Below are 86423 nucleotides of genomic sequence, written 5' to 3'. Positions count from 1 at the left end.
TCATCAAGACCATGAAGGACACCGGCGCCGACATGAGCGTCAAATACAAGGAGACCGCCCGCGGCGGCCTCGCCGTCAACATCATCGAATGCTGAGCTTGTAGGCCGGTTGTAGGCCCTGACCAGCGCATTTGCCTCTTTCGGCGCTGTCAGGGCCTGCCCTGCCCACGTGGCGGAACCGTCCCTGGAGACTCCCTGGGAACAGTCGCAAAAGTCCCTGAAGGGTCCCTGGGCCCGGGCGCGGAAGGCGCCCACCCAATAACAAGAGTTTTGTTAAAGTGGATCCATGGCCACCTCCTCCGCTCCCGGCGAAGGCCCCGTCCGTCCGGTGTCCGTCTCCCTCCACGAAGGCACCATCGCCGCCCTCAAAGCACGGACCGGCAAACGGGGCATGTCCGCCTACGTCGAAGCCCTCATCCAGCGCCAGCTGGAGCGGGACCGGCTGCGCGAACTCATCGAAGACGCCGAAGCCGAACACGGCCCGGTGGACCAGGTAGCGGTCGAGACCAAGCGAGCCATCCTGCGCGGTGACACGGCCGGCTCGGCGGACGCCGCGTGAGCGGCACGCTCGTCCTGGACTGCGAAGGCCTGTCCAAGCTCGTGCGGCGCACACCCGAACTCACCGAATGGCTCGCCGCGGCCGAAGCGGAGGACATCCGCGTCGTCACCAGCTCGGTGACGCTCGTCGAAGCCCGCGACCCCAGAACCAACCAGGCCCGCTTCGACCACGCCGTCTCCCGCGTGAACATCGTTCCCCCCGGCGAAGCCATCGCCCGCCACGCCAGCAAGCTCCTGGCCGCTGCCGGCCTGCACGGCCACACGTACGCCATCGACGCCATCGTGACCGCCACCGCACTCGCCTCGCCCGCCCCCGTGACCGTCCTGACGTCGGACCCCGAGGACCTCCTCATGCTGTGCGGACCCGGCGTCCGCATCGTCAAGGTCTGACTCCGCGAGGCCGCGTCTCGACGGAACGTGGGTATCCCTGCGTGGAAAGCGCGCCGCGCATGGCCCGCAACGCCGTCGGCCGTGGGGGGGGACCGACGGCTCCGCGGCGGGCGGCTACCTGCCGATCTCCCAGGCGAAGGGCGGGAGTTCACGGGCCCGGGAGTAGACCTCCAGGGCCTGGTTCGCGGGGACGAAGGGGTGGACGCGGGCGCCTTCGAGGCCGGCCAGGAGGCGGGCGCAGTGCTGGACACAGCCCGCGACCTCCCTGCCGTGGCGGTCGACGATGGTGGCGGCGTCGTGCGGTCCCTCGCACGGGGTGGGGTCCTTGGCCGCCGCGGCCGGGCAACGGCGGTGGAGGGCGGCAGACGGTGCCGGCTCCGGGCCGGCCGTCGGGGACGGGGTGGAAGCGTCGAGCGGCTGGTTCATGCGCAGTCTCCCCCTGGCGGTGCGGTGTTCGGGCCATGAGTCGTGCGCTGTCCGTGGCGGAATCGCTACGGTCCGGTGCACAGGACAGTGCTGCTCGGTGCGGGCGGCGTCCATGCCCCCTTGGTGAAGACCTGATCCGATCGTCAGCTATTCATGGGAATGTCCGCCCGTAGGGGGTGCCCGGCGGGGGTCCGGGCGAAGGTCAGGGCGGGGGACGGCGTACGGCTCCAGCAGCAGCGCCAGGGCGAGCAGGGCGGTGGCCAGCAGCCAGCCGGCGAGCACGTCGCCGGGCCAGTGGACGCCCAGGTAGACGCGGGTGAGGCCGACACCGACCGCCCAGAGCGCGAGCACCGCCCAGCAGGTGCGGGCCACGGCGGGGCGGGCGCGACGGGCGATGCCCCAGGCGAGGATGCCGGCCGCCAGCGCCGAGGTGGTGGTGTGGCCGGAGGGGAAGGAGCAGCCGGAGGCGTGGCCGACCCAGTCGGCGACCGGTGGGCGGGGGCGGGCGACCAGCACCATCAGGCCGTAGCGGATCGCCTGGCCCGTGGCGAGAACGGCCACCGCGCAGAGCACCGCGCGCAGCCGACCGGGGGCGCCGCGACCGGCCAGCAGACCGGCGAGCACCGCCATCAGGTACGGGACGACACCGGTCCCGGTGGCCGTGAGCGCGCGGGCCAGTGACAGCAAGGGCTCCCCGCGGTGTGCCACGGACCAGTGGTGGGCGGCCCGTTCGGGGGCCAGCGGGACACCGTGCCGCACGGAGACGGTGATGGCCAGCGCGGCGAACAGCGCGGCGCAGACCGCGGCGAGGACGAGCAGCGGGCCGGCGGCGCGGCGCGAGCCGGCCGGTGCGGACCGCCGGTCGGCCGCCGGCCGCGGTTCCGGCCCCGTCGCGCCGGGCTCCTCCCCCGACACCGTCACCGCGCGGCCACCAGGGGGCGCAGCCAGCCGCCGCGGATCCGGTCGACGAGAGGGGCCGCGCGGCCGGCGAGCGGAGTGAGCCACCAGGCGACGAGCGCGCCGACGACCAGGCCGACCGCCACGTCGTGTGGGTAGTGCACGCCGATCCAGACGCGTGAGGCGCCCATCAGGAGCGCGGCGGGGACGGCGATCCGACCGAGCTGGCGGTCGCACAGGAACAGGGCGACCGCGGCGGCCGCGGCGATCGCGGAGTGGTTGCTGGGGAACGACCAGTCCCCGGGCCCCGGGCAGGCCTCGACGGTGACGGTGTGCAGCGTCAGGCAGGGCCGCTGCTCGTCGAAGACGCTCTTGACCAGGTCGTCGAGGACGAAGGCGGCGACCACGACGACGGGGGCGGCCAGCGCCCGCGCCACCGCGGCGGAGTCGCCGTGCCGGGCCCGCCACCAGCCGAGCAGCATCAGCCCGGCGAAGAGGGCGAGGCCGTAGTCGCTCCAGGACGCGATGAGCAGGTTCACGCCGTGCGGGGTGTGGCGGGCGAGGTCGGTGAGGAAGGCGTATGCGCCGCCGTCCATCGAGGCTCCGCCGAAGGCGAGAGGGTTCACGGGTGCTCCTTGGCGGCCGGCCGGGTGCCGCGCCGCTGCCGGTGGGGGTGTGGTGGTACGGGTGCGGGCATCACGTGCCGGGTGGCGTGGTGGCGTCGACGTGCTCCGTTCCCGCCGCCGGGCGCCGGCGGGAGCGGAGCAGTTCGACGCCGAGCGGGGTCAGCGAGACCAGGACCACGAGTGCGACCGTCGGCAGCAGGTAGCGGTCGACGTTGGGTACCGAGGCGCCCAGGCCGTAGCCGGCGAGGGTGAGGCCGAGGGTCCAGAGCAGGCCGCCGGTGATCTGCCAGCGGGTGAAGGTCCGGGCGGGCACGTTCAGGGCGCCGGCAAGCGGGTTGAGGACGGTGCGCACGACGGGGACGAAGCGGGCGAGCACGATGGCCTTGGCGTGGCCGTAGCGGGTCAGGTACTCCTCGGCGCGGGCGGCGCCCTCGTGCAGCTTCCGGGCGCGGCTGCGGGCCAACAGGCTGCGGCCGCCGCGCCGGCCGATCCAGTAGCCGGTCTGGGACCCGGCGAGCGTGCCGACCGCGGCGGCGATGAGGACCTGCCCCAGCGCCAGGTGCACGGCGCCGCCGGCGCCCGGGGCGCACAGCAGTCCGGCGGTGAACAGCAGGGAGTCGCCGGGCAGGAAGAAGCCGACCAACAGCCCGGTCTCGGCGAACAGCACGACGGCGACGCCCAGGGCGCCGAAGGCGGCCAGCAGCGAGCCGGCGTCGAGCACGTCGATGGCCTGGGCGAGACCGGGCACGTGCCCCGTCACCTGCGTCGATGCGACGGCTACGACCATGTCGGTGGGCCCTCCCATAATGGGTTGCGGGCCTGCCGGACGGCCGACCCGACCGACTACAGTCGAGTAGACGGTCTACGGAACTGTAGACGACGATCGGATGAAGGGCGTTCCATGTCGGAGACCTCACCCATGCAGCGGCGCCCCTCCGGCGAGTTGGAGGCGAGCGTGCTCGCGGCGCTCTGGGCGGCCGACGCACCGCTGAGCCCCGCCGAGGTGCAGAGCGCGCTGGGCGGCCGACTGGCCCGCACGACCGTCACCACGATCCTGTCCCGGCTGCACGACAAGGGCGCGGTCTCCCGCTCCAGAGCCGGCCGCGGCTTCGCGTACTCCCCGATACAGGACTCGGCGGGGCTGACCGCCCGGCGGATGCGCAGCGAGCTCGACAAGCAGGACGACCGCGGCACCGCCCTGGCCCGTTTCGTCTCCCAGCTCACCGACGAGGACGAGCAGTTGCTGCGCTCCCTCCTGGACGGAGCGGAGGACGGCGCCCCGGGCGCGCCGGGGACGCACGGGACGCCGGGGACCGGCCCACGGTCCGGTCCGGGAGCCGCTCCGTGATCGTCGCCGTCTGGATCCCGTTGCTGGTGCCGCTGCTCGCGGTGCCGGCCGCGCGCCGGCTGGCGGAGTCGCTGCCGCCCCGCGCCGCGGCCTGGCTGCTGACCGGCTGCGCCGCCCTCCTCGCCGGCTGCACGACGGCGGCGCTCGGCCTGCTGCTGACCGCCGGGGCGCTGCGGTTGCCCCCCGTCGCCGCGCTGGGCCACCTCTCCCTGCCGCTGCTCGGCGGTGATCCGGCCGTCGCCGTCACCGCGGCGTGCGTGGCCGGCGGCCTGCTCGTCGGCTGTGCCACGGCCGTCGTCCGGAGTGCCGGCCGGCACCGCGCCGAACTGCGCACCGCCCGGAGCGACGCCGACGGGCACCCGGCCTCCGGCGACCTCGTCGTCCTGCCCGACTCCGCCCCGGACGCGTACGCCCTGCCGGGCCGCCCGGGCCGGGTGGTGGTCACGGCGGGGATGCTGCGGGCGCTGCCGCCGGCCGAGCGGGAGGCGCTGTTCGCCCATGAACGGGCCCATCTCACCGGCCGGCACCACCTCTTCCTGCTCACGGTCGCGCTGGCCTCGGCCTGCCATCCGCTGCTCCGCGCGCTGCGCGCTCCGCTGGCGTACGCCCTGGAGCGCTGGGCCGACGAGGTCGCGGCGTCCCAGGTGGGCGACCGCCGGGTCACCGCCCGCGCCATCGGCCGCGCCGCGCTGGCCGCCCGGCCGCACGCCCCGGCGCCGTCCCGCCCCCGCAGCGTCCTCGCCGCGACGGCGGGCCCGGTGCCCCGTCGGGTCGCCGCCCTGCTGTCCACCGACCGGACGGCCGACCACTCCGCGGTGCGGACCGGCTTCCGCGGCCGCCATCTGATCGCCGCGGCCCTGCTCGGCTGCATCGCCTTCTCCGCGGCCAGCGCCCTGGACGCCGCGGCGGACCTGCACGAAACGGTGGAGGTGGCGCAGGGGGAGGCGGGGCGTTAGGGGGCTCCCCGAGGCGCTCCTCGGGGTTGGGCGAACACATCCCGTAGGGGACGGGCGGGCCCCTTGCGGGCCACAACGCGGCGGGCGGGGCGGTATTTCCGAGGGCGGAGGGCGAAACTTCCGAGGGAATCCGAGGGAGCCGGAAGGAATCCGAGGGAGCCGGAAGGAATCCGGAGGAGTCGGAGGAGCGGCCCAGTGCCGCCTGGCCCGAGCCCTCTCGCCCGAGCCCGCCTCAACCGCCCGTGCCGGTCCCCGCTCCGGTACCCGTGCCGGCCTCCCTGCCGGCTCCCGCGCCCTTCCCCCTGCCCACCGTGAAGCCCAGGGTGGCGCCGCCGCCCGGGCGAGGGGCGGCGAAGGCGTGACCGCCGTGGGCGGTGGCGATCTCCCGGACGATGGCCAGGCCGAGGCCGGAGCCGGGCAGGCCGCGGGCGGCCGGCGCCCGGTAGAAGCGGTCGAAGACCCGGGTGAGGTCGGCCTCCGCGATACCGGGGCCGCGGTCGAGGACCTCGATGCGCGCGCCGGTGACCACGACCTCGATCGGCTCCGTCCCACCGGCGTCGAACTTGGCGGCGTTCTCCAGCAGGTTGGTCAGCGCCCGGTTCAGCGCCGCGGGCCGCCCCTCGACCACGGCCGGCCGGACGGTGCGGACGGCGATCTCGCGGCCGGTGCGGCGGCGCGCCGAAGCGGCCGCCTTCTCCGCGACCTCGGCCAGGTCCACCTCGGCCAGCGGGTCGTCGCCCTGTCCGGCGGCCAGCGCGACCAGCTCGTTGACCAGGTCGCTGAGCTCCCGTGCCTCGCCCGTCAGATCGGCGAGCAGTTCCTCGCGGGCCTCCGGCGGAAGGTCGTCGAACCGCTTGAGCAGCGAGATGTTCGTCCGGAGCGAGGTGAGCGGGGTGCGCAGCTCGTGGCCGGCGTCCTGGACGAGGCGCTGCTGGTCCTGGACGGCGCTGGCCAGCCGCCCGAGCATGTCGTCGAAGGCCCGCCCGAGGCGGGCGACCTCGTCGCGGCCGGCCACCGGGACCGGGACGTCCAACCGGCCGTGCTCCGCCACGTTCTCGGCGACCGAGGTCAGCCGGACCAGCCGGCCGGTGATCCGGCGCGCCAGCCACCAGCCGCCCGCTCCGGCCAGCGCGATCACCGCGGCGGCCAGCAGCGCGGTGCGCTGTTGGAGCGCGGAGAGCAGGTCCTCGGTCTCGCTGAACCGCTGCGCGACCTGGACCGCGCCGCGCCCGCCGCCCAGCGCGACCGTGGCGACGTGGTACTCCCCGTCGCCGATGTCCGCCTCCCGCTCCGCGAGCCGGCCGGCCTGCGCGTCGGTGGCGATCCGGCGCTCGGTGGCGCCGACCGGCAGGGCCGGGCGGCCCAGCTCGACGATCCGGCCCCCGGCGCCCAGGATCTGCACGTCGGTACGGGTGGGCCGGGTCAGGTCGTCGCGCGGCCCGTCGTGGTCGGGGTCGGAGCTCGCGTAGTCGCCGGGCCTGAACGGCTGCTCCTGGACCTGGGTCCGCAGGTCGCGCACGACCTCGGAGAACACCGACTTCTCGTCCACCCGTACCAGCCGGGCGGCGGCGTCGTAGCTGAGGAAGCCGACGAGCACGGTCACCGCCGCGGCTCCGACGGCGAAGGCCACCGCGAAGGCGGTGCGCAGACTGGCCGGTCTCCGGGTGCGCAGCCAGGCCGCCCGGCCCCCGCGCCGACAGGAGCGCAGCCACGAACGCATCCGGGCGCGCAGCGGGCGGCCACGGCGGGCGCGGGGCCCGGTGGGTCCGTCGCCGTTGCGGGGCCCGGGCATCTCAGTCCTCCCGCAGGACGTAGCCGACGCCGCGCACCGTGTGGATCAGCGGGCGGCTGCCGGGGACGTCGACCTTGCGGCGCAGGTAGCCGACGTAGACCGCGAGGTTCTTGGAGCCCGGGCCGAAGTCGTACCCCCAGATCCGGTCGTAGATCGTCGAGTGGTCGAGGACGATCCCGGCGTTCCGGGCGAGCAGCAGCAGGAGTTCGAACTCGGTGCGGGTGAGCTCCAGCTCGCGCTCACCGCGCCAGGCACGGCGGGAGAGGCCGTCGATCCGCAGGTCCGCGGCCTCGACGAGGCTGCTGTCCGCCAGTCGGGCCTCGAACCCAGCGCCGTACTCCCCGCCGCCGCCTCCCTCGGCGCCGGTGTCACCGCCTCCGGTGTCACCGCCTCCGGTGTCACCGCCTCCGATTCCGCCGTCCGCGGGCGCCGTCGTCCGGCGCAGCAGCGCCCGCAGCCGGGCGAAGACCTCCTCGACGTCGAACGGCTTGACCACGTAGTCGTCCGCCCCGGCGTCCAGCCCGGCGATCCGGTCGGCCGTCTCGACCCGTGCGGTCAGCATCAGGATCGGGGTGCGGTCCTGCTCGGCCCGCAGCACCTGGCACACCTGGAGCCCGTCGATGCCCGGCATCATCACGTCCAGCAGGATCACGTCCGGCCGCTCGCGGTGGGCGGCGGCGAGCGCCTGGATGCCGTCGGCGACGGCGGTGACCCGGTACCCCTCCAGGGTCAGGGCGCGCTCCAGCGCGGTGCGGATGGGACGGTCGTCCTCGGCGAGCAGTACGGCATAGGTCACCCGGCAAGTCTGCCAAGGCCACCGCGGTGCGGCGGGGGGTGGACGGTCCGGCGGCGGCTTTCTTACCCGGCTCTCACCGAGGGTTCTTACCTCGCTCTCACCCCGGCCACGCCCTCGGCTTACCCCGTGCCGACACGGTGGCGCGGTGCCGGACGGGCCGGTCGCGGCGCCCCGTCCGCGGCAGCGGTCCCAGCCGGTCGCTTCGACTGGGCACTCGGGAAGACGCGACACCGTATGAAGATCACCCTCCTGCTGCACAACGCCTACGCCATCGGCGGCACCATCCGCACGACCTTCAACCTCGCCGCGGCGCTCGCCGACCGGCACGAGGTCGAGATCGTCTCGATGATGCGGCACCGCGAGGTCCCGCGGTTCACGGTGGACCCCAGGGTGCGGTTGGTACCGCTGGTGGACACCCGGGTCGGCAGCGAGGACATGGCGGATCCGCGGTTCGGCGAGCCCGCCCGGGACTTCCCGCTCACCGAGAAGCGGCACCACCAGTACAACCGGCTGATCGACGTCCGGGCCGCGGAGTTCCTGCGCACCACCGACGCCGACGTGCTGATCGGCACCCGGCCCGGCATCAACGTCTACCTGGCCCGCTTCGGCCCCCGCCGGGCCCTGCGGATCGCCCAGGAGCACCTCCGCCACGATGCGCACGGCAAGCAGCTGCGGGCCGAACTCGCCCGCTACTACCGGACGTTGGACGCCCTGGTCACCACCACCGAGGCGGACGCCGCGGTCTACCGCAGACGGATGCCGCTGCCCGGCGTACGGGTCCTGGCGGTGCCGAACATCGTGCCCGCACCGGCCGGCCCGCCTTCCCCGGGCACCGCGAAGGTGATCTCCGCGGCCGGCCGGCTGGTCCGCGGCAAGCGCTTCGACCTGCTGATCGAGGCGTTCTCCGCGGTCACCGTCAAGCACCCCGACTGGCGGCTGCGGATACACGGCGGCGGCGCCGAACGGGAGCGGCTCCAGGGGTTGATCGACGGGCTGGGGCTGAGCGGGCGGGCGGAGCTGACCGGGCCGCGCTCACCGATCGAGGCGGAGTTCGTCAAGGCGTCGATCGTGGCGTCGGCCTCGGACGCCGAGTCGTTCGGCATGACCCTCGTCGAGGCGATGCGCTGCGGGGTGCCGGTCGTCAGCACCGACTGCCCGCTCGGCCCGGCCGAGATCATCGAGGACGGCGTGGACGGGCTGCTGGTGCCGGCCGGCGACGGCCGGGCGCTGGCCGCCGGTCTGCTCGACCTCATCGAGGACCCCGAGCGCCGCCGGACGATGGCCGAGGCCGCGGTGGCGAGCGCCCGCCGCTACGACCCGGAGCCGATCGCCGAGCGCTACGACCTCCTCTTCCGGGAACTGCGGTCGACGCGGACGAGCCGGGCCTGGCGGCGCACCGCGGGCCGGACCCGGGCCCGCGCACGGGCCCTCGCACGGGGCCTCGCGCGCCGGGCGCTGCGGCGCTAGGGGCACCTGGCGAACACCCCAACGAACACCTCGGCGAACACCCGCGGCGCCCCAGGAACGGCGGGGCCGGTCCGGTCCGCGAGACCGGACCCGCCTTCGGTCGAACGTCTGACTATTCCTCACCATGCCTGCGGAGCAAGGAACTTCCCGGCATCGATCTGGCGTCTCTGGTAGCGAACATGCTGAACTGCTGGAACGCACCGGAACGAAACCGCTCCACACGGGGCGCCCGCACGGTACGGAACGCCGAGGGAACACGCCGGGCGCCTCGGAACACCTTGCAACGCAATTGACAGTTCGAGCAGTTGACGCTTCGAATCCGCAGGTCCGACCGAGCAGGAGGCCGTTCATGCTGCACGGTGTCGATGTCAGCTCCTACAACACCTCGTATTCCACCGAAGGGCTGGACTTCGTTTTCGTCAAGGCCACCGAAGGCCGCTCCTACATCAATCCGCACCAGAACGCGCAGGCGGCGAAGGCCCGTAAAGCCGGCTGCGTGGTCGGTTTCTACCACTTTCTGTGGCCGGGGAATATCGCCGCGCAGGCACGGTATTTCGTCGAGAAGTGCGCATCGGTCCAGGGCGACATCCTGGCCTGCGACTGGGAGCGCACCGGCGACGGGACGTACGCCAGCAATGCGCAGAAGGACCAGTTCCTGGTCGAGGTGAAGAAGCTGCGCCCCACGCACCGGGTGATGCTCTACTGCAACCGCGATTTCTGGCTCAACCACGACACCACGTCCTACGCCGCGGACGGCCTGTGGATCGCCGACTACGTCACCGCCGGACATCCGCGGATCAAGGCGAAGTGGCGCATCCACCAGTACACCGACCAGCCGCTGGACAAGGACGTCGCGGACTTCTCCAACAAGGCCGCCCTCAAGAAATGGGCGCACCCGGCATAAGGTTTCCCCCGGCACGCGTCCTCGCGCCTCCGGGAACCGCGCGTACGGCTGGTCCGCACACCGCGTACGCGCCCCGGGAACAGCGCGTGACGCCTGCCGGTCCGTACCGCCGTCCGCACCGCCCCACGCGGCGAGAGAACACAAGGAGAAGCCGTGACCGACCCGGCGTCCAAGGCCCTGCAACAGGAGATCGCCCGGGATCTCCAGGTGACCGCGTCCTTCGACGCCGAGCAGGAGATCGAGCGCCGGGTGGCGTTCCTCACAGACCGGCTGACCTCCACCGGCCTGCGCTCGCTGGTCCTGGGGATCAGCGGCGGGGTCGACTCCACGACCACCGGCCGGCTCTGCCAGCTGGCCGTGGAGCGGGTCCGGGCCGCCGGCCACGAGGCGACGTTCTACGCGATGCGGCTGCCGTACGGCGTCCAGGCGGACGAGAAGGACGCCCGGCGGGCACTGGAGTTCATCCGGGCCGACCGTGAGCTGACCGTCGACGTCCGCCCGGCGAGCGATGCGGCGCTCTCGGCCGCGGTGGACGGCGGGCTCACCTTCCGCGACGCCCACCACCAGGACTTCGTCCACGGCAACATCAAGGCGCGGCAGCGCATGATCGCGCAGTACGCGGTCGCGGGTGCCCAGGACGGCCTGGTCGTGGGCACCGACCACGCGGCCGAGGCGGTCTCCGGCTTCTTCACCAAGTTCGGTGACGGTGCGGCCGACGTCGTGCCGCTCACCGGGCTCACCAAGCGCCGGGTGCGGGCCGTGGCCGCGGCGCTCGGCGCCCCGAAGGAGCTGGTCACGAAGGTGCCGACGGCCGACCTGGAGACCCTCGACCCGGGCAAGCCCGACGAGGACGCGCTCGGGGTGACCTACGACCAGATCGACGACTTCCTGGAGGGCGAGCCGGTCGACCCGGCCGCCTTCGAGGCCATCGTCCGCCGCTACCGGCTCACCGAGCACAAGCGGGCCCTGCCGATCGCACCGTGACCGGGGACGGGGCGCTCCCCGGCCCCGGACGGTCCGTCCGGTCATGGAGCGCCCCGGTCCGTCGGCCCCCGGCACCTGCTTGTCATGGTCCAGTAAGGGGACCGTCATCGAACCGGTGCGCAATCGTGCGCGTGAGCGGGCATGCATCTGCCCATGGGTAGCCGCGAAGCTCGATCGGAAGATCAACTGTCAGTGGGTCCCCCTACGCTCCACGACATGGGTGACCCACAGCTGCGCGAACTCCGGTCCGCGCTGACCACCGCCTCCGACCTTGCCACCGCCCTGACGTCCGCACCGACCCGGCAGGGCGCGGACCAGCTCGTCGACGTGCTGCGCCAGGCGCTGACCGCCGCCAGCTCGCTGGGGGCGGAGACCGGCCCGACCGGCTGCGCGCTCCATCCGCACGGCGCGGTCGACCCGCTCCACGGCGACCCGGAGGACCCCCTCCCGCCGGGCTACGGCAAGTGCCTGCTCTGCAACGACCGCCGGCGCCGGGCCGACGCCCACCATCCGCACGTCCGGCCGCACGCCCGACCGCATCCGCGCTGGCGGCGCCGGCTCAACGCCTGACGGGCCGGTCGGCGGCACCGCGCGGACGCCCCCTGAAGCCACGGAGATCGGGAAGCCCCGTGGCTGGGCGGGGCGGTTTCTAGAGGTCCTTCCCGCCCTTCGGGCGCCGTTCCGGCCGTAGCGCGACCCTGCCCAGCACCCCCGCGACGACCAGCGCGGCCACCGCGATCAGCACGGTGTCCGGAATGGCGCTGCCAACGTGGGCCACCCACTCCTCGACCCGGGTCTCGCGGTCCGCGTCGAGGATGCCGGGCAGCGCGCTGGTGCCGTTGAAGCGCAGGAAGAGCACGCCGATGCCGAGGAAGAACAGCCCGGACAGCAGCGAGGTGGTGTGCAGCCGCAGCGGGCCGAGGGTGAGTTCCCGGCCGCGCAGCCAGCCCCGGGTGCCGAGCCGGAAGCGGTCCCACAGCAGCGCGAGGACGAACAGCGGCAGCGCCATGCCCAGCGCGTACACGGCGAGCATCGAGGCCCCGTGGACGGGATTGCCGCTGACCGCCGTCACCGTCAGCACCGCGCCGAGGATCGGTCCCGCGCAGAAGCCGGCCAGCCCGTAGACGCAGCCGAGGAGGAACGTGGAGACGGCCGAGCGCGGGGTGATCCTGGCCGCTGCCGCCTGGGCGCGGCGGGAGGCGAAGCCGAGGCCCAGGATCTGTGCCAGACCCATCGCGATGACGACCCAGCCGCCGACGGTGATCAGCAGGTCGCGGTGGCCGTTGAACAGCCGGCTGGCCGCCGTACTGGCCACGCCGAGCGGCACCAGGGTGGTGGCCAGCCCCAGGTAGAACACCCCGGTGCGGGCCAGCAGTCGGCCCGGACTGGCGAGGGAGTAGGCGAAGAACGCCGGCAACAGCAGTGCGCTGCACGGGCTGACCAGGGCGAGCGCGCCGCCCAGGAACGCCGCGAGGTAGCCGATGTCGGTGGTCACTTGCCGGCCCCCGCGCCCTTCGCCCGCGCCTGGGCCGCGGCGTCGTCGATGGCCTGCGCGAAGACCGCGGTGGGCTGCGCCCCGGCCACCGGACGGCCGTTGACCAGGAAGGACGGCGTGGACTGCACACCGAGCCGGTAGCCCTCGTCCTGGTCCTTCTTCAGCGCCCGCTCGGCGTCCGCGCTCTTCAGGTCCGTGCGGAACTTCTCGATGTCCGGCACGCCGCCGGCCCGGGCCAGCTCGACGAGCTTGTCCTCGGCCAGCGCGTCGCCCTTGCGGGTCTTGGCGTAGAGCTCCTCGTGCAGCTGCCAGAACCGGCCCTGCCGACCGGCGGCCCAGGAGGCGCGGGCGGCCCGCTCGGAGTCGGCGCCGAAGACCGGGAAGTTGCGGAACTCGATGCGCAGGGTGCCCGCGTCGACGTACTTCTTGATCAGCTCGGGCTGGGTCTCACGGGTGAAGCGCCCGCAGAACGAGCACTGGTAGTCGGCGTACTCGACGAGCACCACCGGGGCGTCCTTCTTGCCGACGGCGAGCGGGTCACCGTCCTGGCGCCGACTGGTCTGCCGGGCGATGGCGTCGAACGCCTTCTGCTGGGCGGCGTCCTCCTGCGGCGCGGCGGAGCCGGCGGCCTCGGGCGCGCCGGTGTCACGGCCGGTGTCGCGGCCGCCCTCGACGGCCTTGCCGACGGCGATGCCGAGGGCGATCACGGCCACGACGAGGGCGATGACCGCGCCGACGGCGGCCAGTTTGCGGGTGGGAGAAGCGGAGGTGGGCATGCGGAAGCTCCAGACGTACGAAAGGGAGGGGTCGGGCCGGGTGCGTCGGGGCAGCGGCCTACATCCGCAGTACGGACAGGAGCGTGGGGTGGTCGGTGTGGTGCCCGCCGCGGGTGGGGGGTCGGGCGAGCGCGTGCTGGGCGGGCAGGTCGGCGGCGAGCGGGCCCGGACCGGTGGTCGCGGGGGCCAGGTGCTCGGCGCGGTGCGGGGCGGGCGGCGGGGCGGACTCGTCGGGTCCGGGTCCGTTCCGGTCCGAGCACCGCTTGGGCGCGTGCGCCTCGGCGACCGGGGCGGCGGTGGCGAGCCGCGGGGCGGCCTGCTCGGCGTCCCCGCTCGCCGGGCCCACCGTGCTCCGTCCGTTCTCGGCGTCCTGCGTCCCCGTCGCCGTCCCCGTCGCCGCGGACGGCGCCGCGGACGTCGCCGCCCAGGCGTGGTCGCCCCCGGTACGGCACAGCAGCGGTCCGAAGGCGACGGCGAGGAGGAGCAGCAGCGTCAACGCGGCCGATCGGCGCACGTGGTGCATGGCCCTCCTCTCCGTCTCCGCCGCGAGCATGAACAACCCATCCTACGGATCATCGCCGCGGGAACGGCGCGCCCGCCGGCGTACGGGGACGGTGCGCGCTGCGGACGTCAGCGGTCGGCGACCCGCATCTCGATCCAGGTCGTCTTGCCGCGGGGCAGCAGATCCACGCCCCAGCGGTCGGAGAGCGTGTCGACGAGGAAGAGGCCCCGACCGCTGGTGTCCATTTCCTGGACGGGCATGAGACAGGGCAGGCCGCGAGACGGGTCGCGCACCTCGATCCGGATCCAGCCACGGCGGCGGAGCATCCGCAGCCCGAAGGTCCGAGCGCCGGTGTGGCGTACGGCGTTGCCGACGAGCTCGGAGACGAGCAGTACGGCGTGCTCGGCGAGCTGCGGCGTCAGGGACCACTGCTTCAGGAGCACCGAGGCGGTCAGCCGGCGGGCGATGCCGGCGGACTGGGGACGGGAGGGCAGCCGGACCTCGCCGAGGGTCGGGTCGCCGACCAGGTCGAGTGCCGCGGACACCGGGCCGCAGGGCGCCAGGGACGGTCTCCGGTCCGCATCGGGGAGGTCACCGTGGATGCCCCACCGCGCGGCGGCCGGATCGCTCCGCGGCCGCGGCTGCTCCATTCCTTCGAGGCCCGCCATGCCCCCCATCATGGCTGCTACTTGCCGGTCACGGGGGCGGAACCGGCGGAATCCGTTGCCCGGAATCGCCGGTTCCGAACCCCCCGCACGACATATGCCACCGACATTTAAGGTTCCGGGAGGACGGCGCTGACCTGCGACGACACCTGCCGTGTGAATGGCCGACCCGGGGTGTCAACAAGGCTGCCTTAAGGCGCAGTTAAGTATTGCGCAATTCGCCCGCACGAGGCATCGGGTCCCGGCCAAACCTCAGACACCCCGGCAACCCCAGCCGTCTCAGCGGAACTTGGCCTTCCCCGGGCCCTCCTCGACGAAGCTGCGCATGCCGATCTCCCGGTCCTCGGTCGCGAACAGCCCCGCGAACCAGTTGCGTTCGACCGTCAGCCCGGTGTCGATGTCGGTCTCCAGCCCGGCGTCGACGGACTCCTTCGCGGCGCGCAGGGCGAGCGCGGGGCCGGAGGCCAGCCGGGCCGCCCAGGCGTGCGCCTGCTCGTAGACCTCGGCGGCCGGGACCACCCGGTCCACCAGGCCGATGGCGAGCGCCTCTTCGGCCTTCACATGACGGCCGGTGAAGATCAGGTCCTTGGCCTTGGAGGGGCCCACCAGGCGCGCCAGCCGCTGGGTGCCACCGGCGCCCGGGATCAGACCCAGCAGGATCTCCGGCTGGCCGAGCTTGGCGTTGTCGGCCGCGATCCGGAAGTCGGCGCAGAGCGCCAACTCGCAGCCACCGCCGAGCGCATAGCCGGTGACCGCGGCCACCACGGGCTTGGGGATCCGGGCGACGGCGGTGAACGAGTCCTGGAGTGCCTTGGCGCGCACGACCATGGCCGCGTGGTCCATGGCCTGCATTTCCTTGATGTCCGCGCCGGCCGCGAAGACCTTCTCGCCGCCCCAGACGACGACGGCGCGCACGTCGTCGCGGCGGGTGATCTCCTCGGCCAGCTCGCGCAGCCGGTCCTGGGTGGCGATGTCCAGCGCGTTCATCGGCGGGCGGTCCAGGCGGATGGTGCCGACGCCGTCGGCGACCTCAAGATGCACAGTCATGCCGGAAGGTTAGTACGCGTTAACGGCGGTGGGCCCGGTGCGCTGTGTCACAGTGCACCGGGCCCACCCGTTTTCCGGCCGTCCGGCGGCGCCTGACGGGTCACCTCTTGAGAGTTGTCCCGCTAGCGCGCGGCCTTCCACTGCGCCCAGGACAGGTTCCAGTCGCTGAACCCGTTGTCGGGCTGGATCGTTTCGTCGTGCGAGTTCTTGACGATCACCACATCGCCGACGATCGAGTTCCGGAAGAACCACGCCGCCGGGGTGGAGCCGTCACCGCCGCCGCGCTGGTCGAACAGCCCCACGCAGCCGTGGCTGGCGTTGCGCGTGCCGAAGGTCGACCGGCCCGACCAGTAGTTGCCGTGGATGAACGTGCCGGACGCGCTCAGCCGCATCGCATGGGGGACGTCCTTGATGTCGTACTCGCCGCCGAAGCCGACCGTGTCCCCGTTCATCCGCGTCACGAGGTGCTTCTCGCTGATGACCATGGTGCCGTTGTACGTCTCGGTGCCCGGCGCGCCGGAGGTGATCGGGATGGTCTTGATCTTCTTGCCGTCGCGGACCACCGTCATCTGCTTGGACCGGGCGTCGACCGTGCTCACCTGGCTGCGGCCGACGGTGAACGACACCTCCTTGGCCTGGGTCCCGTAGACGCCCGGCCGGCCCTCCACACCGTCGAGGTCGAGCTTCAGGGTGACCTTGGTGCCGGGTGCCCAGTACTTCTCGGGGCGGAAGTCGAGGCGGTCGTTGCCGAACCAGTGGCCCTCGACCGGGACCCGGGGCTCGGCGCTGACCTTGATGGCGTCCTCGACGGCCTTGGGGTCCGTGATGCCGCGGGTGAAGTGGATCGAGACCGGCATCCCGACGCCGACCTGCTGGCCGTTCTCGGGGCCGTACACCCCGATGAAGGTGTTCTTGGGGACGAGCGTGGTGAAGGCGGAGTGCTCGGCCGCCTCCCGGCCGCGGCCGTCCACCGCGATGGCGTCGACGGTGTACTTGGTCGAGGCGCCCAGATGGCCGCGCGGCCGCCACACGGCGCCGTCGCCGGATATCTTCCCGTCGACCTCGTTGCCCTTGCCGTCCTTGACCTTGACGGACGTGAGCCGGCCCTGGCGGGCGGTCACCTTCAGCGCGCCGCTGGTGGCGACGCCGTCCGCGCCGTCCTTGGGCGCGATCACCACCGCGGCCTGGGAGGCGGCCTTGTCGCCGCCCGTCGTGCCGGACGACTTCCGGCCGTCGCCGTCATCGCCACCGCACGCGCTGACCAGCAGCAGCACGGCGCCGAGCAGCAGCGCGAGCGGACCGTTGCTCCGGTGCGGCCATCGATGCCGGCGAGCCGACACCCCCGGATTCGGCTGGACGTTCACGACTGGCCCCTTTCCCCCTCGCACGGCCCGCGGACCCCCGCACGCCGCTGCGAACAGCCGCGCACGTGCCGTTAGGTAACCACACCGCGGTGACAGTGAACTCCCCGCGGATGTCACCGTTTAGTCCCAACTGCGCGGGTGTCCCGGGTCGCTCACCGGCGCCCGTTCAGCGCAGCGCCGATCCGGCCCGCCACTGGTCCCAGGGCATGTTCCAGCCGCCGAGGCCGTTGTCGGGTGCGACCGTGCGTTCCGGGGAGTCGTGCACCACCACGGTGTCGCCGACGATCGACTGGCCGAAGAACCAGCCGGCCGGAGTGCCGGGGGCGCCACCTCTGATGTCCCTCAGGCCCACGCAGCCGTGACTGGTGTTGCTGCCGCCGAAGACCTGCGGCCGCGCCCAGTAGTTGCCGTGCAGGAAGGTGCCGGACCGGGTGAGGCGCATGGCGTGCGGGACGTCCGCGATGTCGTACTCGCCGCCGAACCCGACCGTCCGCCCGTCCATCCGCGTCACCGACTGCCGCTCCATGATCACCATCCGCCCGTTGTACGTGGGGTGCTCGGCGTTGCCGGCGGTGATCGGCAGCACCGCCCTCACCCGGCCGTCGCGCTGCACGGTCAGGGTGTGCCGCGCGGCGTCGATGAAGCTGATCTGGTCCCGGCCCACCCGGTAGTGGACGGTCCGGTGCTGCGTCCCGTAGGTGTTCGGCCCGGTTCGCACCCCGCGCAGCCGCACCTGCGCGGTGATCTCGGTGCCCGGCCGCCAACGGTCGCGGGGCCGGAAGTCCAGCCGCCGGTGGCCGAACCAGTGGGCGGCGACCTCGACACCGGGCCGGGCGGTGACCCGGACGGCGCGTTCGACGGCCGCGCGGTCGACGACCGGCCGGTTGAAGGTCATCGAGAAGATCAGGCCGGTGCCGACCGTGGCGTCGCTCTCCGGCGAGAAGTGGCCGGTGACGTGGTGGGTGGGTGCGGCGGTGGTGAAGGTCGCGTGCCGGGACGAGCGGTGGCCGGCACCGTCCCGGGCGACCACGTCGACGGTGTACCGCGCGCCGAGGTGGAGGGGGCCGGGCGCCGGGCGCCAGACCAGACCGTCCGAGGAGATCCGGCCCGTGACGGGCCATCGGCCGCCGCCCGCGGTACGGCTCACCGCGACCCGTTCCAGCTGCCCCTCCGGCACCCGGATCTCGAACCGCCCGTTGGCCCGCACGCCGTGCGCCCCGTCGTGGGGGACGATCCGGATGGCCTGCTCCTGGGAGCGCGGGGTGCCCCCGTCGTCGAACGCGGCCGAGTCCGCGCAGCCGGTGAGCGCCACCGCCCCGACCAGCCCGGCGACGGCGGCGCGGGCGAAGCGGCCGCGCCGTGCGCGGCGCCGGGCTCGGTCCCCTGTTCGATCCTGCTGATGGGCGGTCATACACCGGATTGTGACTGATAGTTCCTAAATTTAGGGGTATGTCGCGTAACGGAATGCCGCGGACACGTCGTCGGACGGCCGCGCCACGGTCCGGACGGCCCACCGCGCCGGCCTGAGCGGAACGGCGAGCCCCCGCGACGGGAAACGTGCGGCAACGCCCGGTTGCGGGCAGAACAACGGGGAGGGCGGAACCGCACACGCGGCCGGGACACCGCGCGGACACCGCCCGACCGAGCCATGAGCCGCAGGAGGCCGGCACGTGTCGAGCGCACCCGAGCAGGAGGCGGTGGCGGACGGGCGGGAACCTCGTGGTGTTCCACCCGCGGACATCCACCCCGGCAGTCCGACGCCCCTGGGAGCCCGGTACCGCACCGGGCCCGACGGCGTCGCGGGCACCAACTTCGCCCTGTGGGCGGGCGGCGCGGAGGCCGTGGAGCTGTGCCTCTTCGACGAGGCGGAGCGCGAGTCGCGCCATGCGCTCACCGAGCTCACCCATGAGATCTGGCACGGCTTCCTGCCCGGTGTCCGGCCCGGCCAGCGCTACGGCTACCGGGTGCACGGCCGCTGGGACCCCTGGGCCGGTGCCCGCTGGAACCCGGCGAAGCTGCTGCTGGACCCGTACGCCAGGGCGGTGGACGGCGACTTCGGCGCCCGGACCGAGCAGACCGGCGCCGGATCCGCGCTGCCCGCCCAGCTCTACGGGCACGTCCGCGACTGGCCGGAGCAGCAGATCGCCGACACGGTCCGCGACGACCGGGACTCGGCGGCGTACGTCCCCAAGGGCGTGGTGGTCGGCGAGGCCACCGCGGACGAGGGCGGCGCGGACGAGTGGCAGGACGACCGCCGGCCCAAGACGCCCTGGCCGGATTCGGTCCTCTACGAGCTGCACGTCCGCGGCTTCACGATGCGTCACCCGGGCATACCCGAGCGGCTGCGCGGCACCTACGCGGGCCTGGCCCACCCCGCCGCGCTGGAGCACCTGGTGCGGCTCGGCGTCACCGCCGTCGAGCTGCTGCCGGTCCACCAGTTCGCGCACGAGGACCACCTGGTGCGCCGGGGGCTGCGCAACTACTGGGGCTACAACTCCATCGGCTACTTCGCCCCGCACTCCGGCTACGCCGCCACCGGCACCCGGGGGCAGCAGGTCGGCGAGTTCAAGCGGATGGTGCGGGCGCTGCACGACGCCGGCATCGAGGTGATCCTGGACGTCGTGTACAACCACACCGCGGAGGCCGGCGAGCTGGGTCCGACGCTCTCCCTGCGGGGCATCGACAACCGCGGCTACTACCGGCTGGCGGGCGAGGCCCGCCGCTACGCCGACTACACCGGCTGTGGCAACACCCTGCACGTCGTCCAGCCGCAGGTGCTGCGTCTGATCACCGATTCGCTGCGCTACTGGGTCACCGAAATGGGGGTGGACGGCTTCCGCTTCGACCTGGCCGCCGCGCTGGCCCGTTCCATGCACGACGTCGACATGCTCTCCCCGTTCCTCGCGGTGATCGCCCAGGACCCCGTACTGCGCCGGGTCAAGCTGATCGCCGAGCCCTGGGACGTGGGCTCCGGCGGCTATCAGGTCGGCGCCTTCCCGCCCCTGTGGACGGAGTGGAACGACCGCTACCGCGACACCGTCCGCGACTTCTGGCGCGGCGCCCAGCACGACGTGCGCGATCTGGGCTACCGGCTCTCGGGATCCAGCGACCTGTACGCCTGGGGCGGTCGCCGGCCGTACGCCTCGGTCAACTTCGTCACCGCGCACGACGGCTTCACCCTCCGCGACCTGGTCACCTACGAGCACAAGCACAATGCGGACAACGGCGAGCACAACCGCGACGGCAGCAACGACAACCGGTCCTGGAACTGCGGCGCCGAGGGCGAGACCGACGACCCCGAGGTCACCGCGCTGCGCCGCCGCCAGCTGCGCAACCTGCTGACCACCCTGCTGCTGTCCACCGGCGTGCCGATGCTGGTGGCCGGCGACGAGATGGGCCGCACCCAGCACGGCAACAACAACGCCTACTGCCAGGACAACCCCACCAGTTGGCTCGACTGGTCGCTCCTGGACGACCCCCGGTGGCGCCCGCTGGCCGACCTGGCCGCCCGTCTGATCGCGCTGCGCCGCGCACACCCGGTGCTCCGCCGCCGCGCCTTCTTCTCCGGGCGCCCGCACGGGCAGGGCGGTCTGCGCGACCTGGCCTGGTTCACCGCGGACGGCACGGAGATGACCGAACGGGACTGGTACACCCCGGGGGCCACGCTCGGCATGTACCTCTCCGGGAACGACATCTCCCAGCGCGACGCCCACGGCATCCGCATCGTCGACGACAGCTTCCTGGCCGTCCTGCACGCCGCCGCCGGCCCCCGCCCGGTCACCCTCCCCGGCCCGCCCTGGGCGCAGTCGTACGAGCTCCTCGTCGACACCGCCCGGGAGCAGCAGCCGACGGCGTCGGGACCGGCGTACCCGGCGGGCGGCACGCTCACCATGCCGGGGCGGTCGGTGATGCTGTTCCGGGCGGTGCCGGGCTGAGGACCGGTCCGGGCGCGCGGGTGGCGGCGGGCGACGACCGCCCGGGGCGGCCGCACGAAGCGGCCGAAATCCACAGGAGCGTTGTCAGTGGTGCGCCTTACGCTCGCGAGTGATGGCCGATACCGCGCAGACGAACCAGACCGACAGGACCGACCCGACCGATCAAACCAACCGGAACAACCACACCGACCCGACCGGCCTGACCGACCACGCCGACCCCACCGGCCCGACCGGCCCGACCAGCCCGACCGACCACACCGACTTACCCCAACGCTCCGCAGTGCGCTCGCTGTTGCGGCTGTGGCCGTACGTCCGCCCCGTGCGGGCACGGCTGTTCACGGCCGCGTTCGTGGCGGTGATCGCCTCGTGCCTCAGCCTGGTGATCCCGCTGGTGCTCAAGTGGCTGGTGGACGGGCCGGTCGCGGCGCGCGATCCGGGCGGGGTGTGGCTGGGCGGCGGCTACCTGCTGTTGCTCGGGCTCGCGGAGGCGCTGCTGTTCGGGCTGCGGCGCTGGCTGGTGGCGCGCCCGCTGGCCGGGGTCGAGGCGGCGATGCGGGCGGCGCTCTACCGACGCCTACAGCGGCTGCCGGTCGCCTTCCACGACCGCTGGCCCTCCGGCCAGTTGCTGTCACGGGGGACCACCGATCTCCAGATGCTGCGCCAGTTCCTCACCTTCCCCCTGACGTTCCTGCTGGTCAACGGCGTGACGATCCTGGTGGGGTGCGTGATCCTGCTGGTCCAGCGGTGGTCGCTGGGGCTGGTGCTGCTGGCGCCGGTGCTGCCGCTGCTGGTGCTGTGCTCGGTCTTCGAGGCGCAGTACGGACGGGCCGCCCGTCGGACCCAGGACCAGCTCGGCGATCTGGCGACGGTGGTCGAGGAGTCGGTACTCGGCATCCGCGTCATCAAGGGCTTCGGGCGGCACCGCAGCCAGGCCCGGGCCTTCAAGGAGCTGACCCGGACGCTGCGCACGTCCGAGCTGCGCAAGGCGCGGCTGCTGGCCTGGATCTGGGGGGTCAACACCGCCCTGCCGGAGATCGCGATCGGCGCCGCCCTGGTGCTCGGCACGCTCCAGGTGGCCGACGGCACGCTGTCCGCGGGCACGCTCGTCGCGTTCCTGTCGACCGCGCTGGCGCTGCGCTGGCCGGTGGAGTCGATCGGCTTCCTGCTGGCCATGAGCAACGAGGCGGCGACAGCCACGGACCGCTACTTCGAGGTGATGGACGAGCCGATGGTGGCCGACGGCGGCGGGCCGGACCGCGTCGGGAGCAGCGGCCACGACGACACGACCGGCGGCCGCGACAGCACGACCGGCGGCCGGGCCGACGAGAGCGCCGGCCGCGCCGAGCGGAGCACCGTCCGGGCCGAGCTGAGCACCGTCCGGGCCGAGGAGAGCGCCGGCCGCGACGACGACGGCGGCGCCGGACTGGCCTTCCTCGGCGTCGAGTTCCGCTTTCCGGACGCGCCGCCCGGCAGCCCGCCCACGCTCAGGGACGTCACCCTGCACATACCGCCCGGTGAGACGATGGCGCTGGTCGGGGCGACGGGCAGCGGGAAGACCACGCTCACGGCGCTGGTGCCGCGGCTGTACGACCCCACCGGTGGCCGGATCACCCTGGACGGGCGCGACCTGGCGACGATCGGCCGGGACGAGGTCCGCTCACTGGTCGCGGTGGCCTTCGAGGAGCCGACGCTCTTCTCGGCGACCGCTGCGGAGAACGTCCTGATGGGCGGGGCGAACGCCCAAGAGGCGGAGCTCCGGCGGGCGTTGGAGGTGGCGCAGGCCGACGGATTCGTCGACGCGCTCCCCGAGGGCAGCGCGACCCAGGTCGGCGAGCAGGGGATGAGCCTGTCCGGCGGGCAGCGGCAGCGGCTCGCCCTGGCCCGCGCGGTCGTCGGCCGCCCCCGGTTCCTGATCCTCGACGATCCGCTGTCGGCCCTCGACGTGCACACCGAGGCCCTGGTGGAGGCGGCGCTGCGCCAGGTCCTGGCGACCACCACCGCCCTGGTCGTCGCCCACCGCCCGTCCACGGTCCTGCTCGCCGACCGGGTGGCGCTGCTGTCCGGCGGCCGGATAGCGGCCGTCGGCACCCACCACCAACTCCTGCGGGACAACCCCGAGTACGCCGCGCTGATGTCCGGCGGGGAAGAGGGCGCCCGATGACCACCACCACGGCCGACCTGCCGTCCGACGACCCCGAGAACCACCCGACCGCACCCCCGCACCCCCCACGGCAGCGGACCGCGTCCGCGGACGCCCTCGCCGGGGACCGGCTCCCCGCTCCGCAGGGCGCCGCCCGCTCACTGCTCCTCTCCCTGCTGGCGCCGCACCGCCGCCGGGTGGGTGCGGTCGCCGTCCTCCTGCTGTTGCAGCAGGCCGCCGTGCAGGCCGGGCCGCTGCTGGTCGCCTATGCGCTGGACCACGCGGTGCCGGCGCTGCGGGCCGGCGAGCACGGCCCGCTGATCGCCGTGGCGGTGGCCGCCGCGCTGTGCGCCGCGGCGTCCGGCGGGCTCCAGTTCGGCTTCATCCGGCTCTCCGCCCGGGTCAGTCAGGACGTGCTGCTCGACCTGCGCGGCCGGATCTTCCGGCACGGCCAGGCGCTGAGCCTGGACTTCCACGAGCGCTACACCTCCGGCCGGCTGATATCCCGCGCGACCACCGACGTCGAGGCGCTGCGCGAGCTCCTGGACGACGGTTTGCAGGAGCTGATGACGATCGTGCTGTCGGCGGTCTACATCACCGTCTGCCTGGTCGGCCTGGACTGGGGCTTCGGCGCGGCCGCCGTGGTCTCCGGAGCGCCGCTGTGGCTCCTCGTCCGCTCCTACCGCAGCCGCTCGCACCGGGTCTTCAGCGCGAAGTCCACGGCGATGGCCGAGGTCATCGTCAGGTTCACCGAGACCCTCAACGGCATCCGCCCGGTGCAGGCGTTCCGCCGCGAACGGCCCAACGACGCCGCGTTCGCCCGGGTGAACCACCGCCACGAGCGGGTCAACGGCGCCGCCTTCCTGGAGATGGCGCGCTATGTCGTGGGCTCCCGGCTGGTGGCCAACGTCGCCATCGCCGCGACGGTGCTGTGGGGCGCGTACCGGGTCGCCACCGACAGCCTGGCGCTCGGCGTGCTGGCCGCCGCGGTGCTCTATCTGCGCCGGCTCTACGACCCCATCGACCGGCTGGGGATGTTCCTCAACGCCTATGAATCCGCGGCCGCTTCGCTGCGGAAGATCGCCGGTCTGCTGGCCCAGCGTCCCTCGGTCCCGGACCCGGCCGCGCCGGCCGCGCTGCCGGCCCTCCCGGCCGCCCGGCCGGGCCGTGCGGTCTCCTTCCGCGGCGTCCGCTTCGGCTACCGCACCGGCGGCGAGGTGCTGCCCCGCTTCGACCTGGACCTGGCGGCCGGTACGACGGTGGCCGTGGTGGGTGCCACCGGCGCCGGCAAGTCCACTCTCGCCAAGCTGCTGGCCCGCTTCTACGACCCCACGGAGGGCCGGGTCCTGCTCGACGGCGTGGATCTGCGCGAGCTGTCCACCGCCGAACTGCGCCGCGGCGTCGTCATGGTCACCCAGGAGGCGTTCCTGTTCTCCGGCACGGTCGCCGACAACATCGCCCTCGGCCGCCCGGACGCCACCCGCGAGGAGATCGAGCGCGCCGCGAAGGCGATCGGCGCCCATGACTTCATCGCCGCCCTGCCGGACGGCTACGACACCGACGTCCGCAAGCGCGGTGGCCGGATCTCCGCGGGCCAGCGCCAGCTCGTCGGCTTCGCCCGGGCCCTGCTCGCCGACCCGTCCGTCCTCATCCTCGACGAGGCCACCAGCTCCCTGGACATCCCCGGCGAGCGGGCCGTCCAGGCCGCCATGGACACCGTGCTGCGGGGCCGCACGGCCCTGGTCATCGCCCATCGGCTGTCCACCGTCGAGACGGCCGACCGGGTGCTGGTCATGTCCGACGGCCGGATCGTCGAGGACGGCCCGCCGGGCGACCTGATATCCGACCGGGGCCGCTTCGCCGAGCTGCACCAGGCCTGGCGGGACAGCGTGGGGTAGCCGGGACCACAGGGGGCACCCGGGTTCCCCGCACGCGCCGACGGCCCACGTCTCCCCACGCGCGACGACCCATGTGCGACAACCCATGTGCGACGCCTCACGTGCGGCGCCTCACGTACAACAACCCACATGCGACGACCGTGTGGGGCAACCCGGGTGATTGCCGGTCAGGACGGGGTGAGGGAGGCAGGACGGCAGCAATCCCCCCGTCCGCCCCATAGCCCCACCGGTCGTCCGGCTTTCGGACGTCGATTTCGCGCAACGGACGTTTTCCGGCCAATTAGTTGAACGGAGCCTGACAACTGGCCAGTAGTGGTGGGACTCTTCCCCGCAACCGCCGCACGGTCCCCACGGCACCACGCCCTGCGGCAGCCGGTTCCACCCGCATCACCGGTTCCACAAGTACGTCGAGTACCTCACGTACGTCTCCCCCCACGCGCTTCAAGTGTTCTGCCTCGCTCTGCCCGGACGGCCGTCTCGCCGCCCGGTCCCCCTCGGCCGCACCGTCACGTCGCGGCCACCGCAGAAGGAGTCAGCGTGAGACGCACCCCCCATAGACGCGCCGTTGCGACCGGTGCACTGGTCGCCGTCACGGCGATGCTGGCCGTCGGTGTACAGGCCGGCACCGGCACGGCGGCCGCCCCGCGACCGGGCACCACGCACGCCGCACCCGCTCCCGGCGCACTGCCGGCCAAGCTGTCCCCGTCCCAGCGTGCGGAGCTGATACGGGCAGCGAGCGCCACCACCGCCGAGACCGCGCGGCAGCTCAAGCTCGGCGCGAAGGAGAAGCTGGTCGTCAAGGACGTCTCGAAGGACGTCGACGGCACCGTCCACACCCGCTACGAGCGCACCTACGACGGGCTGCCCGTCCTCGGCGGCGACCTCGTGGTGCACGAGAGCAGGTCCGGCGCGCTCAAGGGCGTCACCAAGGCCGTACGCTCCCAGCTCAAGATCGCCGGGACCACCGCGAAGGTGAAGCCGGCCAGCGCCGAGGCGAAGGCCGTCAAGGCGGCGCAGGCGCTCGGCTCGAAGCGGACCGAGGCCGCCAAGGCGCCGCGCAAGGTGGTCTGGGTCGCCGACGGCAAGCCGGTCCTCGCGTACGAGACGGTGGTCGGCGGGCTCCAGGACGACGGCACGCCCAACCAGCTGCACGTCATCACGGACGCCACGACCGGCGCCAAGATCTTCCAGTACCAGGGGATCGAGACCGGCGTCGGCAACAGCGAGTACAGCGGCAAGGTCACCATCGGGTCGTCCGGGTCGGCACCGAACTTCTCGATGACCGACACCACCCGGGGCAACCACAAGACCTACAACCTCAACCACGGGTCGTCGGGCACCGGTTCGCTCTTCACCGACGCCGACGACACCTGGGGCGACGGTACGCCGCAGAACGCGCAGACCGCGGGCGTCGACGCCGCCTACGGCGCGCAGGAGACCTGGGACTACTACAAGAACGTGCACGGCCGCAGCGGCATCCGCGGTGACGGCGTGGGCGCCTACTCCCGCGTCCACTACGGCAACGCCTACGTCAACGCGTTCTGGGACGACGGCTGCTTCTGCATGACGTACGGCGACGGCGACGGCAACGCCAAGCCGCTGACCGCCATCGACGTGGCCGGCCACGAGATGTCGCACGGCGTCACCGCGGCCACCGCCAACCTCACCTACAGCGGGGAGTCCGGCGGCCTCAACGAGGCGACGAGCGACATCTTCGGCACCGCCGTGGAGTTCTACGCCAACAACCCCTCGGACCCCGGTGACTACCTCATCGGCGAGAAGATCGACATCAACGGCGACGGCACCCCGCTGCGCTACATGGACAAGCCCAGCAAGGACGGCGCCTCCGCGGACTACTGGTCCAGCGGTGTCGGCAACAAGGACGTGCACTACTCGTCCGGGGTCGCCAACCACTTCTTCTACCTGCTGTCCGAGGGCAGCGGCCCGAAGGACATCAACGGCGTCCACTACGACAGCCCGACGTCCGACAACCTGCCGGTCCCGGGCATCGGCCGGGCCAACGCCGAGAAGGTGTGGTTCAAGGCGCTCACCCAGTACATGAGCGCGAACACCAACTACGCGGGCGCCCGCGACGCCACCCTGAAGGCCGCGGCCGACCTGTTCGGCCAGGGCAGCGCGTCGTACAACACGGTCGCCAACACCTGGGCGGCGGTCAACGTCGGCTCCCGCGTCCCGGACGGCGGCGGGGTCACCGTCACCAACCCGGGCAACCAGACCAGCACCGTGGGCCAGGCCGCCAGCCTCCAGATCAAGGCGTCCAGCGGCACCGCGGGCGCGCTGTCGTACGCGGCGAGCGGGCTGCCGGCCGGGCTGTCGATCAACGCGAGCACCGGCCTGATCTCCGGCACACCGACCGCGACCGGCACCAGCAGCGTCACGGTGACGGTCACCGACACGGCGAAGAAGACCGGGACCGCCAGCTTCAGTTGGACGGTCAATCCGGCCGGCGGCAGCAATGTCTTCGAGAACGCGGACGACGTGTCGATCCCGGACGCGGGCGCCGCGGTCACCTCGCCGATCACCGTCAGCCGGAGCGGCAACGCGCCGAGCACGCTGAAGGTCGGGGTGGACATCGTGCACACCTACCGCGGTGACCTGGTCATCGACCTGATCGCCCCGGACGGGACGGCCTACCGGCTGAAGAACTCCAATGTGTACGACTCCGCGGCCAATGTGAACACGACGTACACCGTCAACGCCTCCTCCAAGGCGGCGAGCGGCACCTGGAAGCTGAGGGTCCAGGACGTCTTCGCGCAGGACAGCGGCTACATCAACGGCTGGAAGCTGACGTTCTGACCCGACGACCGCACTCTGCCGTCACCTTGGTGTGAAATAGGCGGGTCGGCGTCACCGTCGGCTTCACAACTAGCCTGTCAATCAAGACAGTTGGGCGTCGTTCCCGGTTCTCCGGGGACGGCGCCCTCCTCCGTTATGCGAACAGCGATCACCTCTCTACGGACGAATTTCAGCCAAGTTGTTAACACCCTCCTGACATGCACGCGTTCGAATGGCAGTCTTCCGGACGCAGTCACACCCGCATCGCTTTGCACCCCCACCTCTTGGCAAAGTTGAAGGAGCACGAGTGACCCCCCACATATCCCGTAAGACCCGTGTGACCGGCGGCGCCCTGGCGGCCGCCGCCCTGCTGGCCGCCGGCATCACCGCCGGTACCGCCGGCGCCTCGCCGGCCCCCACGCCGGTGAAGGACGCTTCTCCGCTCAAGCTCAGCGCCTCGCACCGCGCGGAACTGCTGCGCGACGCCGGCGCCGTCCGGGCCCAGACCGCCAAGGCGCTCGGCCTCGGCTCGCAGGAGAAGCTGGTCGTCAAGGACGTCATCAAGGACGCCGACGGCACCACGCACACCCGCTACGACCGCACCTACGCCGGTCTGCCGGTGCTCGGCGGCGACCTGGTCGTGCACACCGCCAAGGGCGGCGCGATCAAGTCGACCACCAAGTCGACCAACAAGGCCATCGCGGTGGCCTCCCTCACGGCGAAGATCGCCCCGCAGGCCGCCGCGAAGTCGGCGCAGGGCACCGCGGCCAAGTCGCTCGCCGCCAAGAAGGCGGACGCGCAGGCGCCGAAGAAGGTCGTCTGGGCCGCCTCGGGCAGCCCCGTCCTCGCCTACGACACCGTCGTCAAGGGCGTCCAGAAGGACGGCACCCCCAGCCGCCTGCACGTCATCACCGACGCCGACAGCGGCAAGAAGCTCTTCCAGTACGACGAGATCCACACCGGCAAGGGCGAGAGCGAGTACAGCGGCAGCGTCGAGCTGGGCACCAAGAAGGACGGCGGCAAGTTCACGCTGACCGACGACGGGCGCGGTGGCCACAAGACCACCGACCTCGGGAACAGCGAGTCCGGTGACGGCAAGCCGTTCACGGACGACGACGACGCCTGGGGCACCGGCAAGCCCGACGACCCGCAGACCGCGGCCGTCGACGCGCACTACGGCGCGGCCGAGACCTGGGACTACTACAAGACCGTGCACGGCCGCAGCGGCATCAAGGGCGACGGCAAGGGCGCCTCGTCCCGCGTGCACTACGGCAACAGCTACGTCAACGCGTTCTGGGACGACAGCTGCTTCTGCATGACGTACGGCGACGGCGAGGGCAACAAGAAGCCGCTCACCGCCATCGACGTCGCGGCGCACGAGATGTCGCACGGTGTCACCTCCGCCACCGCCAACCTCACCTACAGCGGTGAGTCCGGCGGCCTCAACGAGGGCACCTCGGACATCTTCGGCACCTCGGTCGAGTTCTACGCCAAGAACGACAAGGACCCGGGCGACTACCTCATCGGCGAGAAGATCGACATCAACGGTGACGGCACGCCGCTGCGCTACATGGACAAGCCCAGCAAGGACGGCCAGTCGCAGGACAGCTGGGACTCCAACACCGGCAACCTCGACCCGCACTACTCCTCGGGCGTCGCCAACCACTTCTTCTACCTGCTGTCCGAGGGCAGCGGCGCGAAGGACATCAACGGCGTCCACTACGACAGCCCGACCGCCGACGGCTCCAAGGTCGACGGCATCGGCCGGGACAAGGCCGAGAAGATCTGGTTCAAGGCCCTGACCGAGTACATGACCTCGAACACCGACTACAAGGCCGCGCGCGAGGCGACCGTCAAGGCCGCCACCGACCTCTACGGCAAGGACAGCGCCGAGGTCAAGGGCGTCGAGTCCGCCTGGACCGGCGTCAACGTCAAGTGACGCACGGCAGCAGTACGCGCTGAACGTACCGGGGTAACGCGACCCGGTGAGCGGGCGGTGTCCGGAGATCCTCCGGGCACCGCCTTCGCGTGCAACGGGGCATGGAGCGGGGGTCCGGATGGAGTGCCCTCGTGTGTCTCCCCGGCCGCGAGGAACGCCTTGCATGCCTCCTGTCGGGCTTGGTGTTTGTGCAGTCTGCGTCAAGGAGCCGTAGCCGCAGCGAACGCCAACGGCCGACGGCTAGGCTCGCCGCATGGCTGATTTCCTCCAGGTTTCCACAGCGACGGAGACGCGCGAGCAGGCGGTAGAGCTGGCCCGTTCCGTAGTGACAGGTCGTCTCGCGGCTGGTGCCCAGATCGTTGGCCCCGTGGTCTCAGCCTTCTGGCATGAGGGCGAGTTCGGGACGGGCGAGGAGTGGCAACTCCTGCTCAAGAGCCGGGCCGACGGATACGCCGCGTTGGAGGCACACCTCCTGAAACATCACCCGTGGAAGAACCCCGAGGTCTCGGCCGTGCCCCTCGTGGCCGGGTCGGATGCGTACCTCCGTTGGATCGCCACGACCGTCGGGCCAACCCCCGGCGAGTAAGTGTCAGGGGCGGGCCTTCTCCAAAACCTCGGCGACGGCGGGTACCGTCCGGTGCTCGCCGAGCCGTCGCAGGACGGGGGCAAGCCGTTCCCGTGGTCGTACCGAAGCCACCCCGGCGCAGAGGTCCAGCGCTCGGCCGGTGGCGGTCGCGGCTTGCTCGGCCTCCCCGGCTGTTAGGTAGGAGTCGGCCAGCCACGACAGGTACAGGCTCTTGTCCCGGGCATGGGTGTCGTCGTATGTGGCGAGCGCTGATTCCAGAACCGGAACGGCGCGCAGCGGGCGCCGCAACGCCGTCCAGCACCGGCCGCTCATGATCTGCAACTCGTTGCGGTCGACCCACGCCACCCAGTCCGGTTGTGGAGCGCCGTCGGTCTCGGCGAGTGCAGATGTGGCGGAGTCGAGCGCGCGTTCCGTCTCGGCGGCGAGCCCGGCGACGGCGTATGCCCATGCGAGCCGCTCGTACAGGAGGGCTCGGACACCTGGGGCCGCGTCGGGGCCCGCCGTTGCACACGAGCGGGCGGCGGTCTCGACTCCGGCCCGTCGGTCGCCGTTGACCTTCTGGTAGGCGAGGAAGGCGAGCGCGTTGCCTGCCAGAGCCTTGTCTCCTGCTTCCGTAGCAGCCTCGTGACTGGCCTCGTACAGGCTGCTCGCAATGGCGTGCTTGCCGCCGTCGAATGCAGCCCAACCGGCTTGCTGTGCCTGCTCGGCGAGCACGGAGAGGAGGGCTCGGCCCGTCTCCTCGGTGTATGTGGCATCACGCATCAGTGCCTTCGTGGCCTGGTACTCGCCGAGGTAGACGCGGTACGTGTCGCCTCCGCCGAGCACGTCATCAAGGCGCCGCAGTCTGGCCGTGCGCTCGCGGAGTTGCTCAGGGACATCGCTCACGACTCGGCGGCTCATCTGAGGACGCGTGAGGTCAGACAAACCGACGGCCAGGCCGGTCACGGCCGATGCCTTGAAGAACTCCCGACGCCGCACTTCGTCTCCGTCTCTGTCCATAGCGATGGCATGTGCAGGCGTGGGGAGCGCACGGCAAGCCGGGACCTCCCACTCGCGGGGCGCGAGACCGAGCAGCCCTCCGGGAATGCGCAGTGCGTCGGCAATCCGTGCGACCTTCTCGAAGGTCGTCACGCTGCCTATGCCGCGTGCCAGTAACCCGACACGTTCGGGCTTGATGTCGCACTCGGCCGCGATCTTCGAGTAACTGATCCCTGCCTCACTGCGCGCGAGACGGAACACCGTGCCGAAGTCATGGACCGCGAGCGCGGCTTTCATCTCCACATGGTCCAAGAGTCCGCGCGGGAGCGCGGTCGGCGGTACGTAACCGGTCATGAAGTGCCCCGCCTGCTGGTGGCAGTGTGCCCTATTGGCCAGAGCATCAGCCTACCCATGATGGGGATACCCGTGGGCGGGAAGCCACCGGCTCTACCAGCGTGGACAGTTGGACCGATCAGACCCCCGCGACCGTGCGACCGGTCCGGGGGCGTGGCCACCAACCCCTGGGAGGTTGACGACATGCGCAAACATAGCGCGTGGATCTTCGAACTGCTGTTGCGGGTGTTACTGCCCGCGCGGGGGCGTCACCGGTCCGCAGGCGCACTGCCCGCCGTGAGATGGGAGGACGCGCCGACACTCACACTTCCCCGCGTCCCCGTCGGGCGGCGGCAGGGGCTGCTGCGGGGCGAGGACGTTGCCTTGATCCGCCCGTACGTTCTCACGTCCGAGGAGCGGCAGGAACGGCAGGAACGACGGTTGCAGCGCGGGCGGCGGCGGGCGTTGTGGCTCGCAGCGTACGGCGTCGATGCCGGGCCGCGCTGGATTCACGGTGTGGAGGTGGTGAGCTGATGCCTCGGACTTGCCGCACCGTTCACCTGATGGACCCGGTTCCGGTACCGGAGCCTGAGCCGGTTGCCGGGTGCGACGTGTGCGCTGCCCTCGCAGGACAGCGCGCCGGAGCGCGCGCCATCGGGGACATGAGCAAGGCGATCGACTGCAACATCGAGATCGTGCGCCACCCGCACCCGAAGCGGGAGGGACGATGACGACCGGGGCACGCACGGCCAGCCAGGCGGCAGCGAACGCCTACCGTGATCTGCAACTTGCCCTCGCCGAAGCGAAGATGACGCTCCCAGAGATGACGTTCAGCGACACCGCCGACGGGCATATCCGGATCCACCTCGGCCGCGTCGACATCGGCACGGCCGCGAGGCCGGCCCGCGCTCTGAAGACGGCAGGGTCATGAGCGCAGGCGCCTGGTCGCGACTGTGCGACCGGGCTGAGCAAGCATGGAACCGGCATGTCAGGTATCGGGAGCTGTACCGGCAGCTCGATCTCATGCGGGATGCCCTCAAGGCCCGTACGGCGTGGATGGATGACCTGACCGAGGCGGAGCTGACGGAGATGCTGCACGGTGTCACCGCGTGCATCGACGCCGTGCAGGCAGCGGGCAGCGGGCAGCGACGTTCCGTGTCCGGAGGGCGCGCCCATGACCGGGCTCGGGAGTCCAGGGGCGCGCCACCCGTCACGTAGACCAGGGCGGGGCCGCCATCCTCCTCCGGCCGCCCCGCCTGTGTTGATGCTCGACCGCATCAACGGAAAGCCGACGACCGGCCAATCCACGGATTCCGTCCCCGTCCGGGATGCCCACGCAGTGCCCCGGCAAGGGGACGGGCCAGCCCCGCCCGGCACCACAAGCAGACAGTCAGTTGCCGGAACAGGGGGTACCAACATGTCGAAAGAGAGAAAGCATGTCCAAGGGCCGACCCAAGAACGTCAGGTTCGAAACCGAAGCCGACCGCAAGGACGACGCGAACACCGCCAAGCAGCAGACGCAGAAAGCGGACCTCGTTCAGAAGATGAAGGACAAGATCAAGGGTCAATAGGCCCCACGCTGAAGGCCGCCCGCAGCACGCGGGCGGCCTCGCGGCCTTTTGGAACACCGTCGGCCCGTAAGACTCCCGCAGGACCGCAAGTACCGACGGCCCTGTCCGTGTGCTGCCGTGTGGCGCATGGTCGGGGCTCTTGCCGACCAGTCGATCGGCCGAACTGTCGCGTCCTACCCTGTCAGCGTGACCAAACAGTCTGAGTCCGGGGCCGGGCCAACCGACAAGCCGGTAAGGCGTACAAGAGTCCTGTTGGCCGACGACGAGACGATGATGCGCGCCGGTGTGCGGGCGATCCTCGGGGCCGCGCCCGACATCGAGGTCGTCGCGGAGGCCGCCGACGGCCGCGCGGCGGTCGACCAGGCGCTCCTGCACCGGCCGGACGTCGCACTGCTGGACATCCGCATGCCGCGCCTGGACGGTCTGGGTGCCGCCGCCGAACTCGCCCGGGCGGTACCGGAGACGGCCGTCGTCATGCTGACCACGTTCTCCGAGGACGAGTACATCGCCGGCGCCCTCGGCTCGGGCGCGGCCGGCTTCCTGCTCAAGTCCGGTGATCCGCGCGAGCTGATCGCCGGGGTGCGGGCGGTCGCCGACGGCGGCGCCTGCCTCTCGCCGTCCGTCGCCCGGCGGGTCATCTCGCACCTGGGGGAAGGGCAGTTGGGCCGGGGCGCGGCCGCCCGGGCCCGGGTCGCCGAACTGACCGGACGGGAGCGCGAGGTGCTCGGCCTGGTCGGCGCCGGGCTGTCCAACGCGGAGATCGCCCAGCGGCTGTACCTGGTCGAGGGCACCGTCAAGGCCTACGTCAGCGCGATCCTCACCCGCCTGGGCTTCAAGAACCGCGTCCAGGCGGCGATCCTCGCGTACGAGGCCGGGCTGGTCCCCGCATCGTGACGCCGTTCCGGCGGCTCCTGGACGCGCGGTGGTGGCGGGCGCGGCTCCCCGGGCTGGGGCTCTGGCTGCTGCTGTGCGGTCCGCCGCTCCTGGCGTTGACCTCGACGCCCAACACCTCGGTGTGGGCGACGGCGGCCGCGTTCCCGCTGCTCGCAGCGGCCGTGGTGGTGCGCAGGCGCTGGCCGCTGGTGGCGCTGGCCCTGCCGGTCGCGCCCAGCCTGGCGATCACCCTGCACCTGTTCACCGTCGCGTACTGCACCGCGCTCGCCGTCTTCGGCTATCTGGCCGGTGTCCGGCTGCCCCGGGCCCGTCCCGCCCTGTGGTTCTTCACCGGCGTCGCGGCCGGCGCGCTCCCGCTGACCGCCGTCGTCGGCCGCACGGTGTGGCCGTGGTTCTCGCTGCTGCTGACCCTGCTGCTCAACGGGGTGCTGCCGTGGCTGCTGGGCCGGTACCGCCGGCAGTACGACGAGCTGGTCCGCACCGGCTGGCAGCTCGCCGAGCGGATGGAGCGCGAGCAGCAGGCCGTCGCCGACCGCACCCGGCTGCGCGAACGCGCCCGGATCGCCGGCGACATGCACGACTCCCTCGGCCATGACCTCGCGCTGATCGCGCTGCGGGCCGGGGCGCTGGAGGTCGACCCCGGGCTGGACGAAGCCCGCCGGGCGGCGGCCGGTGAGCTCCGCGCGGCGGCCGGGACGGCGACCGAGCGGCTGCGGGAGATCATCGGCGTCCTGCGCACCGGTGACGAGGGTGCGCCCCGGGTGCCGTCCGACGAGGGCGTGGCGGAACTGGTCGACCGGGCGCGGGCCTCGGGGATGACGGTGGCGCTGGAGCAGCCGGACGGGAGCGACACCGCCGAGCTGCCGGCCATGACCGGGCACGCCCTGCACCGCGTCGTCCAGGAGTCGCTGACCAACGCCGCCAAGCACGCCCCCGGCGCGGCCGTACGGGTACGGATCGAGCGGGACCGGGAACGGCTGCGGGTCACCGTGGCCCATGGCGCGCCCCCGGCCGGGCCGGCACCGGCCCCGGTCTCCGGCGGCAGCGGGCTGGTGGGCCTGGACGAGCGGGTCCGGCTGGCCGGCGGCGCCCTGACGGCCGGGCCCGCGACGGAGGGCGGCTTCACGGTCACGGCCCGGCTGCCGACCGCCGGCGGCGCCCTGCCACCCTCCGTCGCACTCCCCGAACCGACCGCCGCCGAACGGGAGTTGGCCCACGCACGCCGGCAGGTGCGGCGTCGTCTGCGACAGATCGTGGCGGTCCCGTTGGTGCTGCTGGCCGGCCTGATGGCGCTGATGGGCGTCTTCCAACTGCTCACCCCGTCCTGGACGGTCCTGGACCGGGAGCGCTACGACGGCCTCCGCCTCGGCGACCGGCGCTCCCACGTGGAGTCCGTCCTGCCGTTCTTCGCCCTGGACGCCCCTCCCGACGGCACTCCCCCGCCCCCGTCCGGCCGGACCTGCGTGTACTACAGCGTCCGCCCGGACAGCGAGTCCGCCTACGAGCTCTGCTTCGCCGACGACCGGCTGGTCACCAAGCGCATCGCCCACCGCCGGCACCGCTGACGCCGGACGCCCCCCGCCCACGGATACCGGCCCGCCCCACCCCGTCGTGGCCCCACACGGCGCGGCGTGGGCGCGCCCGCGCAGCCCCCGGAGATCGGCAGTTTCGGCCAGGGCGCGGCGGTCAGCGGCGCCGGCGGGACATCGGCGTCGCGGCAGGGCCGCTCCCGCGTCGAGGAGGCCGCCGCACGGATCCGGGCCGGGGTGGGCTCGGGCGCAGCCATGCCGAGCCCCTCGGTGGTGGCCTTCACCGGTCGGTGAGCGGGCGCCGCGCCCGGCAGCCGTGGTGCGCGTCGCCGCCCCCACGTGAGGATCCCGCGGGCAAGGGCCACCGGCATCCCCTGGCCGTCGATCCCGCCCCACTCGGTCATATGTACGCCATCGCCCGCGATACTCCCCCAACTCCCTTTGTTTTCATGCCGGTTCACCCGATTCCGCAGCCCCGGACGGCCGGCTACCGGCGCGTTAGTCGATATGGCCGATTCCACCCCCTCATGCGCTCTTGTACGGACTCCCTCCTGGAGGGAGGCTGCGGTGTGGCGCCGACGGGCCCCGGCGCGACACCGGACATCCGCACACCGCAACTCCGCTGTGATCACACCGAGTTGAGGAGGCGACGCCGACCGTGTCAGCGCAGCTCCGCAGCCGTCCGCGCATGGGCGGGGACACATCCGCCGGCTCACGGCAGGCCCGAGGTTACGTACCAGTAGTTCACATTCGGCCGGATTTCCGCGCCGTCGTCCGAGGGAAGGCTCACCGGGTACACCCCGGCCGGCCGTGTCGTCCGCCAGCCGGGTGAAAGCGGACACGAGCGCCCCTGCCCGCACCCGGTCCCCCCGCCGTGGAGCGGATACAAAGGACAAAACCCCGCAAAGCATGACAAGCCCAGGTGAGCCCATGATCGGTCGCATCCCTGTTCTGGACATCCGCCCGCAGATCGATTGCGGCCGCCGCCCGGCGAAGGCCGTGGTGGGCGAGGCCTTCGAGGTCTCGGCCACCGTCTTCCGCGAAGGCCACGACGCGGTCGCGGCCAACGTGGTGCTGCGCAACCCGGCCGGACGCTGCGGCCCGTGGACCCCGATGCAGGAGCGGGCGCCCGGCACCGACCGGTGGAGCACCGAGGTCACCCCGGACATCGAGGGCCGCTGGACGTTCACCGTGGAGGCCTGGTCAGACCCGCTGGCCACCTGGCGCCGACACGCCTCGGTCAAGATCCCGGCCGGCATCGACACCGAGCTGGTCCTCGCCGAGGGCGCCGCGCTGCACGAGCGGGCGGCCACCGACGTCCCCAAGAGCGACGGCCGGGAGTCGGTGCTCGGCGCCGTGGACGCGCTGCGCAACCCCGCGCTGCCCGCCGCCACCCGGCTCGCCGCGGCGCTCTCCCCGCAGGTCGTCGAGGCACTGGAGCGCCACCCGCTGCGCGAACTGCTCACCGTCTCACGCCCGATGCCGCTGGTCGTGGAGCGCCGTCGGGCCCTGTTCGGCTCGTGGTACGAGCTCTTCCCGCGGTCCGAGGGCGCCGTCGTCACCCCGCAGGGCACCGCGGTCAGCGGCACCCTGCGCACCGCCGCCGAACGGTTGCCGGCCGTCGCCGCCATGGGCTTCGACGTGGTCTACCTGCCGCCCGTCCACCCCATCGGGACCTCCTTCCGCAAGGGGCCCAACAACAGCCTTTCCGCCGGCTCGGACGACGTCGGCTCCCCGTGGGCCATCGGCTCGGCGGCCGGCGGCCACGACGCCCTCCACCCCGACCTGGGCACCTTCGAGGACTTCGAGCACTTCGTCCGTACGGCGCGCGAGCTGCGGATGGAGGTGGCCCTGGACTTCGCGCTCCAGTGCTCCCCCGACCACCCGTGGGTGACCCTGCACCCGCAGTGGTTCCACCACCGCGCGGACGGGTCGATCGCCTACGCCGAGAACCCGCCGAAGAAGTACCAGGACATCTACCCGATCGCCTTCGACGCGGATTTTCGGGGGCTGGTGCGCGAGACCGAGCGCTTGCTGCGCTTCTGGATGGCCAAGGGCGTGCGGATCTTCCGGGTGGACAATCCGCACACCAAGCCGGTGGCGTTCTGGGAGAAGGTGATCGGTGACATCAACCGCACCGACCCGGACGTGCTCTTCCTCGCCGAGGCGTTCACCCGCCCGGCGATGCTGCACACCCTCGCCCAGATCGGCTTCCACCAGTCGTACACCTACTTCACCTGGCGCAACACCAAGCGGGAGCTGACCGAGTACCTCACCGAGCTGTCCGGGGAGAGCGCCGCCTACCTGCGGCCCAACTTCTTCGTGAACACCCCGGACATCCTGCACGCCTACCTCCAGGAGGGCGGTCGCCCGGCCTTCGAGATCCGTGCCGTGCTGGCCGCCACGCTCGCCCCCACCTGGGGCGTCTACGCCGGATACGAGCTCTGCGAGTCGACGCCGGTACGCCGCGGCAGCGAGGAGTACCTCGACTCGGAGAAGTACCAACTCAGGCCGCGCGACTGGGATGCGGCGGCGAAGGAGGGGCGCACCATCGCCCCGTTGATCAGCGCGCTCAACCGCATCCGCCGCCGCCACCCTGCCCTTCAGCAGCTGCGCAATCTCCATTTCCACCCAGTCGACAACGACGCCGTGCTCGCCTTCTCCAAGCGAACGGGGCACGGGGAGCGGTCCGACACGGTGCTCACGGTGGTCAACCTCGACCCGCACCACACCCACGAGGCGACGGTGTCGTTGGACATGCCGGAACTCGGCCTCGGCCGGCACGAGTCCTTCCCGGTGCGCGACGAGCTCACCGGCGACACCTACCACTGGGGCAGGGACAACTATGTGCGCCTGGAGCCGGGCCGCTCGCTCGCGCCCGCTCACGTGCTGTCGCTGCGACCGTCCTCACCGATCGGAGGGTCACCCAATTGATCATCAATGAGCCAGTCCCCGACACATTCGAGGACACCCCCGCGAAGGACCGCGATCCCGACTGGTTCAAACGAGCCGTCTTCTACGAGGTCCTGGTGCGCTCCTTCCAGGACAGCAACGGCGACGGCATCGGCGACCTCAAGGGCCTCACGGCCAAGCTGGACTACCTCCAGTGGCTGGGGGTGGACTGCCTCTGGCTCCCGCCGTTCTTCAAGTCCCCGCTGCGGGACGGCGGTTACGACGTCGCGGACTACACCGCGGTACTTCCGGAGTTCGGCGATCTGGCGGACTTCGTGGAGTTCGTGGACGCCGCGCACCACCGCGGAATGCGGGTCATCATCGACATGGTGATGAACCACACCAGCGACCAGCATCCGTGGTTCCAGGAATCGCGCACCGACCCCGAAGGGCCCTACGGCGACTACTACGTCTGGGCGGACGACGACAAGCAGTACGCGGACGCCCGGATCATCTTCGTCGACACCGAGGCCTCCAACTGGACCTTCGACCCGGTCCGCAAGCAGTACTACTGGCACCGCTTCTTCTCCCACCAGCCGGACCTCAACTACGAGAACCCGGCGGTCCAGGAGGAGATGATCTCCGCGTTGCGCTTCTGGCTCGACCTGGGGATCGACGGCTTCCGGCTGGACGCGGTGCCGTACCTCTACGTCGAGGAGGGCACCAACTGCGAGAACCTGCCCGCCTCGCACGCGTTCCTCAAGCGGGTCCGGGCGGAGATCGACGCGCACTACCCCGACACCGTGCTGCTGGCCGAGGCCAACCAGTGGCCGGAGGACGTCGTCGACTACTTCGGCGACTACGCCGTCGGCGGCGACGAGTGCCACATGGCGTTCCACTTCCCGGTGATGCCGCGCATCTTCATGGCGGTGCGCCGCGAATCGCGCTACCCGGTCTCGGAGATCCTCGCCAAGACCCCGGCGATCCCGTCCGGCTGCCAGTGGGGCGTCTTCCTGCGCAACCACGACGAGCTGACCCTCGAAATGGTCACGGACGAAGAGCGCGACTACATGTACGCGGAGTACGCCAAGGACCCGCGGATGCGCGCCAACATCGGCATCCGCCGGCGGCTGGCCCCGCTGCTGGACAACGACCGCAACCAGATCGAGCTCTTCACCGCCCTGCTGCTGTCGCTGCCCGGCTCGCCGATCCTCTACTACGGCGACGAGATCGGCATGGGCGACAACATCTGGCTCGGCGACCGGGACGCGGTGCGCACCCCGATGCAGTGGACGCCGGACCGCAACGCCGGGTTCTCCTCCTGCGATCCGGGCCGGCTCTTCCTGCCGACCATCATGGACCCGGTCTACGGCTACCAGGTCACCAACGTCGAGGCCGCGATGAGTTCGCCGTCCTCGCTGCTGCACTGGACCCGCCGGATGATCGAGATCCGGAAGCAGAACCCCGCCTTCGGGCTCGGCAGCTACACCGAGCTGTCGTCCACCAACCCGGCGGTCCTGGCCTTCCTGCGGGAGGCGCCGGGCACCGACGGCGCGGACGACGACCTGGTGCTGTGCGTGCACAACTTCTCGCGGTTCGCCCAGCCGACGGAGTTGGACCTGCGGTCGTTCAGCGGCCGCCACCCCGTGGAGCTCATCGGCGGCGTCCGCTTCCCGGCCATCGGTGAGCTGCCGTACCTGCTGACCCTGGCGGGCCACGGGTTCTACTGGTTCCGCCTGCGCAGGAACGCCGGATCCGCAGTCTGATCGGCGCCCTGACCGGGCACGGGCGCCGACACACACCGCCCGTACGCGGCCACCCGGCCCGTACGGGCGTTTTTTGACCTTTCGCTCGGGCAGTCTCCCTACTACCGCACGGGCCGGGAGAGCCCTCGTGGGTCCCCCGGTCCGGGAGGGGACCGCCGGGCGACGGGAAACGCGCACGTCCAGCACCGCCGCCGTACCCGCGGTCCCGCCCGGCACGCCCTGAGCACGTCCGGGGGGACCCCCAGCCTCCGTACGGGGGTACCGCCACCGCGCCACCGCACAGTGAAGGCCGCATTCCGGGACACTTTGCCCTACCTGTCGTGTGCCCGGGGAAAGGACGCGACGCCATGTCGGACACCGCCCCGACCCGTGCCACCCGTAACAGCCCTGACCGCCGTCCGCTCGTCACCGCCCCCGATCTGCTCTCCTCGCTGGTACCCCTCCTGGCCGCATGGGTGCCGCGCCAGCGCTGGTTCGCCGGCAAGGGGCGGCTGATCACCGGTTTCACACTGCTGTCGGCGACCGAGCTGCTGCCGTGCACCGGCGACGGCACCGCGCCGGGGCTGCTCCAGCTGCTCGTCCGCGCCCAGCAGAGCGCCCCGCCGAGATGCACCCCGGCCGGCGGCGACCGCTATCAGCTGCTGCTGGGGGTGCATCCGGCGCCGGCGCCGCAGCTGGCGCCGGCGGTGATCGGCCGGCCGGGCGGGGGCCCGCTGCGGGGCCGTACGGTCTATGACGCGTTGCTCGACAACCGGCTGTGCGGACTGCTGCTGGAACGGCTGCGGGTGCCGGGGCGGATCGGGGGACTGCGCTTCTGCCGGGAGCCGGGCGCGGACATCCCCTCCGGGCTGCCGGCCCGGCCGATCGCCGTCGAGCAGTCCAACTCCTCCGTCGTCTACGGCGATTCCTTCATCCTGAAGGTCTTCCGGCGGATCGAGCCGGGCATCAACCCGGACCTGGAGCTGCCGCGGGCGTTGGCCGACGCCAAGTGCGCGCGGGTGCCGGCGCCCGCCGCGTGGTTCGAGTCGGCGGCCGCGGGCGAGTGCGGTGAGGCGACGACGCTGGGCGTGCTCCAGCCGTTCCTGCCGGGGTCGGCGGACGGCTGGCAGCTGGCCCTCAATGCGCTGGCGGTGCGCGCCGACTTCACCGGTTCGGCCCGGGCGCTCGGGCACGCCACCGCGGAAGTGCACACCGCGCTCGCCCAGACCCTGCCGACCACCGAGCTGCGCCGCCCGCAGCTCGATGCGATCGCCGCCCGGATGAACGAGCGGCTGGAGGCCACCGCCCGCGCCGTGCCCGTGCTCCAGCCCTACCGCGCGCGGCTGCGCACCGCCTTCGACGCGCTGGCCGCGATGGGCCACGACGGCCGCAGCTGGGCCGCCCAGCGCATCCACGGCGATCTGCACCTGGGCCAGACGCTGCGCTCCGCCGACCGGGGCCGCTGGTCGCTGATCGACTTCGAGGGCGAGCCGGCCCGTCCGCTCGCCGAGCGGCGCCGGCTGCAACCCGCGGTGCGGGACGTCGCGGCGATGCTGCGCTCCTTCGACTACGCGGCGCGCAGCGGGCCGGCCGGCTCGGACCCGTGGGCGCTGGAGTGGGCGCGCCGCACCCGCGCCGCCTACTGCCTGGGGTACGCCGAGGCCGGCGGGCTCGATCCGCGCTCGGCGCCCGAGCTCATGCGCGCCTACGAGACCGACAAGGCCGTCTACGAGGTGCTCTACGAGGCCCGGCACCGGCCCGACTGGCTGTCCGTCCCGATGGCCGCCATCCGGCGGCTGGCGTCCGGCGGGGAGCCGACGGTGGGGGTGGACGGGACCGGCCCGACGGCCGGCGGGGGCCCGGCGGTCCGGCGCGACGGCCGGGGGTGAGGCGCCCCGTACGCACCGCCGTGGCCGCCCGCCCGGCACGCGTCCCGCACCCCGGCGACCGCGCGCCGACCCGACGAGTCCCCGCGCCCCGAAGCCGCCCCACACCTCACCTCACCGCCCCGCCCCGCCCCGCCCCGCCCCGAGGAGGCCCCACTCGTGACCGCCCGCCCGTCTCCCGCCAGCACCTCACCCGAACCCCGTCCGGGCGAACCCCGCTCGCGCTCCTCCTCCGGATCGCCGCCGTCCCGGCGTACCGCTGCCGACCGCGCGCCCGCCCCGCACCCGACCGGCGACGGCGCGCTGGGGCGGTCCGACCGCCCGGCGCCGCCCCGGGGCGCCTCCGGCGGTCGCGGGGTGCGGGCCGCCGAACCGCTCCGTGACGAGGACCGCGGCCGGCTGCTGGACGGCGCGCACCACGATCCGCATGCGCTGCTCGGTGCGCACCCGGTGCCCGGCGGGCTGCTCATCCGGGCGCTGCGGCCCTTCGCGCGGCGTGTGACCGTCGTCGCGCCGGGGCTGCGTGCGGAGCTGCACTCGGAGGGTGACGGACTGTTCGCCGGTGTGCTGCCGCTGCGCACCGTCCCGGACTACGAGCTGCTGGTCGACTACGGCGACACCGCGCCGACCGTGCGCGACCCCTACCGCTTCCTGCCCGCGCTCGGCGAGCTGGACCTGCACCTGTTCGGCGAGGGCCGGCACGAACAGCTGTGGCGGGCGCTGGGCGCCCGGACCATGGACCACCAGGGCGTGACCGGCACCCGCTTCACGGTGTGGGCGCCCAACGCCCGGGGCGTCCGCGTGGTCGGCGACTTCAACTACTGGGACGGCACCGGCTGCCCGATGCGGTCGCTGGGCTCCTCCGGTGTCTGGGAGCTCTTCCTCCCGGGTGTCGGCGAGGGTGATCTGTACAAGTTCGAGATCACCCGGCCGGACGGGTCGAAGACCGTGCGCGCCGACCCGATGGCCCGGCGGACCGAGTGCCCGCCCGCCACCGCCTCCGTCGTGGAGGAGTCGCACTACCGCTGGAAGGACGCCGACTGGATGGCCCGGCGCGGGGAGCGGCCCGTGCACGAGGCGCCGTTCTCCGTCTACGAGGTGCACCTCGCCTCCTGGCGACCCGGTTTGACATACCGTCAGCTTGCAGACCAACTCCCGCCATACGTGAAGGACTTGGGCTTCACCCACGTCGAGTTCATGCCGGTCTCGGAGCACCCGTTCGGCGGCTCCTGGGGCTACCAGGTGACCGGCTTCTACGCGCCCACCGCCCGGATGGGCACCCCCGACGACTTCCGGTTCCTGATCGACGCGCTGCACCGGGCCGGTATCGGGGTGCTGATGGACTGGGTGCCGGCGCACTTCCCGCGCGACGACTGGGCGCTGGCCGAGTTCGACGGCCGCCCGCTGTACGAGCACCAGGATCCGGCACGGGCCGCGCACCCGGACTGGGGCACCCTGGAGTTCGACTACGGCCGCACCGAGGTCCGTAACTTCCTGGTCGCCAACGCCGTGTACTGGTGCGAGGAGTTCCACATCGACGGGCTGCGGGTGGACGCCGTGGCCTCGATGCTCTACCTCGACTACTCGCGCGAGGACGGCAACTGGACGCCGAACGTCGACGGCGGGCGGGAGGACCTCGACGCGGTCGCCTTCCTCCAGGAGATGAACGCCACGGTCTACAAGCGCTGCCCCGGCGTCGTCACCATCGCCGAGGAGTCCACCGCCTGGGACGGCGTCACCCGCGCCACGCATCACATCGGCCCCGGCGGCTTCGGCGGTCTGGGCTTCGGGTTGAAGTGGAACATGGGCTGGATGCACGACTCCCTGGGGTACGTCTCCAAGGAGCCGGTGCACCGCAAGTACCACCACGGCGAGATGACGTTCTCGATGATCTACGCCTACTCGGAGAACTACGTGCTGCCGATCTCCCACGACGAGGTCGTGCACGGCAAGCGGGCGCTGGTGTCGAAGATGCCCGGTGACTGGTGGCAGCAGCGCGCCAACCACCGGGCCTACCTCGGCTTCATGTGGGCCCACCCGGGCAAGCAACTCCTCTTCATGGGGCAGGAGTTCGCCCAGGGCGCGGAGTGGGCGGAGAGCCACGGCCCGGACTGGTGGCTGCTCGACCCGTCGTACGAGGCCGAACGGGACCACCGGGGCGTCCGCGACCTCGTCCGCGACCTGAACCGGCACTACGCCGCCGCCCCGGCCCTCTGGGAGCGCGACACCGATCCGGCCGGCTTCCACTGGATCGACGGCGACGCCGGCGAGGACAACGTCTTCTCCTTCCTCCGCTTCGCCGCCGACGGCTCGCCGCTGATCTCGGTCAGCAACTTCTCCCCCGTCGTGCGCCACGCCTACCGGGTCGGGACCCTGGACCACGTCCCCGCCTGGCGCGAGGTGCTCAACACCGACGACCCGCGCTACGGCGGCAGCGGCGTCGCCAACCCCGACCTGCTCAAGGCCGAGGCCGTCCCCTGGAACGGCCGCACCGCCTCCTTCACCGCGGTGCTCCCTCCACTGGCCACCGTCTGGCTACGGCCGGCCTGACCCGCGGTCGTTGAGGGGGCGGCTTTGCCGGGCGTGCGGAAGGGGCGGGCGCCGCGGTCGGCGCCCACCCCTTCTCCCCTCCTGCACGGCCCGGTTCAGGCCTTGGCCGGCTCCTTCACCGCCCCGCCCTCCTGCGGCGGGACCGAACCGGCGGCCGGCGGCTCGCCCGCTGCCACGCCGTGTCCGTCGGCGTTCAGCGTCTTCTCGTCGAACGGGATCCGGCCGGCGAGCACCTCGGCCGCCCGGGACCTGTCGATCTCCTTGGTCCAGGTACCGACCAGCACGGTGGCCACCGCATTGCCCGCGAAGTTGGTCAGGGCCCGCGCCTCGCTCATGAAGCGGTCGATGCCGACGATCAGGCCGACACCGTCGACCAGTTCGGGCCGGTGCGACTGAAGGCCGCCGGCGAGCGTCGCCAGACCGGCACCGGTGACGCCGGCCGCTCCCTTCGACGCGATGATCATGAAGACCAGCAGGGAGATCTGCTGCCCGAGCGAGAGGGGCTTGCCCATCGCCTCGGCCACGAACAGCGAGGACATCGTCAGGTAGATGGCGGTGCCGTCGAGGTTGAAGCTGTAGCCGGTCGGGACGGTGATGCCGACCACCGGCTTGCTGACGCCCAGGTGCTCCATCTTCGCGATCAGCCGGGGCAGCGCCGACTCCGAGGAGGAGGTGGACAGGATCAGCAGGAACTCGCGGGCGAGGTACTTCAGCAGCAGGAAGATGTTGATGCCGGCGACCAGCCGGAGCAGCGTGCCGAGCACCACGACGACGAACAGCAGACAGGTGAGGTAGAAGCCGGCCATGATGACGGCCAGCGACTTCAGCGCGTCCAACCCGGTCTCGCCGACCACCGCCGCGATGGCGCCGAAGGCACCCACCGGCGCCACCCACATGATCATGGCCAGCACCCGGAAGACCAGCTTCTGAAGGTGACCGACGCCGCGCAGCACCGGCTCACCGGCCGCGCCCAGCGCCTGGAGGCCGAAGCCGACCAGCAGCGCCACCAGCAGGGTCTGGAGCACCTCGCCCTGGGTGAAGGCGGAGACCAGCGTGGTCGGGATCATGCCGAGCAGGAACTCGGGGAGCGTCTCGCCGCCGCCGGACGTCTGGGCCTGGCCGGCGTGCCGCACGGACTCGGTCAGGTGCAGGCCGGAGCCCGGCTCCAGGACGTTGCCGACGACCAGGCCGATGGCCAGCGCGATGGTCGACATCACCATGAAGTAGCCGAGGGCCAGGCCGCCCACCGCGCCGACCTTGGCGGCCTTGCGGACCGAGCCGACGCCCAGCACGATCGTGCAGAAGATGACCGGCGAGATCATCATCTTGATCAGGTTCACGAACCCGGTGCCGAGCGGCTTGAGCTGGACGGCCACACCGGGCGCGGCGAAGCCCACGACGATGCCGAGCAGCACCGCCCCGATGACGGCGATGTAGAGGAAGTGGGTCCGGTCCCGCTTCGGTGGCGCGGTCTCCTCGGTGGTACCCCCGGACGGCGGGGTCTGTGCAGCCACGGCTGCCTCCTCGGGTCTACGGTTGTGCGCTGATCTGCGGCTCTGCCACACAACAAGTCCCGGCGACTATGCACTCCGCTGTGGCGCCCGTCACCCTTGCGTACATTTCGTTCACGCAAAAGTGACCGGGCAGACTGTTCTGTATGCGACTCCCCCGACTCCGCGGGCCCCGGTGGCCCCGCCCGCTGCGCGGCCCCCGCAGTCTCGCCGGGCAGCTCTTCGCGATGCAGGTGGTGCTGGTCGCGGCGGTCGTCGTGGGCTGCGCCGTCTTCGCGTACGTCAGCGCCGGGCGGCAGGCGGAGGAGACCGCGCGGCGGCAGGCGACGGCCGCGGCCACCGCCGTCGCCGACTCCCCCGCCGTGGTGGCGGCGGCCCGCACCGCGGACCCCACCGCCGCGCTCCAGCCGTACGCCGAACGGCTGCGGCGCGACGCCGGTGTCGACTTCGTGGTGGTGATGGCCCCGGACGGCACCCGATGGACGCATCCGGAGCCGTCCGCGATCGGCGGGAAGTACCTCGGGCACATCGGCCCGGCGCTGCGCGGCAAGATCTTCCCGGAGACGCACATGGGCGTGCTCGGCCCGTCGGTACGGGTGGTCGCGCCGGTCCACGACCCCCGGCGCGGCGGCCGGATCACCGCGCTGGTCAGCTCCGGGATCACCATCAAGACCATCGGCGAGCAGCTGCGCGACCAGGTCCTGGCGGTGGTCGGGGTGGCCGCGGCGGCGCTGGCGCTCGGCGGCGCGGGGACGTACGTCATCAACGCCCGACTGCGCCGGCACACCCACGGGATGAACGCCCAGGAACTCGGCCGGATGCACGACTACCACCAGGCCGCGCTGCACGCCGTGCGCGAGGGGCTGCTGATGCTCGACGGGGAGCGCAGGGTCGCCCTGATCAACGACGGCGGACGGGAGCTGCTGGGGCTGTCCGAGGACGCGGTGGGCCGGCCGGTGGGCGAGCTGGGGCTGCCGGAGCCGCTCACCGAGGCGCTGCTGGCCCCCGGTCCACGCGTCGACGAGCTGCATCTGACGGGCGACCGGGTGCTGGTCGTCAACGCCTCCCCGGTCTCCGGCGGCGAGCAGCGCGGCAGCGTGGTCACCCTGCGCGATCACACCGAACTCCAGGCGCTGTCCGGGGAGTTGGACTCGGTGCGCGGTTTCGCCGAGGCGCTGCGCTCACAGGCCCACGAGGCCGCCAACCGGCTGCACACGGTGGTCTCGCTGATCGAGCTGGGCCGGGCCGAGGAGGCGGTGGAGTTCGCCACCGCGGAGCTGGAGCTGGCGCAGGCACTGACCGACCGGGTCGTCGGCGCGGTCGCCGAGCCGGTGCTCGCCGCGCTGCTGCTGGGCAAGGCCGCCCAGGCCAATGAGCGCGGGGTGGAGCTGACCCTGACGCCCGACAGCCGGATCGACGACGGGGTGCTGCCACCCGACCTGCCGGCCCGCGACCTGGTGACGGTGCTGGGCAACCTCCTCGACAACGCCATCGACGCCGCCGCCCCGACCCCGGAGCACTCCACCACCGGGACGCCGCGGGTGCTCGTCACCGCCCGGGCGACCGGTGACGAGCTGCTGCTGCGGGTGGCGGACAACGGGCCGGGGGTGGCCGCGGAGGCCGCCGAGGAGATCTTCCGGCGGGGCTGGAGCACCAAACAGGGCCCCGGCCACGGCCTGGGCCTGGCCCTGGTCCGGCAGGCCGTGCGGCGCAACGGGGGCGCCCTCGCCCTGGACCGGGCGCCGGAGGGCGGCGCACAGTTCACCGTACGGCTGCCGCTGCGAACGGGGGCGACGGCATGAGCGCGTCGGCCGGAGGTCCCGCACCGGCCCGCCCGGACGTGGAAGGAGGTGTCCGATGAGTCCCGCCGAGATCCGGGTGCTGGTCGTCGAGGACGACCCGGTGGCCGCCGACGCGCACGCCCTGTACGTGGGACGGGTGCCCGGCTTCACCGTCTCCGGCACCGTCCACTCCATGGGGGACGCCCGCCGCCACCTCGACCAGAACCCGGTCGACCTGCTGCTGCTCGACCTGTACCTGCCGGACGGCCACGGCCTGACGCTGGTGCGCACGCTGCGGGCGGCCGGGCACACCGCGGACATCATCGCGGTCACCTCGGCCCGCGATCTGACGATGGTGCGCGAGGGCGTCTCGCTCGGTGTGGTGCAGTACGTGCTGAAGCCGTTCACCTTCGCCACGCTGCGCGACCGGCTCACCCGCTACGCCGTGTTCCGGGCCACCACCGGCGAGGCCAGCGGGCAGGACGAGGTGGACCGGGCGATCGCCGCGCTGCGCGCACCGCGTCCGGCCGCGCTGCCCAAGGGGCTGACCGCGGCCACCCTGCGGGCGGTGACCGAGGTGCTGCGGTCCGCCGGGGGCGGGGTGACCGCGACCGAAGCGGCCGCCGACGTGGGCATCTCCCGGATCACCGCGCGCCGATACCTCGAACACCTCGTGGCGAGCGGCCGGGCCGCCCGCGCCCCGCAGTACGGGCAGGTCGGCCGCCCCGAATTGCGCTATCGCTGGTCGGGGCATTGACCCGGTGTGATCGGTGACTTACGTTCAGCGGGCAGTACGCCGTGGTTGGTTGACCGTGGTCCGTAGCTGGAGGTCGTGCCGTGCGCCCCACCGCCCCGCTGGTTCTGCTCGCCGCCGCCGTCGTCGCCGCCGGGACGCTCACCGCCTGCGGCGGCGACTCGGCCGGCGACCGGAACACCGTCAAGGTCGCCTTCATCAAGGACACCAACGCCAAGGTCACCGTACGGGACGACTACATCCGCCTGGTGGCCCGGGAGTTCGAGAAGAACAACCCGGGCAAGAAGGTCCGGCTCATCCCGATCCAGGCGTCGGAGAACGACTACTACACCAAGATCCAGCAGATGATGCGCTCCCCCAGGACCGCACCGGACCTGGTGTACGAGGACACCTTCCTGGTCAACTCCGACATCAAGGCGGGGCTGTTGCGGCCGCTGGACGGTGAGGTCGGCGGGTGGGACGACTGGAAGCAGTTCGAGCCGGCCGCGAAGGCGGCGGCCCGGGGGCAGGACGGGAAGACGTACGGCGTCCCGGACGGGACGGACACCCGTGGGCTGTGGTTCAACAAGAAGGTCTTCCGGCGGGCCGGGCTGCCCACGACGTGGCGGCCGAGGACCTGGGAGGAGGTGCTGGACGCGGCGCGGACCATCAAGCGCAAGGTGCCCGGCGTCATCCCGTTGAACGTCTTCACCGGCAAGGGCGCCGGCGAGGCGGCCGTGATGCAGGGCTTCGAGATGCTGCTGTACGGCACGGGCGAGGACCAGCTCTACGACCCGCGGGCGAAGAAGTGGGTGACCGGCACCAAGGGCTTCCAGGACAGCCTGTCCTTCATCGACACGGTCTACAAGGAGAAGCTCGGGCCCGATGTCTCCGATGCGCTCAGCCCCAACATCCAGACCAATGTGGCCGCCGAGCTGCTGCCCGAGGAGAAGCTGGCGATCGACCTCGACGGGTCGTGGCTGGGCCAGCAGTGGCAGCGGACGGGCGGCGGCAAGCCCTGGCCGGCCTGGTCGACCACGCTCGGCCAGGCCCCGTTCCCGACGCGGGCCGGCGCCCCTCCGGGCCGGGTGAGCCTGGCCGGCGGTTGGACCTGGTCGGTGCCGGCGAAGGCCCAACAGCCGGAGCTGGCATGGAAGTTGATCGAAACCTTCCAGTCGAAGCGGAACGCCCTGGAGTGGTGCGTACGAGGCGCGCAGATCGCGGTCCGCAAGGACGTCGCGGCCGATCCGCGCTATCGGAGGTCCGTACCGGGGATCGGGTTCTTCACGAGCCTGGTGAAGGTCAGTCGGTACCGGCCCGCGCTGCCCGAGTACCCCAGGGTCGCGGCGGCGATCGGCGAGGCGATGGAGGCGGTCACCGCCGGTGACGCCACACCGGAGAAGGCCGCCCGGGACTACGACGACGCGCTGAAGTCCCTCGTGGACGGCCGGACGGTCGCCAAGCCATGACGACCGGTGCCGTCGACCGGACCCCGGCCGTCACCCGCACCGCGCGCGGCACCCCGGCCCGTACCCGGTGGCTGCGCTGGTCACCGGTCGTCCCGGCCGCCGTCCTGCTGTCGCTCTTCCTCGCCGGCCCGATCGGCTACTGCGTCGTCATCGCCTTCACCGACGCCCAGCTGACCGGCCAGGAGTCGGCGTCCTTCGTCGGGCTGGCCAACTTCCGGCGGGCGTTCGGGGATCCGGCGTTCCTCAACGCGGTGGCGCTGACCCTGGTGTTCACCGTGGTCTCCTCGATCCTCGGGCAGAACACCCTGGGTCTGGCGCTGGCCGGTCTGATGCGTCGCGCCTCCCGGCCGGTGCGGTCGCTGACCGGCGCGCTGGTGATCACCGCCTGGGTGCTCCCGGAGATCGTCGCGGGCTTCCTGCTCTACACCTTCTTCGAGCGGCGCGGCACCCTCAACGCGCTCCTGGCGTGGCTCCATCTGCCCACCCAGAACTGGCTGTTCACGCTGCCCATCCTGGCCGTGTCGTTCGCCAACGTCTGGCGCGGCACGGCGTTCTCGATGCTGATCTACTCGGCGGCGCTCTCCGGGATCCCCCAGGAGGTCACCGAGTCCGCCGAGGTCGACGGCGCGGGCGGGCTGCGCCGGCTGTGGCACATCACGCTGCCGATGATCCGCCGCTCCATCGGCACCAATCTGATGCTCAACACCCTCCAGACGCTCTCCGTCTTCGGGCTGATCTGGGCGATGACGCGCGGCGGCCCGGGCAACCGCAGCCAGACGCTGCCGGTGTTCATGTACGACCAGGCGTTCCTGAAGTCGCTGATCGGCTACGGCACCGCGGTGGCGCTGCTGTTGCTGCTGGTGGGCGCGGTGTTCTCGGTCGTCTACCTGCGTCTGCTGCGCGAGGAGGTCTGAGCCGTGCCGCTCCCCCGCCGGGCCCTGCCCCGAGCGCTCCGACGGGCTTGGCGCAGGACTCACCGCCACCGGCTGGCCGCCGATGCCGGGCTGCTGGTCGTCGCGGTGGCGTTCGCGACCCCGCTGGTGTGGCTGGTGCTGTCGTCGCTGGACGCGGAGGCCACGCTGCGGGTGCGGCTGCCGGCGTCGGCGACGCTGGAGAACTTCTCGGCGGTGCTGACCGACGAGATCACCTTCCGGCCGATGCTCAACAGCCTGCTGATCTGCGGCGGGGCCACCGTGCTGACCGTGGTCTGCGCGGCGCTCGCCGCCTATCCGCTCTCCCGGTTCCGCTCCCGCTTCGCCCGCCCGTTCCTGCTCACCGTCCTGTTCTCGACCTGTCTGCCGATCACCGCCGTGATGGTGCCGGTCTACGGGATGTTCGTGCAGGTCAACCTGATCGACACCCGGTACGGCACCGCGCTGTTCCTGGCCGCCGCCCAACTCCCGTTCGCCATCTGGCTGATGAAGAACTACATGGACGGGGTGCCGAGGGCCCTGGAGGAGGCGGCGTGGACGGACGGTGCGTCCTGGTCGCAGACGCTGCTGCGGGTGATCCTGCCGCTGATGGGCCCGGGAGTGGGCGTCGTCGCGATCTACACCTTCATCATGATGTGGGGCAATTTCTTTGTGCCGTTCATGCTGTTGCTCTCCCCCGATCAACTCCCCGCATCGGTCAGCATCTTCAATTTCTTCGGCAATTACGGGGCCATCGCCTTCGGCGAACTCGCGGCATTTTCGATCCTGTACTCGACACCCGTCGTCCTGCTGTACATCCTTATTTCGAGGCGACTGGGTGGCGGTTTCGCGCTGGGCGGTGCCGTGAAGGGTTAGCGAAGGGGCGGTGCGGGGTCCATGGCGCCGACGTGCAGCCCGGTGACGGAGAACCGTCGCAGGTGGCCGAGGGAAACCGGCCGGCTAGTAGCTTCCTCCGACTTTCATCCTTGGATATCCGCACGATAGGTGCAAAGCCACCCCGTCACTTACCGTGTGCCGGTGAACACGCACACCGGGGAGCCGCGCAGGCCCCCATTCAATGCCGACGCCGCCCGCCGGCACCGCGAGGCCCTCGGCATGACCCCTGCGCATGTCGCCTACGGAATATGGGCCGCCTTCGGAATACAGATATCGCCGGTGACGGTGGCGTCCTGGGAATTGCGGGAATCCACCCCCACGGAGTCCGAACTGACCGCGCTGGCCGGCGCCCTGTGGTGCGCGCCCGGAGACCTGCTCGGCGCCCCGGGAACCCTGCGCGAGTACCGCCTCTCGGCCGGCCTCGCGCCCGACGCCCTGGCGTCGGCCGTCGGCATGGACCAGGCCGGGTACGAGCGGCTGGAGGCCGGCGGGCCGTGGCGCGGGAACGACCGCCAGGCCGCGGCGCTCGCCGAGGTGCTGAAGCTGTCGCGGCCCGCGCTGCTCCGTGTCACCGGCCGGGACCGGACCCTGTCCGAGCTGCTGACCAGCGCCGTCACCACCCGCTGGCAGGCCTATGTACGGCCGGTCGGCAAGCTCGTACCGCTGCCCAAGCAACGGATCCAGGAGGTCCTTCAGGAGCTGCACGCCGAGTACCAGGCGGCCATGGCCGCTACGCTCAACTGGGGCGGCGGGGACGGCACGGAGGAGTCCGGCGAGACCGGTCGCACCTTCCTCGACGGCATCCTCGAGGAGTTCTGGGCGCGGCTCGGCGAGTGAGGCTCGGGCCCCGGGGTCGGGGCAACCCCGACAGATCCCGTCGGTCCCCGGGCGGAGGGGCGTCCGTCCAGAGGATGACGCGACGGCCGACGATGGCACTTCCGGCCGGTCCGGCTTTCGGTCCCTGCGGGTGAGGACCGCGCTGACCTGCGCGTTCGAGAATGGGGATGTCGAATCGTCCGTCCCCATCCCAGCCTTTCCCAGGAGTTTCCCGTGTCCCACACGGCAGCCGTTCCGGGTTCCTCGCGCGTCCCCGGAACCCCCCGCACCGCCCCCGCCGTCGCCGCCCGGGCGACGGATCTGAGCAAGGTCTACGGCCAGGGGGAGACCCGGGTCGTGGCGCTGGACTCCGTCTCGGTCGAGTTCGGCAAGGCCCGGTTCACCGCGATCATGGGTCCGTCCGGCTCCGGCAAGTCCACGCTGATGCACTGCATGGCCGGGCTGGACACGATCTCCACCGGCTCGGCCCGGATCGGCGACGTGGAGCTGGCGTCGCTGAACGACAAGCAGCTGACGCGGCTGCGCCGGGACAAGATCGGCTTCATATTCCAGGCGTTCAACCTGCTGCCCACGCTCTCCGCACTGGAGAACATCACGCTGCCGTTGGACATCGCGGGCCGTAGGCCCGACCGGGAGTGGGTCAGCGCCGTCATCGAGACCGTCGGTCTCGCCGGGCGGCTGGCGCACCGCCCGGCGCAGCTCTCCGGCGGTCAGCAGCAGCGGGTCGCGGTCGCCCGGGCGCTGGCCGCCCGCCCGGAGATCATCTTCGCGGACGAGCCGACCGGCAACCTCGACTCCCGCTCCGGCGCGGAGGTGTTGGGCTTCCTGCGCGAGTCGGTGCAGGCGATGGACCAGACGGTGGTGATGGTCACCCACGACCCGGTCGCGGCGGCCTACGCGGACCGGGTCGTCTTCCTCGCGGACGGCCGGATCGTCGAGGAGCTCCACCGGCCGACCGCGGACGCGGTGCTGGACCGGATGCGGCTGTTCGAGGCGAAGGGCCGGACGAGCTAGCCACGGGCCGGACACACCGGCCGAGCGCCGGCCGAGCCGGCCACGGCCGGTACCCGCCGACCCGGGCGCCGCGCCTCCCCCACCGGGGCGCCGCGCTCCCGCCCGGGACGCCGGCTCCACCCCGGGACGCCGGCTCCACCCCAGGGCGCCGGCTCCACCCCAGGGCGCCGCCCTTCATACCCAAGCACCCCGGACCCAGGACTGACACCACCGCCATGCTTCGTACTGCCCTGCGCAACGTCCTTGCGCACAAAGCCCGCTTGATGATGACCGCGCTCGCGGTGCTGCTCGGCGTCGCCTTCGTCGCCGGCACCCTCATCTTCAGCGACTCCGTCGCGGAGGCGGTCAAGAACGCCTCCGCCAAGAACCTCAAGGACGTGGCCGTCTCCGTCCAGGCCACCAACAACGACCGCTCGGCCCCCGACGTCGTCGACGCCGAGAAGGACGGCAAGCGGGCCACCGCCCTAGACGACCGGCTCGCCGACCGGATCCGCGCGCTGCCCGGCGTGGCATCGGTGCGGTCCGACGTCACCGGTCAGGCGACCCTGGCCGGCACCGACGACCAGCCGATCGGCAACGGCTGGCAGAACCACGCCGTCAACTACCAGCCGGGCGCGGACGGCAAGGACAGCCGCTACCCGCTCGTCCAGGGCCGCGGCCCGGCCAACGGCAACGAGATCGCGCTGGCCGAGTCCACCGCCGAGGCGGCCGGCGTCCGCATCGGCGACACCGTGCGGTTCGCCACCGACGGGCCGGTGCTGAAGAAGAAGCTGGTCGGGATCGTGGCGACCGACGACCCGCAGGTGACCGCGGGCGGCAGCCTGGCGCTGTTCGACACCGCCACCGCGCAGCAGCTGTACCTGCACCCCGGCCAGTTCGACGAGCTGATCGTGTCCGCCCGGCCCGGCACCGACGAGCGGGCGCTGACCGCCAAGGTCCGGGCCGTGCTCCCGAAGGACCGGGCCACCGCGGCCAGCGGCAGCGACCTGGCCGCCGAGCAGTCCCGGATGATCGCCCAGCAGAACAGCGCGCTGAGCCAGACGCTGCTGACCTTCGCCGGGATCGCGCTGTTCGTCGGGGTGTTCATCATCGCCAACACCTTCACGATGCTCATCTCGCAGCGCAGCCGCGAAATCGCGCTGCTGCGTGCGGTGGGCGCCTCGCGCCGGCAGGTCGTGCGCTCGGTGCTCGCCGAGGCCGCGCTGTTGGGGCTGATCTCCTCGGTCGTCGGCTTCGCGCTGGGCCTGGGGATCGCGGTGGGGCTGCGGGCCGTACTGGACGCCAATGGCGCGGGCTTCCCGGACGGACCGGTCGTCATCACCCCGGCCACCGTGCTCGCCGCGCTCGGGGTGGGCGTCGTGGTGACCGTACTGGCCGCCTGGCTGCCGTCCCGCAAGGCGGCGCGGATCGCTCCGGTGGAGGCGCTGAGCAGCGTCGAGGCCCCGCCCGCGCTGCGCAGCCTGGTCCTGCGCAACACCATCGGCGCGGTGATCACCGCACTGGGCGTGGCGGTGATGCTCTACGTCTCCACGCTGAAGTCCGGTGACGACCTGCCGACCGCCATGCTCGGCTCGATGCTGACGCTGACCGGCGTGATCGTCCTGGCTCCGTTGCTGTCCCGTCCGCTGGTGTCGCTGGCCGGCCTGGTCACCACGCGGCTGTTCGGCATCGGCGGCAAGCTCGCCAAGGAGAACGCGCTGCGCAATCCGCGCCGTACCGCGGCGACCGGCTCGGCGCTGATGATCGGGCTCACCCTGATCACCGGCATGACGGTCGTGGGGCACTCGGCGCAGCTGGGCATGGACAAGATGGCGGCCCGCGGGCTGACCGCCGACTACCAGATCAGCACCTCGACGTTCGTCGGCCTGGACCCCGAGCTGTCGAAGAACGTGGCGAAGGTCCCCGGCGTCGAGGCGGTGGCCCCGCTGCGCGGCGCGGGCTACACCACCGACGGCAGCGGCGAGGGCGGCTTCGGCTACCTCCGCGGCACCGACCTCACACAGATCGACAAGGTCACCCACCTCACCTTCACCCAGGGCTCGTTGGACGCCGTCCGGGCCGGCGGGATCGCCGTCTCGCAGAAGGGCCTCAAGGACCACGGCTGGCACGTCGGCGACACGGTGACCGTCCGCTTCGACGAGAAGAAGCAGACCCGGCTGAAGGTCGCCGCCGGCTACGAGGACAACGAGGTGCTGGGCGAGTCCTTCGCCGACCTCTCGCTGGTCGACCCGTACCTGACCCGGCACAAGAACGAGCAGCTGCTGGTGAAGGCGGCCGACGGCGGCTCCCCGGCGCTGGTCAAGAAGATCCGGCACGCGCTCGGCGACAGCCCGCTGCTGAAGGTCCAGACCCACGACGACCTGCGCAAGGAGAACGCCGGGCAGATCGACACCGTGGTGAACATGGTCTACGGGCTGCTGGGCATGGCCGTCATCATCGCGGTGGTCGGCGTGGTCAACACCCTGGCGATGTCGGTGTTCGAACGGACCCGGGAGATCGGCATGCTGAGGGCGATCGGTCTGGCGCGCAGCGGCATCAAGCAGATGGTGCGGCTGGAGTCGGTGGTCATCTCGCTGTTCGGCGCGGTGCTCGGGATGGGCGTGGGGATCTTCCTGGCGTGGGCCGGCGGCAGCCTGGTCGGCTCGTCCTTCCCCACCTACGAGATGGTGCTCCCCTGGGGCCGGCTCGGCCTGTTCCTGCTGATCGCGCTGGTCGTGGGCGTGCTGGCGGCGGTCTGGCCGGCCCGCCGGGCGGCCCGGCTGAACATGCTGGAGGCCGTCAACGCCCAGTGATACGGACTGCGAACGGCGGCGGGCCTCCCCTCGGTTCGAGGGGAGGCCCGCCGCCGTCTGCGCCGGCATCCGCATGCGGAGCGAGTGCACAAGCCCGGAGGAGGAACACCGGGCCGCCGCGCCGGCCGTGTGTGGGCCGGGGCGGCGGGCGGGGATCAGACCTGGCCGGCCTTCTCCAGTGCGGCGCAGCAGGTGTCGACGATGCGGCGGGTCACCACGTACGGGTCGACGTTGGCGTTGGGGCGGCGGTCCTCGATGTACCCCTTCTGGTCGGCCTCGACCTGCCAGGGGATACGGACCGAGGCGCCTCGGTTGGAGACGCCGTAGCTGTACTGGTCGAAGGGGGCGGTCTCGTGCAGGCCGGTGAGCCGTGTGTCGATGCCCGCGCCGTAGTCGCTCACGTGCTCCAGCGGCTTGGTGCCCTCGCCCAGCGCCTCGCAGGCGGTGATGATCGCGTCGTATCCCTCGCGCATCGCCTTGGTGGAGAAGTTGGTGTGCGCGCCCGCGCCGTTCCAGTCGCCCTTGACCGGCTTGGGGTCGAGGGTGGCGGAGACGCCGAAGTCCTCGGCGGTGCGGTAGAGCAGCCACCGGGCAACCCACAACTGGTCGGCGACGTCCACCGGCGAGAGCGGACCCACCTGGAACTCCCACTGGCCCGGCATGACCTCGGCGTTGATGCCCGAGATGCCCAGTCCGGCGGCGAGGCAGTGGTCGAGGTGCCGCTCGACGATCTTCCGTCCGAAGATCTCGTCGGAGCCGACGCCGCAGTAGTAGCCGCCCTGGGGCGCCGGGTATCCGCGGTCGGGGAAGCCCAGGGGGCGGGCGCCGTCGAAGAAGGTGTACTCCTGCTCGATTCCGAAGATCGGCTGCTGGTCCTCGAAGCGCTCGGCCACCTCGGTCAGCAGCGAGCGGGTGTTGGACTCGTGCGGGCTGAAGTCGGTGTTGAGGACCTCGCAGAGCACCAGGGTGTCGCTTCCGCCGCGGATCGGGTCCGGGCAGCTGAACACCGGCTTGAGCACGCAGTCGGAGGCGTGGCCTTCGGCCTGGTTGGTGCTGGAGCCATCGAAGCCCCAGATCGGCGGCTCCGCCCCGTCCGCGAGGATCTTGGTCTTGGAGCGCAGCTTGGCGCTGGGCCGGGTGCCGTCGATCCAGATGTACTCGGCTCGGTAACTCACGGTTGTGTCTCTCCTGTGGTTCTTTCCGAGAGCAGGAAGTTCTGCCTCGGCGTTGTCTAGTCATTCGGTTGTTGCGCGTGGGGTTGTTGCGCGTACGGACATTCCGCGTGCGGTCGTTGCGCGTGCGGTTGTTGCGCGTACGGTCATTCCGCGTGCGGTGGTTCTTCTTTCCGCCGGAGGCGGAAAGCCTTCGGGCCCGTCGGTTGTCCCGCTGCCCGCGGAGCCTGCGACCGGGATCTCCGGCCAGGACACGGCGCTGTGTGGGGCGCGCTTCGGATCAGGCGGTGCCGTTCATGGCACGGGAGGCCGCAGCCACCGCTTCGACGAGCCAGACCGACTCCTTCAGCGCCTCGACGACCGCGGTGTGGCGGCCCTTTTCGGCATCGGTGAGCGGGGTGCCGCCCCACCGGTCGGTGGCCTCGACGTCGGCGCCCTGCTCCAGCAGGTATCTGACGACGTCCATATGGCCCTCGGAGGCGGCCAGATGGAGCGCCGTACGACCGTCGTAGTCGCCGGACGCGGCCGGAACGCCGGCTGCCAGAGCGGCCCGTACCCCTTCGAGGTCGCCGGTGCTGGCCGACCACAGCAGGCCGACGAGGCCGTCGATCGCCGTCTGGTTCTTCCTGCGCCGGGGGTCGCGTTTGCCCTTCTCCTCGCTCCCCACGAGCGAGTCGTACATGTGGAAGTTGTACTTGGCGACCAGCTGTCGGCAGAATTCGATGCCCCGAACGGAGTTCCCCAGGGCGTCCAGCCGGGGTGACCAGATGGCGATCCCCATGACCTGCGGCACGACCAGCATGAGAGCACCGGAGACCCCGCTTTTGGCGGGAAGTCCAATGGTGAAGGCGAATTCCCCGGAGTAGTCGTACATGCCGCACGACGACATCAGGGACAGGCATTTCTGGACCGAACCGGTCGAGAAGACCCGGTCGTTGGTGAGCGGAACGACCCCGCCGTTGGCAAGCGTGGCGGCGACCGAGGAGAGCGCACCGGAGTCGAGCTCGATGGAGCAGCACTGGAAGTAGAACTCCAGGGTCTCCACCAGATCGGTGCCGTGGGGGAAGGCGCGGTGCTCACGCATGAAGTAGCCCAGCGCGAAGTTGCGGTCGGCGGTCTGCCGCTCCGAGAGGTAGACGGAGTTGTTGAATCCGACCGGGCTGCCGCCCGACAGTCTCCGCCAGGTGTCCTCCACATAGTCGAAGCGATCCGCGATGTCGAGCGACTCCCTGATGAGCGAACAACTCATGATCGCGCCGGAGTTGATCATCGGGTTGTGCGGAAGGCCGTCCCCGTTGACCGTCAGCTCGTTGAACCCCCGGCCGCTCGGCTCCCGCCCCACGTGCCGATGGACCACCTCGGCGCCGTGTTCCTCCAGGGTGAGCGAGTAGTTGATGGGCTTGCAGACCGACTGCACGCAAAAACGCACGCCCGAATCGCCGATGGAGAACCGCTGGCCGTCCACCGTGCAGACGGCGATGGCGAACTGGTCCGGCGGCACCCGCTTCAACTGCGGGATGTAGTCGGCCACCGCGCCGCGCTTCTCCCCCAGCAGGCTTCCGTGAATCTCGACGATGTCGGCCACGAAGGAACGAAAGTCCGGGATGACGAGATCGCCGGTGACGGCGCGGGTGAGCAGACCTCCACTGCGCTGACACAGTTTCGCGAAGTGTGCGAGGTCAAGCGACCCGCCGCTGCTCGGGTCCGCATCCTCGATCACCTGCCAGGCCTCGATGATGCGCGGGTCGTCGGGGGTGATGCCCGACTCCTGAAGCCGCTTCACCACCTCGATGGGGGATATGTTGCCCCGGGCGTCCTTCTTGAAGGAGTCGAAGAGCTTGCGGTAACCGCCGATGTCCTCCCCGGTGGTCTGCGGACCCTGAACCGTCCCCTCTCTACCCGGTTTCACCATGGCGTACCCCCGCTGCTTTTCGTGCCCATGTCGCTGTTGGCCCCCCTCAGAGGGAACCTGATGACATGTCGCAGTCCAGCACGGAGATCCGCTACGGGAACAGGGTCAACGCCCGCATGACCCAAACATCTGGGTAGCCCGCACAACACCCTTCGGTCCGCACCGCATCATCGGCTGATGAACTTCCCGCGGCTCAGCGCGCGTTCGCCGTCAAGCCGACAGACACCGAACGTCGACATGCCGGTCGTCAGCGGTGAGCGCGAACAGCAGCGTCTCCTCGACCACTCCTGTTCCGTGTGCGAGAGGAGCTTGGGCTGTGTGGTCTCGGCGGGCCCCTTGGGCCCCGGTCAGAAGACCGACTCGGCCTCGTCCATCCGCCACGTGGGCACGGTCTTGAGTTCGGTGACCGCCTCGGCGAGCGGCACCATCTCGATGTCGGTGCCGCGCAGCGCGGTCATCCTGCCGAAGTCGCCGCGGTGCGCGGCCTCCACGGCGTGCCAGCCGAAGCGGGTGGCGAGCACCCGGTCGTAGGCGGTGGGGGTGCCGCCGCGCTGGACGTGGCCGAGGATGACCGGACGGGCCTCCTTGCCGAGGCGCTTCTCCAGTTCGCGGGCGAGCGCGGTGCCGATGCCGGAGAACCGCTCGTGGCCGAACTGGTCGATGGCGCCCTTCGCGTAGTCCATCGTGCCGGGAGCCGGGTGCGCGCCCTCGGCGACGCAGATCACCGCGAACTTCTTGCCCCGGGCGAACCGCTCCTCGACCATCTTGACCAGGTCGCTGACGTCGAACTCCCGCTCCGGCAGGCAGATTCCGTGGGCGCCGCCGGCCATCCCGGACTCCAGCGCGATCCACCCCGCGTGCCGGCCCATCACCTCGACGACCATGACCCGCTGGTGCGACTCGGCGGTGGTCTTGAGCCGGTCGATCGCCTCGGTGGCCACGCCGACGGCGGTGTCGAAGCCGAAGGTGCGGTCGGTGGAGGAGATGTCGTTGTCGATGGTCTTGGGGACACCGACGACCGGCAGTCCGACGTCCGACAGCATCCGGGCGGCGGTGAGGGTGCCCTCGCCGCCGATCGGGATCAGGACGTCGATGCCGTAGTCCTTGGAGTGGTCCCTGGCGTTCTCGCACGCCTCGCGCAGCCGGGCGCGCTCCAGCCGGGACGAGCCGAGGATGGTGCCGCCGCGGGCGAGGATGCCGCTGACCGCTTCGAGGTCGAGCTTGCGGAAGCGGCCGTCGAGCAGGCCGGCGAAGCCGTCCTCGAAACCGATGACCTCGTCGCCGTGGCCGGTGAGGGCCCGGTGGACGACCGACCGAATCACAGCATTCAGGCCGGGGCAGTCGCCGCCTGCGGTGAGGACTCCGATACGCATCGTGCTGTGTCTCCTGTGCTCGCTGTCGGTTCCTGACCCGGTCCGATTGTTTCACGGTCCGACGGGCTGTGGGTTCCGTCACGCCCCACCCCTACTCCCGCCCGGACCGGGCAGGGGAAGGAGCGAAGACTCGGAGAGCGACCTAGCCACCCTCGCAGGTATTGTCAAGAGGGGCGTACCCGCAATAACGGCTTATTTTGACCTTGCCAGAAACGGAATGGATCGGAGAGCACGCGTGACGCGCAGCGTGTACGTGACCGGTATCGACCGCGGCGACGGCCGCCAGGTCATCGAGCTGGGAGTCATGGAGCTCCTGACCCGCCACGTCGACCGGGTGGGCGTCTTCCGCCCGCTGGTACACGACGGACCCGACCGGCTCTTCGATCTGCTGCGGGCCCGCTACCGGCTCACCCAGTCCCCCGACACCGTCTACGGCATGGGCTACGAGGAGGCCGCCGCGCTCCAGGCCGAGCGCGGCACCGACGAGCTGGTCTCCCGGCTCGTCGACCGCTTCCACGCCGTGGCCAGAGACTACGAGTACGTCCTGGTCCTCGGATCGGACTACGCCGACACCAGCCTCCCGGACGAGCTGAGCCTCAACGCCCGGCTCGCCAACGAATTCGGCGCCTCGGTGATCACTGTCGTCGGCGGCCAGGGGCAGGAGGCCGAATCCGTACGCGCCGAGGCCCGCAACGCCCACCGGGCCCTGACGTCGCTGGGCTGCGACGTCGTCGCGGTGGTGGTCAACCGGGTGGCCCCCGAGCTGCGCACGGCGGTCGTCGAGCGGCTCTCGGCCCGACTGCCGGTGCCCTGCTACGCGCTCCCCGAGGACGGCTCGCTCTCCGCGCCGACCGTGGGCCAGATCGTGCACGCCCTCGGCGCGGAGGTGCTGCTGGGCGACGACTCCGGGCTCGCCCGGGACGCCCGCGACTTCGTCTTCGGCGGCGCCATGCTGCCGACCTTCCTCCAGGCGCTCACCCCGGGCTGCCTCGTGGTGACCCCCGGGGACCGGGCCGACCTGGTCATCGGCTCGCTCGCCGCGCACAGCGCCGGCGCCCCGCCGATCGCCGGAGTGCTGCTCACCCTCGACGAGCGGCCCGGCCCCGACATCATGGCGCTGGCGAGCCGGCTGGCCCCCGGCACCCCGGTCGTCTCCGTACCGGGCGGCTCCTTCCCGACCGCGGCCGAGCTGTTCGCCATCGAGGGCAAGCTGAACGCCGCCTCGCCGCGCAAGGCGGAGACCGCGCTCGGCCTGTTCGAGCGGCACGTGGACACCGCGGAGCTGACCGCCCGGATCTCGGTCGCCCGCTCCGGCCGGGTCACCCCGATGATGTTCGAGCACGAGCTGATCGAGCGCTCCAGGGCCGGCCGCCGCCGGGTGGTCCTCCCGGAGGGCTCCGAGGAGCGGGTGCTGCGCGCCGCCGACGTCCTGCTCCGCCGCGACGTATGCGACCTGACGCTGCTCGGCGAGGAGGAGGCGATCCGCAAGCGCGCCGCCGACCTGGCCATCGACCTGGCGGACGCACAGATCATCGACCCCCAGACCTCCGAACTGCGCGAGCGGTTCGCCGAGCAGTACGCCAAGCTCCGCGCCCACAAGGGCGTCAGCTACGAGCTGGCCTACGACGTGGTCGCCGACGTCTCCTACTTCGGCACCCTGATGGTCCAGGAGGGCCTGGCCGACGGCATGGTCTCCGGTGCGGTGCACTCCACCGCGGCCACCATCCGGCCCGCCTTCGAGATCATCAAGACCAAGCCGGGCGCCCAGATCGTCTCCTCGGTGTTCTTCATGTGCCTGGCCGACCGCGTCCTGGTCTACGGTGACTGCGCGGTCAACCCGGACCCGGACGCCGAGCAGCTCGCGGACATCGCCATCCAGTCGGCCACCACCGCCGCCCGGTTCGGCGTCGAGCCCCGGATCGCGATGCTGTCGTACTCCACCGGCACCTCCGGCTCCGGCGCGGACGTCGACAAGGTCCGCAAGGCCACCGAGCTCGTCCGTGAGCTCCGCCCCGACCTGCTGGTCGAGGGCCCGATCCAGTACGACGCGGCGGTGGACGCGGCGGTCGCGCAGACCAAGCTCCCCGACTCCGACGTGGCCGGCAAGGCCACCGTGCTGATCTTCCCGGACCTCAACACCGGCAACAACACCTACAAGGCCGTGCAGCGCTCGGCCGGTGCGGTCGCCGTCGGCCCGGTCCTCCAGGGTCTGCGCAAGCCGGTCAACGACCTCTCGCGCGGCGCCCTGGTCCAGGACATCGTCAACACCGTGGCCATCACGGCCATCCAGGCACAGGGCGCCCGGCCCGGTGCCGGACACACGGCCTGAAGCCCCCGCCCCCGCCCGCACCCATCGGAAAGCGCTACATGACTGCCACTGCCACCCGCGTCCTCGTCCTCAACTCCGGTTCCTCGTCGGTGAAGTACCAGCTGCTCGACATGGCGGACGGCACCCGGCTCGCCGTCGGTCTGGTCGAGCGGATCGGCGAGGAGACCTCGCGCCTGGCGCACACGCCGCTGGCCACCGGCGGGGTGAAGCGCGAGACCGAGGGCGCGATAGCCGACCACGAGGCCGCGCTCAAGGCCGTCGCGGCGGAGCTGGCCGCGGACGGCCTGGGCCTGGACTCCCCTCAGCTGGCCGCGATCGGGCACCGGGTGGTGCACGGCGGGCTGAAGTTCACCGCGCCGACCGTGATCGACGAGGCCGTGCTCAAGGAGATCGAGCGGCTGGTGCCGGTCGCCCCGCTGCACAACCCGGCCAACATCACCGGCATCCGGACCGCCCAGGCGCTCCGCCCCGACCTGCCGCAGGTCGCGGTCTTCGACACCGCCTTCCACACCACGATGCCGGAGTACGCGGCCCGCTACGCCATCGACGTGGAGACCGCCGACGCCCACCGCATCCGCCGCTACGGCTTCCACGGCACCTCGCACGCCTATGTGTCCCGCAGGGCCGCGGCGCTGCTGGGCAAGGACCCGTCCGAGGTCAACGTCATCGTCCTGCACCTGGGCAACGGCGCCTCCGCGTCCGCCGTCCGGGGCGGGCGGTGCGTGGACACGTCCATGGGCCTGACGCCGCTGGAGGGTCTGGTCATGGGCACCCGCTCCGGTGACATCGACCCGGCGGTGACCTTCCACCTCAAGCGGGTGGCGGGGATGTCGACGGATGAGATCGACGTGCTGCTGAACAAGAGGAGCGGGCTGATCGGGCTCTGCGGCGACAACGACATGCGCGAGATCCGGCGCCGCATCGACGAGGGCGACCAGCGCGCCCGGCTCGCCTTCGACATCTATGTGCACCGGCTGAAGAAGTACATCGGCGCCTACTACGCGGTGCTCGGCCGGGTGGACGCGATCGCCTTCACCGCGGGCGTCGGCGAGAACGCCGCCCCGGTGCGCGAGGCCGCCATCGCGGGCCTGGAGGAGCTGGGCATGGCCGTGGACGCCTCGCTCAACGCCGTACGGTCCGACGAGCCGCGGTTGATCTCGCCCGACTACGCCCGGGTCGCGGTCGCCGTGGTGCCCACCGACGAGGAACTGGAGATCGCCCAGCAGACATACGCCCTGGTCAACGCCTAGACATTGGCGTTTCCACCTACCGGAATATTCCGCTCTGAAACAAACCGATAGGATTCCGCCATGCGCCGTTCCAAAATCGTCTGCACCCTGGGCCCCGCCGTCGACTCCTACGAGAAGCTGAAGACGCTGATCGAGGCCGGCATGAACGTGGCCCGCTTCAACATGAGCCACGGGACCCAGCCGGAGCACGAGGAGCGGTACCACCGCCTCCGCAAGGCCTGCGAGGAGACCGGCCGCGCGGTCGGCGTGCTGGCCGACCTCCAGGGCCCCAAGATCCGCCTGGAGACCTTCGCCGACGGCCCGGTGGAGCTGGTGCGCGGTGACGAGTTCGTCATCACCACCGAGGACGTGCCCGGCGACAAGACCATCTGCGGAACGACCTACAAGGGTCTGCCCGGCGACGTCTCCAAGGGCGACCCGGTCCTGATCAACGACGGCAACGTCGCGCTCCAGGTCGTCGAGGTCGACGGCCCGCGGGTGCGCACCATCGTCATCGAGGGCGGGGTCATCTCCGACCACAAGGGCATCAACCTGCCCGGCGCCGCGGTGAACGTCCCCGCGCTGTCCGAGAAGGACATCGAGGACCTCAAGTTCGCCCTGAAGCTGGGCTGCGACATGGTCGCGCTCTCCTTCGTCCGGGACGCCAAGGACGTCCAGGACGTGCACCGCGTCATGGACGAGGTGGGTCGCCGGGTCCCGGTCATCGCCAAGGTGGAGAAGCCGCAGGCGGTGGCCAACATGGAGGAGGTCGTGCTGGCCTTCGACGCGGTCATGGTGGCCCGTGGCGACCTGGCGGTGGAGTACCCGCTGGAGAAGGTCCCGATGGTGCAGAAGCGGCTGATCGAGCTGTGCCGCCGCAACGCCAAGCCGGTGATCGTCGCGACCCAGATGATGGAGTCGATGATCACCAACTCGCGGCCGACCCGCGCCGAGGCCTCCGACGTCGCCAACGCCATCCTCGACGGCGCCGACGCGGTAATGCTCTCCGCGGAGTCCTCGGTCGGCCAGTACCCGATCGAGACCGTCAAGACGATGTCCAAGATCGTCGAGGCGGCCGAGGAGGAGCTGCTCTCCAAGGGCCTCCAGCCGCTGGTGCCCGGCAAGAAGCCGCGGACGCAGGGCGGTGCGGTGGCCCGGGCGGCCTGCGAGATGGCCGACTTCCTCAACGGCAAGGCGCTGGTGGCGTTCACCAAGTCCGGTGACACCGCCCGCCGGCTCTCCCGCTACCGCGCGACCCAGCCGATCCTGGCCTTCACCACCGACACCTCCACCCGCAACCAGCTCACGCTGAGCTGGGGCGTGGACAGCTTCGTCGTGGAGCACGTCGACAACACCGACGCGATGGTCGACCTGGTCGACGCCGAGCTGCTCAAGCTCAAGCGCTACAGCAAGGGCGACACCATGCTCATCACCGCCGGTTCGCCCCCCGGCATCCCCGGCACCACCAACATGGTCCGGGTGCACCACCTGGGCGGCGGGCGCGCCTGACGCACCCCCGACATGCGGAAGGCCCCGCTCCTCCTCGCGGAGGAGCGGGGCCTTCCGTGTGCGGCTCCCGGAGAGGCTCTGCCGGGCGGTCGCCCCGGTCAGTTCTCGATGGTGACGTGCATGCCCGGGACGGTGAGATTCCCGCCGAACTGGCCCGCCTGGTCGAGCTTGACCTTGCTGAAGTACGCGTAGGGGACGTTGAGCGGCGGCGGGTGCTCGGGGTCGAACACGATCGGGATCAGACCGAAGAGGTTGCCCTGGAGCCGCTCGGTGTACAGCGTCACCTTGCCGCCGCGGATGGTGGACGTGGACCCCGGTGTCGACCGGACGTGGTACTTCTTGCCGGACGCCGGATCGTCGACGATCTGGTGGAGATCACCGATGTCGATGCTGTCGGCGGTGAACTTCAGGGCCTGCTTGGTGTGGCCGCCCTGCGTCGTGACGTTGACGACGCCCTCGTAGTTCAGACCGCGCAGGGTGAGCCCGCTGGACTCCAGGTGCCACGGGTCGTCGGGCAGGGTGGCGGGCGCCTGCTCGTCCTTGCCCTTCTGCTTGTTCTCGACGACGCAGGGGTACGCCTTCTTGCCGTCGGCGTCCTTGCCGTCCAGCCCGCCGCCGGGCAGCGCGTTGTCCGCCGTGCCCACGGCGCCGTGGACGGTGTCGTTGACCGTCTTGGCCGCGTCGCCGTTGTTCGTCACATGGTCGACGGTGTCCTTGACCGGGTCGGTGACCTTGTCGACGGCGGACCCGGAGTCCGTGGCCTCGGATGTGGCCTTGGGCGCGGGGGTCGCGGTGTCCTTGGTCGCGGAGGAGGACGGCGAGGGGCTCGACGAGGCCGACGGCTCCTCGGTCTTGTCGCCCCCGAACAGGCCACCGAGGGCATCGCCGATGCCGCCCAGCAGGCCCCCGTCGTCCTTCTTCTCGGGAGAGGCCGACGGCGACGGGGTCGCGGAGTCGGCGGGCTCCTCGGTCTTCTGGGACGCGGACGGCGCGGGCTGGGCCTGCTGCGTCGCCTCCTTGCTCGGCGACGGAGACGGCGAGGCGGAGGGCTTGGCCGACGGCGTGGCGGATGGCGAGGCGGCGTCCTTGCTGCTGTCCGTGCCCTTCGTGTCCTTCGCGCCGTCCTTGGCCTTGGCGTCCTGCCCGCCCGCCTTGTCGGGGGCGGCGGCGCAGGGGCCGGCCTTGAAGGGGCTCTCGGGCGGCGCCGGCTTGGCGATCGCCATCTGGGGCGTCAGCCCCATGCCCATGAGGACGGCGGACGGCATGGCGGCGATGGCTATCGCCTTGCCCGCGGGCACATGCAGCCGAGTCAGCAGCGGCTTCTTGGGCGCCGCGTGCCTCGGCCCTGTTCTCGCCCCGGCGGCTGCGCTCTCCTCGTGCAGCTCGTCACCCGGCACGGTGCCTCCCGTTCGTTCCGTTGATCGGGCTTCCTGACAGGTCGTCCAGTCCGTCGCCCGACCCGGGTCCGGCCAGTGCGGGGTTCGTGGCGACGACCGGGCCGGCGATGGTGCGGGCCGGCTCCTCGGCGTCATCACCCCCCTCAATGGCCTTGCCCGGGGCCCAGGACACACCCAGCGCGCCACCGATCAGCCCCAACACGAAGCCGAACCCGAAGGCGCCGAAGTTCGAGACGACCAGGGAGACCAGGGCGAGCAGGATCGCCGCCACGCCCGCGAAGACGCGCGAGGCCGGCTGGAACCACATGGTGAGACCGAGCACGACCAGCAGTACGCCGATGATCAGCGAGCCGGCGCCGGCGGTGGTCGCCATGCGGACGGTCAGGGAACCGATCGTGAGATTCGCGTAAGGGATGTACATGATCGGGATGCCGGCCAGCAGAGTCAGCAATCCGCCCCAGAACGGGCGTTGTCCGCGCCACTCCCGGAACGAACTGCGCTTCCGGCCGACGGTCTCGATCAGCTGCGGTCGCGTATCGGCGCTCATGCCGGAACCTCGCTTCGCTCGGCCTTGCATGCGCGCGGTGCGCACCTATCGATAGTTCGCTCGCGAGGCTCGCTCATGTCGTACAGCTCCTCGGGACTGGCAGATCGTGGTTCTGTGCTGAGGTGTGCTGGATGGCGCTACCCGGCGTACGGGCGCGGGGAACGGCGCAGTCACCGCAGGCTCTGCCCCACGCCCGTACGCTCAGTGCGTCAGAAGCACTCGCTCTTGCCCTTGGCGACGCTCATCTTGAGGCCGCTGAGCTTGAACGTGCCGGCAGTGGTGGCCCACGCCTGCTGCTTGACGTGGGTGAGCACGGCCGAGTCGGCCTCCTGGGCGAACGAGCCGGGGTCGGCCTTGTCGCCCTTCTGGATGCCCGGACCCTTGGACGTCGAGCCCGCGGCAACACCGATGTTGATGTTGTTGAAGGTCGCGTCCGCATCGAGCTGGTCGAGGTCGATGTAGAGGTTCTTGGCCTCCACCGGCGTGCCGTTGCCGCCGGCCGACAGCTTCAGCGACACATCGCCGAAGACCGGGACCGGGACGACCACCGACTGGCACAGGTTCCTGATCTTGGCGCTGGAGAACGCCGAGACCGCCACCGGGATCTGCTTGCCGCCCTTCTGGGCGTCAATGGCTCCGTACTGGACGAAGCCGGTGCCGTCCAGCCGGTCGGTAGTGACCTTGAACTGCTGGCCGGACACGCTGAACGACGCCGCGAGCGCACCCTGCGAGAGGGCGACGCCGATCGCGGCGGTCGCCGCGACGCTGGGCACCATGACGACGGCGAACCGCTTCCATCTGGTCCCGCCACGAGCCAGGGACTCCATGACTTTCCTCCTTCTCGGACGTACATCTCCGGTACCGGCCGCCCCGTGAGGGAGGGCGGTACCTGGGATGGGAGAAGTGCTACGTCCTCGGGAAGGAGAGCGCCCGTTCTCGGAGGCACATCGTGTTCCGAATACCGGCGATCACCCCCGAGCGACAACCACTGGCCACGCTCTCGCGCAACCTCACCGGACAGGCCCTGCCGGATGGGGCAGAGACCCCCCTGTCCGCGGCCGGCGGAACTGCCACCGGCCACTCGGTGGGGACCCAAGTACCCCGCTGCACCGACCGGATGCCGGGCTGCGGGAATGGACCGAGCGTCGCCGATCGTGGTCCATTCACGGCCGGTACACAAGGGGCTCGTTACTTGCGGGTAACGGCCTGATAACCGAGGTTCGACGGACCGAGATCGACCGGCCACTCAGGGTCGTCGCTGACAGCGAACGAACATGCGGCAATTGCGGACAGAATGCCGCAAGGGGACCGCTAAGTCTTACTCCAAGTAACAGCGGCCACGTTTACCAAGTTTTGGCAAAACGTGGCCGCGGTTTCGTTTGTTCGGTCAACTCACGGAGGTCGTACAGGTCGCAACCGGGCGCCTCGTACGACAGCGGGTCAGAACAGCACCCTGGCAAGGGCGGTACGGGCCGCCGTCACCCTCGGGTCCTCCGCCCCGATGACCTCGAACAACTCCAGCAGGCGCACCCGCGCGGCCTCCCGGTCGTCACCGACCGTCCGCTTCACCGTGTCGACCAGCCGGCCGAACGCGTCCTCCACGTGGCCGCCGACCAGGTCGAGGTCCGCGGCACGGATCTGCGCCGGGACATCGGTCGGGGCGTCCGCCGCCTCCTTGCGCACGGTCTGCGGGTCCAGGTCCTGGACCCGGCGCAGCAACTCGGCCTGGGCGAGGCCGAGCTTGGCCTCCTCGTTGGCCGGGTCGTCGGAGAGCACGTTCTTGTACGCCTGGACGGCACCGCCCAGATCCCCGGCGTCCAGCGCCTGGCTGGCGGCCTCCAGCAGGGCGTCGTACGGACCGGCCGGCGCCGGCGCCTCGGCCGCCGCCTCGCCCGCGGCGGCCGGGTCGACCGGCGCGCCCACGATGCCGAACTGCTGCTCGGCGGCCTGCACCAGCTGGTCGAGCACCTGCCGGATCTGCGCCTCCGGGGCCGCGCCCTGGAACAGCGGGATCGGCTGGCCCGCGACCACCGCGAAGACCGCCGGGATGCCCTGCACCCCGAACTGCTGGAACAGCATCTGGTTGCTGTCGACGTCGATCTTGGCCAGCACGAACTTGCCGGCGTACTCGTTCGCGAGACGCTCCAGCAGCGGGCCCAGCTGCTTGCACGGCTCGCACCACTCGGCCCAGAAGTCGATGACGACCGGGACCTCGGTGGAGCGCTGGAGGACGTCCTGCTGGAACCCCGCCTCGTCGACGTCGTACACCAGGCGGGCACCGCTCGCGGGGGCCCGGCCCGTGCGGGCGGCCTCGGCCCGCGCCTGCTCCGCCTTCTGCTTGGCTTCGCCGGCCGCCTTCACCGCGGCGAGGTCGACTACTCCACTCATGGACATATTGCGTGGCTGCATGGGTCCATCCTCCCCCCTGGGCGGTCCGTTCCGAAAAGCGTTCCGGAAAGCGATGCGGTCAGCGGCACAATCGACGAGTGGTGGCGCGGTGATCGGTACTGCGAGGGCCCCGAGGGGCCGTGGTCGGTGGCCATGGGTCCCCACCCACGGCCTGTGGTCGTCGCTTTTACGCTACGACCCGTAGCGTAACTCGGTGTCTCCCCCGCGCGACAACCGGTTCCCGCCCGACACGGAGTGATCTCCCTCACGGGCGGCACCCGCCGTACTCGCCGGTATGGTCGCCCGCATGCACCACTCCGCCAGCCCCCGGAAAGGCCGCACGGGCCGCCCGCGCAGCGCCGAGACCGATCATGCGATCCTCTGCGCCACCCGTGCCGCGCTCGTCGACGTGGGCTGGGGGCGGCTGACCATGAGCGAGGTGGCGGCCCGCGCGGGGGTCGCCAAGACCACCCTCTACCGCCGCTGGGCCAACAAGAACGAGCTGGTGGTGGACGCCGTGGCGGTCCTCTTCGACGAGCTCGAACTCCCCGACCGGGGCAGTCTGCGGGCCGACATCGAGGGCGTGGTGCTCCAGTTCGGCGCACTGCTGGCCCGACCGGAGACCAAGACGGCGCTGATGGCGGTGGTCGCCGAGTCCACCACCGACGAGGCGCTGCGCGAACGGATCCGCTCGGCGATCGTCGACCGCCAGAAGCGGCTGGTGCTGCTGGGGCGCTCGCGGGCCCAGGCGCGCGGTGAGCTGCCACCGGACGCCCCCGGCACGGACGGCGAGCGGGCCGCCACCCGCAACATGGACCTGATCTTCGATGTGATCGCCGGCGCGATCGTGCACCGTACCCTGGTCAGCGGCGAACCCGTGGACACCGACTGGGGCCGGGACTTCACCGCCCTCTTCCTCACCGGCCTGGCCGGTCTGGGGGACCCGACCTGACGTGGCGCGGGGCCCGGGCGCACGACCGCCCGGGCCCCGGCGCGGCTCAGACCTGGTACCGGTCGGGCGCGAAGAGGTGCAGATGCTCCGCGACCCACGCCGACGTCCGCTTCAGGCCGTCCTCCAGCGAGACCTCGGGCCGCCACGACGCCCACTCCCGCGCCCGGGAGTTGTCCGACAGCAGCCGCTCCACCTCGCTGCCCGAGGGCCGCAGCCGCGCCGGGTCGACGACCACCTCCGCGTCCCGGCCCGAGGCGGCTATCAGCGCCTCGGCGAGCGCCCCGATGGCGATCTCCCGCCCGCTGCCGAGGTTGACGACCTGCCCCAGCGCCCGGTCGCAGTCGGCCATCGCCAGGAAGCCGGCCGCGGTGTCCGTGACGTGGGTGAAGTCCCGGGTCGGGGTGAGCGAGCCCAGCTTGATCTGCCGGGCGCCGGCGTGGAGTTGGGCCAGAATGGTGGGGATCACGGCGCGCGCGGACTGCCGGGGCCCGTAGGTGTTGAACGGCCGGACGACCGTCACCGGCAGCTCGAACGCGTGCCAGTGCGACAGCGCCATCATGTCCGCGCCGATCTTCGAGGCGGAGTACGGCGACTGCGGTTGCAGCGGGTGGTCCTCGGCGATCGGCGCGGTCAGCGCGGTCCCGTAGACCTCGCTGGTGGAGGTGTGCACCAGCCGCCGCACGGCGTGCCGGCGGCAGGCCTCCGCGACGTTCTCGGTACCCACCACGTTCGTCTGCACATAGGCGCCCGGCGAGTCGTAGCTGTACGGGATCCCGATCAGCGCGGCCAGGTGGAAGACCGTGTCGCAGCCCGCGACCGCGTCCGCCACCCGCCCCGCGTCCCGGACGTCCCCGGCGAGCATCTCGACCTCACCGCCCGGCCGCAGGTAGCGCGCCAGGTTGCCCTTCTCCGCGTACGGCTTGTAGTGCACGAAGGCACGCACCTCGGCGCCGGCCTCGACCAGCAGGTCGACCAGGGTCGAGCCGATGAAACCCTCGGCCCCGGTGACCAGGACCCGGCGGCCCGCCCACGCTTGTGTGTTGTTGCTCATGCTGACTCCTTCAGGTGTGTGTGCAGGTGGTTGGCGAGTGGGTGGCCGGCCAGCGACAGCGCCTTGGCGGCCAGCAGATCGGCGGCCCGGGCATGGGTGCCGGGGTCGGCGGCCGCGCCCATCGCGGCGAGCCGGCCGGGATCCGCGAGCAGCGGGCCGACCAGCGCCTCCAACCGCTCGGCCGAGGTCTCCGCGTCGGGCAGCAGCACCGCCGCCCCGGCGTCGGAGAGCACCCGTGCGTTGTGCGTCTGGTGGTCGCCGGGCGCATGCGGATACGGCACCAGGACCGCCGGCATCCCGATCGTGGCGAGCTCGGCGACGGTCGCCGAACCGGCCCGGCACACCACCAGATCGGCGGCGGCGTAGGCCAGGTCCATCCGGTCCAGGTACGGCACGGCCTCGGCCACCGCCGCCCCGCCGTTGGCGGCCAGCAGCGCCCGGGTCTCCTCCAGGGCCGCGGGGCCGGTCTTGATCAGCAGCCGCAGGTCCGACCGCGACCGGTAGCGGGCGGCCAGTCCCACCGCCGCCGCGGTCAGCCGGGCGGCGCCCAGGCTCCCGCCGTTGACCAGCAGCAGCTTGGCGCCGTCCGGGACGCCCAGCGCCTGCCGGGCCGCCGGCCGCAGGGCCGGGCGGTCCAACTCGGCCAGCGGACCGACCAGCGGCATCCCCACCGTCTCGGCCCGTTCACCGCCGACCAGGTGCTCCCGGCTGCGGTCGAAGGCGAGGGCGAGGTGCGGGGTGAGCCGGGCGGCGAACTTGTTGGCCCGCCCGGGCACCGCGTTGGACTCGTGGATCAGGCTCGGCAGCCCGGCCAGCCGCGCCCCGACGATCACCGGGGCACTGGGGTAGCCGCCCATGCCGACCGCGACCTGGGCCCGCTGCTCCCGGAGGATCGCCCGGCACTGGGCACCCGACTTCAGCAGTGCGGCCGGCAGCAGATAGCGTCGGGCGCCGAGCGAGGGGTCGAAGGGGATCATGTCGACGGTGTGCAGCCGGTATCCGGCCCGCGGGATCAACCGCGTCTCCAGACCGCGTTCGGTCCCGACGAAGGAGATCACCGCATCGGGCACGGCCCGGCGGAGCGCGTCGGCGAGGGCGAGTCCGGGATAGATGTGGCCGCCGGTGCCGCCCGCACCGATCACGACCGAGAGTGGTGTGCGCATGGCCGCCACGCTCGCGATACGCACTAAGAACGTTCTAAGACAGGTGTTTGGCAGCCTATGTCCATGCCGCTCTCCAAGCCGCCCGCGCCGGGAACCACCCCGGCCCCCAGAATCCTCGTCGTGGACGACGAACCGGAGGTCCGCGCCGCCGTGGAGGACGGCCTCGCCGTGGAGGGGTACGCGGTACGCGGCGCCGCCGACGGCCTGGCCGCCCTCTCCGAGATCGCCGCCTGGCAGCCGGACGCCGTCGTACTGGACGTGATGATGCCCGTCCTGGACGGCCTGGCCGTCTGCCGCCGGCTGCGCGCCCTGGACGACCGCACCCCCATCCTCGTGCTGACCGCGCTGGACTCGGTCAGCGACCGGGTGGACGGGCTCGACGCCGGCGCCGACGACTACCTGGTCAAGCCGTTCGCCCTGGACGAGCTGGTGGCCCGGATCCGGGCCCTGCTGCGGCGCGCCTCGCTCAGCGCCGTCGAGGACACCAGCCTCGGCTTCGACGACCTGGTCGTCGATCCGGTGACCCGCAGCGGCCACCGGGCCGGCCGCCCGGTGGAGTTCAGCCGCACCGAATGGGCGCTGCTGGAGCTGCTGTTGCTGCACCCGGGCCAGGTGCTGCCGCGCGAGATGATCCTGGAGCGGGTCTGGGGCCGCGACTTCGGCCCGGACTCCAACTCCCTCGCGGTGTACATCGGTTACCTCCGCCGGAAGCTGGAGGCGGGCGGCGAGCCCCGGCTCGTCCACACCGTGCACGGCATCGGCTACCGCCTGGACCACGCGGAGGGCCGGTGACCGGCACCCGCGGCCTGGGCGCCCGCTGGCGCCGCCGCCGGCCCCTGCGCACCCGCCTCGCGCTGGCCGCCTCCGCCGCGGTGACGGTGGTGGCGCTCGGCGTCTGCGCCGCCGCCTTCGCCATCATCCGCTACCAGTTGGTCCGTCAGCTCGAACTCAACCTGGCACAGACGTCCATCCAGCTCACCCAGCACACCCGCAACTGGGGCCCGACCGTGAGCGACGCGTCCTGCAAGTTCCAGGCCGTCACCTGTGTCCAGATCGTCTCCGCCGACCCGTCGAAGGACCCGCGCGGCGGCTACCGCGTCCTGCCGGTCGGCGCGGCCACCCGCGCGGTCGCCGCCGGCCGGCAGACCCCGTACTACAGCACGCTCACGGTCGCCGGGCAGCCCGTCCTGATGTACACCACCCACCGGCCCGGCCGGCACGAGGCACTCCAGGTGGCGCTCCGCTCGGACACCGTCGAGCGCGGCGTACGGCACGCCGCCTGGGCGCTGTCCGCGGTCGGCGCCATCGGCATCCTGCTGGCCGCCGCACTCGGCTACTGGGTCTCCCGGACGGGCCTGGCCCCGGTCGCCCGGCTGACCGCCACCGCGGAGCGGATCGCCGCCACCCGCGACCCCCGCCACCGCATCGCCCTGCCCGCCGGACCGCCCGGCCGCGAGGACGAGGTCACCCGCCTCGCCACCACCTTCAACACCATGCTCGGCGCGCTCGAACAGTCCGTCACCGCCCAGCGCCGGCTGGTCGCCGACGCCTCCCACGAGCTGCGCACCCCGCTGACCGCGCTGCGCACCAACGCCGAACTCCTGGCCCGCGCCGACCGGCTGACCGACGCCCAGCGCGACCGCGCCGCCGCGGCCCTGGGCCGTCAGCTGCGCGAGGTCACCACCCTGGTCAACGACCTCATCGAGCTGGCCCGCGACGAGGAGCCCCAGCCGCTGGTCGAACAGGTACGCCCGGCGGCCCTCCTGGAGCACGCGGTGGGCGCGGCCCGCGGACACTGGCCGGAGATCGCCTTCACCGCCGCCGTCGACCCGGCCGCCGCCGAGGTGGCCGTCCCGGGCGTCCCGGCCCGGCTCACCCGGCTGCTGACCAACCTCCTCGACAACGCCGCCAAGTTCTCCCCGCCCGGCGGTCCGGTGGACACCGAACTCACCGTCGCCCCGGACGCCCTGGAGCTGACCGTCCGCGACCACGGCCCCGGCATCGCGGCCGAAGACCTCCCCCACGTCTTCGACCGCTTCTACCGCGCCGAGTCCGCCCGTGCCCTCCCCGGCTCCGGCCTGGGCCTCGCCATGGCCCGCCAGATCGCCCGCGCCCACGGCGCCGACCTCACCGCGGAACGGGCACCGGGCGGCGGTGCGCTGTTCCGGCTGCGGATGCCGACGCCGCGGCCGTAGGGCGGGGCGGGACGCCGTACCGCTCGGCGCGGCCGCCGGCGGGCAGCGGCTGTTCCCTTCGCGTTCCTTCGCGTCAGAAGCCCGCCGGCTCCGTGTAGACCCCCCACTCGTCGCGCAGCACCCCGCAGATCTCGCCCAGGGTCGCCTCGGCGCGGACGGCCTCCAGCATCGGCTCGATCATGTTGCCGCCGTTGCGGGCCGCGGTGAGCATGTCGTCCAGTGCGGTGCGTACCCGGGCGTCGTCGCGGGCCGCCTTGCGGGCCGCCAGGACCCGGACCTGCTCCCGTTCGACCTCGTGGCTGACCCGCAGGATCTCCAGGTCGCCGGTGACCGAGCCCTCGTGGCAGTTGACGCCGACGACCTTCTTCTCGCCCTTCTCCAGGGCCTGTTGGTACTGGAAGGCGGACTCGGCGATCTCGCCGGTGAACCAGCCGTCCTCGATGCCGCGCAGGATGCCGGAGGTGATCGGGCCGATCGGGTGCCGGCCGTCGCGCACCGCCCGGGTGCCGCGCTCCTTGATCTGGTCGAAGATCTTCTCGGCGTCCGCCTCGATGCGGTCCGTCAGCTGCTCGACGAACCACGAACCGCCCAGCGGGTCCGCGACGTTGGCGACGCCGGTCTCCTCCATCAGCACCTGCTGGGTGCGCAGGGCGATCTCCGCGGCCTGCTCGCTGGGCAGGGCGAGGGTCTCGTCCAGGGCGTTGGTGTGCAGGGAGTTGGTGCCGCCCAGGACGGCCGCCAGGGCCTCGACGGCGGTCCGTACGACGTTGTTGTACGGCTGCTGGGCGGTCAGCGAGACGCCCGCGGTCTGGGTGTGGAACCGCAGCCACTGCGCCTTCTCGCTCGTCGCGCCGTACACGTCGCGCATCCAGCGGGCCCAGATCCTGCGCGCCGCCCGGAACTTGGCGATCTCCTCGAAGAAGTCGACATGGGCGTCGAAGAAGAAGGACAGGCCCGGCGCGAAGGTGTTGACGTCCAGGCCGCGGCTGAGCCCCAGTTCGACGTACCCGAAGCCGTCCGCCAGGGTGTACGCGAGCTCCTGCGCGGCGGTGGCCCCCGCTTCGCGAATGTGGTAGCCGGAGACCGACAGCGGCTTGTACGCGGGGATGCCCTGCGCACAGTGCTCCATCAGGTCGCCGATGAGGCGCAGGTGCGGCTCGGGCTGGAAGAGCCACTCCTTCTGGGCGATGTACTCCTTGAAGATGTCCGTCTGGAGCGTGCCGTTGAGGACGGACGGGTCGACGCCCTGCCGCTCGGCGGCGACGAGGTACATGCAGAAGACCGGGACGGCGGGGCCGCTGATCGTCATGGAGGTCGTCACGTCACCGAGCGGGATGTCCTTGAAGAGGACCTCCATGTCGGCGGCCGAGTCGATGGCGACGCCGCAGTGCCCGACCTCGCCGAGCGAGCGCGGGTCGTCGGAGTCGCGGCCCATGAGGGTCGGCATGTCGAAGGCGACGGAGAGGCCGCCCCCGCCCGCCTTCAGGATCATCTTGTAGCGCTCGTTGGTCTGCTCGGCGTTGCCGAAGCCGGCGAACTGGCGGATCGTCCAGGTCCGCCCCCGGTAGCCGGTCGGATGAAGACCCCGGGTGAACGGGTACTCGCCCGGCCAGCCGATCCGCTCGAAGCCCTCGTACGCGTCCCCGGGCCGGGGACCGTACACCGGGTCGACGGGATCGCCCGAGAGCGTGGTGAAGTCCGCGTCCCGCTTGCGGGCCGCGTCGTACCGGGCCTGCCAGCGAAGGCGCCCCTTCTCGATCGCGTCAGCGTCCATACCCCCGAATTTACTAGGACGTCCTAGTACTTGTCGACGGGAGAACGCCGGTGACGCGCGAGTGTCACGGTGGGTAGCGGGGCCGCCGGAGCCGTCCGGGCGGCGCGCCGGCCCGTCCGGGCAACGCAAACGCGCCCGTCCCCAGGAGGGACGGGCGCGTGGGAGCAGGGGGGCGACGGCCGCCGGGCCGTCGTCAGACCTTGACCGGCTCCGGAGCGTCACCGGCGATCAGCGGCTCGACCTCCCGCACGACCTGGCGCTCCACGAAGAACGCCGCGGTGGGGATCGTGCCGGACACCAGCACCCACAGCAGCTTGCCGAACGGCCACTTGGCCTTGGAGCCCAGGTCGAAGGCGAAGACCAGGTAGATGATGTAGAGCACGCCGTGGATCTGCGAGACGACCAGGGTGAGGTCCTTGCCCATCCCGAAGCCGTACTTGAAAACCATGCACGTGCAGAGCACCAGCAGCATCACGGCGGTGATGTAGGCCATCGCCCGGTAACGGGTCAGGACGCTTCGCTTCATGCCCCAGAGCGTAACCACCCGTTCCGGGGCGATCTTCACCGCCCCCCGCGGGTGTCGGACGGCCCCGCGAAGGCCGGGTCGCCCCGCTACATGTCCTTGAAATCCTCGGCCGCCACCCGCAGCGGCCGCAGCATCGCGAAGATCTCCGCACACTCCTCGTCGTCGTACGCGCCCAGCCCGAAGTCCATCGCCATCAGGTCGCGGGTCGCGGCGTCGCACACCTCGCGCCCCTTCTCGGTGATCGAGGCGAGGGTGCCCCGCCCGTCGTTGGGGTTGGGCCGCTTGGCGACGAGCCCGGACCTCACCAGCCGGTCGACGGTGTTCGTCACCGACGTGGGGTGCACCATCAGCCGCTCGCCGATCTTCGACATCGGCAGCTCACCGGCCTTGGAGAAGGTCAGCAGCACCAGCGCCTCGTAGCGCGCGAAGGTCAGCCCGTACGGCTTGACCACGGCGTCCACCTCGGAGAGCAGGATCTGATGGGCGCGCATGATCGAGGTGATCGCGGCCATCGAGGGCACGGCACCCCACCGCTGCCGCCAGAGCTCGTCGGCGCGGGCGATGGGATCGAAAGCAAGGCTGAGCGGCTTCGACACGCCTTTGACCCTACCCGGCGGTCATATTGTGGTCAGCCGTGTCTCATTTTTCGGTCGCCACGGGTCCACCGGGCGCGCCCCGGCCGGCCCTCGGTGCGGTGCCGGCCGGCGCCCGGTGGCCGCCCCGGGTGCGCCGCACCTCGGCGATCACCGCCAGGACGCACACCGCCCCCACCACCCCGCCCGCCGGCATCACGACCCGCAGCGGCACCCACTCCGCCGCGATGCCGGCCGCGCCCATCGCCAGGCCCATCAGCGTCATCCGCCCGGCCTGCGTCAGCGTCATCGCCCGTCCCAGCTGCTGCTCGGGGATCGCGGCGACCAACCACCGGTCGACACCGAAGTTGTACGCGATGCCGGTGCCGGTCAGCACCAGCAGCAACATCGCCCAGCCGAGCGAGGGCTCGGCGGCGAAGCCGAGGGAGGGCAGCACCGCGAAGACGCCCAGGGGGAAGGTGAGCCGGCTCCGGCCCCGCGGGCCGAGGAACGAGCCGACCAGGCCCTCCGCGAGCACCGCGCCGACGGGCATGCTGCACATCAGCAGCCCCGCGCCGGCCGGGCCGACGCCGAGCCGGTCGGCGTAGGGGACCAGCAGCGCCTCCGGGATGACGACGAACGTCGGCGGCAGCCAGGTCAGCAGCAGCAGCGCCCGTACCCGGCGGTCGGCCCACAGCCGCCGGACGCCGCCCAACGAGTCACCCAGCAGCGCCCCCGGCGCCTGACCGCGGGCCCCGTCGCGCGCCGGCCGGGCCCGGGTCCCCAGCCACAGCAGCAGGCCCGAGGCGGTGAAGGTCGCGGCGGTGAGGGCGAGCACCGCGGTCGGGGACGCCACGGCCAGCAGCAGGCCGCCGGCCCCGAAGCCGGCCAGCTGCGCGCTCTGGTTGACGATGCGGATCACCGAGCGGCCCAGGACGAACAGGTCGCCCTCCCCGAGGACGTCCCCCAGCGTCGCGGCACGGGTACCGGCGAAGACCGGCGCGACGGCGGCGATGACACAGCGCAGGGCGAGCAGCACGGCGACCGGCGTGCCCGGCACGAGAAGCCCCGCGGCGGCCAGCGCGCACAGCGCGTCGCAGCCGACCAGCACCCGGCGGGCCGGGTAGCGGTCGGCGACCGCGGACAGCAGCGTCCCGCCGACGACGTACGGCAACAGCCCCAGCGCGAACGTCAGGGCGCTCAGCAACGGCGAGTCGGTCAGCCGGAAGACCAGGACGGACAGTGCGATCTCGCAGACGACCACGCCGAGGGAGGAGAGCAGGTGCGCGACGAAGACATACCGGAACTCGGGGACGGCGAAGACGGCTCGGTAGCCGGCGGCGCGGTCCGGTCCGGCGTCGACGGCACCCCCCGGATCGGGGCAGGCGGACGTATGGCCCGGCGGTACGGGCCCGGCGGTCGAGGACATGGCGGCAGCCTGTCTGGTGCCGCGTCCGCCCCGTAGTCTTTCGGTTGCAGCCGAATCCTGGGGGAGGAGGGCCCGCGCCCATGCCGCTGCATCTGCACTTCGGCGCCGACGACCTGCTCCGCATCCGGTTCGCCGTCTCGCCGCTGTGCGAGACCCATGAGGCGGTACGGACCCTGCGGCGCGCCGATCGGCACGGCTACCACACCCCGTGGCTGCGGCGGATGCGCACGGCGCTGGCGGGCCTGGACCTCTCGCCGCTGTGGCTGTTCATGCCGTCGCCGTCGCCCGGGTACACACCGGACTTCCTGGGCCGCCCGCCGGACACCCCGATGGCCGACTTCGACGAGGAGCTGGCGCGGCTGCGCGCCACCGACCCGGCGCTGGCCCGGGCCGAGATGGCCAAGTCGTTGGCGTGCACGCCGGGGGCGCTGGAGTCGGAGCGGGGCCGTGCGGCGCTGGCCGACCCGGCGCGCGCGATCCACGAACTGGCCGACACCACCGAGCGGGCCTGGCGGGCGCTGCTCGCGCCGGACTGGCCGCGGCTGCGGGCGCTGTTGGAGGCCGAGATCGCCTACCGGTCGCACCAGTTGGCGGGCGGCGGGTTGCAGCGGCTGTTCGCCGATCTGCATCCGCGGGTGTCCTGGTCGGGCGACACGCTCACGGTGCGCACGCGGATCGACTTCGTCCAGATGCAGGACCTGGAGGGCCGCGGGGTGCTGCTGCTGCCGAGCGTCTTCGTGTGGCCGGACGTGGTGAGCGGCTTCGATCCGCCGTGGCAGCCGACCGTGATCTATCCGGCGCGCGGGATCGGCGGCCTGTGGACCGAGCCGGAGGCGGGACCGGCTCTGACCCGGCTGCTCGGGGCGAACCGCGCCGCCGTCCTGGCCGCACTGGACGCACCGTCGACCACGACGGCGCTGGCAAGCCGCCTGGGGCTGGCACCGTCGTCCGTCTCGGCGCACCTGTCCGTGCTGCGCGACGCCGGTCTGCTGACCCCGCGCCGGCACGGACATCAGGTGTTCTACGAGCGGACCCCGTTGGGGATCGCCCTGACGGCGGGCGGCTGACCCACCGGGCTCAGGCGGCACCGCCCTCGGCGAGGTGGCGCTCGACGGTCGCCACCTTCGACGTCAGTCCGTCCGTGACGCCGGGGCGGATATCGGCCTTGAGGACGAGCGAGACCCGTCCGCAGCGCGCCTCGACGGCGGCGACGGCGCGCTTGACGACGTCCATGACCTCGTCCCACTCGCCCTCGATCGAGGTGAACATCGCGTCGGTACGGTTGGGCAGGCCCGACTCGCGGACGACCCGGACCGCGTCGGCGACGTACGCGCCGACGTCCTCACCGACGCCCAGCGGGCTCACCGAGAAGGCGACGATCATGCGTTCACGACCCCTTCCCGGCGGGCGCGGGCCGCGATCACCCCGGCCTCTTCCTCGCGCTTGAGGACCCGGTCCCCGTAGAGGCCGCCGAACGGCACGATCGCCAGCAGGAAGAAGAAGGCCACGCGCTTGAAGGGCCACTTGGTGCGGTTCCACACGTCCAGCAGCAGCACGACGTAGGTGATGAAGAGCAGGCCGTGGATCAGGCCGAGGGGCATCACCAGGGCGTCGTAGTCGAAGGCCAGGCGGAAGCCGGTGCCGAAGATCAGCAGGGCGGGGAAGGAAATCGCCTCCGGGATGGATGCCAGGCGCAGGCGGTGCAGGGCAGCGGCGGTCTTGATGTCCACGGGAAGGAACCTCGTTCGGGTGGCGGGCGAGGAGCGCGCTTGTGCAAGTGTTCACAAGCTGCGTCCCATTGTTACAGCCGCTCCGGCGCGCACCGCGCCGGGGGGAGGTGAGGGTGGTCACCCCGCCGGGCCTCCGGCAGATCTCGGGGTGGCGTCAGGGTCGAAGGAACTGCCCCGCACGGCCCGCGCCGACTACCGTCTGACGCGTGGCTCAGTTTCGGCTCCAGGGGAGCAAGGTGCTCGCCGTCGACATGACGGGCGACGCCGTCAAGGCGAAAAACGGTGCGATGGTCGCGTACGACGGCCAGATGTCGTTCAAGAAGATGACCGGCGGCGGCGAGGGCCTGCGCGGCATGGTGACCCGGCGACTGACGGGGGAACAGATGGCCGTGATGGAGGTGAAGGGCCACGGCACCTGCTACTTCGCGGACCGCGCCAGCGAGATCAACCTGGTGGAGCTGCGCGGCGAGAAGCTCTACGTGGAGGCCAGCAATCTGCTGTGCACGGACGCGGCGCTGCGGACCGGTACGACGTTCACCGGCCTGCGCGGCGCCTCGCAGGGCAACGGCCTGTTCACGACGACGGTCGAGGGCAGCGGGCAGGCGGCGATCACCTCCGACGGCCCGGCGGTGGTGCTGCGGGTCACCAAGCAGTACCCGCTCCAGGTCGACCCGGGCGCGTACGTGGCGCACACCGGCGACCTCAAGCAGCACTTCCAGTCCGGGGTGAACTTCCGCACCTTCCTCGGGGAGGGCTCCGGCGAGGCCTTCCAGATCCGCTTCGAGGGCGAGGGCCTGGTCTACGTCCAGCCCAGCGAGCGCAACACCGTGGGCGGTGAGGTCTGATGCCGTTCACGGCACTCAACTCCCGCATGGTGGAGGCCAGGATCGGGCCGGGCCAGCGGATGTTCAGCCAGCGCGGGGCGATGCTCGCCTACCGCGGCGACGTGCACTTCACCCCGAACATCCAGGGCGGCCAGGGCGGTATCGGCTCGATGATCGGCCGCCGGATCGCCGGCGAGGCGACGCCCTTGATGACGGTGGAGGGCAGCGGCACGGTCATGTTCGGCCACGGCGGCCACCACGTCCACGTCGTCGACCTGACGGGCGAGACGCTGTACGTCGAGGCCGACCGGCTGCTGGCCTTCGACGGTTCGCTGGAGCAGGGCACGATGTTCATGGGCGCGCAGGGCGGGGTGATGGGCATGGTGCGCGGCCAGGTCACCGGCCAGGGCCTGTTCACCACCACACTCAAGGGCGTCGGCTCGGCCGCGGTGATGGCGCACGGCGGCGTCATCGAGCTGCCGATCACGCCGCAGGGCCCGGTGCACGTCGACCCGCAGGCCTACGTGGCCCACCGCGGCGACGTCCGCAACAAACTGTCCACCGCGCTCGGCTGGCGCGACATGGTCGGTCGCGGCTCGGGCGAGGCCTTCCAGCTGGAGCTGTCGGGTCAGGGCACCGTCTACGTACAGGCGTCGGAGGAGAAGCTGTGACCGGTCCCGTCGTCCACGACGTCTACTCGCTCCCCACCAACGACAACGTCAATCCCTACGCCTTCAGCGTCGACCTGAACGGCCAGTGGTTCCTCCAGAAGGGGAAGATGATCGCCTACTACGGGCGGATCGACTTCCACGGCATCGGGCACGGCCGGCTGGACCGGCTGATCGCGGGAAGTTTCCATTCGCCACTGCACGCCGCGGACTGGGTCGTCGCCGAGGGCCAGGGAAAGATGCTGCTCGCGGACCGCGCCTTCGACGTGAATTCCTATGATCTCGATGAGGGCAACCTCACGATTCGCTCGGGCAACTTGCTCGCGTTTCAGCCATCTCTGTCGCTGAAGCAGTCGATCATCCCGGGCTTCCTCACCCTCATCGGGACGGGCACGTTCGTCGCCGCCTCCAACGGCCCGGTGGTCTTCATGGAGCCACCGATCCGGGTGGATCCCCAGGCGCTCGTCGGCTGGGCGGACTGCCCCTCCCCGTGCCACCACTACGACCACCAGTACCTGCGGGGATTCCTGGGCGGGCTGCGGGCGCACACCGGAATCGGCGGGGCGTCCGGCGAGGAGCACCAGTTCGAGTTCGTCGGCGCCGGCACGGTGCTGTTGCAGTCGTCGGAGCAGTTGATGCCGGAGCTGGCGACCGGTGCGGTGGTCACGGAGGAGGGCGTTCCGGGCGGGGGCGGACACGTCCCGCAAAGTGGCTCACAACTGCCCCAGCTACCCGGCAACCTCGGGAGCCTCCAGCGCCGCTTCGGGCTGTGAGCGGTAGTCTGCGGACGGTGACCTCGAACGTCTGACCAACACCGACGCCCGATCGGCGGGGCCACCGCCTCCGCGACCCGACGACCCCTCAGCGCAATTAATTCATTTTTCAACTTTTACGGATAGAATTCATCCATGACGACCGACAGCGACACCCCCTGGCTGACCGACCAGGAGCAGCGTGCCTGGCGCACCCATCTGGACGTCAGCAGGCTGCTGATGCACCAATTGGAGCGCGATCTCCAGCCGTTCGGCCTGACGAACAACGACTACGAGATCCTGGTCAACCTCTCCGAGGCCGAGGACCACCGGCTCCGGATGAGCGACCTGGCAGCCAGCACCCTGCAGTCCAAGAGCCGTCTCTCCCACCAGATCACGCGCATGGAGAACGCCGGTCTGGTGCGTCGCGAGAGCTGCGAGTCGGACCGTCGTGGCCTCTACGCCGTCCTGACGGACGAGGGCTGGGACACCATGCGCCGGGTCGCCCCGCACCACGTCGCCTCGGTCCGCAAGCACTTCATCGACCTCTTCGCCGCCGAGGACCTCGAAGCGCTCCGCACCTCGCTCACCCCGGTGGCCGAGCACCTGCGGGCCCACCGCGGCGGCCTCTGACCCGGCCCTGCCCATGGGGCAGACCGTAGGGGGCAACGGACCGTAGGGGGCGACGAACCGTAGGGGCGACGAACCATAGGGGCAACGGCCCGTAGGGGGCAGGCGAACACATCCCGTAGGGGATGCGAGCGCCCCCTACGGGGCCACAACCGGCCGAGGCCAGGCGGAATTCCCGTTGGCTCACCGCGATCGGCCGGACGGGACATCCGGACGGGACATCGCGCCGCGGCCCCGCACCGGGACCGCGGCACCCAGCGGCACCAGCACCAGCTCAACCGGCCACCGGCAGCCGCAACTCGAACACCGCGCCCTCCCCCACTGCGCCCTCCCCTACCGGGCCTTCGCCTACCGGCCCTTCCCCCACCGGGCCCTCCCCTACCGGGCCTTCCCGTACCGGTCCCTCCCGTACGGCCAGCGAACCGCCGTGCCGCACCGCGACGTCCCGGGCGATGGCCAGCCCCAGCCCGGCCCCGCCGTCGTCCCGCGCCCGGGCGTCGTCGAGCCGTACGAACCGCTCGAAGATCCGCTCCCGCTCGCCCTCCGGCACCCCGGGCCCGTCGTCCTCGACCCGCAGCACCGCCCACTCCCCCACGCGCACCACGGTCACCCGCACCGACGAGGCCGCATGCCGCTGCGCATTGTCCAGCAGATTGCCCAGCACCCGGCCCAACTGGCTCCGGGACCCGGCCACTTCCAGGCCCGCCGGCTCGGCCAGCCGCACCGGGACCCGGTCTCCGGTCCGCTGCGAGACCTCCTCGCGCACCAGCGCCGCCAGGTCGACACGGGCGTCGGCCGGCCGTTCCCCCGCGTCCAGCCGGGCCAGGAGCAGCAGATCCGCCGCCAGCCGCTGCAACCGCACGGTGTCCGCCACCGCGCCGGGCACGTCCAGCAACTCCGGGTGCGCCACGCCCACTTCGAGCTGGGTGCGCAGACTCGCCAGGGGGCTGCGCAGTTCGTGCGAGGCGTCCGCGACGAACCGCCGCTGCCGTTCGACGCTCGCCTCCAGCGCGCCGAGCGTCTCATTGGTGGTACGGGCCAGCCGGGCGATCTCGTCCCGCGCCGCCGGCTCCGGCACCCGCCGCGACAGGTCCGTACTGGCCGTGATCGCCGCCATCTCCGCCCGGATCCCCTCCACCGGCCGCAGCGCCCGCCGGGTCACCAGCCAGGTCACCGCCGCCACCACCACGAGCAGCAGCGGCAGCCCGATCAGCATGGCGTCGCGCACCGACCCGACGGCCGCGCGCTCCGGCGCCAGCGCCGAGCCGGCCCGCACCATGGCCCGCTCCCCCCGGCCGCCCTTCGCCCCGACCACCGCGAACCGGTAGTCGGCCACGGTGCCGTCCACGTCCGCGGTCCCGTCGTGGTGGTCCACGTCGTCGTCGACCTCACCGGGCCGGGGGCCGGCCGCGTCGTCCTCGTCGCCGCCGCGGTCGCCGCCCCGGTCGTCGGGGCGTTCGTCGGGGCGTTCGTCGGGGCGGTCGTCGGGGCGGTCGTCTGCGCAGTCGCCGACGCGGTCGTCGCCGTCGTCGCCGTCCGGGAGCACCGGCCCGGCGTTCCCCGGTCGCGCCGTCCGCACCGGCTTCCCGTCGACGGCGCGTACGTCGTCACCCACCGCCAGCACCCGGCCGTGAGCGTCAGTGACCACCACCGGATGCTCATCGCCGTCCGGCAGGTCGAGCCGGGCGTAGG

General features: G+C 71.9%; 74 protein-coding genes (1 of these 74 only partly in view). 43 read left to right on the top strand and 31 right to left on the bottom strand.

All coding sequences use genetic code 11. From position 1 onward, the window contains the following. Nucleotides 1–285: 285 nt before the first annotated feature. Together AB0C96_RS19280 and AB0C96_RS19275 are read left to right on the top strand one after the other, a co-directional pair. The gene (locus AB0C96_RS19280) at nt 286–558 is read left to right on the top strand and encodes a hypothetical protein (RefSeq protein WP_362918852.1); all 273 of its coding nucleotides are present in this window, start codon (nt 286–288) and stop codon (nt 556–558) included. Then, nucleotides 555–947 carry a PIN domain-containing protein gene (locus AB0C96_RS19275; RefSeq protein WP_362918851.1) on the top strand — a complete coding sequence of 131 codons (393 nt, stop codon included), beginning with the start codon at nt 555–557 and terminating at the stop codon, nt 945–947. The genes AB0C96_RS19280 and AB0C96_RS19275 overlap by 4 nt, the downstream gene beginning before the upstream one ends. 114 nt (nt 948–1061) lie before the next feature. Here AB0C96_RS19275 and AB0C96_RS19270 read toward each other — a convergent pair whose 3' ends face one another. The 4 genes from AB0C96_RS19270 to AB0C96_RS19255 all read right to left on the bottom strand — a co-directional run bounded on the left by AB0C96_RS19270 (nt 1062) and on the right by AB0C96_RS19255 (nt 3683). Next, entirely contained in the window at nt 1062–1373 is a 312-nt protein-coding gene (locus AB0C96_RS19270; RefSeq protein ID WP_362918850.1) for a hypothetical protein, read from the bottom strand. A gap of 147 nt (nt 1374–1520) precedes the next feature. Next, nucleotides 1521–2294 (bottom strand): phosphatase PAP2 family protein, encoded by a 774-nt coding sequence (locus tag AB0C96_RS19265; RefSeq protein WP_362918849.1) that lies wholly within the window; start codon nt 2292–2294, stop codon nt 1521–1523. Then, nucleotides 2291–2896 carry a phosphatase PAP2 family protein gene (locus AB0C96_RS19260; RefSeq protein ID WP_362918848.1) on the bottom strand — a complete coding sequence of 202 codons (606 nt, stop codon included), beginning with the start codon at nt 2894–2896 and terminating at the stop codon, nt 2291–2293. The genes AB0C96_RS19265 and AB0C96_RS19260 overlap by 4 nt, the downstream gene beginning before the upstream one ends. A 70-nt stretch (nt 2897–2966) precedes the next feature. Continuing rightward, nucleotides 2967–3683, bottom strand: coding sequence for a DedA family protein (locus AB0C96_RS19255; RefSeq protein WP_362918847.1), 717 nt, complete (start codon nt 3681–3683; stop codon nt 2967–2969). A 114-nt stretch (nt 3684–3797) separates the two neighbouring features. Here AB0C96_RS19255 and AB0C96_RS19250 point away from each other — a divergent pair, with 114 nt between their 5' ends. Both AB0C96_RS19250 and AB0C96_RS19245 read left to right on the top strand, forming a co-directional pair. Beyond that, complete coding sequence (locus AB0C96_RS19250; protein ID WP_362918846.1) at nt 3798–4244, top strand: BlaI/MecI/CopY family transcriptional regulator; 447 nt, start codon at nt 3798–3800, stop codon at nt 4242–4244. Continuing rightward, entirely contained in the window at nt 4241–5200 is a 960-nt protein-coding gene (locus AB0C96_RS19245) for a M56 family metallopeptidase (RefSeq protein ID WP_362918845.1), read from the top strand. Before AB0C96_RS19250 ends, AB0C96_RS19245 begins: the two co-directional genes overlap by 4 nt. A 232-nt stretch (nt 5201–5432) precedes the next feature. Here the strand turns inward: AB0C96_RS19245 and AB0C96_RS19240 are convergent, their stop codons facing one another. Beyond that, the gene (locus AB0C96_RS19240; protein ID WP_362918844.1) at nt 5433–6992 is read right to left on the bottom strand and encodes a HAMP domain-containing sensor histidine kinase; all 1560 of its coding nucleotides are present in this window, start codon (nt 6990–6992) and stop codon (nt 5433–5435) included. A 1-nt stretch (nt 6993) separates the two neighbouring features. Next, nucleotides 6994–7788, bottom strand: a complete 795-nt coding sequence (locus tag AB0C96_RS19235; RefSeq protein ID WP_362918843.1) for a response regulator transcription factor — start codon at nt 7786–7788, stop codon at nt 6994–6996. Nucleotides 7789–8022: 234 nt separating this feature from the next. On the opposite strand from AB0C96_RS19235, the gene AB0C96_RS19230 reads away from it, so the two are divergent. The 4 genes from AB0C96_RS19230 to AB0C96_RS19215 all read left to right on the top strand — a co-directional run bounded on the left by AB0C96_RS19230 (nt 8023) and on the right by AB0C96_RS19215 (nt 11713). Next, nucleotides 8023–9255: a glycosyltransferase family 4 protein gene (locus AB0C96_RS19230; RefSeq protein ID WP_362918842.1), complete on the top strand. Its 1233-nt coding sequence runs from the start codon at nt 8023–8025 to the stop codon at nt 9253–9255. Between the two features lie 349 nt (nt 9256–9604). Further along, on the top strand, nt 9605–10159 hold the full coding sequence (locus AB0C96_RS19225) for a GH25 family lysozyme (protein WP_362918841.1): 555 nt from the start codon (nt 9605–9607) through the stop codon (nt 10157–10159). Nucleotides 10160–10312: 153 nt separating this feature from the next. Continuing rightward, nucleotides 10313–11143, top strand: coding sequence for an ammonia-dependent NAD(+) synthetase (gene nadE, locus AB0C96_RS19220; RefSeq protein ID WP_362918840.1), 831 nt, complete (start codon nt 10313–10315; stop codon nt 11141–11143). Between the two features lie 216 nt (nt 11144–11359). Next, nucleotides 11360–11713 (top strand): hypothetical protein, encoded by a 354-nt coding sequence (locus tag AB0C96_RS19215; RefSeq protein ID WP_362918839.1) that lies wholly within the window; start codon nt 11360–11362, stop codon nt 11711–11713. Nucleotides 11714–11792: 79 nt separating this feature from the next. Here AB0C96_RS19215 and AB0C96_RS19210 read toward each other — a convergent pair whose 3' ends face one another. The 7 genes from AB0C96_RS19210 to AB0C96_RS19180 all read right to left on the bottom strand — a co-directional run bounded on the left by AB0C96_RS19210 (nt 11793) and on the right by AB0C96_RS19180 (nt 18403). Next, nucleotides 11793–12638, bottom strand: coding sequence for a cytochrome c biogenesis CcdA family protein (locus AB0C96_RS19210; RefSeq protein WP_362918838.1), 846 nt, complete (start codon nt 12636–12638; stop codon nt 11793–11795). Then, nucleotides 12635–13414, bottom strand: a complete 780-nt coding sequence (locus tag AB0C96_RS19205) for a DsbA family protein (protein ID WP_362918837.1) — start codon at nt 13412–13414, stop codon at nt 12635–12637. Before AB0C96_RS19205 ends, AB0C96_RS19210 begins: the two co-directional genes overlap by 4 nt. A gap of 58 nt (nt 13415–13472) precedes the next feature. Then, a complete protein-coding gene (locus tag AB0C96_RS19200) occupies nt 13473–13937 on the bottom strand; it encodes a hypothetical protein (protein ID WP_362918836.1) in 465 nt (154 codons plus the stop codon). Nucleotides 13938–14044: 107 nt separating this feature from the next. After that, nucleotides 14045–14596, bottom strand: a complete 552-nt coding sequence (locus AB0C96_RS19195) for an ATP-binding protein (protein WP_362918835.1) — start codon at nt 14594–14596, stop codon at nt 14045–14047. Nucleotides 14597–14860: 264 nt separating this feature from the next. Next, nucleotides 14861–15628 (bottom strand): enoyl-CoA hydratase-related protein, encoded by a 768-nt coding sequence (locus tag AB0C96_RS19190; RefSeq protein WP_362918834.1) that lies wholly within the window; start codon nt 15626–15628, stop codon nt 14861–14863. 122 nt (nt 15629–15750) lie between these two features. After that, nucleotides 15751–16968, bottom strand: a complete 1218-nt coding sequence (locus AB0C96_RS19185; protein ID WP_362918857.1) for an Ig-like domain-containing protein — start codon at nt 16966–16968, stop codon at nt 15751–15753. A gap of 190 nt (nt 16969–17158) precedes the next feature. Beyond that, nucleotides 17159–18403 (bottom strand): Ig-like domain-containing protein, encoded by a 1245-nt coding sequence (locus AB0C96_RS19180; RefSeq protein ID WP_362918833.1) that lies wholly within the window; start codon nt 18401–18403, stop codon nt 17159–17161. A gap of 259 nt (nt 18404–18662) precedes the next feature. Here AB0C96_RS19180 and glgX point away from each other — a divergent pair, with 259 nt between their 5' ends. The 6 genes from glgX to cutA all read left to right on the top strand — a co-directional run bounded on the left by glgX (nt 18663) and on the right by cutA (nt 30286). After that, complete coding sequence (glgX, locus tag AB0C96_RS19175; protein ID WP_362918832.1) at nt 18663–20927, top strand: glycogen debranching protein GlgX; 2265 nt, start codon at nt 18663–18665, stop codon at nt 20925–20927. A 112-nt stretch (nt 20928–21039) separates the two neighbouring features. Beyond that, nucleotides 21040–23088, top strand: coding sequence for an ABC transporter ATP-binding protein (locus AB0C96_RS19170; RefSeq protein ID WP_362918831.1), 2049 nt, complete (start codon nt 21040–21042; stop codon nt 23086–23088). Next, nucleotides 23085–24965: an ABC transporter ATP-binding protein gene (locus tag AB0C96_RS19165; protein ID WP_362918830.1), complete on the top strand. Its 1881-nt coding sequence runs from the start codon at nt 23085–23087 to the stop codon at nt 24963–24965. Before AB0C96_RS19170 ends, AB0C96_RS19165 begins: the two co-directional genes overlap by 4 nt. 537 nt (nt 24966–25502) lie before the next feature. Continuing rightward, nucleotides 25503–27782: a M4 family metallopeptidase gene (locus AB0C96_RS19160; protein WP_362918829.1), complete on the top strand. Its 2280-nt coding sequence runs from the start codon at nt 25503–25505 to the stop codon at nt 27780–27782. 286 nt (nt 27783–28068) lie between these two features. After that, nucleotides 28069–29700: a M4 family metallopeptidase gene (locus AB0C96_RS19155; RefSeq protein ID WP_362918828.1), complete on the top strand. Its 1632-nt coding sequence runs from the start codon at nt 28069–28071 to the stop codon at nt 29698–29700. 253 nt (nt 29701–29953) lie between these two features. Continuing rightward, nucleotides 29954–30286, top strand: coding sequence for a divalent-cation tolerance protein CutA (cutA, locus tag AB0C96_RS19150; RefSeq protein ID WP_362918827.1), 333 nt, complete (start codon nt 29954–29956; stop codon nt 30284–30286). A 3-nt stretch (nt 30287–30289) separates the two neighbouring features. Here the strand turns inward: cutA and AB0C96_RS19145 are convergent, their stop codons facing one another. Next, nucleotides 30290–31561, bottom strand: a complete 1272-nt coding sequence (locus AB0C96_RS19145; protein ID WP_362918826.1) for an XRE family transcriptional regulator — start codon at nt 31559–31561, stop codon at nt 30290–30292. A 210-nt stretch (nt 31562–31771) separates the two neighbouring features. Between AB0C96_RS19145 and AB0C96_RS19140 the strand changes: the two genes are divergently transcribed. From AB0C96_RS19140 to glgB, 10 genes are all read left to right on the top strand, one after another. Further along, entirely contained in the window at nt 31772–32131 is a 360-nt protein-coding gene (locus tag AB0C96_RS19140) for a hypothetical protein (RefSeq protein WP_362918825.1), read from the top strand. A 193-nt stretch (nt 32132–32324) separates the two neighbouring features. Next, entirely contained in the window at nt 32325–32528 is a 204-nt protein-coding gene (locus AB0C96_RS19135; RefSeq protein ID WP_362918824.1) for a hypothetical protein, read from the top strand. Nucleotides 32529–33033: 505 nt separating this feature from the next. Then, nucleotides 33034–33168, top strand: coding sequence for a hypothetical protein (locus AB0C96_RS19130; RefSeq protein WP_362918823.1), 135 nt, complete (start codon nt 33034–33036; stop codon nt 33166–33168). 270 nt (nt 33169–33438) lie between these two features. Further along, on the top strand, nt 33439–34062 hold the full coding sequence (locus tag AB0C96_RS19125) for a response regulator transcription factor (protein WP_362918856.1): 624 nt from the start codon (nt 33439–33441) through the stop codon (nt 34060–34062). After that, entirely contained in the window at nt 34059–35627 is a 1569-nt protein-coding gene (locus AB0C96_RS19120; RefSeq protein ID WP_362918822.1) for a histidine kinase, read from the top strand. Before AB0C96_RS19125 ends, AB0C96_RS19120 begins: the two co-directional genes overlap by 4 nt. Before the next feature lie 66 nt (nt 35628–35693). Next, the gene (locus tag AB0C96_RS19115; protein ID WP_362918821.1) at nt 35694–35885 is read left to right on the top strand and encodes a hypothetical protein; all 192 of its coding nucleotides are present in this window, start codon (nt 35694–35696) and stop codon (nt 35883–35885) included. Nucleotides 35886–36521: 636 nt separating this feature from the next. Then, entirely contained in the window at nt 36522–38525 is a 2004-nt protein-coding gene (locus AB0C96_RS19110; protein WP_362918820.1) for an alpha-1,4-glucan--maltose-1-phosphate maltosyltransferase, read from the top strand. Then, on the top strand, nt 38522–40249 hold the full coding sequence (gene treS, locus AB0C96_RS19105) for a maltose alpha-D-glucosyltransferase (protein ID WP_362918819.1): 1728 nt from the start codon (nt 38522–38524) through the stop codon (nt 40247–40249). Before AB0C96_RS19110 ends, treS begins: the two co-directional genes overlap by 4 nt. 347 nt (nt 40250–40596) lie before the next feature. Continuing rightward, a complete protein-coding gene (locus tag AB0C96_RS19100) occupies nt 40597–42117 on the top strand; it encodes a phosphotransferase (protein ID WP_362918818.1) in 1521 nt (506 codons plus the stop codon). A gap of 354 nt (nt 42118–42471) precedes the next feature. Continuing rightward, the gene (gene glgB, locus AB0C96_RS19095) at nt 42472–44664 is read left to right on the top strand and encodes a 1,4-alpha-glucan branching enzyme (protein WP_362918855.1); all 2193 of its coding nucleotides are present in this window, start codon (nt 42472–42474) and stop codon (nt 44662–44664) included. Nucleotides 44665–44759: 95 nt separating this feature from the next. Here the strand turns inward: glgB and AB0C96_RS19090 are convergent, their stop codons facing one another. After that, complete coding sequence (locus AB0C96_RS19090) at nt 44760–46178, bottom strand: cation:dicarboxylase symporter family transporter (RefSeq protein WP_362918817.1); 1419 nt, start codon at nt 46176–46178, stop codon at nt 44760–44762. Nucleotides 46179–46321: 143 nt separating this feature from the next. Between AB0C96_RS19090 and AB0C96_RS19085 the strand changes: the two genes are divergently transcribed. The 8 genes from AB0C96_RS19085 (at nt 46322) to AB0C96_RS19050 (ending at nt 56609) form a co-directional block, all read left to right on the top strand. Further along, nucleotides 46322–47977, top strand: a complete 1656-nt coding sequence (locus AB0C96_RS19085) for a sensor histidine kinase (RefSeq protein ID WP_362918816.1) — start codon at nt 46322–46324, stop codon at nt 47975–47977. A 55-nt stretch (nt 47978–48032) separates the two neighbouring features. Then, on the top strand, nt 48033–48713 hold the full coding sequence (locus tag AB0C96_RS19080) for a response regulator (RefSeq protein WP_362918815.1): 681 nt from the start codon (nt 48033–48035) through the stop codon (nt 48711–48713). An 80-nt stretch (nt 48714–48793) separates the two neighbouring features. Further along, entirely contained in the window at nt 48794–50158 is a 1365-nt protein-coding gene (locus tag AB0C96_RS19075) for an extracellular solute-binding protein (RefSeq protein WP_362918814.1), read from the top strand. Next, nucleotides 50155–51072 carry a sugar ABC transporter permease gene (locus tag AB0C96_RS19070; RefSeq protein WP_362918813.1) on the top strand — a complete coding sequence of 306 codons (918 nt, stop codon included), beginning with the start codon at nt 50155–50157 and terminating at the stop codon, nt 51070–51072. The genes AB0C96_RS19075 and AB0C96_RS19070 overlap by 4 nt, the downstream gene beginning before the upstream one ends. 3 nt (nt 51073–51075) lie before the next feature. Further along, nucleotides 51076–51945 carry a carbohydrate ABC transporter permease gene (locus AB0C96_RS19065; RefSeq protein WP_362918812.1) on the top strand — a complete coding sequence of 290 codons (870 nt, stop codon included), beginning with the start codon at nt 51076–51078 and terminating at the stop codon, nt 51943–51945. Nucleotides 51946–52101: 156 nt separating this feature from the next. Then, complete coding sequence (locus AB0C96_RS19060) at nt 52102–52803, top strand: helix-turn-helix transcriptional regulator (protein ID WP_362918811.1); 702 nt, start codon at nt 52102–52104, stop codon at nt 52801–52803. A gap of 300 nt (nt 52804–53103) precedes the next feature. Next, nucleotides 53104–53817 (top strand): ABC transporter ATP-binding protein, encoded by a 714-nt coding sequence (locus tag AB0C96_RS19055; RefSeq protein ID WP_362918854.1) that lies wholly within the window; start codon nt 53104–53106, stop codon nt 53815–53817. A gap of 215 nt (nt 53818–54032) precedes the next feature. Continuing rightward, a complete protein-coding gene (locus AB0C96_RS19050) occupies nt 54033–56609 on the top strand; it encodes an FtsX-like permease family protein (RefSeq protein WP_362918810.1) in 2577 nt (858 codons plus the stop codon). A 155-nt stretch (nt 56610–56764) separates the two neighbouring features. Here AB0C96_RS19050 and glnII read toward each other — a convergent pair whose 3' ends face one another. The 3 genes from glnII to AB0C96_RS19035 form a co-directional block, all read right to left on the bottom strand. Then, nucleotides 56765–57784, bottom strand: coding sequence for a glutamine synthetase (glnII, locus tag AB0C96_RS19045; RefSeq protein WP_362918809.1), 1020 nt, complete (start codon nt 57782–57784; stop codon nt 56765–56767). 277 nt (nt 57785–58061) lie between these two features. Next, a complete protein-coding gene (gene glsA, locus AB0C96_RS19040; RefSeq protein ID WP_362918808.1) occupies nt 58062–59693 on the bottom strand; it encodes a glutaminase A in 1632 nt (543 codons plus the stop codon). Between the two features lie 347 nt (nt 59694–60040). Further along, on the bottom strand, nt 60041–61066 hold the full coding sequence (locus tag AB0C96_RS19035; RefSeq protein ID WP_362918807.1) for an ATP-dependent 6-phosphofructokinase: 1026 nt from the start codon (nt 61064–61066) through the stop codon (nt 60041–60043). Between the two features lie 235 nt (nt 61067–61301). Between AB0C96_RS19035 and pta the strand changes: the two genes are divergently transcribed. Genes pta through pyk form a run of 3 tightly spaced genes read left to right on the top strand, consistent with a single transcriptional unit; the run spans nt 61302 to nt 66133 of the window. Next, nucleotides 61302–63395, top strand: a complete 2094-nt coding sequence (pta, locus tag AB0C96_RS19030; protein WP_362918806.1) for a phosphate acetyltransferase — start codon at nt 61302–61304, stop codon at nt 63393–63395. Between the two features lie 38 nt (nt 63396–63433). Next, nucleotides 63434–64645 carry an acetate kinase gene (locus tag AB0C96_RS19025; protein WP_362918805.1) on the top strand — a complete coding sequence of 404 codons (1212 nt, stop codon included), beginning with the start codon at nt 63434–63436 and terminating at the stop codon, nt 64643–64645. A 60-nt stretch (nt 64646–64705) separates the two neighbouring features. After that, nucleotides 64706–66133 (top strand): pyruvate kinase, encoded by a 1428-nt coding sequence (pyk, locus tag AB0C96_RS19020; protein WP_362918804.1) that lies wholly within the window; start codon nt 64706–64708, stop codon nt 66131–66133. A 98-nt stretch (nt 66134–66231) separates the two neighbouring features. Here pyk and AB0C96_RS19015 read toward each other — a convergent pair whose 3' ends face one another. The 4 genes from AB0C96_RS19015 to AB0C96_RS19000 form a co-directional block, all read right to left on the bottom strand. Beyond that, nucleotides 66232–67530, bottom strand: a complete 1299-nt coding sequence (locus AB0C96_RS19015; RefSeq protein WP_362918803.1) for a hypothetical protein — start codon at nt 67528–67530, stop codon at nt 66232–66234. After that, nucleotides 67520–68077: a DUF6114 domain-containing protein gene (locus AB0C96_RS19010; RefSeq protein ID WP_362918802.1), complete on the bottom strand. Its 558-nt coding sequence runs from the start codon at nt 68075–68077 to the stop codon at nt 67520–67522. The genes AB0C96_RS19015 and AB0C96_RS19010 overlap by 11 nt, the downstream gene beginning before the upstream one ends. 209 nt (nt 68078–68286) lie before the next feature. Next, on the bottom strand, nt 68287–68904 hold the full coding sequence (locus AB0C96_RS19005; protein ID WP_362918801.1) for a DUF6230 family protein: 618 nt from the start codon (nt 68902–68904) through the stop codon (nt 68287–68289). Nucleotides 68905–69517: 613 nt separating this feature from the next. Continuing rightward, nucleotides 69518–70486, bottom strand: coding sequence for a tetratricopeptide repeat protein (locus tag AB0C96_RS19000; protein WP_362918800.1), 969 nt, complete (start codon nt 70484–70486; stop codon nt 69518–69520). A 286-nt stretch (nt 70487–70772) separates the two neighbouring features. Here AB0C96_RS19000 and AB0C96_RS18995 point away from each other — a divergent pair, with 286 nt between their 5' ends. Beyond that, complete coding sequence (locus AB0C96_RS18995) at nt 70773–71417, top strand: TetR/AcrR family transcriptional regulator (protein ID WP_362918799.1); 645 nt, start codon at nt 70773–70775, stop codon at nt 71415–71417. Between the two features lie 46 nt (nt 71418–71463). Here AB0C96_RS18995 and AB0C96_RS18990 read toward each other — a convergent pair whose 3' ends face one another. Continuing rightward, on the bottom strand, nt 71464–72468 hold the full coding sequence (locus AB0C96_RS18990) for an SDR family NAD(P)-dependent oxidoreductase (protein WP_362918798.1): 1005 nt from the start codon (nt 72466–72468) through the stop codon (nt 71464–71466). Next, entirely contained in the window at nt 72465–73631 is a 1167-nt protein-coding gene (locus tag AB0C96_RS18985; RefSeq protein ID WP_362918797.1) for a UDP-N-acetylglucosamine--N-acetylmuramyl-(pentapeptide) pyrophosphoryl-undecaprenol N-acetylglucosamine transferase, read from the bottom strand. The genes AB0C96_RS18990 and AB0C96_RS18985 overlap by 4 nt, the downstream gene beginning before the upstream one ends. Nucleotides 73632–73688: 57 nt before the next feature. On the opposite strand from AB0C96_RS18985, the gene AB0C96_RS18980 reads away from it, so the two are divergent. Both AB0C96_RS18980 and AB0C96_RS18975 read left to right on the top strand, forming a co-directional pair. Then, nucleotides 73689–74423 carry a response regulator transcription factor gene (locus tag AB0C96_RS18980; protein ID WP_362918796.1) on the top strand — a complete coding sequence of 245 codons (735 nt, stop codon included), beginning with the start codon at nt 73689–73691 and terminating at the stop codon, nt 74421–74423. Further along, nucleotides 74420–75826: a HAMP domain-containing sensor histidine kinase gene (locus AB0C96_RS18975; RefSeq protein WP_362918795.1), complete on the top strand. Its 1407-nt coding sequence runs from the start codon at nt 74420–74422 to the stop codon at nt 75824–75826. The genes AB0C96_RS18980 and AB0C96_RS18975 overlap by 4 nt, the downstream gene beginning before the upstream one ends. A 73-nt stretch (nt 75827–75899) precedes the next feature. Here the strand turns inward: AB0C96_RS18975 and AB0C96_RS18970 are convergent, their stop codons facing one another. The 4 genes from AB0C96_RS18970 to AB0C96_RS18955 form a co-directional block, all read right to left on the bottom strand. Beyond that, nucleotides 75900–77600 (bottom strand): methylmalonyl-CoA mutase family protein, encoded by a 1701-nt coding sequence (locus tag AB0C96_RS18970; RefSeq protein WP_362918794.1) that lies wholly within the window; start codon nt 77598–77600, stop codon nt 75900–75902. A 193-nt stretch (nt 77601–77793) separates the two neighbouring features. After that, a complete protein-coding gene (locus tag AB0C96_RS18965; protein ID WP_362918793.1) occupies nt 77794–78126 on the bottom strand; it encodes a DUF3817 domain-containing protein in 333 nt (110 codons plus the stop codon). Between the two features lie 86 nt (nt 78127–78212). Further along, complete coding sequence (locus AB0C96_RS18960; protein WP_362918792.1) at nt 78213–78722, bottom strand: MarR family transcriptional regulator; 510 nt, start codon at nt 78720–78722, stop codon at nt 78213–78215. A gap of 43 nt (nt 78723–78765) precedes the next feature. Beyond that, nucleotides 78766–80127 carry an MFS transporter gene (locus tag AB0C96_RS18955; RefSeq protein ID WP_362918791.1) on the bottom strand — a complete coding sequence of 454 codons (1362 nt, stop codon included), beginning with the start codon at nt 80125–80127 and terminating at the stop codon, nt 78766–78768. An 80-nt stretch (nt 80128–80207) separates the two neighbouring features. Between AB0C96_RS18955 and AB0C96_RS18950 the strand changes: the two genes are divergently transcribed. Then, nucleotides 80208–81194, top strand: a complete 987-nt coding sequence (locus tag AB0C96_RS18950) for a DUF5937 family protein (protein WP_362918790.1) — start codon at nt 80208–80210, stop codon at nt 81192–81194. A gap of 10 nt (nt 81195–81204) precedes the next feature. Here AB0C96_RS18950 and AB0C96_RS18945 read toward each other — a convergent pair whose 3' ends face one another. Together AB0C96_RS18945 and AB0C96_RS18940 are read right to left on the bottom strand one after the other, a co-directional pair. Then, nucleotides 81205–81510 carry an MTH1187 family thiamine-binding protein gene (locus tag AB0C96_RS18945; RefSeq protein ID WP_362918789.1) on the bottom strand — a complete coding sequence of 102 codons (306 nt, stop codon included), beginning with the start codon at nt 81508–81510 and terminating at the stop codon, nt 81205–81207. Next, entirely contained in the window at nt 81507–81857 is a 351-nt protein-coding gene (locus AB0C96_RS18940) for a DUF3817 domain-containing protein (RefSeq protein WP_362918788.1), read from the bottom strand. The genes AB0C96_RS18945 and AB0C96_RS18940 overlap by 4 nt, the downstream gene beginning before the upstream one ends. Nucleotides 81858–82063: 206 nt before the next feature. Here AB0C96_RS18940 and AB0C96_RS18935 point away from each other — a divergent pair, with 206 nt between their 5' ends. The 4 genes from AB0C96_RS18935 (at nt 82064) to AB0C96_RS18920 (ending at nt 84734) form a co-directional block, all read left to right on the top strand. Further along, nucleotides 82064–82702 (top strand): AIM24 family protein, encoded by a 639-nt coding sequence (locus tag AB0C96_RS18935; RefSeq protein WP_362918787.1) that lies wholly within the window; start codon nt 82064–82066, stop codon nt 82700–82702. Next, on the top strand, nt 82702–83352 hold the full coding sequence (locus AB0C96_RS18930) for an AIM24 family protein (RefSeq protein WP_362918786.1): 651 nt from the start codon (nt 82702–82704) through the stop codon (nt 83350–83352). The genes AB0C96_RS18935 and AB0C96_RS18930 overlap by 1 nt, the downstream gene beginning before the upstream one ends. Further along, a complete protein-coding gene (locus AB0C96_RS18925; RefSeq protein WP_362918785.1) occupies nt 83349–84122 on the top strand; it encodes an AIM24 family protein in 774 nt (257 codons plus the stop codon). Before AB0C96_RS18930 ends, AB0C96_RS18925 begins: the two co-directional genes overlap by 4 nt. A gap of 135 nt (nt 84123–84257) precedes the next feature. Next, the gene (locus tag AB0C96_RS18920; RefSeq protein WP_362918784.1) at nt 84258–84734 is read left to right on the top strand and encodes a MarR family transcriptional regulator; all 477 of its coding nucleotides are present in this window, start codon (nt 84258–84260) and stop codon (nt 84732–84734) included. Between the two features lie 271 nt (nt 84735–85005). On the opposite strand, the gene AB0C96_RS18915 is transcribed toward AB0C96_RS18920, so the two are convergent. After that, a protein-coding gene (locus AB0C96_RS18915) for a HAMP domain-containing sensor histidine kinase (protein WP_362918783.1) crosses the window boundary here: on the bottom strand, nt 85006–86423 show its 3' portion. The gene runs 178 nt beyond the window's last position; only the last 1418 of its 1596 coding nucleotides appear in the window; its start codon lies beyond the right edge, outside the window — the gene reads right to left on this strand; the stop codon is at nt 85006–85008.

The sequence above is a fragment of the Streptomyces sp. NPDC048506 genome (assembly GCF_040651315.1).
In the GTDB taxonomy this organism is placed as follows: Bacteria; Actinomycetota; Actinomycetes; order Streptomycetales; family Streptomycetaceae; genus Streptomyces.
Note: the sequence above shows the minus strand (reverse complement) of the source record. Positions and strands in the feature narration are given on the sequence as shown.

Bases quoted from the DNA above. Each gene is read 5' to 3' on its own strand.
- AB0C96_RS19280 (WP_362918852.1), top strand. From the start codon at position 286: ATGGCCACCTCCTCCGCTCCCGGCGAAGGCCCCGTCCGTCCGGTGTCC.
- AB0C96_RS19080 (WP_362918815.1), top strand. From the start codon at position 48,033: ATGAGTCCCGCCGAGATCCGGGTGCTGGTCGTCGAGGACGACCCGGTG.
- AB0C96_RS18965 (WP_362918793.1), bottom strand. From the start codon at position 78,126: ATGAAGCGAAGCGTCCTGACCCGTTACCGGGCGATGGCCTACATCACC.
- AB0C96_RS19180 (WP_362918833.1), bottom strand. From the start codon at position 18,403: ATGACCGCCCATCAGCAGGATCGAACAGGGGACCGAGCCCGGCGCCGC.
- AB0C96_RS19035 (WP_362918807.1), bottom strand. From the start codon at position 61,066: ATGCGTATCGGAGTCCTCACCGCAGGCGGCGACTGCCCCGGCCTGAAT.
- AB0C96_RS18980 (WP_362918796.1), top strand. From the start codon at position 73,689: ATGTCCATGCCGCTCTCCAAGCCGCCCGCGCCGGGAACCACCCCGGCC.
- AB0C96_RS19215 (WP_362918839.1), top strand. From the start codon at position 11,360: ATGGGTGACCCACAGCTGCGCGAACTCCGGTCCGCGCTGACCACCGCC.
- AB0C96_RS19100 (WP_362918818.1), top strand. From the start codon at position 40,597: ATGTCGGACACCGCCCCGACCCGTGCCACCCGTAACAGCCCTGACCGC.
- AB0C96_RS19230 (WP_362918842.1), top strand. From the start codon at position 8,023: ATGAAGATCACCCTCCTGCTGCACAACGCCTACGCCATCGGCGGCACC.
- AB0C96_RS18930 (WP_362918786.1), top strand. From the start codon at position 82,702: ATGCCGTTCACGGCACTCAACTCCCGCATGGTGGAGGCCAGGATCGGG.
- AB0C96_RS19240 (WP_362918844.1), bottom strand. From the start codon at position 6,992: ATGCCCGGGCCCCGCAACGGCGACGGACCCACCGGGCCCCGCGCCCGC.
- AB0C96_RS19050 (WP_362918810.1), top strand. From the start codon at position 54,033: ATGCTTCGTACTGCCCTGCGCAACGTCCTTGCGCACAAAGCCCGCTTG.
- AB0C96_RS19110 (WP_362918820.1), top strand. From the start codon at position 36,522: ATGATCGGTCGCATCCCTGTTCTGGACATCCGCCCGCAGATCGATTGC.
- AB0C96_RS19195 (WP_362918835.1), bottom strand. From the start codon at position 14,596: ATGATGGGGGGCATGGCGGGCCTCGAAGGAATGGAGCAGCCGCGGCCG.
- AB0C96_RS19255 (WP_362918847.1), bottom strand. From the start codon at position 3,683: ATGGTCGTAGCCGTCGCATCGACGCAGGTGACGGGGCACGTGCCCGGT.
- AB0C96_RS19070 (WP_362918813.1), top strand. From the start codon at position 50,155: ATGACGACCGGTGCCGTCGACCGGACCCCGGCCGTCACCCGCACCGCG.
- AB0C96_RS19250 (WP_362918846.1), top strand. From the start codon at position 3,798: ATGTCGGAGACCTCACCCATGCAGCGGCGCCCCTCCGGCGAGTTGGAG.
- cutA (WP_362918827.1), top strand. From the start codon at position 29,954: ATGGCTGATTTCCTCCAGGTTTCCACAGCGACGGAGACGCGCGAGCAG.
- AB0C96_RS18970 (WP_362918794.1), bottom strand. From the start codon at position 77,600: ATGGACGCTGACGCGATCGAGAAGGGGCGCCTTCGCTGGCAGGCCCGG.
- AB0C96_RS19145 (WP_362918826.1), bottom strand. From the start codon at position 31,561: ATGAAAGCCGCGCTCGCGGTCCATGACTTCGGCACGGTGTTCCGTCTC.
- AB0C96_RS19200 (WP_362918836.1), bottom strand. From the start codon at position 13,937: ATGCACCACGTGCGCCGATCGGCCGCGTTGACGCTGCTGCTCCTCCTC.
- AB0C96_RS19125 (WP_362918856.1), top strand. From the start codon at position 33,439: ATGATGCGCGCCGGTGTGCGGGCGATCCTCGGGGCCGCGCCCGACATC.
- AB0C96_RS19025 (WP_362918805.1), top strand. From the start codon at position 63,434: ATGACTGCCACTGCCACCCGCGTCCTCGTCCTCAACTCCGGTTCCTCG.
- AB0C96_RS18945 (WP_362918789.1), bottom strand. From the start codon at position 81,510: ATGATCGTCGCCTTCTCGGTGAGCCCGCTGGGCGTCGGTGAGGACGTC.
- AB0C96_RS18955 (WP_362918791.1), bottom strand. From the start codon at position 80,127: ATGTCCTCGACCGCCGGGCCCGTACCGCCGGGCCATACGTCCGCCTGC.
- AB0C96_RS18990 (WP_362918798.1), bottom strand. From the start codon at position 72,468: ATGAGCAACAACACACAAGCGTGGGCGGGCCGCCGGGTCCTGGTCACC.
- AB0C96_RS19010 (WP_362918802.1), bottom strand. From the start codon at position 68,077: ATGAGCGCCGATACGCGACCGCAGCTGATCGAGACCGTCGGCCGGAAG.
- AB0C96_RS19270 (WP_362918850.1), bottom strand. From the start codon at position 1,373: ATGAACCAGCCGCTCGACGCTTCCACCCCGTCCCCGACGGCCGGCCCG.
- AB0C96_RS18920 (WP_362918784.1), top strand. From the start codon at position 84,258: ATGACGACCGACAGCGACACCCCCTGGCTGACCGACCAGGAGCAGCGT.
- AB0C96_RS18985 (WP_362918797.1), bottom strand. From the start codon at position 73,631: ATGCGCACACCACTCTCGGTCGTGATCGGTGCGGGCGGCACCGGCGGC.
- AB0C96_RS18995 (WP_362918799.1), top strand. From the start codon at position 70,773: ATGCACCACTCCGCCAGCCCCCGGAAAGGCCGCACGGGCCGCCCGCGC.
- AB0C96_RS19205 (WP_362918837.1), bottom strand. From the start codon at position 13,414: ATGCCCACCTCCGCTTCTCCCACCCGCAAACTGGCCGCCGTCGGCGCG.
- AB0C96_RS19165 (WP_362918830.1), top strand. From the start codon at position 23,085: ATGACCACCACCACGGCCGACCTGCCGTCCGACGACCCCGAGAACCAC.
- pyk (WP_362918804.1), top strand. From the start codon at position 64,706: ATGCGCCGTTCCAAAATCGTCTGCACCCTGGGCCCCGCCGTCGACTCC.
- AB0C96_RS19135 (WP_362918824.1), top strand. From the start codon at position 32,325: ATGACGACCGGGGCACGCACGGCCAGCCAGGCGGCAGCGAACGCCTAC.
- AB0C96_RS19005 (WP_362918801.1), bottom strand. From the start codon at position 68,904: ATGGAGTCCCTGGCTCGTGGCGGGACCAGATGGAAGCGGTTCGCCGTC.
- AB0C96_RS19085 (WP_362918816.1), top strand. From the start codon at position 46,322: ATGCGACTCCCCCGACTCCGCGGGCCCCGGTGGCCCCGCCCGCTGCGC.
- AB0C96_RS19190 (WP_362918834.1), bottom strand. From the start codon at position 15,628: ATGACTGTGCATCTTGAGGTCGCCGACGGCGTCGGCACCATCCGCCTG.
- AB0C96_RS18950 (WP_362918790.1), top strand. From the start codon at position 80,208: ATGCCGCTGCATCTGCACTTCGGCGCCGACGACCTGCTCCGCATCCGG.
- AB0C96_RS19000 (WP_362918800.1), bottom strand. From the start codon at position 70,486: ATGCAGCCACGCAATATGTCCATGAGTGGAGTAGTCGACCTCGCCGCG.
- AB0C96_RS19130 (WP_362918823.1), top strand. From the start codon at position 33,034: ATGTCCAAGGGCCGACCCAAGAACGTCAGGTTCGAAACCGAAGCCGAC.
- AB0C96_RS19225 (WP_362918841.1), top strand. From the start codon at position 9,605: ATGCTGCACGGTGTCGATGTCAGCTCCTACAACACCTCGTATTCCACC.
- AB0C96_RS19170 (WP_362918831.1), top strand. From the start codon at position 21,040: ATGGCCGATACCGCGCAGACGAACCAGACCGACAGGACCGACCCGACC.
- glsA (WP_362918808.1), bottom strand. From the start codon at position 59,693: ATGGTGAAACCGGGTAGAGAGGGGACGGTTCAGGGTCCGCAGACCACC.